110 protein-coding genes, 3 tRNA genes, 1 pseudogene and 1 other annotated feature (1 of these 115 running past the window's edge) are annotated in these 115,343 nt (G+C 55.2%); of the genes and pseudogenes, 59 read left to right on the top strand and 55 right to left on the bottom strand.

What is annotated here, in order from left to right:
• On the bottom strand, positions 1–518 hold the 5' portion of the coding sequence (djlA, locus tag EKN38_RS09755) for a co-chaperone DjlA (RefSeq protein ID WP_014830621.1). It extends 301 nt beyond the left edge of the window; 518 of the gene's 819 nt are visible here — the first part of the coding sequence; the start codon lies at positions 516–518; the stop codon falls past the left edge of the window.
• Positions 519–757: 239 nt separating this feature from the next.
• Here djlA and lptD point away from each other — a divergent pair, with 239 nt between their 5' ends.
• The 6 genes from lptD to apaH are packed head-to-tail and all read left to right on the top strand — an operon-like array spanning position 758 to position 7,487.
• Entirely contained in the window at positions 758–3,109 is a 2,352-nt protein-coding gene (lptD, locus tag EKN38_RS09750) for an LPS assembly protein LptD (protein ID WP_126522038.1), read from the top strand.
• Between the two features lie 53 nt (positions 3,110–3,162).
• On the top strand, positions 3,163–4,449 hold the full coding sequence (gene surA, locus EKN38_RS09745; protein WP_126522036.1) for a peptidylprolyl isomerase SurA: 1,287 nt from the start codon (positions 3,163–3,165) through the stop codon (positions 4,447–4,449).
• The gene (gene pdxA / locus EKN38_RS09740; protein WP_014830618.1) at positions 4,449–5,435 is read left to right on the top strand and encodes a 4-hydroxythreonine-4-phosphate dehydrogenase PdxA; all 987 of its coding nucleotides are present in this window, start codon (positions 4,449–4,451) and stop codon (positions 5,433–5,435) included. Before surA ends, pdxA begins: the two co-directional genes overlap by 1 nt.
• On the top strand, positions 5,432–6,253 hold the full coding sequence (gene rsmA / locus EKN38_RS09735; RefSeq protein WP_014830617.1) for a 16S rRNA (adenine(1518)-N(6)/adenine(1519)-N(6))-dimethyltransferase RsmA: 822 nt from the start codon (positions 5,432–5,434) through the stop codon (positions 6,251–6,253). Before pdxA ends, rsmA begins: the two co-directional genes overlap by 4 nt.
• Positions 6,254–6,256: 3 nt before the next feature.
• Positions 6,257–6,634, top strand: a complete 378-nt coding sequence (gene apaG, locus EKN38_RS09730; RefSeq protein WP_014830616.1) for a Co2+/Mg2+ efflux protein ApaG — start codon at positions 6,257–6,259, stop codon at positions 6,632–6,634.
• A gap of 4 nt (positions 6,635–6,638) precedes the next feature.
• On the top strand, positions 6,639–7,487 hold the full coding sequence (gene apaH, locus EKN38_RS09725) for a bis(5'-nucleosyl)-tetraphosphatase (symmetrical) ApaH (RefSeq protein ID WP_014830615.1): 849 nt from the start codon (positions 6,639–6,641) through the stop codon (positions 7,485–7,487).
• A gap of 38 nt (positions 7,488–7,525) precedes the next feature.
• Here apaH and folA read toward each other — a convergent pair whose 3' ends face one another.
• The 4 genes from folA to EKN38_RS25755 all read right to left on the bottom strand — a co-directional run bounded on the left by folA (position 7,526) and on the right by EKN38_RS25755 (position 11,353).
• Positions 7,526–8,005 carry a type 3 dihydrofolate reductase gene (gene folA / locus EKN38_RS09720; protein ID WP_014830614.1) on the bottom strand — a complete coding sequence of 160 codons (480 nt, stop codon included), beginning with the start codon at positions 8,003–8,005 and terminating at the stop codon, positions 7,526–7,528.
• Positions 8,006–8,119: 114 nt separating this feature from the next.
• Positions 8,120–9,985 (bottom strand): glutathione-regulated potassium-efflux system protein KefC, encoded by a 1,866-nt coding sequence (gene kefC / locus EKN38_RS09710; RefSeq protein WP_014830613.1) that lies wholly within the window; start codon positions 9,983–9,985, stop codon positions 8,120–8,122.
• Entirely contained in the window at positions 9,978–10,508 is a 531-nt protein-coding gene (gene kefF / locus EKN38_RS09705) for a glutathione-regulated potassium-efflux system oxidoreductase KefF (protein WP_126522034.1), read from the bottom strand. Before kefF ends, kefC begins: the two co-directional genes overlap by 8 nt.
• A gap of 353 nt (positions 10,509–10,861) precedes the next feature.
• Positions 10,862–11,353 (bottom strand): hypothetical protein, encoded by a 492-nt coding sequence (locus EKN38_RS25755; RefSeq protein ID WP_163281471.1) that lies wholly within the window; start codon positions 11,351–11,353, stop codon positions 10,862–10,864.
• On the opposite strand from EKN38_RS25755, the gene EKN38_RS09700 reads away from it, so the two are divergent.
• Entirely contained in the window at positions 11,244–13,787 is a 2,544-nt protein-coding gene (locus tag EKN38_RS09700; protein ID WP_014830611.1) for an autotransporter outer membrane beta-barrel domain-containing protein, read from the top strand. The genes EKN38_RS25755 and EKN38_RS09700 overlap by 110 nt on opposite strands.
• A 48-nt stretch (positions 13,788–13,835) precedes the next feature.
• On the opposite strand, the gene EKN38_RS09695 is transcribed toward EKN38_RS09700, so the two are convergent.
• From EKN38_RS09695 to EKN38_RS25975, 10 genes and pseudogenes are all read right to left on the bottom strand, one after another.
• Complete coding sequence (locus EKN38_RS09695; RefSeq protein WP_013095533.1) at positions 13,836–14,069, bottom strand: YgdI/YgdR family lipoprotein; 234 nt, start codon at positions 14,067–14,069, stop codon at positions 13,836–13,838.
• A 139-nt stretch (positions 14,070–14,208) separates the two neighbouring features.
• On the bottom strand, positions 14,209–17,433 hold the full coding sequence (gene carB, locus EKN38_RS09690) for a carbamoyl-phosphate synthase large subunit (protein ID WP_014830610.1): 3,225 nt from the start codon (positions 17,431–17,433) through the stop codon (positions 14,209–14,211).
• Between the two features lie 18 nt (positions 17,434–17,451).
• On the bottom strand, positions 17,452–18,600 hold the full coding sequence (gene carA, locus EKN38_RS09685; RefSeq protein WP_014830609.1) for a glutamine-hydrolyzing carbamoyl-phosphate synthase small subunit: 1,149 nt from the start codon (positions 18,598–18,600) through the stop codon (positions 17,452–17,454).
• 454 nt (positions 18,601–19,054) lie between these two features.
• A complete protein-coding gene (dapB, locus tag EKN38_RS09680; RefSeq protein WP_014830608.1) occupies positions 19,055–19,876 on the bottom strand; it encodes a 4-hydroxy-tetrahydrodipicolinate reductase in 822 nt (273 codons plus the stop codon).
• A gap of 205 nt (positions 19,877–20,081) precedes the next feature.
• On the bottom strand, positions 20,082–21,032 hold the full coding sequence (gene ispH / locus EKN38_RS09675; protein ID WP_126522032.1) for a 4-hydroxy-3-methylbut-2-enyl diphosphate reductase: 951 nt from the start codon (positions 21,030–21,032) through the stop codon (positions 20,082–20,084).
• Between the two features lies 1 nt (position 21,033).
• The gene (fkpB, locus tag EKN38_RS09670) at positions 21,034–21,483 is read right to left on the bottom strand and encodes an FKBP-type peptidyl-prolyl cis-trans isomerase (RefSeq protein ID WP_014830606.1); all 450 of its coding nucleotides are present in this window, start codon (positions 21,481–21,483) and stop codon (positions 21,034–21,036) included.
• Positions 21,484–21,600: 117 nt separating this feature from the next.
• The gene (gene lspA / locus EKN38_RS09665) at positions 21,601–22,101 is read right to left on the bottom strand and encodes a signal peptidase II (RefSeq protein WP_014830605.1); all 501 of its coding nucleotides are present in this window, start codon (positions 22,099–22,101) and stop codon (positions 21,601–21,603) included.
• The gene (ileS, locus tag EKN38_RS09660) at positions 22,101–24,917 is read right to left on the bottom strand and encodes an isoleucine--tRNA ligase (RefSeq protein ID WP_014830604.1); all 2,817 of its coding nucleotides are present in this window, start codon (positions 24,915–24,917) and stop codon (positions 22,101–22,103) included. The genes lspA and ileS overlap by 1 nt, the downstream gene beginning before the upstream one ends.
• A gap of 45 nt (positions 24,918–24,962) precedes the next feature.
• Entirely contained in the window at positions 24,963–25,892 is a 930-nt protein-coding gene (ribF, locus tag EKN38_RS09655; RefSeq protein WP_126522030.1) for a bifunctional riboflavin kinase/FAD synthetase, read from the bottom strand.
• A gap of 7 nt (positions 25,893–25,899) precedes the next feature.
• A pseudogene (locus EKN38_RS25975) lies at positions 25,900–26,118 on the bottom strand (DUF2575 domain-containing protein).
• 101 nt (positions 26,119–26,219) lie between these two features.
• On the opposite strand from EKN38_RS25975, the gene rpsT reads away from it, so the two are divergent.
• On the top strand, positions 26,220–26,483 hold the full coding sequence (gene rpsT / locus EKN38_RS09640; protein WP_003856458.1) for a 30S ribosomal protein S20: 264 nt from the start codon (positions 26,220–26,222) through the stop codon (positions 26,481–26,483).
• A gap of 57 nt (positions 26,484–26,540) precedes the next feature.
• Here rpsT and nhaR read toward each other — a convergent pair whose 3' ends face one another.
• The 4 genes from nhaR to dnaK form a co-directional block, all read right to left on the bottom strand.
• Positions 26,541–27,440, bottom strand: coding sequence for a transcriptional activator NhaR (gene nhaR / locus EKN38_RS09635; protein WP_014830602.1), 900 nt, complete (start codon positions 27,438–27,440; stop codon positions 26,541–26,543).
• Positions 27,441–27,498: 58 nt separating this feature from the next.
• The gene (gene nhaA, locus EKN38_RS09630; protein WP_014830601.1) at positions 27,499–28,674 is read right to left on the bottom strand and encodes a Na+/H+ antiporter NhaA; all 1,176 of its coding nucleotides are present in this window, start codon (positions 28,672–28,674) and stop codon (positions 27,499–27,501) included.
• Positions 28,675–28,849: 175 nt separating this feature from the next.
• A complete protein-coding gene (dnaJ, locus tag EKN38_RS09625; protein ID WP_014830600.1) occupies positions 28,850–29,995 on the bottom strand; it encodes a molecular chaperone DnaJ in 1,146 nt (381 codons plus the stop codon).
• A gap of 87 nt (positions 29,996–30,082) precedes the next feature.
• Positions 30,083–31,996 (bottom strand): molecular chaperone DnaK, encoded by a 1,914-nt coding sequence (dnaK, locus tag EKN38_RS09620; protein ID WP_013095521.1) that lies wholly within the window; start codon positions 31,994–31,996, stop codon positions 30,083–30,085.
• A 296-nt stretch (positions 31,997–32,292) separates the two neighbouring features.
• Between dnaK and satP the strand changes: the two genes are divergently transcribed.
• Positions 32,293–32,859, top strand: a complete 567-nt coding sequence (gene satP, locus EKN38_RS09615; RefSeq protein WP_014830599.1) for an acetate uptake transporter — start codon at positions 32,293–32,295, stop codon at positions 32,857–32,859.
• Here satP and EKN38_RS09610 read toward each other — a convergent pair.
• The 3 genes from EKN38_RS09610 to tal all read right to left on the bottom strand — a co-directional run bounded on the left by EKN38_RS09610 (position 32,836) and on the right by tal (position 35,932).
• Complete coding sequence (locus EKN38_RS09610) at positions 32,836–34,158, bottom strand: MFS transporter (RefSeq protein WP_014830598.1); 1,323 nt, start codon at positions 34,156–34,158, stop codon at positions 32,836–32,838. The genes satP and EKN38_RS09610 overlap by 24 nt on opposite strands.
• 122 nt (positions 34,159–34,280) lie before the next feature.
• A complete protein-coding gene (gene mog, locus EKN38_RS09605; RefSeq protein ID WP_013095516.1) occupies positions 34,281–34,868 on the bottom strand; it encodes a molybdopterin adenylyltransferase in 588 nt (195 codons plus the stop codon).
• Between the two features lie 110 nt (positions 34,869–34,978).
• Entirely contained in the window at positions 34,979–35,932 is a 954-nt protein-coding gene (tal, locus tag EKN38_RS09600) for a transaldolase (RefSeq protein WP_014830597.1), read from the bottom strand.
• Between the two features lie 262 nt (positions 35,933–36,194).
• Between tal and EKN38_RS09595 the strand changes: the two genes are divergently transcribed.
• Complete coding sequence (locus tag EKN38_RS09595) at positions 36,195–37,625, top strand: alanine/glycine:cation symporter family protein (RefSeq protein ID WP_014830596.1); 1,431 nt, start codon at positions 36,195–36,197, stop codon at positions 37,623–37,625.
• Positions 37,626–37,691: 66 nt separating this feature from the next.
• Complete coding sequence (gene yaaA / locus EKN38_RS09590) at positions 37,692–38,465, top strand: peroxide stress protein YaaA (protein ID WP_046889357.1); 774 nt, start codon at positions 37,692–37,694, stop codon at positions 38,463–38,465.
• Positions 38,466–38,497: 32 nt separating this feature from the next.
• Here the strand turns inward: yaaA and EKN38_RS09585 are convergent, their stop codons facing one another.
• The 7 genes from EKN38_RS09585 to yjjY all read right to left on the bottom strand — a co-directional run bounded on the left by EKN38_RS09585 (position 38,498) and on the right by yjjY (position 45,306).
• The gene (locus EKN38_RS09585; RefSeq protein WP_014830594.1) at positions 38,498–38,791 is read right to left on the bottom strand and encodes a DUF2502 domain-containing protein; all 294 of its coding nucleotides are present in this window, start codon (positions 38,789–38,791) and stop codon (positions 38,498–38,500) included.
• Positions 38,792–39,035: 244 nt separating this feature from the next.
• The gene (gene thrC / locus EKN38_RS09580; protein WP_126522028.1) at positions 39,036–40,322 is read right to left on the bottom strand and encodes a threonine synthase; all 1,287 of its coding nucleotides are present in this window, start codon (positions 40,320–40,322) and stop codon (positions 39,036–39,038) included.
• Between the two features lie 3 nt (positions 40,323–40,325).
• A complete protein-coding gene (gene thrB / locus EKN38_RS09575) occupies positions 40,326–41,255 on the bottom strand; it encodes a homoserine kinase (RefSeq protein WP_013095510.1) in 930 nt (309 codons plus the stop codon).
• Between the two features lies 1 nt (position 41,256).
• On the bottom strand, positions 41,257–43,719 hold the full coding sequence (thrA, locus tag EKN38_RS09570; protein WP_014830592.1) for a bifunctional aspartate kinase/homoserine dehydrogenase I: 2,463 nt from the start codon (positions 43,717–43,719) through the stop codon (positions 41,257–41,259).
• A gap of 24 nt (positions 43,720–43,743) precedes the next feature.
• Positions 43,744–43,861: a sequence feature (Thr leader region), on the bottom strand.
• Positions 43,800–43,868 (bottom strand): thr operon leader peptide, encoded by a 69-nt coding sequence (thrL, locus tag EKN38_RS09565; protein ID WP_015572623.1) that lies wholly within the window; start codon positions 43,866–43,868, stop codon positions 43,800–43,802. It overlaps the preceding feature by 62 nt.
• 211 nt (positions 43,869–44,079) lie before the next feature.
• Positions 44,080–44,766 (bottom strand): tRNA/rRNA methyltransferase, encoded by a 687-nt coding sequence (locus EKN38_RS09560; RefSeq protein ID WP_014830591.1) that lies wholly within the window; start codon positions 44,764–44,766, stop codon positions 44,080–44,082.
• A 399-nt stretch (positions 44,767–45,165) separates the two neighbouring features.
• Positions 45,166–45,306 carry a protein YjjY gene (yjjY, locus tag EKN38_RS09555; protein WP_001541509.1) on the bottom strand — a complete coding sequence of 47 codons (141 nt, stop codon included), beginning with the start codon at positions 45,304–45,306 and terminating at the stop codon, positions 45,166–45,168.
• A gap of 95 nt (positions 45,307–45,401) precedes the next feature.
• On the opposite strand from yjjY, the gene arcA reads away from it, so the two are divergent.
• Positions 45,402–46,118, top strand: a complete 717-nt coding sequence (gene arcA, locus EKN38_RS09550; protein ID WP_003856501.1) for a two-component system response regulator ArcA — start codon at positions 45,402–45,404, stop codon at positions 46,116–46,118.
• 46 nt (positions 46,119–46,164) lie between these two features.
• On the opposite strand, the gene creA is transcribed toward arcA, so the two are convergent.
• Entirely contained in the window at positions 46,165–46,638 is a 474-nt protein-coding gene (creA, locus tag EKN38_RS09545) for a protein CreA (RefSeq protein WP_014830590.1), read from the bottom strand.
• Positions 46,639–46,849: 211 nt separating this feature from the next.
• On the opposite strand from creA, the gene robA reads away from it, so the two are divergent.
• On the top strand, positions 46,850–47,719 hold the full coding sequence (gene robA, locus EKN38_RS09540; protein WP_013095505.1) for an MDR efflux pump AcrAB transcriptional activator RobA: 870 nt from the start codon (positions 46,850–46,852) through the stop codon (positions 47,717–47,719).
• Here robA and gpmB read toward each other — a convergent pair.
• On the bottom strand, positions 47,716–48,363 hold the full coding sequence (gene gpmB / locus EKN38_RS09535) for a 2,3-diphosphoglycerate-dependent phosphoglycerate mutase GpmB (protein ID WP_008502057.1): 648 nt from the start codon (positions 48,361–48,363) through the stop codon (positions 47,716–47,718). The two genes, robA and gpmB, sit on opposite strands and share 4 nt — an antisense overlap.
• A gap of 49 nt (positions 48,364–48,412) precedes the next feature.
• Here gpmB and yjjX point away from each other — a divergent pair, with 49 nt between their 5' ends.
• Positions 48,413–48,928, top strand: a complete 516-nt coding sequence (gene yjjX / locus EKN38_RS09530; protein ID WP_014830589.1) for an inosine/xanthosine triphosphatase — start codon at positions 48,413–48,415, stop codon at positions 48,926–48,928.
• 27 nt (positions 48,929–48,955) lie between these two features.
• Here the strand turns inward: yjjX and trpR are convergent, their stop codons facing one another.
• On the bottom strand, positions 48,956–49,285 hold the full coding sequence (trpR, locus tag EKN38_RS09525; RefSeq protein WP_014830588.1) for a trp operon repressor: 330 nt from the start codon (positions 49,283–49,285) through the stop codon (positions 48,956–48,958).
• Positions 49,286–49,340: 55 nt separating this feature from the next.
• On the bottom strand, positions 49,341–51,278 hold the full coding sequence (gene sltY, locus EKN38_RS09520) for a murein transglycosylase (RefSeq protein ID WP_014830587.1): 1,938 nt from the start codon (positions 51,276–51,278) through the stop codon (positions 49,341–49,343).
• 227 nt (positions 51,279–51,505) lie between these two features.
• Between sltY and ettA the strand changes: the two genes are divergently transcribed.
• Positions 51,506–53,173: an energy-dependent translational throttle protein EttA gene (gene ettA / locus EKN38_RS09515; RefSeq protein WP_014830586.1), complete on the top strand. Its 1,668-nt coding sequence runs from the start codon at positions 51,506–51,508 to the stop codon at positions 53,171–53,173.
• Positions 53,174–53,264: 91 nt separating this feature from the next.
• On the opposite strand, the gene EKN38_RS09510 is transcribed toward ettA, so the two are convergent.
• Complete coding sequence (locus tag EKN38_RS09510) at positions 53,265–54,164, bottom strand: LysR family transcriptional regulator (protein ID WP_014830585.1); 900 nt, start codon at positions 54,162–54,164, stop codon at positions 53,265–53,267.
• A gap of 108 nt (positions 54,165–54,272) precedes the next feature.
• Here EKN38_RS09510 and EKN38_RS09505 point away from each other — a divergent pair, with 108 nt between their 5' ends.
• Positions 54,273–55,274 carry a zinc-binding alcohol dehydrogenase family protein gene (locus EKN38_RS09505; protein WP_063412610.1) on the top strand — a complete coding sequence of 334 codons (1,002 nt, stop codon included), beginning with the start codon at positions 54,273–54,275 and terminating at the stop codon, positions 55,272–55,274.
• A gap of 102 nt (positions 55,275–55,376) precedes the next feature.
• On the opposite strand, the gene nadR is transcribed toward EKN38_RS09505, so the two are convergent.
• The 3 genes from nadR to serB form a co-directional block, all read right to left on the bottom strand.
• On the bottom strand, positions 55,377–56,609 hold the full coding sequence (gene nadR, locus EKN38_RS09500; RefSeq protein WP_014830583.1) for a multifunctional transcriptional regulator/nicotinamide-nucleotide adenylyltransferase/ribosylnicotinamide kinase NadR: 1,233 nt from the start codon (positions 56,607–56,609) through the stop codon (positions 55,377–55,379).
• A 35-nt stretch (positions 56,610–56,644) separates the two neighbouring features.
• Positions 56,645–58,030, bottom strand: coding sequence for a DNA repair protein RadA (gene radA / locus EKN38_RS09495; RefSeq protein WP_046889362.1), 1,386 nt, complete (start codon positions 58,028–58,030; stop codon positions 56,645–56,647).
• Between the two features lie 75 nt (positions 58,031–58,105).
• Positions 58,106–59,074, bottom strand: a complete 969-nt coding sequence (gene serB / locus EKN38_RS09490) for a phosphoserine phosphatase (RefSeq protein ID WP_014830581.1) — start codon at positions 59,072–59,074, stop codon at positions 58,106–58,108.
• 117 nt (positions 59,075–59,191) lie between these two features.
• Here serB and EKN38_RS09485 point away from each other — a divergent pair, with 117 nt between their 5' ends.
• Together EKN38_RS09485 and lplA are read left to right on the top strand one after the other, a co-directional pair.
• Positions 59,192–59,836 carry a YtjB family periplasmic protein gene (locus tag EKN38_RS09485; protein WP_013095494.1) on the top strand — a complete coding sequence of 215 codons (645 nt, stop codon included), beginning with the start codon at positions 59,192–59,194 and terminating at the stop codon, positions 59,834–59,836.
• A 39-nt stretch (positions 59,837–59,875) separates the two neighbouring features.
• Complete coding sequence (gene lplA / locus EKN38_RS09480) at positions 59,876–60,892, top strand: lipoate--protein ligase LplA (protein WP_014830580.1); 1,017 nt, start codon at positions 59,876–59,878, stop codon at positions 60,890–60,892.
• Between the two features lie 61 nt (positions 60,893–60,953).
• On the opposite strand, the gene deoD is transcribed toward lplA, so the two are convergent.
• From deoD to deoC, 4 genes are all read right to left on the bottom strand, one after another.
• Positions 60,954–61,676 carry a purine-nucleoside phosphorylase gene (gene deoD / locus EKN38_RS09475; RefSeq protein ID WP_013095492.1) on the bottom strand — a complete coding sequence of 241 codons (723 nt, stop codon included), beginning with the start codon at positions 61,674–61,676 and terminating at the stop codon, positions 60,954–60,956.
• A gap of 83 nt (positions 61,677–61,759) precedes the next feature.
• Complete coding sequence (gene deoB, locus EKN38_RS09470; RefSeq protein WP_014830579.1) at positions 61,760–62,983, bottom strand: phosphopentomutase; 1,224 nt, start codon at positions 62,981–62,983, stop codon at positions 61,760–61,762.
• Positions 62,984–63,036: 53 nt separating this feature from the next.
• Complete coding sequence (deoA, locus tag EKN38_RS09465) at positions 63,037–64,359, bottom strand: thymidine phosphorylase (RefSeq protein ID WP_014830578.1); 1,323 nt, start codon at positions 64,357–64,359, stop codon at positions 63,037–63,039.
• A gap of 100 nt (positions 64,360–64,459) precedes the next feature.
• Positions 64,460–65,239 (bottom strand): deoxyribose-phosphate aldolase, encoded by a 780-nt coding sequence (gene deoC, locus EKN38_RS09460; RefSeq protein ID WP_014830577.1) that lies wholly within the window; start codon positions 65,237–65,239, stop codon positions 64,460–64,462.
• A 262-nt stretch (positions 65,240–65,501) separates the two neighbouring features.
• Between deoC and EKN38_RS09455 the strand changes: the two genes are divergently transcribed.
• Positions 65,502–67,049: a YjjI family glycine radical enzyme gene (locus tag EKN38_RS09455; protein ID WP_014830576.1), complete on the top strand. Its 1,548-nt coding sequence runs from the start codon at positions 65,502–65,504 to the stop codon at positions 67,047–67,049.
• Entirely contained in the window at positions 67,024–67,884 is an 861-nt protein-coding gene (locus EKN38_RS09450) for a YjjW family glycine radical enzyme activase (RefSeq protein WP_014830575.1), read from the top strand. Before EKN38_RS09455 ends, EKN38_RS09450 begins: the two co-directional genes overlap by 26 nt.
• Here the strand turns inward: EKN38_RS09450 and EKN38_RS09445 are convergent.
• The 8 genes from EKN38_RS09445 to EKN38_RS09410 all read right to left on the bottom strand — a co-directional run bounded on the left by EKN38_RS09445 (position 67,879) and on the right by EKN38_RS09410 (position 74,243).
• A complete protein-coding gene (locus tag EKN38_RS09445; protein ID WP_014830574.1) occupies positions 67,879–68,661 on the bottom strand; it encodes a metal-dependent hydrolase in 783 nt (260 codons plus the stop codon). The two genes, EKN38_RS09450 and EKN38_RS09445, sit on opposite strands and share 6 nt — an antisense overlap.
• On the bottom strand, positions 68,658–69,710 hold the full coding sequence (locus tag EKN38_RS09440; protein WP_014830573.1) for a patatin family protein: 1,053 nt from the start codon (positions 69,708–69,710) through the stop codon (positions 68,658–68,660). The genes EKN38_RS09445 and EKN38_RS09440 overlap by 4 nt, the downstream gene beginning before the upstream one ends.
• A gap of 120 nt (positions 69,711–69,830) precedes the next feature.
• A complete protein-coding gene (locus EKN38_RS09435) occupies positions 69,831–69,992 on the bottom strand; it encodes a DUF1328 domain-containing protein (protein ID WP_003856556.1) in 162 nt (53 codons plus the stop codon).
• Between the two features lie 127 nt (positions 69,993–70,119).
• Complete coding sequence (gene osmY / locus EKN38_RS09430; RefSeq protein WP_014830572.1) at positions 70,120–70,737, bottom strand: molecular chaperone OsmY; 618 nt, start codon at positions 70,735–70,737, stop codon at positions 70,120–70,122.
• Positions 70,738–71,037: 300 nt separating this feature from the next.
• Positions 71,038–72,627, bottom strand: a complete 1,590-nt coding sequence (prfC, locus tag EKN38_RS09425) for a peptide chain release factor 3 (protein WP_014830571.1) — start codon at positions 72,625–72,627, stop codon at positions 71,038–71,040.
• Between the two features lie 92 nt (positions 72,628–72,719).
• On the bottom strand, positions 72,720–73,397 hold the full coding sequence (gene yjjG, locus EKN38_RS09420; RefSeq protein WP_014830570.1) for a pyrimidine 5'-nucleotidase: 678 nt from the start codon (positions 73,395–73,397) through the stop codon (positions 72,720–72,722).
• Between the two features lie 20 nt (positions 73,398–73,417).
• Positions 73,418–73,861: a ribosomal protein S18-alanine N-acetyltransferase gene (gene rimI / locus EKN38_RS09415; RefSeq protein ID WP_014830569.1), complete on the bottom strand. Its 444-nt coding sequence runs from the start codon at positions 73,859–73,861 to the stop codon at positions 73,418–73,420.
• Positions 73,830–74,243 (bottom strand): DNA polymerase III subunit psi, encoded by a 414-nt coding sequence (locus EKN38_RS09410; RefSeq protein WP_014830568.1) that lies wholly within the window; start codon positions 74,241–74,243, stop codon positions 73,830–73,832. The genes rimI and EKN38_RS09410 overlap by 32 nt, the downstream gene beginning before the upstream one ends.
• Positions 74,244–74,345: 102 nt before the next feature.
• Between EKN38_RS09410 and rsmC the strand changes: the two genes are divergently transcribed.
• The 4 genes from rsmC to EKN38_RS09390 all read left to right on the top strand — a co-directional run bounded on the left by rsmC (position 74,346) and on the right by EKN38_RS09390 (position 75,866).
• Complete coding sequence (rsmC, locus tag EKN38_RS09405; protein WP_014830567.1) at positions 74,346–75,374, top strand: 16S rRNA (guanine(1207)-N(2))-methyltransferase RsmC; 1,029 nt, start codon at positions 74,346–74,348, stop codon at positions 75,372–75,374.
• A gap of 172 nt (positions 75,375–75,546) precedes the next feature.
• A tRNA-Leu gene (locus EKN38_RS09400) sits at positions 75,547–75,633 on the top strand.
• Between the two features lie 28 nt (positions 75,634–75,661).
• Positions 75,662–75,748: transfer RNA gene (locus EKN38_RS09395), tRNA-Leu, on the top strand.
• A gap of 31 nt (positions 75,749–75,779) precedes the next feature.
• Positions 75,780–75,866 (top strand) — tRNA-Leu (locus tag EKN38_RS09390).
• A 42-nt stretch (positions 75,867–75,908) separates the two neighbouring features.
• Here the strand turns inward: EKN38_RS09390 and EKN38_RS09385 are convergent.
• Positions 75,909–76,178, bottom strand: coding sequence for a DUF1435 domain-containing protein (locus tag EKN38_RS09385; RefSeq protein ID WP_074166291.1), 270 nt, complete (start codon positions 76,176–76,178; stop codon positions 75,909–75,911).
• 217 nt (positions 76,179–76,395) lie between these two features.
• Here EKN38_RS09385 and EKN38_RS09380 point away from each other — a divergent pair, with 217 nt between their 5' ends.
• Both EKN38_RS09380 and fhuF read left to right on the top strand, forming a co-directional pair.
• Positions 76,396–77,460, top strand: coding sequence for a GGDEF domain-containing protein (locus tag EKN38_RS09380; RefSeq protein WP_126522026.1), 1,065 nt, complete (start codon positions 76,396–76,398; stop codon positions 77,458–77,460).
• Positions 77,461–77,554: 94 nt separating this feature from the next.
• Entirely contained in the window at positions 77,555–78,343 is a 789-nt protein-coding gene (gene fhuF / locus EKN38_RS09375; protein WP_014830564.1) for a siderophore-iron reductase FhuF, read from the top strand.
• A 95-nt stretch (positions 78,344–78,438) separates the two neighbouring features.
• Here fhuF and EKN38_RS09370 read toward each other — a convergent pair whose 3' ends face one another.
• Positions 78,439–79,785, bottom strand: coding sequence for a PTS cellobiose transporter subunit IIC (locus tag EKN38_RS09370; RefSeq protein WP_014830563.1), 1,347 nt, complete (start codon positions 79,783–79,785; stop codon positions 78,439–78,441).
• Between the two features lie 328 nt (positions 79,786–80,113).
• Here EKN38_RS09370 and EKN38_RS09365 point away from each other — a divergent pair, with 328 nt between their 5' ends.
• A complete protein-coding gene (locus EKN38_RS09365; protein ID WP_014830562.1) occupies positions 80,114–80,572 on the top strand; it encodes a YbaK/EbsC family protein in 459 nt (152 codons plus the stop codon).
• A 42-nt stretch (positions 80,573–80,614) separates the two neighbouring features.
• On the opposite strand, the gene bglJ is transcribed toward EKN38_RS09365, so the two are convergent.
• Both bglJ and EKN38_RS09355 read right to left on the bottom strand, forming a co-directional pair.
• The gene (bglJ, locus tag EKN38_RS09360; protein WP_014830561.1) at positions 80,615–81,250 is read right to left on the bottom strand and encodes a DNA-binding transcriptional activator BglJ; all 636 of its coding nucleotides are present in this window, start codon (positions 81,248–81,250) and stop codon (positions 80,615–80,617) included.
• Positions 81,247–81,981: a helix-turn-helix transcriptional regulator gene (locus EKN38_RS09355; RefSeq protein ID WP_014830560.1), complete on the bottom strand. Its 735-nt coding sequence runs from the start codon at positions 81,979–81,981 to the stop codon at positions 81,247–81,249. The genes bglJ and EKN38_RS09355 overlap by 4 nt, the downstream gene beginning before the upstream one ends.
• Positions 81,982–82,393: 412 nt before the next feature.
• Between EKN38_RS09355 and EKN38_RS09350 the strand changes: the two genes are divergently transcribed.
• The 18 genes from EKN38_RS09350 (at position 82,394) to EKN38_RS09265 (ending at position 97,611) form a co-directional block, all read left to right on the top strand.
• Entirely contained in the window at positions 82,394–83,170 is a 777-nt protein-coding gene (locus EKN38_RS09350; RefSeq protein ID WP_043951563.1) for a threonine/serine exporter ThrE family protein, read from the top strand.
• The gene (locus EKN38_RS09345; RefSeq protein WP_014830558.1) at positions 83,161–83,634 is read left to right on the top strand and encodes a threonine/serine exporter; all 474 of its coding nucleotides are present in this window, start codon (positions 83,161–83,163) and stop codon (positions 83,632–83,634) included. Before EKN38_RS09350 ends, EKN38_RS09345 begins: the two co-directional genes overlap by 10 nt.
• Before the next feature lie 67 nt (positions 83,635–83,701).
• Positions 83,702–84,343: a TetR family transcriptional regulator gene (locus EKN38_RS09340; protein WP_014830557.1), complete on the top strand. Its 642-nt coding sequence runs from the start codon at positions 83,702–83,704 to the stop codon at positions 84,341–84,343.
• Between the two features lie 41 nt (positions 84,344–84,384).
• Positions 84,385–84,837 (top strand): MarR family winged helix-turn-helix transcriptional regulator, encoded by a 453-nt coding sequence (locus tag EKN38_RS09335; RefSeq protein ID WP_014830556.1) that lies wholly within the window; start codon positions 84,385–84,387, stop codon positions 84,835–84,837.
• 84 nt (positions 84,838–84,921) lie between these two features.
• Positions 84,922–85,350 (top strand): organic hydroperoxide resistance protein, encoded by a 429-nt coding sequence (locus EKN38_RS09330; RefSeq protein WP_014830555.1) that lies wholly within the window; start codon positions 84,922–84,924, stop codon positions 85,348–85,350.
• A gap of 148 nt (positions 85,351–85,498) precedes the next feature.
• On the top strand, positions 85,499–86,044 hold the full coding sequence (dnaT, locus tag EKN38_RS09325; RefSeq protein WP_014830554.1) for a primosomal protein DnaT: 546 nt from the start codon (positions 85,499–85,501) through the stop codon (positions 86,042–86,044).
• Positions 86,041–86,778: a DNA replication protein DnaC gene (gene dnaC / locus EKN38_RS09320; protein WP_014830553.1), complete on the top strand. Its 738-nt coding sequence runs from the start codon at positions 86,041–86,043 to the stop codon at positions 86,776–86,778. The genes dnaT and dnaC overlap by 4 nt, the downstream gene beginning before the upstream one ends.
• 84 nt (positions 86,779–86,862) lie before the next feature.
• On the top strand, positions 86,863–87,345 hold the full coding sequence (locus EKN38_RS09315) for a DUF2501 domain-containing protein (protein ID WP_013095460.1): 483 nt from the start codon (positions 86,863–86,865) through the stop codon (positions 87,343–87,345).
• A 270-nt stretch (positions 87,346–87,615) separates the two neighbouring features.
• Positions 87,616–89,907 carry a phosphatidylglycerol--membrane-oligosaccharide glycerophosphotransferase gene (gene opgB, locus EKN38_RS09310; RefSeq protein WP_014830552.1) on the top strand — a complete coding sequence of 764 codons (2,292 nt, stop codon included), beginning with the start codon at positions 87,616–87,618 and terminating at the stop codon, positions 89,905–89,907.
• A gap of 180 nt (positions 89,908–90,087) precedes the next feature.
• Entirely contained in the window at positions 90,088–90,726 is a 639-nt protein-coding gene (locus EKN38_RS09305; RefSeq protein WP_014830551.1) for an EAL domain-containing protein, read from the top strand.
• Positions 90,723–91,262, top strand: a complete 540-nt coding sequence (locus EKN38_RS09300; protein WP_014830550.1) for a helix-turn-helix transcriptional regulator — start codon at positions 90,723–90,725, stop codon at positions 91,260–91,262. Before EKN38_RS09305 ends, EKN38_RS09300 begins: the two co-directional genes overlap by 4 nt.
• 32 nt (positions 91,263–91,294) lie before the next feature.
• Positions 91,295–91,792 carry a spore coat U domain-containing protein gene (locus EKN38_RS09295; protein WP_014830549.1) on the top strand — a complete coding sequence of 166 codons (498 nt, stop codon included), beginning with the start codon at positions 91,295–91,297 and terminating at the stop codon, positions 91,790–91,792.
• A gap of 2 nt (positions 91,793–91,794) precedes the next feature.
• The gene (locus EKN38_RS09290; protein WP_014830548.1) at positions 91,795–92,571 is read left to right on the top strand and encodes a molecular chaperone; all 777 of its coding nucleotides are present in this window, start codon (positions 91,795–91,797) and stop codon (positions 92,569–92,571) included.
• A complete protein-coding gene (locus tag EKN38_RS09285) occupies positions 92,492–94,783 on the top strand; it encodes a fimbria/pilus outer membrane usher protein (RefSeq protein ID WP_260480544.1) in 2,292 nt (763 codons plus the stop codon). The genes EKN38_RS09290 and EKN38_RS09285 overlap by 80 nt, the downstream gene beginning before the upstream one ends.
• Positions 94,774–95,730, top strand: coding sequence for a spore coat U domain-containing protein (locus tag EKN38_RS09280; RefSeq protein ID WP_014830546.1), 957 nt, complete (start codon positions 94,774–94,776; stop codon positions 95,728–95,730). Before EKN38_RS09285 ends, EKN38_RS09280 begins: the two co-directional genes overlap by 10 nt.
• A 129-nt stretch (positions 95,731–95,859) precedes the next feature.
• A complete protein-coding gene (locus tag EKN38_RS09275; protein ID WP_014830545.1) occupies positions 95,860–96,600 on the top strand; it encodes a transcriptional regulator in 741 nt (246 codons plus the stop codon).
• A 1-nt stretch (position 96,601) separates the two neighbouring features.
• Positions 96,602–97,075, top strand: a complete 474-nt coding sequence (locus EKN38_RS09270) for a hypothetical protein (protein WP_014830544.1) — start codon at positions 96,602–96,604, stop codon at positions 97,073–97,075.
• Positions 97,076–97,104: 29 nt separating this feature from the next.
• Positions 97,105–97,611: a GNAT family N-acetyltransferase gene (locus tag EKN38_RS09265; protein ID WP_014830543.1), complete on the top strand. Its 507-nt coding sequence runs from the start codon at positions 97,105–97,107 to the stop codon at positions 97,609–97,611.
• 82 nt (positions 97,612–97,693) lie between these two features.
• On the opposite strand, the gene tsr is transcribed toward EKN38_RS09265, so the two are convergent.
• Both tsr and hpaR read right to left on the bottom strand, forming a co-directional pair.
• On the bottom strand, positions 97,694–99,358 hold the full coding sequence (gene tsr / locus EKN38_RS09260) for a methyl-accepting chemotaxis protein (RefSeq protein WP_014830542.1): 1,665 nt from the start codon (positions 99,356–99,358) through the stop codon (positions 97,694–97,696).
• 83 nt (positions 99,359–99,441) lie between these two features.
• Positions 99,442–99,882, bottom strand: coding sequence for a homoprotocatechuate degradation operon regulator HpaR (hpaR, locus tag EKN38_RS09255; RefSeq protein ID WP_014830541.1), 441 nt, complete (start codon positions 99,880–99,882; stop codon positions 99,442–99,444).
• Between the two features lie 269 nt (positions 99,883–100,151).
• On the opposite strand from hpaR, the gene hpaG reads away from it, so the two are divergent.
• The 14 genes from hpaG to yjiA all read left to right on the top strand — a co-directional run bounded on the left by hpaG (position 100,152) and on the right by yjiA (position 115,067).
• Positions 100,152–101,429 carry a 4-hydroxyphenylacetate degradation bifunctional isomerase/decarboxylase gene (gene hpaG / locus EKN38_RS09250; RefSeq protein ID WP_014830540.1) on the top strand — a complete coding sequence of 426 codons (1,278 nt, stop codon included), beginning with the start codon at positions 100,152–100,154 and terminating at the stop codon, positions 101,427–101,429.
• Positions 101,426–102,892: a 5-carboxymethyl-2-hydroxymuconate semialdehyde dehydrogenase gene (gene hpaE, locus EKN38_RS09245; RefSeq protein ID WP_014830539.1), complete on the top strand. Its 1,467-nt coding sequence runs from the start codon at positions 101,426–101,428 to the stop codon at positions 102,890–102,892. Before hpaG ends, hpaE begins: the two co-directional genes overlap by 4 nt.
• 2 nt (positions 102,893–102,894) lie before the next feature.
• Positions 102,895–103,746, top strand: a complete 852-nt coding sequence (gene hpaD, locus EKN38_RS09240) for a 3,4-dihydroxyphenylacetate 2,3-dioxygenase (RefSeq protein WP_014830538.1) — start codon at positions 102,895–102,897, stop codon at positions 103,744–103,746.
• 9 nt (positions 103,747–103,755) lie between these two features.
• Positions 103,756–104,136, top strand: a complete 381-nt coding sequence (locus tag EKN38_RS09235; protein ID WP_014830537.1) for a 5-carboxymethyl-2-hydroxymuconate Delta-isomerase — start codon at positions 103,756–103,758, stop codon at positions 104,134–104,136.
• A 66-nt stretch (positions 104,137–104,202) separates the two neighbouring features.
• Positions 104,203–105,006: a 2-oxo-hept-4-ene-1,7-dioate hydratase gene (gene hpaH / locus EKN38_RS09230; RefSeq protein ID WP_014830536.1), complete on the top strand. Its 804-nt coding sequence runs from the start codon at positions 104,203–104,205 to the stop codon at positions 105,004–105,006.
• A 9-nt stretch (positions 105,007–105,015) separates the two neighbouring features.
• Positions 105,016–105,813 carry a 4-hydroxy-2-oxoheptanedioate aldolase gene (hpaI, locus tag EKN38_RS09225; RefSeq protein ID WP_126522024.1) on the top strand — a complete coding sequence of 266 codons (798 nt, stop codon included), beginning with the start codon at positions 105,016–105,018 and terminating at the stop codon, positions 105,811–105,813.
• 21 nt (positions 105,814–105,834) lie between these two features.
• Entirely contained in the window at positions 105,835–107,181 is a 1,347-nt protein-coding gene (gene hpaX / locus EKN38_RS09220; protein ID WP_014830534.1) for a 4-hydroxyphenylacetate permease, read from the top strand.
• Between the two features lie 9 nt (positions 107,182–107,190).
• Complete coding sequence (gene hpaA / locus EKN38_RS09215) at positions 107,191–108,123, top strand: 4-hydroxyphenylacetate catabolism regulatory protein HpaA (protein ID WP_014830533.1); 933 nt, start codon at positions 107,191–107,193, stop codon at positions 108,121–108,123.
• 177 nt (positions 108,124–108,300) lie between these two features.
• Entirely contained in the window at positions 108,301–109,863 is a 1,563-nt protein-coding gene (gene hpaB / locus EKN38_RS09210; protein ID WP_014830532.1) for a 4-hydroxyphenylacetate 3-monooxygenase, oxygenase component, read from the top strand.
• An 18-nt stretch (positions 109,864–109,881) separates the two neighbouring features.
• Positions 109,882–110,394 carry a 4-hydroxyphenylacetate 3-monooxygenase reductase subunit gene (locus tag EKN38_RS09205; protein WP_014830531.1) on the top strand — a complete coding sequence of 171 codons (513 nt, stop codon included), beginning with the start codon at positions 109,882–109,884 and terminating at the stop codon, positions 110,392–110,394.
• 178 nt (positions 110,395–110,572) lie between these two features.
• On the top strand, positions 110,573–111,475 hold the full coding sequence (locus tag EKN38_RS09200) for a helix-turn-helix transcriptional regulator (RefSeq protein ID WP_014830530.1): 903 nt from the start codon (positions 110,573–110,575) through the stop codon (positions 111,473–111,475).
• A gap of 205 nt (positions 111,476–111,680) precedes the next feature.
• Positions 111,681–113,834: a carbon starvation CstA family protein gene (locus EKN38_RS09195; protein ID WP_014830529.1), complete on the top strand. Its 2,154-nt coding sequence runs from the start codon at positions 111,681–111,683 to the stop codon at positions 113,832–113,834.
• A gap of 65 nt (positions 113,835–113,899) precedes the next feature.
• On the top strand, positions 113,900–114,103 hold the full coding sequence (locus tag EKN38_RS09190) for a YbdD/YjiX family protein (RefSeq protein ID WP_003856610.1): 204 nt from the start codon (positions 113,900–113,902) through the stop codon (positions 114,101–114,103).
• A gap of 10 nt (positions 114,104–114,113) precedes the next feature.
• Positions 114,114–115,067: a GTPase gene (gene yjiA / locus EKN38_RS09185; RefSeq protein WP_014830528.1), complete on the top strand. Its 954-nt coding sequence runs from the start codon at positions 114,114–114,116 to the stop codon at positions 115,065–115,067.
• Positions 115,068–115,343 lie beyond the last annotated feature (276 nt).

The raw sequence follows: 115,343 nt of genomic DNA, 5'->3' as shown, positions 1-115,343 counted from the left end.
CGCAGGAACTGGTCGAACTGCATCCGGGAGATCCCCAGCTCTTCAGCAATCACGTATAAGACATCGCGTTCATTGGGATGCAGGGAACCATCAGCAAACGCGGCCTGGATCTGGATCTCCAGAAACATCCGAATTAAATCAAAACGGCCGAAACAGATACTGCGGAACTGACGCATTTTCTCGCGCAGCGGATAGTTATCCGATTTACCGATGCGAAACGCATTTTGCGCCGCCACACGAGATTCACCGTGCAGATTCATGCGGTCCATAAATACGCTGGCGATCTGAATATCGGCTTCCGTCACTCGCCCTTTTGATTTGGTTAAGTGCCCCATCACCTCAAAGGTGGTGGAGAAAAAGAGGGACTGACGCTCGCGCTGGTTGGCGAACCAGGCCATTTTGCGGCTGCGTGCCTTATCGAACATATGGCCAATAATCAGGCCAAGAACGATGCCCCAAAACCCGGCACCCATTATGATGGCGAACGCAACGCCGATGATTTTACCCCAATACTGCATATACTCCCCGGATAGTCATGTCCCTTGTCGACGCAACGCCATCATTACAGTGGTCGAGCCACGGTCAATTGAGGGACATCGCCTATAATTTGCATTATCATACTCGTCATTCGATAGCGAGCCTAACACTCTGGCACGCAAACGGGCAGGATTAACGCTGGTACTGCGCTGATGAGTAAGATAGTCTCTGAGCGTTTGTAAGCCGTAGCCACTGATGACGGAACACTAAAATATAACGTATGAAAAAACGTATCCCCACCCTTCTGGCCACAATGATTGGCACCGCCCTGTACAGTCAACAGGGGCTGGCGGCCGATCTTGCCTCGCAGTGTATGCTTGGCGTCCCAAGTTATAATCGCCCACTGGTGAGTGGCGATACAAATAGCTTGCCAGTAACCATTACTGCCGACAGTTCTAAAGGTACCTATCCTGACAACGCGACGTTCACTGGCGATGTGGATATTAACCAGGGCAACAGCCGCCTGCAGGCAGACGAAGTGCAGTTGCACCAGAAGCAGCCGGAAGGTGCGGCCGAGCCGGTACGAACGGTGGATGCGCTGGGTAATGTGCACTATGACGACAATCAGGTCATCCTGAAAGGTCCGAAAGCCTGGTCAAATCTGAATACCAAAGATACTAACGTCTGGGAAGGTGATTACCAGATGGTGGGTCGTCAGGGGCGCGGTAAAGCAGACCTGATGAAACAGCGCGGTGAAAACCGCTATACGATTCTGGAAAACGGTTCGTTTACCTCCTGCCTGCCGGGTTCAAATACCTGGAGCGTGGTGGGGAGTGAAGTGATTCACGACCGTGAAGAACAGGTCGCAGAAATCTGGAACGCCCGGTTTAAACTCGGTCCGGTGCCGGTTTTCTATAGCCCTTACCTGCAGCTTCCCGTGGGCGACAAACGTCGTTCAGGTTTCCTGATCCCAAATGCCAAATACAGCACCTCGAACTATTTTGAGTTCTATCTGCCGTATTACTGGAACATCGCGCCCAACATGGACGCCACGATCACGCCGCACTATATCCATAAGCGCGGCAACGTCATGTGGGAAAACGAGTTCCGCTATCTGACCCAGGCGGGTACCGGTTTGATGGAGCTGGATTACCTGCCATCGGATAAAGTCTTCCAGGATGAGCATCCAACAGAAGGTGATAAACACCGTTGGATGTATTACTGGCGTCACGCTGGCGTAATGGACCAGGTCTGGCGTTTTAACGTCGACTATACCAAAGTCAGCGATCCGTACTATTTCAACGATTTCGATTCCAAGTACGGTTCCAGTACCGATGGCTACGCCACGCAGAAATTCAGCGTTGGCTACGCCGTTCAGAACTTCAATGCCACGGTGTCGACGAAGCAGTTCCAGGTCTTTAACACCCAGACGCGAAGCACTTACGGTGCAGAACCGCAGCTGGATGTTAACTGGTATCAGAACGATGTTGGTCCGTTCGACACCCGCGTTTACGCTCAGGCGGTACATTTCGTTAATACCAACTCGGATATGCCAGAAGCCACGCGTGTTCACTTAGAACCGACGATCAATTTACCGATCTCTAATAACTGGTCGAGCCTGAATACCGAAGCCAAGCTGATGGCGACCCACTATCAGCAGAAAAACGTGGACTGGTACAACAACCGTTACGGCACCGATCTTGACGAATCCGTGAACCGCGTCCTTCCACAATTCAAAATGGACGGCAAACTGATCTTCGAACGTGATATGGGGCTGCTGGCAGATGGTTATACCCAGACGCTGGAACCGCGTATGCAGTATTTATACGTGCCTTATCGCGATCAGAGCAAAATCCAGAACTACGACTCCTCTTTCCTGCAGTCTGACTATAGCGGCCTGTTCCGTGATCGTACCTATGGTGGTCTCGACCGTATTGCCTCCGCGAACCAGTTAACGACCGGCGTCACAACGCGTGTTTATGATGACGCTTCCGTTGAACGTTTTAACGTTTCTGTTGGTCAAATCTACTATTTCACCGAGTCTCGTACCGGTGATGACGATATCAACTGGGAGAAAGACAACAAAACAGGTTCCCTGGTGTGGGCGGGCGATACCTACTGGCGCATGACCGATCGCTGGGGCTTACGCGGTGGTCTGCAGTACGATACGCGTCTCGACAATATTGCCACAAGCAGTGCGGCAATTGAGTACCGTCGTGATGAAGACCGCATGATGCAGTTGACGTATCGTTACGCCAGCCCGGAATATATTCAGGCGACGTTGCCAAACTATGCCACCAGCGAACAGTACAAAGACAGCATTTCTCAGGTGGGTGGTGCAGCGAGTTGGCCAATTGCCGATCGCTGGTCAATTGTAGGTGCTTACTACTTTGACACCAACGCCAATAAGCCAGCTGACCAGATGGTTGGTCTGCAATATAACTCCTGCTGCTACGCGCTGCGTGTCGGCTACGAACGCAAGCTTAACGGCTGGGATACTCAAAATAATCAGGGCAAATACGATAACGTGATTGGCTTTAATGTCGAACTGCGCGGCCTGAGTTCCAACTACGGCCTGGGCACGCAGCAGATGCTGCGCTCGAACATTCTGCCGTACCGCAGTTCCTTGTAATGTGCTTGATTTGCAACGTAATCCGCTTTGCGGTTAATTGAAATGGAAAAAGTATGAAGAACTGGAAAACGCTGCTGCTCGGTGTCGCTATGGTTGCGAATACCAGCTTCGCGGCCCCCCAGGTTGTTGATAAGGTCGCCGCTGTAGTTAACAACGGTGTCGTGCTCGAAAGTGACGTTGACGGTTTAATGAAATCTGTGAAGCTCAATTCGGGCGAAGCGGGTCAGCAACTTCCGGATGACGCAACGCTGCGCCACCAGATCCTGGAACGTCTGATCATGGATCAGATTATCCTGCAAATGGGTCAGAAGATGGGGGTGAAAGTCACTGACGAGCAGCTCGACCAGGCGATCGCTAACATCGCAAAGCAGAACAACATGAGCCTGGATCAGATGCGCAGTCGTCTGGCCTATGATGGCATCAGCTACTCAACTTACCGTAATCAGATCCGTAAAGAGATGCTGATTTCGGAAGTGCGTAACAATGAAGTCCGTCGCCGCGTCACTATCCTGCCTCAGGAAGTCGACGCGCTGGCAAAACAGGTGGGCAACCAGAACGACGCCAGCACCGAGCTGAACCTGAGCCACATTCTGATCCCGCTGCCAGAGAACCCAACGTCCGACCAGGCCGCTGAAGCGGAAAGCCAGGCACGCGCTATCGTCGAGCAGGCTCGTAACGGCAGTGACTTTGGCAAGCTGGCCATCACCTACTCCGCTGACCAACAGGCGCTGAAAGGTGGTCAGATGGGCTGGGGACGTATTCAGGAACTGCCATCCCTCTTTGCCCAGGCGCTGAGCACGGCGAAAAAAGGCGACATCGTGGGTCCAATCCGTTCAGGTGTCGGCTTCCACATCCTGAAAGTCAACGACCTGCGTGGTCAGAGCCAGAACATCTCTGTCACCGAAGTTCATGCTCGCCACATTCTGCTGAAACCGTCACCGATCATGACGGACGATCAGGCGCGTGCGAAGCTGCAACAGATTGCCGCGGACATCAAGAGCGGAAAAACGTCGTTTGCGAATGCCGCAAAAGAGTTCTCTCAGGATCCTGGCTCTGCTAACCAGGGCGGCGACCTGGGCTGGGCGGCTGCGGATATCTACGATCCGGTATTCCGCGATGCGCTGATGAAGCTGAACAAAGGCCAGATGAGTGCGCCGGTACACTCCTCCTTTGGCTGGCATCTGATCGAACTGTTGGACACCCGCAACGTTGATAAAACTGACGCGGCGCAAAAAGACAGAGCCTATCGTATGCTGTTCAACCGTAAGTTCTCTGAAGAAGCGGCGACCTGGATGCAGGAACAACGCGCCAGTGCTTATGTGAAAGTTCTGAGCAACTAATGAAACAGCATCGTGTTGTGATCACACCCGGCGAACCCGCCGGGATTGGGCCAGACCTCGTTGTCCAGCTTGCCCAACGTAGCTGGCCGGTGGAACTGGTCGTCTGTGCTGATGCAACACTGTTACAAGACCGGGCTTCACTGCTCGGTCTGCCTTTAACGCTTACCCCCTACGTTGAAGGTCAACAGCCTGCACCGCAGCAAGCCGGAACGCTCACGCTTCTTCCCGTTCCTCTTCGTACTCCTGTAATTCCAGGTCAACTCAGCACTGAAAACGGCCACTATGTTGTCGAAACCCTGGCGCGCGCCTGCGATGGTTGCCTGAAGGGTGAGTTTGCTGCCTTGATCACGGGCCCTGTGCACAAAGGGGTTATCAACGAAGCGGGTATTCCGTTCACCGGGCATACAGAGTTCTTCGAAGAGCGCTCACACAGCCCGAAAGTGGTGATGATGCTGGCGACGGAAGCGATGCGGGTGGCCCTGGTGACAACCCATTTGCCCATCAAGGCCATTCCTGATGCCATCACCCCAGAACTGCTGCGGGAGATCATCGGGATACTGCATCACGATCTGCAGACCAAATTTGGCATTAAACAGCCGCACGTTCTGGTCTGCGGCCTGAACCCGCACGCCGGGGAAGGCGGGCATATGGGTACCGAAGAGATCGACACCATCATTCCGGTGCTTGATGAGATGCGTGCGAAAGGGATGAACCTCAGCGGGCCGTTGCCTGCCGATACCCTTTTCCAGCCCAAATACCTGGATAATGCCGACGCCGTGCTCGCGATGTACCACGATCAGGGCCTGCCCGTGCTAAAATACCAGGGCTTTGGCCGTGGGGTGAATATCACCCTCGGTTTACCTTTTATTCGAACGTCCGTCGACCACGGTACTGCGCTGGATCTGGCAGGCCAGGGAAAAGCGGATGTCGGCAGTTTTATTACGGCGCTTAATCTCGCCATCAAAATGATTGTTAATACTCAATGACTAATCGAGTCCATCAGGGCCACTTAGCCCGTAAACGCTTCGGGCAAAACTTCCTCAACGATCAGTTCGTGATCGACAGTATTGTCTCGGCTATTAATCCGCAAAAAGGCCAGGCGATGGTCGAAATCGGCCCGGGTCTGGCAGCACTGACTGAACCTGTAGGCGAACGTCTGGACGAACTGACCGTAATCGAACTCGACCGCGATCTCGCTGCTCGTCTGCAAACGCACCCGTTCCTGGGGCCAAAGCTGACGATTTATCAGCAAGATGCCATGACCATGAACTTTGGCGAGCTGGCAGAAAAAATGGGTCAACCGCTGCGCGTATTCGGTAACCTGCCATATAACATCTCCACGCCGCTGATGTTCCACCTCTTTAGCTATACTGATGCCATTGCCGACATGCACTTCATGTTGCAAAAAGAGGTCGTAAACCGTCTGGTTGCAGGACCAAACAGTAAAGCGTATGGTCGTTTAAGCGTGATGGCGCAATATTTCTGCAATGTGATCCCGGTGCTCGAAGTGCCGCCGTCCGCCTTCACGCCACCACCGAAAGTCGACTCTGCCGTTGTGCGCCTTGTGCCGCATAAAACGATGCCATACCCGGTCAAAGACCTGCGCGTACTGAGCCGCATCACGACAGAAGCGTTTAACCAGCGCCGTAAAACGATCCGTAACAGCCTCGGCAATCTGTTTACCGTTGACGTGCTGGCTGAGTTGGGCATTGACCCGGCTATGCGTGCAGAAAATATTTCTGTTGAGCAGTACTGTAAACTGGCTAATTACATTAGCGAAAAAGCGCCGCCGAAGGAGAGTTAAGCCATGATTGATTCGCCCCGCGTATGTGTCCAGGTACAAAGCGTTTACGTTGAATCTCAGTCCTCACCCGATGAAGAGCGCTTTGTTTTTGCCTACACCGTGACCATTCGCAATCTGGGGCGGATGCCTGTGCAGCTGCTCGGGCGTTACTGGCTTATCACTAACGGCAATGGCCGTGAAATCGAAGTTCAGGGTGAAGGTGTGGTTGGTGAACAGCCCCACATCGACCCTGGCGAAGAGTATCAGTACACCAGCGGTGCGGTGATAGAAACGCCGCTGGGAACTATGCAAGGCCATTATGAAATGGTCGACGTCGATGGCAATGTATTCCGCGTTGCGATCCCTGTGTTCCGTCTCGCCGTTACAACACTCATTCATTAATCTAATGTCTACATATCTGATTGGCGACGTTCATGGTTGCTACGATGAACTGATCGCATTATTAAAGCAGGTCGACTTTACGCCAGGACGGGATATTCTCTGGCTGACGGGCGATTTAGTGGCGCGTGGGCCAGGTTCCCTCGAGGTTTTACGCTTCGTAAAATCGCTTGGCGACAGCGTACGCATGGTGCTGGGTAATCATGATTTACATCTGCTGGCCGTCTTTGCCGGCATCAGCCGCAATAAGCCGAAAGATCGCCTCACCCCGCTGCTGGATGCGCCAGACGCCGACGAACTGATCAACTGGCTGCGTCGTCAGCCGCTGTTGCAGGTCGATGAGGAGAAAAAACTGGTTATGGCCCACGCCGGGATCACCCCACAGTGGGATCTTGAGACGGCAAAAACCTGCGCACGTGACGTTGAAGCGGTACTGGCGAGCGATTCCTATCCTTTCTTCCTTGATGCCATGTATGGCGATATGCCAAACCACTGGAGCGAAGATCTGAGCGGTCTGGCACGCCTGCGTTTTATCACGAACGCGTTCACACGGATGCGTTTCTGCTTCCCGAACGGGCAACTGGATATGTACTCCAAAGAGACGCCGGAAAGTGCGCCTGCGCCGCTTAAACCGTGGTTTGCGATCCCCGGACCGGTCACCAGTGAGTACAGCGTGGTGTTTGGCCACTGGGCCGCGCTAGAAGGGAAAGGCACGCCAGACGGGATCTACGGTCTTGATACCGGTTGTTGCTGGGGCGGGGATTTAACCTGCTTACGCTGGGAAGATAAAACCTACTTCGTGCAGCCGTCCAACCGACAGCTGGACTTAGGGGAAGGCGAGGCGGTCGCCTCCTGAGGGTGAATTCCCTCTCCCGCCGGGAGAGGGAAAAGCAACTAGCGACGTTCCAGAATCTCGAAGCAGTAGCTGTGTGAGTTCTGCGCATCCGCATCATGGAATTCGCTGAATACCGATTCCCACTCGTCCGGATCGTAGTCCGGGAAATGGGTATCGCCTTCCACTTCCGCATCAATATGCGTCAGATAGAGCTTTTGCGCTTTCGGCAGGAACTGCTCATACACACGCCCACCACCAATCACCATGATCTCGTCGGCGTTACCGCACGCGGCAATCGCCTCGTCAACGGATTTCACCCATTCGACGCGATCGTCTGTACCTGGCTGGCTACTGATCACGATATTCTTACGGCCCGGCAATGGACGACCAATCGACTCCCAGGTCAGGCGGCCCATCACTACCGGCTTGTTTAACGTCGTACGTTTAAACCATGTGAGATCGGCAGGCAGGTTCCACGGCATGGCATTTTCCATACCGATAACACGGTCCACCGCCAGCGCTGCAATCAGACTGATCATTGAAAATTTCCCGGATGCAAAAAATTGCCGCCACTATACGGAAAGCTTAATCTTTCGTCGACTGGCGGCATGGTAAAGAAAGAGAAATTTTTTAATATTGCTGGCAACTCCACTTCACGCGGAAGGTTTACTCTCCGGTTCGTCCGCCGGATCGCCGGTATGCTTGCCCTCCTCCGTTCCCTGCCAGCCATGACGCTGCACCAGCGACAGATGATTACGATCCTCGTTAATGATCTCTGTCAGCATCGCACTGGTGCGTTTAAACACCGCCGCACGCTCTGTGGCCGTACTGCCCGCCATCGCCACCATCTCTTCCACCATATCGGTATTGAAGCGGCGGAACAGGTCCGCTCGTTCTCGCGCTTCATACGCGCCCAGGCCCAGGCTTTCCAGCGCCATACGGCCAGACTTAAGCGCCCCTTCGAAAGTTTCACGCTCGGGTGCGGCCACCCCTGCCTGTCGCAGCTGGATATAGTGATCCACATCGCGCGCGCGGGAGATGATGGTCAGGTTCGGGAAATGCTCCTTCACCAGCTCAACCAGCTGCATACTGGTCTGGGGATCGTCAATCGCGTTGATGAGGACTTCCGCTTTCGCTGCCCCGGCTGATTCCAGCAGATCGACACGCGTTGCATCGCCGTAGAAGACTTTCATATCGAACTTACGCAGGGTATCCACATGGTCCGGATCGTGATCGAGGATGACCATTTTTACTCCGCTTGAGAGCAGTAAACGACCGGTGATCTGCCCAAAGCGACCGAATCCGGCGATGATGACCCGCGGCTGTTCCTCGTCAATCTCATCGGCTTCGCGTTCCTGTTCGCTGCCTGTTTTTTCCAGACGCGTCAGCAGCACCAGCAGGATCGGCGTTGCCGCCATCGACAGCGCGACCGCCAGCGTCAGCGCTTTCGCCCACTCGGGATCGAGCACATTGGCCATTTGCGCCGCGCCGAAGACCACAAACGCGAATTCGCTTCCCTGTCCGAGCAGCACGGCGAACCAGCGACGCTGTCTGCCAGGCACGTTCAGCGGGCGGGCGATCAGCCACAGCATCATCATTTTGATGACCAGGAAACCGACCAGCAGGATGAGGATCCGCAGTGGATGCGTGACCAGCGTGCCAAAGTCGATAGACATCCCGACTCCGATGAAAAACAGCCCCAGCAGCAATCCTTTGAATGGCTCGATATCGCTTTCCAGCGCGTGTCGGTACTCTGAGCTGGCCAGCAGAACGCCCGCGAGGAAGGCTCCCATCGCCATCGACAGCCCGGCTTCCTCCAGCAGCAGACCGAAACCAAACACCAGGAACAGCGCCACGGCACTGAACACTTCCCGCAGTCCCGAGCGAGCGACGAAGCGCAGCAGCGGACGGGTAACATAACGGCCGAGCAGGACAACCAGTGCCAGCGCACCGACCACTTTCAACGCAGAGAGGGCAAAAGCGCCCAGCGTCGTTGATGCCCCGCTGGCAGCCAGCAGCGGGATCATCGCCACCAGCGGAATGGCCGCGATATCCTGAAACAGCAGCACCGAAAATGCACTACGCCCCATCTGAGAAACGGTCAGGTTTCGCTCGTTCATTGCCTGCATGGCAATCGCCGTCGAAGAGAGTGCCAGCGTCATGCCAATAAGCGCAGCCACTTTCCAGTCCATTCCCAGTAAAATACAGAAGCCGCCCAACAGCAGACCGCAGGCCACCATCTGTAGCGCCCCGCCGCCAAATACTGAGGCGCGCAGCTTCCACAACCGCTGCGGGTCGAGTTCCAGACCAATGACAAACAGCATCAGCACGACGCCAATTTCGGCGAAATGCAGAATCGCCTCCGCATCCGTGACCAGGCGGAATCCCCAGGGTCCGATAACACACCCGGCGATCAGGTAGCCCAGCACGGAGCCCAGCCCCAGGCGAACCGCAACGGGCACAATCAGCGCCGCCGCGCCAAGGTAAATCAGCGCCTGTATCAGCGTATGGCTATCCATTGTGCGCCTCCTGCCACTCTAGTAAGCGTTGTTTATAATGACGAGCCTGCGCCTGCAACGTCTCATCGTCACAAACAAATGTGCAGTGCATAGCAAAAGGAGGAAGCCAGGTAAGACCACAGTAGAGCGCTGTCGCCTGAAGCGGTTGCGCCAGCACCTCAAAACCCGGGAAAGAACCAATATCGAAGTGGCTTTCTCCACCACCGGTGGTCACAGCCCACATCAGGCTTTTTCCCTTCAGCGCATGCCCGTTGTGACCATACGCCCAGCCGTGGGAAAAGACTTTGTCGATCCACAATTTCAGGAGCGGTGGTGTGCTGTACCACTGCATCGGGTGTTGCCAGATGATCAGATCGGCGCGAGTGAGCGCCTCCTGTTCGGCGGTGATGTCGATTTTAAAATCAGGATAAAGTTGATAGAGGGAACGTATCTCTACGTTGTCGAGTGTCCTTACCTGCTCAAGCATGCGCTTATTCGCATGGGAGTGCTGCGGATAGGGATGCGCATAAATTATCAGAATCATGAATCGGCCTGTTTTGACTGTCTTCTCTCTTGTAGATGTGAGTGTAGACAGTTAACCCGCCCGCTGAAAGTGTTCAGTGACGCGTCGGAAGCAAAACGCAAGTATTGCTACTCTTTAGTGCCAGTTCTCAGAGGTTTTCCAGTACTTATTTGAACACCTGCAAATATATTCCCCTCACAAATAATTTACACTGCATTATTTATAATCGTGTCATATTTAGATTTATTAAATTTGCATTTTAATAAATCGAAGTATACATAACACATTGAAAACATAATAATTTCAATCTACTCCTCTCAACGCTTTTCTTTAAAACCTGAAAGAGAATATTTTTCTTCACTTCGAATTTCCTTTTAAATGGATGTGAATATGAAAGTAAAACGTCTGGAATTAAACAGGACCACCCAGTTACTGGGGAGATTATTTCCCGCCCTGCTTGTTTTTACACCAATAATCAGTTCTGCAGGCACCATCGACCAGTCAACCTCTGCTCCGCAAGATTTCTCCGCCGATACCGAATACGTCATCAATAAAGATATTACTGTGTCTTCGTCTGGCGATTTAGCCGCTGTTTCCGCCTCAGGATTTAAAGTCAGTTCAATAACAAACAATGGGAATATTTCCGGCACTTCGAATGGACTTGATATAAACACTAGCGCGCAGCCACTCGATATTAATAATAATGCTGGTGCTACCATTTCCTCCGCCACAAAGAACGCTGTAAACATAGTCACGATGCAGGGTAGTTTAACCAACAAAGGAAACATTACCGGCTTTGAAAAGGGGATTTTTGTTAATGAAGATTCCTCTGCAATTAGCATATCAAATACGGAAACAGGCATCATTAAAGGCAATACAGGTCTGGCTACTGACGCCGGAATCGTGATTGATAATAATGGCTCGATTATCGGCACAGGCGAAGATGGTATCAAACTCAGCGGTGGTGGAACCAAAATCATCAATACCGGTACCATTCAGGGTGATCAGAATGGTATCAACGTAACGGATACCGCGAAGGCTGACATCATTAACAATGGCTCAATTGGCGGTGGCAAGTCAGCTATAATGTTCGCCAGTAACAAAAATAATACCCTCACCCTCAACACAGGTTCAAACCTGTCTGGCGATGTCATTTCCACGCTTTCAACCGGTAACACCCTGACCCTGGTAGGCGCCGGGACAGAAGACAGCAATTTTATCGGGCTGAACGAAGGCGATGGTTTCGCCTCTGTCAAAATGAACGGTGAAGACTGGACGCTGACGGGTAACGTCGACATCATTGGTGCCGGTGATTCACTGCAGGTGAATAGCGGCAACCTGACCCTGGCGGGTACCGTTTCCAATGCTGGCAATACGCTGGTGGCGAATGAAGCCACGCTGCAGCTGGGCAATGGCGAAGGTATGGCAAGTCTCAGCGGCGGGCTAACCAACAATGGTACGGTTATCTTTAACCAGGGAGACAATTTCACGTTTTCTACTGACATGACCGGCAGCGGAAACGTAGAGAAAGTTGATGCGAATACGCTGACGCTTACCGGCAACAACAGCTATACCGGCGATACGACCCTGCGAAACGGCACAACGCTGGTAGCGGCAGGCGCAACGTTAGGTGTCGAAAACAGCAATGCCACTCTTACCGTGCAGAACGGGGCAAAGTTTGCCACCGCAGGAACCGTCTACAACAACATTACTATTCTCAGCGGCGGTACGCTGGCAGCGTGGAATGCAATCGAGGGTAACGCAACGCTCAACGACGCCGGCATTGATATCATTAACGGCAACGTGACCAACAGCGGCACGCTTTTGCTCAGTGCAGCCGACCACAGCGTGGGTAATGATTTTACCATTAACGGCGATTATACCGGCGCAGAAGGTAGCCAGATTGTATTAAACAGCGAGCTGGGTACTGACACGGCGCCTACCGATCATCTCACAATAACCGGCAGCAGTTTTGGCCAGTCCGGCGTGACCGTCAGCAACATGGGTGGACTTGGCGCACAGACCGTGAACGGCATGGAGATTGTCAGCGTCGCCGGCAGCTCTGAAGCACAGCTAACCCTGGCCAAACCGGTTGTGGCAGGCGCATACGAATACTCTCTTTACCAGCATAGTGACGGGAACTGGTACCTGGAATCGAAGGCCGCGCCACCTGTCGATCCGACAGATGATACCGATGACGGAGATAATACCGACAACGGTGGCAATACTGACGATGGCGGCAACACTGATAATGGCGGTAACAGTGACAATGGCAGCAATACCGACGATGGCGGCAACAGCGGCGGCAATGATAACGGCGACAGTGGTGATAATACCGATAACGGCGGCGGCAATACCCCAGCACCAGAAGTGATGGCACCTGAAGTGGGCGCGTATTTAGGCAACTATCTGGCTGCTCAGAGTATGTTCCTGCACAAACGTGACGATCGCGATCAGCTCACCTTCCGTAACGAAGACGATCTGAATACCTGGATGTATGTAAAAGGTCGTTACCATGAAAATGATGCAGGCGGTGATAAAGTCAGCTACGACACCACGACCACCGTTCTGCAAGTCGGCAGCGATTTCCTCAGCAAGCCAATGGACAGCGGTATCCTGCGTGCCGGTGGCATGTTCGGTGCAGGCCAGGCGAAGACCCACTCAGATGCGAAATACAACGTGCGTGACGCACAGGGTAAAGTCGATGGCTTCAACGTTGGGCTCTACGCCACCTGGCAGGAAGATCAGAAATTACGTCTGGGCAGCTACATTGATACCTGGGCCGCCTACAGCTGGTACAACAACAAAGTGACCAGCAACCGCAACGATGAAGATTACGACAGCGAAGGTTTTGCCGCGTCTGTTGAAGTCGGCCATGCGTGGGTTATCCCATCTGAAAACGAGCGTACCTGGAAGATCGAGCCTCAGGCGCAGGTGATCTACAGCTATCTTGATCAGGAAAATCATACGGACCGCGATGGCGTCCGGGTGACGACTCTGGATAACGACAGCGTCTTCGGTCGTCTGGGTGTGAAATCCAGCTATTTCCAGCAAAAGGACGTCACGGCCTGGCAGCCATACGTTGCGGTGAACTGGCTGAAGGGTGCAGGTCAAAACGATCTGGCCTTCAACGACGAAACCGTAAGTAATGATACGCCGGAGGATCGTGGTCAGGTAGAGCTGGGTATTACCGGCAATCTTAACGAGACCACGACGATTTCACTTCGCGCCAGCTGCGAATGGGGTGAAAACAACTATGCCGCTTACGGCGGTCATATTTTGTTAAACCACCGCTGGTAATCCATCAGCATCAAGCAAAAAAAGCAGTGGCGGATGCCACTGCTTTTTTTAATTATCCAGTTCACCCATGGATTTAACCTGGTCACGGTTAATCTGCTCGGTTTGACCGGTTTCCGCGTTTTTATAGGACACCAGACCGGTGTCGTCATCCACCTGCGGTTTGCCGTCAGTAATAATGGTGCGGCCATCGGTGGTTTTTACCGCCTGATTAGATGAACACCCTGCTACGGTGAACATTGCAGTGGCAGCCAGAACGGAAGCGATCAGTAGTTTATTTTGCATGGTGTTTTCCCCTGCTCTCAGTTGAATTTCATTATCGACCTAACCATTTTAGGCTAACTGACTGAATGCGGATGGAAAACCAGAAGGTTCTGAAGAGGGGAAGAATGCCCGGCAACCGAACGGTACCGGGCAATTTGTCTTACTTGTTAATCTGGGCGTGCATTTCCTGAACCGAAATCACCTTCTCGGTAGCATCCGCGTTCAGTGCCATGGCTGTTGCGAAACCGCCATTCAGGGTGGTGTCATAATGCACTTTGTACTGCAGTGCGCTGCGGCGAATCAGCTTGGAGTCTTCAATTGCCTGGCGGCCCGCAGTGGTATTGATGATGTAGGTGTATTCGCCATTCTTGATGCGATCCTGAATGTGCGGACGACCTTCATGCACCTTGTTCACCAGACGCGGGTTGATTCCCGCTTCACCCAGCACAATCGCCGTACCGTGGGTTGCATCCAGCTCGAAGCCCTGTTTCAGCAGCTTGGCCGCCAGGTCAACCACGCGCTCTTTATCACCTTCGCGAACCGAGAGCAGCGCACGGCCAGATTTCTTCATGGTGGAGTTACTGCCCAGTTGCGCTTTAGCAAACGCTTCTGCAAAGGTGCGGCCCACGCCCATCACTTCCCCGGTAGAGCGCATCTCTGGCCCTAACAGTGGGTCAACGCCCGGGAATTTGTTGAACGGCAGCACCACCTCTTTCACCGAGTAGTACGGCGGGATAATCTCTTTAGTGACGCCCTGCTGTGCCAGCGTCTGGCCAGCCATCACACGCGCCGCCACTTTTGCCAGCGGAATACCGGTCGCTTTAGAGACGAACGGTACGGTACGTGCTGCACGCGGGTTCACTTCAATCAGGTAGACTTCGTTGTCTTTCACGGCGAACTGAACGTTCATCAGACCGCGAACCTGCAGTTCGAAGGCCAGTTTCTGCACCTGCTGACGCATCACGTCCTGAATTTCCTGGCTCAGGGTGTACGCTGGCAGAGAACAGGCGGAGTCGCCTGAGTGCACGCCCGCCTGCTCGATGTGCTCCATGATGCCGCCAATCAACACCATTTCGCCGTCGCAGATAGCATCCACATCCACTTCAACCGCATCGTCGAGGAAGCGATCCAAGAGCACCGGCGCATCGTTGGACACGCTGACTGCCGTCTGGAAGTAACGACGCAGGTCAGCTTCGTCGTAGACGATTTCCATTGCGCGGCCGCCCAGCACGTAAGAAGGACGCACCACCAGCGGATAGCCAATCTCTTTCGCCTTCTCAACCGCTTGTTCAATCGCCGTCACGGTGGCGTTTGCCGGCTGTTTCAGCTTCAGACGGTCAACCGCCTGCTGGAAACGCTCGCGGTCTTCTGCACGGTCAATGGCATCCGGGCTGGTACCGATAACCGGCACACCTGCGGCTTCCAGCGCGCGCGCCAGTTTCAGCGGAGTCTGGCCGCCGTACTGCACGATCACGCCTTTTGGCTTCTCGATGCGCACGATTTCCAGCACGTCTTCCAGTGTTACCGGTTCGAAGTAGAGACGGTCGGACGTGTCGTAGTCGGTAGAAACCGTTTCCGGGTTACAGTTGACCATAATGGTCTCGTAACCGTCTTCGCGCAGCGCCAGAGAGGCGTGTACGCAGCAGTAGTCAAACTCGATACCCTGACCGATACGGTTTGGACCACCGCCCAGTACCATAATCTTGTCGCGGTCAACGGACGGATTCGCTTCACACTCGTCTTCATACGTGGAGTACATGTAAGCGGTGTCGGTCGCAAATTCTGCTGCACAGGTATCAACACGTTTGTAGACCGGGTGCAGGTCATACTGGTCACGCAGCTTGCGGATTTCCGCTTCGCGCACGCCGGCCAGTTTTGCCAGACGCGCGTCGGCAAAGCCTTTGCGCTTCAGCATGCGCAGGAAGTCAGCGTCCAGGCCGTTGATGCCCAGGTCCGCCACTTTCTCTTCCAGACGCACCAGCTCTTCAATCTGCACCAGGAACCAGCGGTCGATGTTGGTCAGGTTGAAGACGCCATCGACGGAGAGGCCTGCGCGGAAGGCGTCGGCAATGTACCAGATACGCTCTGCGCCCGCGTCTTTCAGCTCGCGACGGATTTTGGTCAGTGCTTCCGGGTCGTCCAGGCTCACTTTCGGATCGAAGCCGGTCGCCCCCACTTCCAGACCGCGCAGCGCTTTCTGCAGGGATTCCTGCTGCGTGCGGCCAATCGCCATCACTTCACCGACCGATTTCATCTGGGTCGTCAGACGATCGTTCGCACCGGCGAATTTCTCGAAGTTAAAGCGAGGGATCTTGGTCACAACGTAGTCGATGGACGGTTCGAAGGACGCAGGTGTGCGGCCACCGGTAATGTCGTTCATCAGCTCGTCGAGGGTATAACCCACCGCCAGTTTCGCGGCCACTTTCGCAATCGGGAAGCCGGTAGCTTTAGACGCCAGCGCGGAAGAGCGGGACACGCGCGGGTTCATTTCGATAACAATCAGACGGCCAGTTTTCGGGTTCACGGAGAACTGGACGTTAGACCCGCCCGTTTCCACCCCGATTTCACGCAGTACCGCCATCGAGGCGTTACGCATGATTTGGTACTCTTTGTCGGTCAGCGTTTGCGCTGGCGCCACGGTGATGGAGTCGCCGGTGTGGATACCCATTGCATCGAAGTTTTCGATGGAGCAGACGATGATGCAGTTGTCGTTTTTGTCACGCACCACTTCCATCTCATACTCTTTCCAGCCAATCAGCGATTCATCAATCAGCAGCTCTTTGGTTGGGGAGAGATCCAGACCGCGTTCGCAAATCTCTTCGAACTCTTCACGGTTGTAGGCGATACCCCCGCCGGTTCCGCCCATCGTGAAGGACGGACGGATGATGCACGGATAGCCGACTTCAGCCGCCACGGCCAGCGCTTCTTCCATATTGTGTGCAATACCGGAACGCGCGGTGTCGAGGCCAATTTTCTTCATCGCCACGTCAAAGCGACGACGGTCTTCTGCTTTATCAATCGCGTCAGCGGTGGCACCAATCATGGTCACGCCGAACTCTTCCAGCACGCCCTGACGTTCCAGCTCCAGCGCGCAGTTCAGTGCTGTCTGGCCGCCCATGGTCGGCAGAACCGCATCCGGACGCTCTTTTTCGATAATTTTACGCACCACTTCCCAGTGAATCGGCTCGATGTAGGTTGCATCAGCCATTTCCGGGTCGGTCATGATGGTCGCCGGGTTAGAGTTGACCAGGATAACGCGGTAACCCTCTTCACGCAGGGCTTTACACGCCTGCGCACCGGAGTAGTCGAATTCACAGGCCTGACCGATAACAATCGGGCCAGCGCCAAGGATCAGGATGCTTTTTATGTCTGTACGTTTTGGCATTGTCTTCTCGGCTCCTGATTATTTAGCGGTCTTACGGTATTGCTCGATAAGTTCGATAAAGTGATCGAACAGCGGTGCGGCATCGTGCGGGCCCGGGCTGGCTTCCGGGTGTCCCTGGAAGCTGAACGCTGCCTTATCGGTGCGATGGATACCCTGCAGGGTGCCATCGAACAGGGATTTATGCGTTACGCGCAGATTAGCCGGCATTGACGCTTCATCTACTGCGAAGCCGTGGTTCTGTGCCGTAATCATCACCGTGTTGTTGTCGATGTCTTTCACCGGGTGGTTACCACCGTGGTGACCGAACTTCATCTTAATGGTGTTCGCCCCACTCGCCAGCGCCAGCAGCTGATGGCCCAGGCAAATACCGAATACCGGAATATCGGTTTCGAGGAAGGACGTGATGGCATTGATAGCGTAATCGCACGGTGCCGGGTCGCCAGGTCCGTTAGAAAGGAAGATGCCATCCGGGTTCATCTTCAGAACCTCTTCAGCGGAAGTTTGCGCAGGTACCACCGTCAGGCGGCAGCCGCGGTCAACCAGCATGCGCAGGATATTGCGCTTGGCACCAAAATCATAGGCCACAACGTGGAATGGCAGCTCGCTCTCTGGCTTCGCTTCCGGCAGGTCGCCTTCCAGCGTCCAGCTCCCCTGCGTCCAGCTATAAGCTTCTGTGGTGGTCACTTCTTTCGCCAGATCCATGCCGTTCAGGCCAGGGAAGGCTTTCGCTTTTTCCAGCGCCAGCGCCGCATCGAGGTTATCCCCTGCGATGATGCAGCCGTTCTGTGCACCCTTCTCGCGCAGCAGACGCGTTAACTTACGGGTATCGATATCGGCAATCGCCACGATGTTATGGCGCTTCAGGTAAGAAGAGAGGTCTTCGGTGTTGCGGAAGTTGCTGGCAATCAGCGGCAGGTCGCGAATGACCAGACCTTGCGCATGAACCTGAGAGGACTCTTCATCAGCAGCATTAGTGCCAACATTGCCGATATGAGGATAAGTTAGAGTAACGATTTGGCGAGAATAGGAAGGATCAGTGAGGATTTCTTGATAACCGGTCATTGAAGTATTGAAAACGACTTCCCCAACCGCCGAACCCGTTGCCCCTATGGCCCGACCGATAAACTGGGTTCCGTCTTCCAGAACCAATAGCGCTGACTTAATCAAAACACCCTCCAGAGAATATTCACTCACTTTATTTGCATATTAATTCACAACCATGTCATAAATCAATGCAAATGTGTTGCCAGCGGATTTTTGGCAAACGGCGGCATTCTGGAGATTTGGTGGGTAAAAGTCAACTTAAAACGGAGATTTTAATTATCCTTTTGCAAGCCTGGCAGCCTGAAAAGATGTTAAGCGGCAAAAAGATCAGGTAAATCACTGCGGAAAACGCTTGCGCGACAAGTTTATTAGAATTGCCTGTGACGGGGTAATAAAAAGTGGACCAAATGGTCAAAATTTACATACTGGCAACACAAAAAGGAGAGATAACATAAACTTTCTACGACAAAGCTCGAAATATAGAATGAAACTGGAAAAATAAAAGGGCAATAAATTATTGCCCTATGCAATCAAACAATTACGACTGCAATAACCACATCACGATGGGTAATAACTCTTACAAATTGTTAAGATCGAGCACATCTCTCATATCAAAAAGACCGTTATCCTTGCCTTTTAGCCACAAAGCGGAGCGAACAGCGCCATTCGCGAATGTCATGCGGCTGGACGCTTTATGCGTTATCTCAACACGTTCGCCGATATCGGCGAACATCGCGGTATGTTCACCGACGATGTCACCCGCACGAACGGTTGCGAAACCAATCGTCCCCGGGACACGTTCGCCGGTATGACCTTCACGGGTATAAACCGCGCAGTCTTTTAAATCTTTATCCAGTGCATGCGCAATCGCTTCGCCCATTGCCAGCGCCGTGCCGGAGGGTGCATCGACTTTATAGCGGTGGTGAGCTTCGACAATCTCAATGTCGGTATAATCGCCCATCACCTTCGCGGCCTTCTCCAGCAGCTTCAGCATGACGTTTACGCCCACGCTAAAGTTAGCGGCGAAGACAATCGCAATCTCGTTTGACGCATCCTGAATGGCTTGTTTACCGGCTTCATCAAACCCGGTGGTGCCAATGACCATTCCTTTGCCGTGCTGACGGCAAAATGCCAGATGGTTCAGAGTGCCTTCTGGCCGGGTGAAATCAATGAACACATCAAAATCATCTTTGACCGCTTCCAGGCTGCTCTGCACGGTCACACCTGTCTTGCCCGCACCAGCCAGTTCACCGGCATCGGTCCCAAGAAGCGATGAACCGTCACGCTCCAGTGCCGCGCCCAGGGCCACGCCATCCATCTGAAGTGCCGCCTGAATGAGCTGGCGACCCATACGTCCACCCGCGCCCGCAATGGCGACACGGATCTGTGCATCATGCATAGTTATTCTCTTACGTTAAAATGATGTAAACCGTTTTCAGATTAACCAGCCTTTGTCAGGGCTGCCAACTGAAAACACCGATAATTAGAATTTAACGTGAAACGGACTCAAATATCAGTAAAAGACATGATTTTGTCGTCACGATAAAGTAGCAGATAAAAAAAAGGCCAGCACAGGAGGTGCTGGCCTTTCATCAGAAGAAGGATTATTCAACTTCACGGGCGTCGATACGCAGTTCTTTCGGTACTTCGAAGACAATATTCTCTTCGCGTCCTTCCAGCGGTATCGCTTCTCCACCGCCCAGCTCCTGCAGACGAGCAATCACATTCTGCACCAGAATATCCGGTGCGGAAGCGCCCGCCGTCACGCCTACGCAGTTCGCATTCTTGACCCACGCTTCCTGAATGTCCGTCGCGTCGTCGATCAGAAACGCCGCTTTCCCCATCCGCTGAGCCAGTTCGGCCAGACGGTTGGAGTTAGAGGAATTTTTAGAACCCACCACCAGCACCACGTCCGCCTGTTCAGCCAGCGCACGCACCGCTTCCTGACGATTGGTGGTGGCGTAGCAGATATCATCTTTACGCGGCCCGACAATTTTCGGGAAACGCTGGCGCAAAGCGTCGATCACATCAGAGGTATCATCCACGGAAAGCGTGGTCTGCGTCATGAACGACAGACGCGCTTCGTTTTTCACGTTCAGCGTGAGCACATCTTCCGGCGACTGCACCAGGTACATGCCCCCTTCCGGGTTGCTGTACTGCCCCATGGTACCTTCGACCTCCGGATGACCGGCATGACCAATCAGGATCGACTCTTCACCACGACGACTGGCACGCGCCACTTCCATATGTACTTTCGTTACTAACGGGCAAGTGGCGTCAAACACGGTCAGATCGCGACTTTTCGCTTCGTTACGTACCGCCTGGGAGACGCCGTGTGCGGAGAATATCAGGATCGCACCGTCCGGCACTTCGCTGATCTGCTCAATAAAAATGGCACCGCGTTCACGGAGGCTGTCGACCACGTAACGGTTATGCACCACTTCGTGACGCACATAAATAGGCGCGCCGTAAATCTCCAGCGCGTTTTCAACAATGCTGATAGCGCGGTCTACACCGGCGCAGAAGCCGCGCGGGTTAGCCAACAGGATCTGCATTTCAGGCCTCCAGTGCCGGATCAATCTCCAGCACTTCAATATCAAAATGGACGGTGCGCCCGGCAAGCGGATGGTTGAAATCTACGGTGATGGAGTCGCCGTTGATTTCGCGGATCACGCCAGGCATTTCGCTGCCATCCATAGCGGTAAAGAGCATAATCGCCCCGATTTCCGGCTCGCCCGCATCCATAAACTCACGACGCGAGAAGTACTGGATTAGATCCGGGCTTGGCACGCCAAACGCCGCATCCGGCTCCAGCGAAAACGCCTTCTTCTCGCCCTCTTTCAGACCCAGAAGTTGTTGCTCCAGACCTTCGGATAATGACGTGTCGCCAAGACGAAACAGGGCGGGTTTGCCGTTATTGCGGGTGGATTCAGCCGTTGAGCCATCATCCAGTTTCAGCGTGAAGTGCAAGAGAACCGCGCTGTTGCTTTGTACGGATTTAGACATGCAAATTGCTCGCTTGTTTTGGGTCACCTGTTGCCCGGTGGCGCTGCGCTTACCGGGCCTACGGGAGGCCACAAATTCTGTAGGCCGGGTAAGCGCAGCGCCACCCGGCATTTACAATTAAGCCTGCTCTTTCGCGGCGGGTTTCGGCAAGAAACCTTCCAGCACGATTAACGCCGCACCGATACAAATTGCGCTATCGGCGAGGTTAAAGGTCGCAAAGTGCCAGTCGCCGACGTAGAAGTCGATCATATCGACCACAAAGCCGTGCCACAGGCGATCAAACAGGTTGCCTAACGCGCCGCCAATGATCAGCGCGTAGGCGATGTTATTCAGCTTTTGCGTCGCTTTCGAACGGTACATCAGCACCGCCAGCACCACACAGATACCGATAGCAATACCCGCGAAGAACCAGCGCTGCCAGCCACCGCTGTCAGCAAGGAAACTAAACGCCGCGCCGTAGTTACGCGCATAGTGCAGGTTCAGCGACGGGAACAGCGGAACCGTCTCCCCCAGAGCAAAGTTCTGGAGGATCAGGTATTTGCTGCCCAGATCGATAATCAGCACCACCACAACCAGCCACAGCCAGCGCAGTCCTGTTGAACAGAGAGTTTTACTCATCAGGCAAACTTACGTTTCTCGCCGTCACCGGCGACGTTGCTCACACAGCGTCCGCAGATGTCTGCGTGTTCCGCCACCTGGCCGACATCGGTGGTGTAGTGCCAGCAACGCGGGCACTTCTCACCGTCGGCTTTGCTCAGTGCGACTTTCAGTCCTTTGAGCAGTTCGCTCTGCTGAGCATCAGCAGAAGCATCGGCATAATCCGCAACTTTCGCACCGGAGGTCAACAGGACAAATCGTAATTCATCACCCAGTGCAGTCAGTTTGGCTGCCAGCTCAGGTTCTGCGTACAGGGTCACTGCCGCTTCCAGAGAGCCACCCACTTTCTTGTCAGCACGCGCCTGTTCGATGACCTTGTTCACTTCGCCACGCACTTTCAGCAGTTCGTCCCAGAACGCATCGTTCATTGCTTCAGTACTGGAGAGATCGAACAGACCTTCGTACCACTCACCGGTGAAGACATACTTCTCACGGTCACCAGGCAGGTAGCCCCAGATTTCATCCGCGGTGAAGGACATGATCGGTGCCATCCAGCGCACCAGCGCTTCTGCGATATGATACAGCGCAGTCTGGCAGCTACGACGCGCCACGCTGTCCGCTTTCGCGGTGTACTGGCGGTCTTTGATAATGTCGAGGTAGAACGAGCCCATCTCGATGGAGCAGAAGCGCATCAGGCGCTGCACCACTTCGTGGAAATCGTAGGATTCGTAGGCGTTAACGATGTCTTCCTGCGCCGCTTTTGCGCAGCCAACAGCCCAGCGATCGAGCACCACCATCTCTTCCGGTTTCACCATGTCTTTTGCCGGATCAAAACCATTCAGGTTCGCCAGCAGGAAGCGCGCGGTGTTACGGATACGACGATAGCTGTCGGCGGCACGTTTCAGGATCTCATCAGACACCGCCATTTCGCCGGTGTAGTCGGTAGACGCCACCCACAGACGCAGAATGTCTGCACCCAGTTTGTTCATCACATCCTGCGGAGAAACGGTGTTACCGATGGACTTGGACATCTTACGGCCCTGACCATCCACGGTGAAACCGTGAGTCAGTACCTGGCGGTAAGGGGCCTTGCCTTTCATGGCGGTAGAAATCATCAGAGATGACATGAACCAGCCACGGTGTTGGTCAGAGCCTTCCAGATACATATCGGCAGCGTGACCGGCAAACTCTGGACGCACGTCAACCACGGAAGCGTGGGTGGAACCGGAGTCGAACCACACGTCCAGGGTATCAGGGACTTTTTCGTAGTTATCCGCGTCAGCGCCCAGAATGTCGCGGGCGTCGAGATCCCACCACGCCTGAATGCCGTCAACTTCGACGCGCTTCGCCACTTCTTCCATCAGTTCCAGGGTGTTCGGATGCAGTTCATGCGTCTCTTTATGCACAAACAGCGACATCGGCACGCCCCAGGTACGCTGACGGGAGATACACCAGTCAGGACGGTTAGCCACCATGGATTCAATACGCGCCTGGCCCCAGTCCGGGATCCACTGCACGCCTTTGATCTCTTTCAGGGACTGCTCGCGCAGGCCTTTCTGATCCATGCTGACGAACCACTGTGGGGTCGCACGGAAGATGATCGGCGTCTTGTGACGCCAGCAGCATGGGTAGCTGTGCTGCATTTTCTCAACGTGCAGCAGTGCGCCGCGCTCACGCAGCATCTCCACGATAATGTCGTTCGCTTTGAAGACGTTTATCCCGTCCAGTGACGGGTAAGTGCCAGGCAGGTAAGCACCATCCGGGCCAACCGGGTTCGCGATTTCCAGACCGTATTTCAGGCTGATGTTATAGTCGTCAGGACCGTGGCCACCTGCGGTGTGCACCGCACCGGTACCCGCTTCCAGCGTGACGTGGTCGCCCAGGATCGCCGGGACATCGAAGTCCAGGAACGGATGTTTAAAGCGCATCAGCTCCAGCGCGTCACCTTTTACGGTGCCCAGCACGGTGTAGTCGGTGATGTTCGCGCGTTTCAGCACGCTTTCAACCAAATCTTTCGCCAGGATCAGCGCCTGACCGTCAACCTGCACCAGCGCGTATTCAAACTCACCAGACAGGGAGATCGCACGGTTAGCAGGCAGCGTCCATGGGGTAGTAGTCCAGATAACCAGCGAGATCGGGCCGTTTACAGAGGTGACGCCAAATTTGGCTTTCACCGCGTCCTGATCAACCGCGTGGAACGCCACGTCGATAGACGGAGAGGTTTTGTCGTAATACTCAACTTCCGCTTCTGCCAGGGCAGAACGGCAGTCTACGCACCAGTGCACCGGCTTCGCACCTTTATGCAGGTGGCCATTGCCGATGATTTTACCCAGCGCACGGATGATGTTGGCTTCGGTTTTGAAGTCCATGGTCAGGTACGGGTGCGACCAGTCGCCCAGTACGCCCAGACGAATAAAGTCTGCGCGCTGACCGTCAACCTGAGTAGCCGCATATTCACGGCATTTCGCACGGAATTCCGCCGCGGTAAATTTCTCACCCGGCTTGCCAAATTCCTGCTCAACTTTCAGTTCGATTGGCAGGCCGTGGCAGTCCCAACCCGGAACGTAAGGTGAGTCATATCCCGCGAGTCCTTTGGACTTCACGATAATGTCTTTCAGAATCTTGTTTACAGAGTGACCAATATGAATGCTGCCATTCGCATATGGAGGGCCATCATGCAGAATGAAGGTCTTTTTGCCTTTTTTGGCTGCACGAATGATGCCGTACAGGTCATCATCGGTCCAACGCGCCAGCATTCCCGGTTCGCGCTTGGCGAGATCGCCGCGCATCGGGAACCCTGTTTCCGGCAAATTCAGGGTTGATTTATAGTCACTCATCAGATTCTCGGTTCCGTATTTATCACGTAGGCATTTAAGCCGGGTTCAAAGCCCAAAAAACTCGCGGGCCGTTAATTCATCTCGCGCGATTTGCGCCTTTAGTTCATCCAGCGAGGCAAATCGCTGCTCATTGCGTATTTTTTTACGCAGTATGACATCTATATGGCGACCGTAGAGGTCCATTACAACGTCCAGCAGATGCACTTCCAGCTGCTGCCGCACACCGGCGACCGTAGGACGTGTGCCAATGTTGGCGACGCCATAAAAAGGCTTGTCGCCCAGTCCAGCCACTTCTACCGCATATACCCCTTTAACCGGGGAGACCTGACGACGCAGCGGTATATTCGCCGTCGGGAAACCGATAGTGCGGCCCAGCGCATCGCCATGAACCACACGACCAGAAATGGTAAACGGATGCCCCAGCAGGTTTTCTGCGGTCTCCAGCTCATCATTCGCCAGTGCCTGGCGAACCGCTGTACTGCTGACGCGAACGCCGCCTTCGCAAAATGTCATCGCGCTGGTGACGTCAAAACCGTACTCCAGGCCAGCCTTCTGTAATAGCAAGAAATCGCCCTGACGACCAGCGCCAAAGCGGAAATCATCGCCCACGGCGAGAAACTGCACGCCAAGGCGCCGCTTAACCAACAGGTCGCTGACGAAATTTTGTGCTGTCAGTGCGGCAAAGCGACGATCAAAACGGACACACAATACGTAGTCCACACCGGACTCTGCCAGATAGCGCAACTTCTCGCGCAAGCGAGTAAGACGGGCGGGTGATTTATCCCCTGCAAACAGCTCCAGCGGCTGCGGCTCGAAAATCATCACTACCACGGGCAGGCCACGGGCCTCCCCTTCTTTACGCAATCCCTGCAACAGCGCCTGATGCCCACGATGCACGCCGTCCAAATTACCAATGGTCAGCACGCACCCGTGTGGGGCTTTGCTGAGATTATGTATGCCGCGTATCAGCTTCATGTCTGGCTCAAAACAGTGAAAATCGCCAAAGTATACCTTGTAGAGCGGTTAAGGTTAACCGGCGATTGTTCGCGCAAAACAGAAAGCCGTAATGATTTCATCAGGCTGACCTTTCACAGCGAAAAAATCTGTCCGTGAACTGCGATTTTTATGCCGAAAAGCTGTATTCACGCGAGACAAGCTGGTAGAATCCTGCGCCATCACTACGTAACGTAGCGTCGCTAATTAACGGCGCTTATTTGCACAAATCCATTGACAAAAGAAGGCAAAGAGGGCATATTCCTCGGCCTTTGAATTGTCCACATAGATCATATTTGGGAGTTGGACTTGGCTAATATCAAATCAGCTAAGAAACGTGCCGTTCAGTCTGAAAAGGCTCGTAAGCACAACGCAAGCCGTCGCTCTATGATGCGTACTTTCATCAAGAAAGTATACGCAGCAATCGAAGCTGGCGACAAAGCTGCAGCGCAGAACGCATTTAACGAAATGCAACCAATCGTGGATCGTCAGGCTGCTAAAGGTCTGATCCACAAAAACAAAGCAGCGCGTCATAAAGCAAACCTGACCGCGCAGATCAACAAACTGGCTTAATCGCCGCTTGTTGTTGCTTGTTTAAAGAACCCGCTTAACGCGGGTTTTTTTATGCCTTCAGTTTGCCGGTGGCGTAAACAGCGACGAGTAGTCGCGGTTACAGATACGCTGCACCGCCGGATGCTGAATCATCCTTTCGGCAAATATCGCGTGGTACTCCTCCATCACGTTATCCACCCTGCCAATTTCCGTAATCCTGTTATCCGAATAGAGATCGTGCATATAAAGCGTCGGCGCGACAAAGATAGCGTTGTGTGCTTCACCAAAGGCTTTCATCAGCGCAGCATCATCGAACTCACCGAGGATCTCTACGTTCAGCCCCTGAGAGTTAAACCAGTTCTGCAACTTACGCCCCAGCATGGAACGCCTTCCCGGCACCAGCAAACGGCGTTCTTCCAGGCAGGCAGGGAACGGTTTTTCCGGGGGCGGGTTGATGCACCAGAAGCTTACCCCACATTCGCCGATTTTGACCGAGAACAGCCCTTCCTGCTGCGTGGAGTCGATGGGGCAGTCCGAGATAATCATATCAAGCTTATGCTGGCTCAACTGCTCCAGCAGCATCTCATGGGTGGACTCAAAACAGCGCAGATGAATTTGTTCGTCTTCAACCACCGCCGCATCCAGCACGCCGCTCACCAGCCGTTTTGAGAGTGCATCCGCCACGCCCACATCAAACAGCAAATTAGACTCTTTGCGGTAGTTGACGATGTCCAGCATCTCCTGGCTCAGGGTAAACATCTTGTCCGCATAGCGAAAGACCAGCTCGCCCAGTTCGCTTGGCTCTATCCCACGCCCTTTACGCTTGAACAGCTTGCCCTGCAGGCGTTCTTCCAGGGCCTTGATTTGCCCGGTGATCGTTTGTGGCGTCAGAAAAAGTGCTTCTGCCGCTCCCACAACCGAGCCTTGTTTGTAAACATGCCAGAAGTAGTAAAGATGGTTGTAATTCAAATGAGACATCGCGTCTGCTCTCCCTGAGTGTGTATCGGGAGAAGGATTACCTTCTCCCGGTTTTCCGTTATGCCTGGACGGCCTGTCCGGACAATTTCACCTTCAACAAGGTATAACCAATAACCGCGGCCAGCAGTGAACCGATAAGAATGCCGAGTTTTGCCCAGACAATCAGCTCAGGCGCGTTTGCGCCAAACGCCAGCGTCGAGATAAAGATCGACATGGTAAATCCAATCCCGCAGAGCACGCCGACCGCCATAATCTGACCAAATGTGGTGCCGTTCGGCAACGACGCCAGCTTAAGCTTCAGCGCCAGCCAGCAGAACAGGCTAATCCCCAGCGGTTTACCAATAAACAGTCCGGCAATAATGCCCAGCGGCAGGACAGACGTCAGACCGTCCAGCGTAACGCCTCCCAGGGAAACGCCTGCGTTGGCAAACGCAAACAGCGGCAGGATCATAAAGGCGACCCACGGATGCAGCACATGCTCCAGCTGTTTGGCCGGTGATTTACCCTCCTGCGGCTTAAGCGGTACGAAGAAACCGACGATGACCCCTGCCAGCGTGGCATGCACGCCGGATTTCAACACGGCCGTCCACAGCACCATCCCCACCAGGATATAAATCCCGATGCGACGTACATTGAAAATGTTTAACAACGCCAGTACTGCAATCGCCGCTGCGGCCACGCTCAACGACAGAATTGACAGCTCGCTGGTGTAGAACAGCGCGATGATAACGATCGCCCCCAGGTCATCGATGATCGCCAGCGCCATCAGGAAGATTTTCAGTGCAACCGGAACACGGCTTCCAAGCAAGGCTAAAACACCGAGCGCAAACGCGATATCCGTTGCGGCCGGGATCGCCCAGCCGTCACGTGCAACGGGATCCTGCCAGGCAAACGCAAGGAAGAGCAGCGCCGGAACGACCATCCCGCCAATGGCGGCGATCACCGGAAACGCTGCGCGCTGGCGGCTGGCCAACGAGCCCAGCACCAGCTCACGCTTCACCTCAAGTCCTACCAACAGGAAAAACACCGCCATCAATGCATCGTTGATCCACAGCAGCATGTTCTTGTTGATTTCCAGCGCGCCGACCTTCAGTTCGACGGGCGTTTCCAGAAACGCATGATAGAACTCACGTGTGATGCCCAGGTTAGCCAGCAACATCGCTGCCGCAGCGGCGATAATCAGGATCACGCCCCCTGATGCTTCACTGCTAAAAAAACGGTGTAATAATTTCACTTAAGCTCTCTCTTTAAGCAAGATACCTCGATAAAACCATAATACCAAGCCTAACAACTCGGCAAAAACAGATTAATATTGAGTATAAATTCAGTTTTACCGAACAATACCTTTAAAAAAGAAAAAAGCCCGGAATCGCTTCCGGGCTTTGTCAGGATGAAGAGTGGCTAACGGATCAGCGAGTCAAATCATCGAAGAATTTTTTGACGCCATCGAAGAAGCTTTTGGAACGTGGACTGTTTTTCTCACCCGTCGGGCCGCCAAAGCTTTCCTGCAACTCTTTCAGCAACTGTTTCTGCTTGTCGTTCAGGCCAACCGGCGTTTCAACCACCACGCGGCACAGCAGATCGCCCTGCGCCCCACCACGAACGGATTTCACGCCTTTACCGCGCATGCGGAACAGCTTACCGGTCTGGGTTTCGCCTGGAATTTTCAGGTTCACGCGACCATCAAGTGTAGGCACTTCAATTTCGCCACCGAGCGCCGCCATGGCAAAGTTGATCGGTACTTCACAGTAGAGGTTGTTGCCTTCACGCTCAAAGATAGCGTGCTGTTTCACCTGCACCTGAACGTACAGATCGCCTGCTGGTGCGCCATGCTCACCTGCTTCGCCTTCGCCTGCCAGGCGGATGCGGTCACCCGTATCCACGCCAGCCGGGATTTTAACGGACAGGGTTTTGGTTTTCTCAACGCGACCGTGGCCGTGGCATTTGGTGCATGGATCTTTAATCAGCGTCCCGCGACCATGACAGTGCGGACACGCCTGCTGTACGGCGAAGAAGCCCTGACGCATCTGCACCTGACCGGAACCGTGACAGGTTGGACAGGTTTGTGGCTGCGTGCCCGCTTTCGCGCCGCTGCCATGGCAAACGTCACACTCTTCCAGCGTCGGGATACGGATCTCTTTGGTGACACCGCGAACGGCCTCTTCCAGCGTCAACTCCATGTTGTAGCGCAGATCGGCACCACGCGCTGCGCGCTGACGACCGCGACCACCACCAAAGATATCGCCGAACACATCGCCAAAGATATCGCTGAAATCAGCGCCGCCGCCAAAGCCGCCGCCACCGAATCCACCACCACCCATGCCGCCCTGTTCAAAGGCTGCGTGACCATACTGGTCATAGGCCGCACGTTTTTGTGCATCGGTCAGGACTTCGTAGGCTTCTTTGATCTCTTTAAATTTAGCTTCAGCCTCTTTGTCACCCTGGTTGCGATCCGGGTGGAATTTCATGGCCAGGCGCTTATACGCCTTTTTGATTTCACGCTCTTCCGCAGTTTTCGGAACGCCTAAAATCTCGTAATAGTCTTGCTTTGCCATTGGTTTTTTTAAGCCCCTTAACATGCGAGCACGGGCGTGGAGAGTTCTCCTACGCCCGTGCCGATTAATTACCCTGCATCAGGGCGATTATTTTTTGTCTTTAACTTCTTCGAACTCAGCGTCGACAACGTCGTCGTCTTTCGCATTGTTCGCCGAAGCGTCAGCGCCTGCCTGCTGCTGGGCATGCTGCTGCTGAGCGATTTCCATCAGCTTCTGAGAAGCCTGTGCCAGCTCCTGCATCTTCGCTTCGATATCCGCTTTGTCTTCGCCTTTCAGAGACGTTTCCAGCGCGCTCAGTGCAGCTTCGATAGCAGTTTTGTCTTCCGCTGGCAGTTTATCGCCTGCTTCTTCAACCTGCTTACGGGTGCTGTGCAGCAGATGGTCGCCCTGGTTACGGGTCTGAACCAGCTCTTCGAACTTACGGTCGGATTCCGCGTTGGCTTCTGCTTCGCGAACCATTTTCTGGATCTCTTCTTCGTTCAGACCGGAAGAGGCCTTGATGGTGATCTTCTGCTCTTTACCGCTGTTTTTGTCTTTCGCGGAAACATGCAGAATACCGTCAGCATCGATATCGAAGGTCACTTCGATCTGCGGCATGCCGCGTGGTGCCGGGTTGATACCATCCAGGTTGAACTGACCCAGAGATTTGTTATCAGATGCACGCTTACGCTCACCCTGCAGCACATGGATGGTTACCGCAGACTGGTTGTCTTCAGCAGTAGAGAACACCTGGCTGTGCTTGGTCGGGATGGTGGTGTTTTTGCTGATCAGCGCCGTCATCACGCCACCCATGGTCTCGATACCCAGAGAGAGCGGGGTTACGTCCAGCAGCAGAACGTCTTTAACATCACCGGTCAACACACCGCCCTGAACCGCAGCACCAATTGCCACTGCTTCGTCCGGGTTAACGTCTTTACGTGGTTCTTTACCAAAGAATTCAGCCACTTTCTTCTGAACCATTGGCATACGAGTCTGGCCACCAACGAGGATAACGTCGTTGATATCAGACACGGACAGGCCAGCATCCTGCAGTGCAACTTTCAGTGGCTCGATAGAACGGTTCACCAGGTCTTCTACCAGGCTTTCCAGTTTCGCACGGGTCACTTTGATGTTCATGTGTTTAGGACCGGTTGCATCTGCAGTGATGTACGGCAGGTTAACGTCGGTCTGCTGAGCGGAAGAGAGTTCGATCTTCGCTTTCTCAGCGGCTTCTTTCAGGCGCTGCATGGCCAGCGGGTCGTTACGCAGGTCAATGCCCTGATCTTTCTTAAACTCGTCAACGAGGTAGTTGATCAGACGCGTATCGAAGTCTTCACCACCCAGGTGCGTATCACCGTTGGTTGCAAGAACTTCAAAGGTTTTTTCGCCGTCAACTTCGTCGATTTCGATAATAGAGATATCGAAGGTACCACCACCGAGGTCGTAAACCGCGATAGTACGGTTGCCAACTTCTTTATCCAGACCGTAAGCCAGAGCAGCCGCGGTTGGTTCGTTGATGATACGTTTTACTTCCAGACCTGCGATACGGCCAGCATCTTTGGTTGCCTGACGCTGAGCATCGTTGAAGTATGCAGGAACGGTGATAACAGCTTCAGTTACCGGCTCACCCAGGTAATCTTCTGCGGTTTTCTTCATTTTTTTCAGCACTTCAGCAGAGATCTGAGGTGGTGCTGTTTTGGTGCCTTTCACATCAAGCCATGCATCGCCGTTATCAGCTGCGATGATTTTGTAAGGCATGATAGAAACGTCACGCTGAACTTCTTCGTCCTGGAAGCGGCGGCCGATCAGGCGTTTAATCGCAAACAGGGTGTTTTGCGGGTTTGTCACTGCCTGACGTTTAGCCGGCTGACCAACCAGAGTTTCACCATCCTGGGTATAGGCAATGATAGAAGGCGTGGTGCGATCGCCCTCGGCGTTCTCCAGCACGCGTGCAGTAGTGCCATCCATAATCGCTACACAAGAGTTGGTAGTACCCAGGTCGATACCAATAATTTTACCCATCTAAACGTCTCCACTAAAAATTCAGTCAACATGTGGTTGTGTACCTGTAATAAGGGCAAAACGTGCTTTTTCAACTGCCCAGATTTGATTTTTTTCAGGTCCACACACTGCGGTTGCTTACAAGATGGGGTCACCGGCGCATCCATCAAGGGGGAAGGATAAAAAAAATTTTAATTTCACCCTGATGAGATCATAGACGGCATCGTTTGCGCCCATTATGATGCCGCGCCCCGTCAGGGAGAACTGTCGCGGGTTTAACCATTTCACCATATCAATGATGATTTTTTTGAGGACTTATGGGCAACACTAAGTTGGCTAATCCGGCTCCGCTGGGCCTGATGGGTTTTGGCATGACCACCATCCTGCTGAACCTGCATAACATCGGGATGTTCCCGTTGGATGGCATTATCCTGGCGATGGGCATTTTTTACGGCGGTATCGCGCAAATCTTCGCGGGCCTGCTGGAATATAAGAAAGGCAACACCTTCGGCTTAACCGCCTTTACCTCTTACGGTTCTTTCTGGCTGACCCTGGTCGCCATTCTGCTGATGCCTAAAATGGGTCTGGCTGATGCGGCAAACGCCCACTTCCTGGGCGTGTATCTGGGCCTCTGGGGCGTCTTCACCCTGTTCATGTTCTTCGGCACCCTTAAGGGCAACCGCGTACTGCAGTTCGTCTTCCTGAGCCTGACCGTGCTGTTCGCCCTGCTGGCGATTGGTCACCTGGTCGATAACGAAGGCATCGTTCACGTAGCAGGCTGGATTGGCCTGGTTTGCGGCGCAAGCGCAATCTACCTGGCAATGGGCGAAGTGCTGAACGAGCAGTTTGACCGCACCATTCTACCGATTGGTGAAAAACACTGATCCCTCTGTCGTGCCTGCCTCGCGGGCACGACTTCTCCCCGATTGACGTAGCCAAATTCCCAATACCAGCCCCATCAGCGACAACGCCAGCACGTACCAGGCAGGTGCCATCGGTGACACGCCCATCAACACCGTAACCGCAATCGGCGTCAGTCCACCGAAGATGGCATACGAAACGTTGTAGGAGAATGAGATCCCGGTGAAGCGGACTTCTGGCGGGAATGCGCGTACCATCACGTAAGGCACGGCCCCCACCACACCGACGCACAGCCCTACCACGCCATACAGAAGGAACAATTGTTCAGGATGACTGCCTGCAAGATGGTAAAACGCCCAGCTTGAGCCCGCCAGTAACAGACTGCCGACGATAAAGGTGACGCTGGCGCCGAACCGATCTGCAGCCAGCCCGGCGGCCAGACAGCCGAAGCAGAGCATAATGGTGGCGATACTGTTTGCCTGTAAGGTCACCGCCGGGGCGAAGCCGTACTGCTTTTGCAGCCAGACTGGCGACATCAAAATCACCACCACAATGCCCGCCGAGAGCAGCCAGGTAAGCAGCATCGACACCACCACCGCTTTTTTATGACGCACCACGACAGCTTTTACCGGCAACTCCTGCGCCAGCGCTTTGCGCTGCTGCATTTCGAGGAAAATCGGTGTCTCCTGCAGCCAACGGCGCAGGTACATGGCCACCAGACCAAACGCCCCGCCCAGCAGGAACGGTAGACGCCAGCCCCAGTCATGCACGGCCTGTTGTGTCATGCTGGTATTCACAATTGTTGCGACGACGGAACCGAGCAAAATGCCCACCGTTAACCCCGCGGTTAAGGTTCCGCAGGCGATACCAATACGACGCGCCGGAACATGCTCCGCGACAAACACCCACGCCCCCGGCACCTCACCGCCGATGGCCGCCCCCTGAAGAATACGCATCAGCAGTAGCAATAACGGGGCGAGAATGCCCATCGAGGCGTAGGTTGGCAGCAGACCAATCGCCAGCGTCGGCACAGCCATCAGCAGGATACTGAGGGTAAACATCTTCTTACGCCCGACCAGATCGCCAAAGTGCGCCATCACAATCCCACCAAGAGGGCGCGCCAGATACCCGGCAGCAAAAATACCGAAGGTTTGCACCTGACGCAGCCATTCCGGGATATCCGCCGGGAAGAACAACTCCCCCACCACGGCGGCGAAGAAGACAAAGATGATGAAGTCGTAAAACTCCAGCGCGCCGCCCAGGGCCGCGAGCGTGAGGGTTTTGTAGTCCTGTCGATTCAGAGGTCGGGTGTTATGTGACATAGCGAACCATTGAGCGTGTGTTGTGGATTTATTTTTACAGCTAACGTAAAGAAAAAATTACTATACCGTAAAACGTTTAGCACACCATCGCCGCTTCAGCTAATGTCACATTTTTATTATTTTCAGGAGATTGTTTCGCGACGTGCGCTTTTAGGACGAAATGCTGCTACGACTTTGTCATCGGTTTCCACGTACGGCCCGTCAAGCAGTTGTATACAATACGGTACACTTGCAAAGATCCCGTGGACGATCACGCTGCCATCATCCGCTTTTAGCCCTTCGAGCGTCTCTTTAATCGACTTAGGTTGCCCTGGTAGATTCAGGATTAGCGCCTGCTTGCGAATGACCCCTACCTGACGGGAGAGGATCGCCGTTGGAACAAAGTGCAGGCTGATCTGGCGCATCTGTTCACCGAAGCCCGGCATTTCGCGGTCAGCTATAGCAAGCGTAGCATCTGGCGTCACATCACGACGTGCAGGACCGGTTCCGCCGGTCGTCAGCACCAGGTGGCAGCTCATCTCATCCACCAGCTCACACAACGTCTGCTCGATGATCGGCTGTTCATCCGGGATCAGGCGGGTCTGGATTTCAAACGGGGTGGTCAGCGCGCTGCCCAACCACTCTTCAAGAGCAGGGATGCCTTTATCCTGATAGACACCGCTTGAGGCGCGGTCAGAAATCGACACTAAGCCGATGCGTAAGGTATTCATATCCATTCCATTCAATAAGTACTGATTAAAGGGAATGATACACGCAGAGGGGAAATTCAGACAGAGTACGAAAGAAGTCGCGTGACCGGGAGCCCGGTCACGCAGAATGATTACAGCAGATCGCCGATCATTTTTTCCAGTTTTTCCTGGTCGATAGCAAACTTACGGATACCGTCCGCCAGTTTGTCTACCGCCATTGGATCCTGGTTGTGCTGCCACAGGAACTCGGATTCGGTGATACGCTCTGGACGCGCTTTCACTTCACCGGTGTAAGACAGTTTACGCTCGATGGTACCTTCGCTTTCAGCCAGCTCTTTCAGCAGCGCTGGTGCGATGGTCAGGCGGTCACAGCCAGCCAGCTCGATGATTTCACCCACGTTACGGAAGCTTGCGCCCATAACAACGGTTTCATAGCCGTGCTGTTTGTAGTATTCGTAGATTTCAGTCACGGAAACCACGCCCGGATCTTCAGATGCAGCGTACTCTTTCTTGTCGGTATTGGCTTTGTACCAGTCCAGAATACGGCCCACGAACGGAGAAATCAGGTATACGCCCGCTTCCGCACATGCACGCGCCTGCGCGAAGGAGAACAGCAGCGTCAGGTTACAGTTGATACCGTCTTTTTCCAGCTGTTCAGCCGCGCGAATACCCTGCCAGGTAGAAGCCAGTTTGATCAGGATACGGTCGTTGCTGATACCCGCATCGTTATACATTTTGATCAGACGTTTTGCTTTCGCGATAGACGCTTCGGTGTCGTAGGAGAGACGCGCATCCACTTCGGTAGAGATACGGCCAGGAACCAGTTTAAGGATCTCCAGACCGATGTTCACTGCCAGTTTATCAGTGGCATCCACAACCTGCTGCGCGCGGTCGTTGCTCTGTGCTTTCGCCCAGGTCACAGCGTCGTCAATCAGTTTGCGATACTCAGGGATCTGTGCGGCGTTAAGGATCAGAGAAGGGTTAGTTGTGGCATCCTGCGGCTGGTACAGCTTCATTGCCGCGATATCTCCGGTGTCAGCTACGACAGTGGTGAACTGACGAAGGGAGGTCAATTTATCCGTCATGATAGTGTTTCTCTTTTAACGTGCCCTGGATAATTCACGCTACCGACAGCATGTCTGCAGCGGAAAAATGACAGGTTTACTTGTTAGGGGGATGTAACCGGTCTGCCCTGATGATAACACGACGGAGGGGTAGCGCAACCGCAGACAGTGCGCTTCACCATTGTATGATAAACTCGAAATATTAACAGGCAGCTAAGTAACAGCACGCTCAATATGTGGTAGCGCTTACATAATTGCCCTGGCATCAACAAGAGGGACGTTAATGCCTGATTTCTTTTTCTTTATTAACGAAGTTCTCTGGGGTTCGATCATGATTTACCTGCTTCTCGGAGCAGGTATTTGGTTTACGCTTCGCAGCGGTTTTATCCAGTTTCGTTATATCCGCAAATTTGGCAGAAGTCTGAAAAACAGCGTCACACCGCAACCGGGTGGATTAACGTCTTTCCAGGCACTGTGTACCAGCCTCGCGGCACGTCTTGGCAGCGGTAATCTGGCGGGGGTCGCGCTGGCTATCAGCGCCGGCGGACCGGGCGCGGTTTTCTGGATGTGGATTACGGCAATTATCGGCATGGCAACGTCGTTTGCCGAATGTTCTCTCGCTCAACTCTACAAAGAAAAAGACAACAACGGCCAGTTTCGCGGCGGCCCGGCCTGGTACATGGCTCGAGGCTTAGGGATGCGCTGGATGGGCGTGCTGTTCTCGCTATTCTTGCTTGTCGCCTATGGTCTGATTTTCAACACCGTTCAGGCAAATTCTGTCGCCCATGCCCTCCGCTATGCCTTTGCCTGTCCGGAATGGTTAACCGGCGCGGTGTTAGCCCTCTGCATACTGCTGACTATCTCTACCGGACTCAAGGGCACTGCCCGTCTGATGCAATGGCTGGTTCCCGTCATGGCGCTGCTCTGGGTTGCGGCCAGCCTGCTGGTCGCTGCGCTGCATATCGACCAGGTGCCGGATGTGATTGCGACCATCTTCAGAAGCGCCTTTGGCTGGCGTGAAGCCGCTTCGGGCGCGCTGGGCTATACCTTTAGCCAGGCGCTGATGGCGGGTTTTCAGCGCGGCATGTTTTCTAATGAAGCCGGAATGGGATCCACGCCAAATGCCGCCGCGGCGGCTGCGTCGTGGCCTCCTCACCCGGCCGCGCAAGGGATTGTGCAGATGATTGGCGTCTTTACGGACACGATTATTATCTGTTCCGCCAGCGCCATGATCCTGCTGCTGGCCGGCCCTGTACCGCACTCATCGGAAGCCGCCGGGATACAGCTTCTTCAGCAGGCGCTGATGAACCTTACCGGTGGCTGGGGGGCCGGATTTGTCTCGCTCATTCTGATGCTGTTCGCCTATAGCTCGATGGTCGTCAATTACCTTTACGCCGAAAACAACCTCATTTTCCTGAAGTTCAACTCCCGTCCTGTGCGCAACCTGCTACGTCTGGGGATGATATTAATGGTAATAGCGGGTTCTTTGCTCAGCATGCCGCTGGTCTGGCAGCTGGCGGACGTGATTATGGCGTTGATGGCCATCACTAACCTGACGGCGATTTTGCTGCTCTCTCCTGTTGTAAACCTTATCGCCGGAGATTATCTACGCCAGCGCAAACTGGGTATCCCCCCCGTCTTTGATGCCGCGCGCTATCCCGAAATCAAGTCGCAGATTGCGCCCGGCGCCTGGGATGATTTGCCACGGCAATAACAGCTATCGATCAATTCAGGGCGATTTTTTGCTAAAGTCGCTCTAAATTTCCTGCAAGGACTGGATATGCTGATTCTGATTTCACCTGCAAAAACGCTCGACTACCAGAGCCCGCTCGCGACTGAGCGTTATACCCAGCCTGAACTGCTGGACTACTCGCAACAGCTGATTCACGAGGCACGTAAGCTCTCCGCGCCGCAAATCGCCTCATTGATGAGCATCAGTGATAAGCTCGCCGATCTGAATGCGACCCGCTTCCACGAGTGGCATCCTGACTTCACCCCTGCAAATGCCCGCCAGGCGCTTCTGGCCTTCAAAGGTGACGTCTATACCGGTCTGCAGGCTGAAGAGTTCAGCGAAGCCGATTTCGATTTTGCCCAGCAGCATCTGCGTATGCTCTCGGGTCTCTACGGCGTGCTGCGCCCGCTGGATCTGATGCAGCCCTATCGTCTGGAGATGGGCATCCGCCTGGAAAACGCCAAAGGCAAAGATCTGTACCATTTCTGGGGCGACATTATCACCGATAAGCTGAACGCGGCACTGCACGCGCAGGGTGATAACGTGGTGATTAACCTTGCCTCCGATGAATACTTTAAGTCGGTGAAGCCGAAGAAGCTGGATGCACAGATTATTAAACCGGTCTTCCTCGATGAGAAAAACGGCAAGTTTAAGGTCATCAGCTTCTATGCCAAAAAAGCGCGTGGCCTGATGAGCCGCTACATCATTCAAAACCGTCTGACGAAGCCTGAGCAGCTGACCGGATTCAACAGCGAGGGGTATTTCTTTGACGAGGACGCGTCGGGGAAAGGGGAACTGGTGTTTAAGCGTCACGAACAGTAAAAAAACAACCCCGCCTTCTGGCGGGGTTTGTATTAGTGATGCTTCCAGTCCGGGCCTGGTCGGTGATCGTCGTGGCGGTGATCATGGCGATCGTCACGATCGCGATGCTCATCATGCGGACGCCAGTGGTTATCACGCCAGTCATAATGCGCCTTCCACCAGTCATGGTCGCGCCAGCGGCCGCCGTCCCAGTAATGACCGTTATTATCTCGATCGCCAATCTGCAGTTTGACCGCCGGAACCAGAGTAATTTCGGATGCCTGTACCGCCATGGGAGCGACCAGCATCAGTGAAAGCGCAATCAGCGCAGGTTTCAGTTTAGACATCGGTGACTCCTTATGATTCTTACCCAACGTGGGCCGATGTAAGGAGATTACGTGAGGGGAACCGGGGATGTTATTCTCTGCAATCCTAAACGCTAAGTGACCGCATTTATTGGGAATTTCTGCTTTTTCCCTGCTATTTTTCTCCTTAATTTCTTCACAAAAAAGCCGGGTGACGCTTCGCTTACCCGGCCTACGATTGAGATCGTTGTAGGCCCGGTAAGCGCAGCGCCACCGGGCAAAAAAATCACGCTCGGGTCATCATCAGCTTACGCAGCGCGGCAAAATCCGCCGGCAGCTCATGAGAGAGCAGCGGCAGGTCAGCGCGATCCGCCAGCTCTTTCGGCAGCGGCAGCGTTTCACCCAGAATCTCTTCCACGCTCTCTTTGAATTTTGCCGGATGCGCCGTCCCCAGGAACAGGCCATATTCACCCGGATTCAGCTGGTCGCGCAGCGCACGATAAGCAATCGCCGCATGCGGTTCAGAGGTATACCCCACCGCCTTCAGCTCACGCATGGTGCTTCTGGTGGTTTCATCCGTGACCGCCGCATAGCCCAGATCGCCCAGACGCCACACTTTACGGCGGAACAGCTCTTCCACACGCGGCCAGTTGTTTGGCTGTGACACATCCATCGCGTTAGAGAGCGTCGCCTGGGTCGCGTTCGGCGCCCATTTACCGTCTTTCAGGAAGCGTGGCACGGTGTCGTTGGCGTTGGTCGCCGCAATAAAGCGTTTCACCGGCAGGCCGAGTGATTTCGCCAGCAGGCCCGCGGTCAGGTCACCAAAGTTTCCGCTCGGTACCGAAACCACCAGCTGATTGCGCGCCTCTTGCGGCAGTTGGGCAACCGCTTCGAAGTAGTAGCTAATCTGCGCCAACAGACGGCTGATGTTAATGGAGTTGGCAGAGTTGAGCCCCAGCGCGGCCTTCAGCTCTTCATCGTCGAAGGCCTGTTTCACCAGCGCCTGACAAGCATCAAAGTCGCCATCTACTGCTACGGTCTCAATGTTGCCGCCGAGGGTACAGAACAGTTTTTCCTGGAGCGGGCTGATCTTGCCTTTCGGATAGAGGATCACCACGCGGACGTTCTTCAGACCGTAGAAGGCATGCGCCACGGCGGCACCGGTATCCCCGGAGGTGGCGGTCAGAATGGTCACCGGTTTGTCACCGCTGATGTGCGTCAGCATCTGCGCCATAAAGCGACCACCGAAGTCTTTAAACGCCAGCGTTGGGCCGTGGAACAACTCCAGACAACCCACATCCGGCTCAACCTGCTGAACCGGTGCCGGGAAGGCAAACGCCGCACGCACGCGCTCTTCCAGCAGCTCCTGCGGGATTTCGTCGCCGATAAACGCAGACAAAATTTTCGTGCTGCGGGTAACAAAGTCCTGCTTCAGCAGCTCATCAATGTCGGTCAGCTGGAATTCCGGCAGATCGTGAGGGAAGAACAGCCCCTGATTTTTGCCCAGTCCCTGAGTCACCGCCTGCGCGAAGCTGACCTGCTCGTTATGATCTTTCAGATTGTAGAGTTTCATTCGTTATCCCAGTACTCGTGCGCCAGCCGTGTCCAGACGGCAAATATGAACAAAGCCTTCCTGATTTTGCAGGTAGTGTTTAGAGAGCCAGTCCGCCACGCGCTGCGCGGTGTCTGGCTTATCGCACAGGGCGAACAGCGTCGGGCCGGAGCCGGAGATGCCGCACGCCTGCGCGCCGATATCAAGCGATGCCTGTCGCGCCTCATTGAAGCCAGGCAGCAGCTTCGTACGATACGGTTCGGCAATCACATCTTTCATCAGTTTCGCCGCCAGCTGTGGCTGACGGGTATAGCAAGCGTGAATAAAGCCTGCCAGGTGACGCCCGTGGGCAATACAGTCCTGACGGCGATACTGCGCAGGCAGGATCGCACGCGCTTCCGCGGTGGAGACCTTAATGCCCGGATAGGCCAGCACCCACAGCCACTCATCAAACCCTGGCACCTGCTGGCTGATGATGCCATTTTCTTCGATCATCAACTGCATACCGCCGAGGAAACACGGCGCGACGTTGTCGTAGTGGATGCTGCCGGAGATACGGCCTTCCAGCTCGCCCATTAACCCCAGCAGACGGCTATTGTTCAGAGGTTTGCCGCAGTGCTCATTCATCGCCACCAGCGCGGCCACCACAGAGCAGGCGCTTGACCCCAGACCGGAGCCAATCGGCATACTTTTTTCCAGCGTCATGGCGACCGGCACGTTTTTACCGATCTCCTGACAGAAGCGCTCCCAGCACTGATAGACGATATTCTCGCGCGGTTCGGACGGCAGCTTGCTGGCAAAACGTCCCACGTTATTCAGGCTGAAGCTTTCTGCTGCTTCCACCGTGACCGTATCGCCCAATAGTGAACCGTCCACCGGCGTCACCGCCGCACCCAGCACATCAAACCCGACGCTCATATTGGCGCTGGAAGCCGGGGCATAAACTTTGACCATGTTAAACTCCTAACTTCCATGACAGGGTACGCAGCAGATCGGCAAACACCCCCGCCGCCGTAACATCGTTCCCTGCGCCATAGCCGCGAAGCACCAGCGGCAATGGCTGATAATAGTGGCTGTAAAACGCCAGGGCGTTTTCGCCGTTTTTGACTTTGTACAGCGGATCGTTGCCATCGACTTCGGCAATCTTCACCCGGCACACGCCATCTTCTTCAATGTTGCCAACATAACGCAATACCTTACCTTCATCACGGGCTTTCGCCACGCGTGCGGCAAAAGCGTCATCCAGCTGCGGTAAATTGGCCATAAAGGCGCCGACATCACCACTGCTGTCAAATTCAGCCGGCAGCACCGGTTCTATCACGATATCGGAAAGCTCCAGCTCACGGCCCGTTTCACGGGCCAGAATGAGCAGTTTGCGCGCCACGTCCATCCCGGAGAGATCGTCACGCGGATCCGGCTCGGTGTAGCCCAGTTCACGCGCGGCGCGGGTTGCTTCTGAGAGGCTCATCCCTTCATCCAGCTTACCGAAGATAAAGGACAGCGAGCCGGAGAGAATGCCGGAGAAACGTTGCAGTTCATCACCCGCGTTCAGCAGGTTCTGCAGGTTCTCGATAACCGGCAGGCCAGCCCCCACGTTAGTGTCGTACAGGAACTTGCGGCGCGATTTGCTCGCCGCCAGACGCAGCTGGTGATAGTAATCCATCGACGAGGTGTTGGCCTTTTTATTCGGCGTGACCACGTGGAAGCCTTCGCGCAGGAAGTCCGCGTACTGATCGGCAACCGCCTGGTTCGACGTACAGTCGACAATCACCGGGTTCAGCAGGTGATACTCTTTCACCAGACGGATCAGACGCCCAAGGTTGAACGGCTCTTTTGCCTCGTTCATCTCGGCCTGCCAGTTTTCCAGGTTCAGTCCATGGACGTTGGTCAACAGCGCTTTTGAGTTGGCGATCCCGCAGACGCGCAGATCGATATGCTTCTTCTTCAGCCACTCCTGCTGACGCTTCACCTGCTCCAGCAGCGCACCGCCCACGCCGCCCACGCCAATCAGGAACAGTTCAATCACCTGATCGGTATTGAACAGCATCTGATGAACCACGCGTACGCCGGTTGTCGCATCATCATTATCAACCACCACCGAAATAGAACGCTCGGATGAGCCCTGCGCAATCGCCACGATGTTGATATTGGCGCGCGCCAGCGCAGCAAAGAATTTAGCGGAGATGCCGCGCAGCGTGCGCATGCCGTCACCGACGACTGAGATAACCGCCAGGCGCTCCTGAATGAACAGCGGCTCCAGCAGTCCCTCTTTCAGCTCCAGATAGAACTCTTCCTCCAGCGCGCGACGGGCGCGCAGGCAATCCGCCTGCGGCACGCAGAAGCTGATGCTGTATTCGGATGAGGATTGGGTGATCAGCACCACAGAGATCCCGTTACGGGACATCGCGGCAAACACGCGCGCTGCCATGCCGACCATCCCTTTCATACCCGGCCCGGAGACGCTGAACATTGCCATATTGTTCAGGTTGGAGATGCCTTTCACCGGCAGGCCATCTTCATCGGTACTGGCGCCAATCAGCGTGCCAGGCGCTTGCGGGTTACCGGTATTTTTAATCAGGCAGGGGATCTGGAACTGGGCAATCGGGGAGATGGTACGAGGGTGAAGCACTTTCGCGCCGAAGTAGGAAAGCTCCATCGCCTCCTGGTAAGACATCGACTTCAGCAACCTGGCGTCCGGTACCTGGCGCGGGTCGCAGGTGTATACGCCGTCAACGTCAGTCCAGATCTCGCAACAGTCCGCGCGTAAACAGGCGGCCAGCACGGCAGCAGAATAGTCGGAGCCGTTACGGCCCAGCACCACCAGTTCACCCTTTTCATTGCCGGCGGTGAAGCCCGCCATCAGGATCATATGGTCAGACGGTATTTTGCTCGCGGCGATACGGCGGGTTGATTCGGCAATATCAACGGTGGATTCGAGGTAGTGGCCCACCGCCAGCAGTTTTTCAACCGGATCAATCACCGTGACGTGATGGCCGCGCGCTTCCAGCAGGCCCGCCATGATGGCGATAGAGAGTTTCTCACCGCGGCAAATCAACGCCGCGTTGATGCTGTCCGGGCACTGACCCAGCAGGCTGATGCCGTGCAGGACATGTTTAATCTGGGCAAATTCTTGTTCTACGAAGGCTTTCAGCTGTACGAGCGGGAAACCTGGCTGTGCCTCCGCCAGCCCCTGCAGCAGCTCGGCGAAGATACGCTCGGCGTCGCTAATGTTCGGGAGTGCATCCTGACCGCCAATGGTCTTTTCAATCATCGCCACCAGGTGGTTGGTGATTTTTGCCGGCGCAGAGAGTACGGTCGCGACCTGTCCCTGTCTGGCGTTGCTCTCCAGGATATCGGCAACACGCAGAAAGCGTTCTGCATTTGCCACTGATGTACCGCCGAACTTCAACACTCGCATGGTTCTACCTCGTTTCCTTTAGCCGAAAAAAAAGCCCGCACTGTTCAGGTGCGGGCTTTTTTCTGTTTTTCCTGTACGCGTCAGCCCGCATCGTTACCTGTGGTAATGATGATGGTTGTGGTAATGGTGGTGATGCTGATGCGTTTCATGGATGTTGTGTACTCTGTCATTATTATCTGTCTGTGCTGTATTCTTTTAGGGTTAAAGGATCGGGCACCTTAAGTCAATGAATTTTTAATTTGATCACAATTCGGGACGTTCTTACGTCCCGCTGCGTGCAGATTTATTTTCATCCGATTCCGCCAGAGGCAACCCTCAATGTCAGACGCTTACGCCATAGTAAAAACTTATGGCAGCATTTTACTCGGCTAATTTTTTTTCGATATCGTGCAGCAAACGGTGCAGCATTGCAGTGTCCCGTTGCTCAAGACGGCCAAGACGCTGCTGCAACCAGTCTGCCATTTTTTGGTCGTCAGCCACGCCGAGTTGCGCCAGCAGATGCTCAACGCGCGTGCGCAGCGCGGCCAGCTGGTTTTCATCTGTCCCCGCCGCTTGCGGTTGGGGAATTTGTATTAGGGATGCTAATTGATAGCAATAAACCATCACCGCCTGACCTAAATTCAGCGACGGATAATCCGCCACCATCGGCGCCCCGGTCAGCACGTCCGCGAGTTCCAGTTCATCGTTTGTTAATCCTGAATCTTCCCGCCCAAATACCAGCGCGGCTTTTTCCAGCCACTGACTTTTCTCGCTCAGCATCGGTACCAGTTCTGCTGGCGTGGCGTAATAGTGGAACTTCGCCCGACTGCGCGCCGTGGTCGCAACGGTAAATGAGATATCATGCAAGGCATCGGCGAGCGTAGCGTAAGTGGTTATATTATCGAGAATATCACCCGAACCATGCGCCACCCAGCGCGCCGCAGGTTCCAGATGCGCAACGCTGTCCACAATACGCAAATCGGTGAACCCCATGGTCTTCATGGCACGCGCCGCAGCGCCTATATTTTCTGCTCTGGCTGGCGCGACCAGTACAATCGACAGATGCATTTATGCTCTCTTTTTAATCAGTTAGCGGGGATAAATGTGATGCACTTCAACATATTACGCAGCGCGAATTTACAATATTGCAACACAAATCACCGAAATAGCGTTTCATAACAAATTAAAGACGCTAAACTATTTTGTGACTGAACAATCAGTTAGTATGTTAACAGAACCCTATTATCCTAATGTTTTATAATGATAATGACTGTATGAATACCGTTTCTGGGTTGGATTCGTATTGTTTATCAATCAATGTCCGCAACTAGTTGGTTTATTGAAAAATTGTGACAAAGGCTAGCATTTAGCTATGATGATTTCATCAAACTGTTAACGTGCTACAATTGAACTTGATATATGTCAACGAAGCGTAGTTTTATTGGGTGTCAGGTGTCACTTAGCCTGTTATGTTGCTGTTAAAATGGTTAGGATGACAGCCGTTTTTGACACTGTCGGGTCCAAAGGGAAAGTACCCACGACCAAGCTAATGATGTTGTTGACGTTGATGGAAAGTGCATCAAGAACGCAATTACGTACTTTAGTCACGTTAGCCCGGTCATGTTAATTTGCGACATGCATCAGGCAGGTCAGGGACTTTTGTACTTCCTGTTTCGATTTAGTTGGCAATTTAGGTAGCAAACATGCAGACCCCGCACATTCTTATCGTTGAAGACGAGTTGGTAACACGCAACACGTTAAAGAGCATTTTCGAAGCAGAAGGCTACGATGTCTTTGAAGCGACCGATGGCGCAGAGATGCATCAGATCCTTTCTGAAAATGATATCAACCTGGTCATTATGGATATCAACCTGCCAGGTAAAAATGGCCTTCTTCTGGCGCGTGAACTGCGTGAACAGGCGAACGTCGCATTAATGTTCCTGACAGGCCGTGATAACGAAGTTGATAAGATCCTTGGCCTGGAAATCGGTGCGGATGACTACATCACCAAACCGTTTAACCCTCGCGAGTTAACCATTCGTGCACGCAACCTGCTGTCCCGCACCATGAACCTGGGCACCGTCAGCGAAGAGCGTCGTAGCGTAGACAGCTACAAATTTAACGGCTGGGAACTTGATATCAATAGCCGTTCACTGATCAGCCCGAACGGTGAGCAGTATAAACTGCCGCGCAGTGAATTCCGCGCCATGCTGCACTTCTGTGAAAACCCGGGCAAAATTCAGTCCCGTGCAGAACTGCTGAAGAAAATGACCGGCCGTGAGCTGAAGCCACACGACCGTACTGTAGACGTGACCATCCGTCGTATTCGTAAACATTTCGAATCTACACCAGATACGCCGGAAATCATCGCCACGATCCACGGCGAAGGCTATCGCTTCTGCGGTGACCTGCAGGAGTGATCCCGCAGTGAGCACCATAAAAAAACGGCGCTTTCGCGCCGTTTTTTTATTCCCGCCATGGCATGATTGGCACCGCGCTTATCGCGTTTTTCGGTGAACCTTCCACCACTTTGTCAGAGTAGGCAAGGTAGGCCAGGGTGTTACGTTTAGCATCGTAAAAACGCACCACCTGCAGCTTTTTGAAAACCAGTGAAGTCCGTTTCTGGAATACCACATCCCCCTGAGCTTTGCCGTTTTTGATTTTCTCGCTCAATTCAACCGGGCCCACCTGCTGACAGGAGATGGCCGCATCGGATGTATCCTCGGCCAGTCCCAGCCCGCCTTTGATTCCCCCGGTTTTCGCCCGGCTAACGTAGCAGGTGACGTTTTTCACATCCGGATCGTCAAACGCTTCCACCACAATTTTGTGGTCAGGGCCAAACATCTTAAAGACGGTATCGACAGAACCAATCTGTTCTGCCTGCGCCGCGCGGCCAACCATCAGCAGTAAGGCAGTTAAGAGCAAAGTCTTATATTTCATATTGTTACCATTTCTTAATATTACGTTGAGCGATTATTCAACACGTTAGACAAAAATGTAGCAAGATCACAGGATTAGAATATATTCACCCAAAACGCAGGACAAAAAGCATTAATGAGCAAAAAAAACACTGAATGCTAAAACATCAAAAAATGCTATTATCCGCTAACCTGTTATCAGGCACCTGCTGTTTTAAGGATGAGGATAGTATATGGATCAGGCTGGAATTATTCGCGACCTGCTCACCTGGCTGGAAGGTCATCTCGACCAGCCTTTGTCACTGGATAATGTGGCGGCAAAAGCAGGCTATTCCAAGTGGCATCTGCAAAGGATGTTCAAGGATGTCACCGGTCATGCTATCGGTGCCTATATTCGCGCACGTCGTTTATCAAAATCTGCCGTGGCATTGCGCCTGACCGCGCGGCCTATTCTCGATATTGCCCTGCAGTATCGTTTCGATTCACAACAAACGTTCACCCGAGCCTTTAAAAAACAGTTCTCGTTGACGCCAGCGCTCTATCGACGTTCACCGGACTGGAGCTCATACGGTATGCGCCCGCCGCTGCGTCTGGGCGAGTTCGCCATGCCGAAGTACGAAATCATTACCCTGCCGGAAACCCATTTGATCGGTACGACACAGAGTTACACCTGTTCTCTGGAGCAGATTTCTGAGTTCCGCCATCAAATGCGCGTTCAGTTCTGGCGCGACTTCCTGAGCCATGCGCCGGCGATCCCGCCTATCCTGTATGGTCTCAACGAAACGCATCCAAGCCAGGAAAAAGACGACGAGCAGGAGGTGTTCTACACCACCGCGTTAACGCCGGAGATGGCCAATGGTTATATTCAGGGCTCTAAACCGGTCGTGCTGGAAGGCGGAGAGTACGTGATGTTCTCCTATGAAGGGCTGGGAACGGGCGTACAGGAATTTATCCTGACCGTTTACGGAACATGCATGCCTATGCTGAACCTGAATCGCCGTAAAGGTCAGGATATTGAGCGCTACTACCCGGCAAGCGATGCAAAACCGGAAGAAGGCCCCATTAATCTGCGGATGGAATTCTTAATTCCGATACGTCGTTAGCGCTGCAGTTCATCCAGTGCAGGGGCATCAAGATGCGAAATGTCCCCTGCCATCTCCACGACCCACCCCGACGCCAGCCACGCGCTTTCCTGATAATCAATACGGGAAATAGAGCAGTTGCGCAGGCGCAAGCGGCGTTCAGCATAGGCCGGTAACCCCAGAATGGTGCTCACCAGACAGCCCAGCGCAATTCCGTGACTCACCAGCAGTGGACGGCTTCCGGCGGGCAGCTTCAGGCACTCTGCCAGCGCAGCATGCATACGCACGCTCAACTCCTGCATCGATTCACCCTCAGGAATACGGCCATCTTCGGTACCGTTGACCAGCGTGCGACGCCAGCCCTCTTCCGTTTCCGTCAGCGTATCGATATGGCGTTTTTCGAGCACCCCCATATCCAGTTCGCGCAGGCGTGGTTCAAGCATCACATCACAACCACAGGCATCAGCAATAATGCGCGCCGTCTGCTGCGTGCGACCTAAATCGCTGGTGATGACATGGGTAATGCCCAGCGTTCTGGCACGTTCTGCCACCTGCCACGCTTGCTGCACACCCTTTTCAGTGAGAGGACTGTCGGACTGGCCTTGAATACGTCGCTCGGCGTTCCACTGCGTTTCACCGTGGCGAACAAGGTATACCTGTAACATGCTTTTTTTCCGTTATACTGCGATGAGTTTTTTTGAATCGAGCTTAATTATGCACCATGTTGTCTCTGCTACCACCAATCCTGCCAAAATTCAGGCAATTCTAAGGGCATTTGAAGAGATTTTCGGCGAAGGATCCTGCCATATTGATGCCATCGGCGTCGAGAGTGGCGTTCCTGAACAGCCGTTTGGCAGCGAAGAAACGCGCGCTGGCGCACGAAATCGCGTGCTCAATGCGAAAGCGGCCGCACCCGATGCCGACTTCTGGGTGGCGATTGAAGCGGGAATTGACGAAGGCGCGACGTTTAGCTGGGTGGTTATCGAAAGCCGCGAACAGCGCGGTGAAGCACGCTCGGCCACCCTGCCGCTGCCGGAGATCATTCTGGAAAAGGTCCGCGCAGGTGAGGCACTCGGGCCGGTGATGTCACAATACACCGGCATTGATGAGATTGGTCGCAAAGAAGGGGCGATTGGCGTCTTTACCGCTGGCGCGCTTACGCGCTCAAGCGTTTACCATCAGGCAGTGATCCTGGCGTTAAGCCCGTTTCATAACGCCATTTATCGTTGAACGTATAGGCCGGATAAGGCGCAGCCGTCATCCGGCGTTTTTCAGCAATATCGCTTCCAGCCACTGACGCAGCTCAACTGGCGCAGACTTCAGGCTGTTTGAACCGCGGGTGATCGTCGCGATACCCGCGCCCAGCTCGTTTTTGAGCTCACGCTGGCTCATCTCACCGCGCAGTAACTCTTCGATGATTCGCACGCGCGTTCCCAGCGCCTCACGTTCGTCTGGCGTCAGCATCAGTTGCAGCAGGGGTAAATGCAGATCCTGGTCGTAAGACTGGCGAAGCAACTCCACAAAACGAAGCCACTCCTGATGACGTTGTTCGGCCAGTGCCGAGGAATACGGGGAATGCTGGGTCATGTTATGCTGCCTCTTGTACTCATTAGCGAGTACAGCATAACACAACCCATCCCGATCAGTAACGTCTCTGCCACTCCGCGTCGCTCATCAGGGTATCTTTTTGCCCCATGAAGTAACGGTAGTAGGCATCATACGCCAGCACGTTCTTCACGTAGCCACGCGTTTCTGAGAACGGAATGCTCTCGACAAACGCCACGGCGTCGATGCGTCCGGCACTGTTACCCAGCCAGGTACGCACGCGCCCTGGGCCCGCGTTATACGCCGCAGAGGCGAAAATGCGGTTGTTACCAAACTGCTGATAAACATACTGCAGGTAACTGGTACCAATGTTGATGTTGGTATCCGGATCCAGCAGCTGTGATGGACTGCTGTATCCCGGGATATTAAACATCTTCACCGTATGCGTCGCCGTGCCCGGCATAATCTGCATCAGGCCGCTGGCCCCTACCGGGGAACGGACTTTCGGGTTCCAGGCGCTCTCCTGACGGGCAATCGCCATGGCATAACTTTGCGGAATATCTTTGCCGCTGGTGTAGCGATCGAACAGATCTTTGTAGGCCAGCGGGAAACGTTCTTCGAGATGATCCCACAGCTTGCCAGCGATCGTCGCCTGAACGCTCAGATCCCACCAGCGATTATCGAACGCGTAGCGGGCAAGCTGGGCTTTTTCATCCGTCGTGCGGCTGGTCACCAGATTCGCCCACTCGCTACGGGCGGTATTGTCCATATTCCAGTACATCAACTCGCGCACGCGCGCCATTTCTGGCCCCTGGGTCAACGCCGGGTTGGCGTTCGCCGGTGCTTTATCAATGCGGAAGGTGTACTCCTCACCCAGACGCTGCGCGGCCGCCATTGGGTAGAAGCCACGCTGCTGCATCAGCGCGTGGAGGATCTCTTTGGCTTCATCATCGCGTCCCCGCTCCATCAGCAGGTCCGCCTGCCAGTAGCGCCATTCGTCTTTCTCTTTGGCTTCCATCGGCAGACGCGCCAGCCAGGTATTGAGGCCTTTTCGATCGCCGGTCCCCAACGCCATGCGCACGCGGCGTTCCACCAGCGACGTGGAGCTGGAGCGCATAATGGCATCGTCCCGCCAGCGGGCCTGTTCGTCGGTCACGTCCGAGCCCATCAGTCGCCACGCCACGATGTCGCGCAGTTCCTGGGTTTGCTCTTCATTGAGCTGCTGGGCCTGCACCAGCTGCGGGATCATCAGCCGCGCGTTTTCAACATCGTCACGCGCCACGCTGGCAAAGGCCACCGCCGCCATCTGACGGGTAAAATCGGTCGCTCCCGTGCTGCGGGCAAAGGTCAGAACGCTGTTGGGATCGTTTGCCAGCGACATCACGGCGGTCGAAATGGTCTGGTAATCCGACGGCATTTGCCCCGCCAGGGCGGTCACCAGACGCGTGTTCCCGGCTTTCATCGCCAGACGAATTCGCTCAAGGTAAGCCAGCGGATCCTGTTTACCGGAAGCACGCCAGGCGCCAAAGAGCGAATCACAGGCGTTCGGCTGGCTTTTCCCGGTCAGCCACAGATCTTTTGCCCCGGCCCAGGCCTCCTCCTGCTGACCGGTGACCCATTTCGCATAGTAATAATTACACTGGGCTTCCGTGGTGTTCGGCTTGTCAGGGCTAAAAGCCAGCAGCCCGCGCCAGTCTTCACGACGCGCCAGCTCGTTTACAAAACGAGACTGCAGATTACGGGCGGGCGGCAGGGTCGGGTTCGCCTGAATGAAGTTATTCACGGTGACCGTGGGTTGATTCATGAGATCGTCAGTAATCTGGCGATACTCCAGATAGGGGTAGAGAGGATAGTCTTTCAGCGTCGGCATCAACGCCTGCACAGTATCCATCTGTTTGTTGTCCCACGCCTGCTTAATCTGGGCGTAGCGGTTACGTTGTTCATCCAGTGAATCGGCATGCACTGCCTGGCTTACCGCCATTACGCATACGCTGGCCGCCAGCAGACGCCAGACCACCCGTTTGGCTTTTTCCACAAGCTCTTCCTCATTGTTTTTTCGTCAATTGCAGCGTCTTGCCACGTCAAAGTCTCATTAACTTATGCTAACCAGGCATCCCGGAACGCGCCACGTTACGGACACTTTTTTACCTTTCCTGCGCGTTTTAACACTCCCGACGTTCCTGGCTGGGATTAGGGCGGGAAAAAGGCTACACTTCGAGGCTGAAATTCCTTTTCATCACGATAAAAGAGGCGAAGTCCAACGTGGCTCAATTCGTTTATACCATGCATCGTGTCGGCAAAGTGGTACCGCCGAAACGTCATATTCTTAAAAATATCTCGCTGAGCTTCTTCCCGGGCGCAAAAATCGGTGTTCTGGGCCTCAACGGTGCCGGTAAGTCCACCCTGCTGCGCATCATGGCCGGCATCGATACAGACATCGAAGGTGAAGCCCGTCCGCAGCCTGGCATCAAAATTGGCTACCTGCCGCAGGAACCTCAGCTGAACCCTGAACACACCGTTCGTGAATCTGTTGAAGAAGCGGTATCCGAAGTGGTTAACGCGCTGAAAGGTCTGGATGAAGTGTATGCCAAATACGCCGAGCCAGATGCGGACTTCGATAAACTGGCCGCTCAGCAAGGCAAATTTGAAGAGATTATCCAGGCGCACGACGGTCACAACCTGAACGTGCAGCTGGAGCGCGCCGCTGACGCCCTGCGTCTGCCGGACTGGGATGCGAAAATCGCCAACCTCTCCGGTGGTGAGCGTCGCCGCGTGGCGCTGTGCCGTCTGCTGCTGGAAAAGCCAGACATGCTGCTGCTCGACGAACCGACTAACCACCTGGATGCAGAGTCCGTGGCGTGGCTGGAACGCTTCCTGCACGACTTCGAAGGCACCGTAGTGGCGATCACCCACGACCGTTACTTCCTCGACAACGTGGCGGGCTGGATCCTGGAGCTGGACCGCGGTGAGGGTATTCCATGGGAAGGCAACTACTCTTCCTGGCTGGAGCAGAAAGATCAGCGTCTGGCGCAGGAAGCCTCTGCTGAAGCAGCACGCCGTAAGTCTATTGAGAAAGAGCTGGAGTGGGTACGTCAGGGCACGAAAGGCCGTCAGTCGAAGGGCAAAGCCCGTCTGGCACGCTTTGAAGAGCTGAACAACACCGAATACCAGAAACGTAACGAAACCAACGAACTGTTTATTCCACCTGGCGCGCGTCTGGGGGATAAAGTGGTCGAAGTCAGCAACCTGCGTAAATCTTACGGTGACCGCGTGCTGATCGACGACCTCTCCTTCTCCGTACCGAAGGGTGCCATCGTCGGTATCATCGGTCCGAACGGCGCGGGTAAATCCACCCTGTTCCGTATGATGTCTGGTCAGGAGCAGCCTGACAGCGGCTCTATTACCCTGGGTGAAACGGTGAAGCTGGCGTCCGTTGAGCAGTTCCGTGACGCAATGGATAACAGCAAAACCGTGTGGGAAGAAGTCTCCGGCGGTCTGGATATCATGCGTATCGGTAACACCGAAATGCCAAGCCGCGCCTATGTTGGTCGCTTTAACTTCAAAGGCACCGATCAGGGTAAACGCGTCGGCGAGTTGTCCGGTGGTGAGCGTGGTCGTCTGCATCTGGCGAAACTGCTGCAGGTTGGCGGTAACGTTCTGCTGCTCGATGAACCAACAAACGACCTCGACATCGAAACCCTGCGCGCGCTGGAAAACGCCCTGCTGGAGTTCCCGGGCTGCGCGATGGTTATCTCGCACGACCGTTGGTTCCTTGACCGTATCGCCACCCACATTCTGGATTACCAGGATGAAGGGAAAGTGGAGTTCTTCGAAGGTAACTTCACCGAATACGAAGAGTACAAAAAACGCACGCTGGGCGCCGACGCGCTGGAGCCGAAGCGTATTAAGTACAAGCGTATCGCGAAATAAAAGTAAAACGGCAACTTCGGTTGCCGTTTTTTATGTTTGTTCCCTCTCCCCGTGGGAAAGGGTCAGGGTGAGGGCATCAGGCCGCACATAATCACCCACCCACGTAAAACCGCTTAACCTCATCAAACTGCATCGCAAAGTCGATATAGCTCATCAGCGCGGGCGAGTTAAGCTTACGGCTCGGATAGGCCAACCACAGGTCGTTTCCTTCGACGTTCCACGCCGGCAGTACCTGCACCAGTGCCCCTTTTTCGATCTTATCTTCCAGTAGAAATGCGGGCAGCAAAGTGATCCCCGCGCCAGCAACCGCGCACTCACGGGCATACACCAGATTATCCGTCATATGTGCGTTATCCGGCAGATAGCGGTAATCCTCGCTCTCGCTTTGCAGCAGCCATTCAGACCAGGCCTTATGGGTTATACAGCGGTGCTCCACCAGCTGGCGGGGATGGTTCAGTGGCTCCCGCCGCGCCAGATAATCTGGCGAAGCCAGCATATAGCGCGGGCAGTGACCAATCATGCGCCCTATCAGCGAGGAGTCTTGCGGTTTACCGGTACGCAGCGCGACGTCAAAGCCAGACTCCACCAGATCGAGCACGTCGTCAGAAATCGAGACATCCAGCGAAACGTCAGGATAGCGGAGCTGAAACTCGGCATTCAGGTGTGCCAGTAATGTCGCGCCAATCCCTGCCGGGCAGGTGATGCGAAGCCGTCCGCTGGGGTTTTCTCGCAGTCGCTGAATGGCATATTCCGCCCTTTCGCTGGCCGCCAGCATCTCACGACAATGCACCAGATAGTGCTCCCCCGCAAAGGTCAGATTCAGCCTGCGCGTGGTGCGATTTAGCAGGCGGATCCCCACCTGCTGCTCAAGCTGGCTAATCCGCTGGCTAACGCTGGATTTCGGCAAGTCAGCCTTCTGCGCTGCGGCAGTAAAGCTCCCCATCTCGGCCACCAGCGCAAACAGCGCCATATCCTGAAGCTGTTTAAACATGATTGTTCATCCTGTACGAACACTTCGTTCTTGATTGTCCATCTTATCACGCGCATGGCCACTTAATAGACTAGTCTCAACAAAACGCATTCCATTGAGGAGTTCACCATGTCAGTTAAAGCCATTGCCGTTAACCCAGAAAATCCCGCTGCTTTCATTGAAATTTCCCAACCCATGCCGCAGCCTGGCGAGCACGATCTGTTGGTGGAAGTGAAGGCAGTCTCAATTAACCCGGTTGATACCAAAGTCCACGCGAGTATTGCTAAAAATGGCCTCAAGGATCCGCGCATTCTCGGCTGGGATGCCAGCGGGATCGTCAAAGCGGTTGGGGCAAGCGTCACCGGCTTCAAACCGGGCGACGAAGTATGGTACGCGGGCGACATTACCCGTCCGGGCAGTAATGCCACGCACCAGCTGATTGATGCACGCATTGTCGGACACAAACCGACAAGCCTTGGCTGGGATGCTGCCGCCGCATTGCCGCTGACCGCGCTCACCGCCTGGGAAGGGTTGTTTGAGCGCCTGAACATTCAGGATGCCGGATCGGACAAAACGCTGCTGATCATCGGCGGTGCCGGCGGCGTAGGCTCCCTGGCGATCCCGTTTGCAAAACACAACAGCAAAGTCAGAGTGATCGCCACCGCGTCGCGGGAAGATTCTGCCCGGTGGTGTCGCGATCGCGGCGCGGATCTGGTGGTGAATTATCGCGATCTGCAAGGTGAACTGGCCAAAGAGGGCATCACCTTTGTGGATTACATTTTCATCCTCAATGATACCGATGGCCACTGGGATGCGGCCAGCGAACTGATTGCACCGCAGGGGCATATCTGCTCCATCGTCGAAAATGCGCATCCGCTGAACCAGGACAAGCTGAAATCCAAATCCGCCGCCCTGCACTGGGAATTTATGTACACCCGCAGCATGTACCAGACTGCCGATATGGCGCGTCAGGGTGAGATCTTAAACGAGGTGGCGAAGCTGGTGGATAACGGCGTGGTGGAGAGTTCGCTCAGCGAAACGCTGCACGGGCTGAGCGTGGAAAGCATTACCGAGGCGCACCGCAAAGTGCTGGACGGACATATGCGCGGGAAAGTGGTGGTTGCGTTCTGAGTGGCCTGATTCCCTCACCCCGGCCCTCTCCCAAAGGGAGAGGGCGATGAACGTCCCCTCCCCCTTTGGGAGAGGGTTAGGGTGAGGGGCAAGCCTGCGAATTTACCCCTGCTCCCCCATCATCTCCTTCACCAGCTCGACGCAGCGCAGGAAACGGGTGTCGTAATCTGACGCTTCAACGTGGACAAACTCCACGTTGTTCTCGTGAAGCATCTCCACCAGCATCGTCTGGAACTCTTTTCTGTCCACAGAGCTGCCAAGACTGCGCATCCCATCGGCTACCCACGGGGTGTTGTTTTCCAGCAGGATCACCAGGTCGAAGCGATATTCATCGATCAGCGCCTGTACGAACGGGTGTTCACGCCCTTCGTACTTCTTACAGAAGGCTTGTGTGGTGACAAAATCGGTGTCGATGAAGGCCACTTTGTTGGCATATTTCACCGCGAAATCAATGTACTGCGCATGACCGAGCGCGATTTTATCGTAATCAGAATACTGAAGCGCCATCTCGTCTCCCCCCAGATGGGAAAAGACATAATCACGTCCGTATTCCCACGCGCTGGTGGTATTGAAGATGTTCGCCAGCTTGTTGACCAGCGTCGATTTCCCGCTTGATTCGCCACCCAGAATCGCAACTGTGCGCACAAAGAACGGCTTCACTTCGGTCGGGATGTAATCCCAGTAGCGGAACGGGTTTTCGCGGATCTGCGCCCCGCTGATGTTCATAAACGTACGCTTCGGATCGATCAGCACGGTTTCAATACCCAGATGCTCGCGGAACTGCGGCGCGTCGGACTCTTCAGAGGTGTAGATCCAGTTGGGCGCAATGCCCTTCTCTTCCATAAACGCTTTAATGCCGTTGCTCCACACGTCCCAGCCGTGTGGATACGGCTCCATGCCCTCTTCATTAAAGGCATGAATGCGAATATTTTTCTGATATTTGAAGGTCTGAAGCAGCCAGCGCAGGCGATCGGGCACCGTCGGCTGCTGCGACATGGCGCTGTCTTCAAACAGCTGGCGGTCACGGGTTTCGTCGTACCCCATGATGATGTGCAGCTCGTCGACCTGGCTACAGGCACGCTGGATCAGGTAGATATGGCCGGTATGCAGCGGATAAAACTTACCAAACACCACGCCGATATTCTTTTGCATACGCGGGAATTCAAGCCCCAGAAAGCGATGTAACGCTTCCAGCTTTTGCGCGCTGGGGCTTTTGATTTTGGCGTTCAGCAACTGGCTAAGATAGCCTTTCGTCATGCCGCTGGCGTCAGCCACCTGCTGTAGCGTGCAGCCTTTCTGACGGATTGCGGTCTTGATGTAGTCAAATGATGACATAAATTACGGTGCCTCCTGCAAAATCGAATACGTAATTATAAGTCGTCAAAGACATTTAACGCATCTGCGAGTTTTTTAACGCCAAATACCTGCATCCCTTCGGGGATCTTCTTTGGCACGTTGGCCGCCGGTACAATCGCCCGGCGGAAGCCATGTTTCGCCGCCTCAGAGATGCGCTCCTGGCCACTGGGCACCGGGCGGATCTCCCCGGCCAGCCCCACTTCGCCGAAGACCACCAGATCCTGCGGCAGCGGCCTGTCGCGAAGACTGGAAACCATCGCCAGCAGCAGCGCCAGATCGGCACTGGTCTCTGAAACTTTCACCCCCCCGACCACGTTGACGAAGACGTCCTGATCCGCCATCTGCAGGCCACCATGACGGTGCAGCACCGCCAGCAGGATCGCCAGACGGTTCTGTTCCAGACCGACCGCCACGCGCCGCGGGTTGCCCATCATGGAGTGATCCACCAGCGCCTGAATTTCGACGAGCAGCGGACGCGTTCCCTCCCACAGCACCATCACCGAACTGCCGGAGGTGACTTCATCCCCCCGGCTCAGGAAGATGGCCGACGGGTTGCTGACTTCGCGCAGCCCCTGCTCGGTCATGGCAAATACGCCCAGTTCATTCACCGCACCAAAGCGGTTTTTGTGGCTGCGCAGGGTACGGAAGCGGGAGTCTGCGTCGCCGTCGAGCATGACGGAGCAGTCGATACAGTGCTCAAGCACTTTTGGCCCCGCCAGGGAACCATCTTTTGTAACGTGGCCGACCATCACGATCGCCACGCCGCGGGTTTTGGCAAAGCGCGTCAGATACGCGGCGGTCTCACGCACCTGCGCCACGCTGCCCGGCGAGGACTGGATATCCGCCATGTGCATCACCTGGATGGAGTCGATTACCATCAGCTTCGGCTGCTCTTCTTCGGCAATCATGCAGATCTGCTCAATGCTGGTTTCTGACAGCATATTCAGATTGCCGGTAGGCAGCCCCAGACGGTGCGCGCGCATTGCCACCTGCTGCAGGGACTCTTCGCCGGTGACGTACAGGGTTTTCATCTGTTCCGCGAGCTTGCAAAGCGTTTGCAGCAGCAGGGTCGATTTACCCGCCCCCGGGTTACCACCGATCAGGATCGCACTGCCCGGTACCACGCCGCCGCCAAGCACGCGGTCAAACTCTTTGAAGCCGGTGGAGAAGCGCGGCAACGCTTCCAGACTTATGTCTGACAGTTTTTGGACTTTTGCCACACCGGCATTACCCGCATAGCCGCTCAGGCGTTCATTGCGGGCCACGCTCGGCGAAGCCGCCACACCACGCACTTCGGTGATGGTGTTCCAGGCATGACAGGCGCTGCATTGCCCCTGCCAGCGCGGATAATCCGCACCACATTCATTACAGACAAATGCGCGTTTTGGGGCTTTAGCCACGGTTTACCTCGTTATTTCAGTGCGGCCTGCGCGCCGGGTGGCGCTAACGCTTGCCCGGCCTACAATCGCATACCGTTATTTCTGATTCAGGCTGCCGGAGAGGATGCAGAACACCCCCATCAGGTCAGCGTGACGGATAGTGACTTCCGTCTTTTCATTCACTTTTGGCTTGGCATGGTAGGCAATGCCAAGGCCGGCAACTTTGATCATCGGCAGATCGTTTGCGCCATCGCCGATGGCAACGGTCTGGGCAACCGGGATTTCATATTTCTCTGCCAGGCGGCTCAGCGTATTGGCTTTGTACTGCGCATCCACGATATCGCCGATCACCTGCCCGGTCAGCTTACCGTCCATGATCTCCAGCTCGTTGGCCACTACGGTGGTCAGATGCAATTTTTCCCGCAGGTAATCCGCGAAGAAGGTGAAGCCACCGGAGGCGATCGCCACTTTCCAGCCCAGCGACTGGAGCTTGAGCACCAGCTGCGTCAGCCCGGGCATCAGGGGCAGCTCATCACGAACCTGACGCAGAATGTGGGCATCAGCCCCTTTCAGGGTCGCCACGCGCTGTCTCAGGCTGGCAGTGAAATCCAGCTCGCCGCGCATCGCGCGCTCGGTCACTTCTGCCACCAGCTCGCCGCTGCCCGCCAGTTTGGCGATCTCGTCGATACACTCAATCTGGATGGCCGTAGAGTCCATATCCATCACCAGCAGACCCGGCGTTTTCAGATGGGGGATTTTACCCAGCGGGGCAACGTCCAGCCCGGCATCATGCGCCAGACGCGTCGCGCGCTGCGTCAGGGAACCGGCCAGGCGAATCACCTGATAATCTTCCACACACCAGGCGGCGACAATCACCATCGCCGCCCCCAGTTTAGTTTGATACTGGGTAAGGCGTTGCTTATCCAGGCCGCGTCCGTACAGCAGCCAGCCGCTACGGCCAGCATGGTAATCCAGAGGCATCACCTCATCGCCACTTAAAGAGAGCGGCAATCCTGGCCATAAAGAGACATCCGTTGGCAGGTCGCACCAGGTAATGTTCGGCATTGAAGCTCCTGTAATTTCGTTCGCGCCGGAAGGTTCCAGAGGGAAAATAACGCATGAGGCTACCCTGTAACCATCACTTCTGGCAACATTAAGCCGTAAATTTTCAGCAGGTGGAATATGGCTCGTGCAAAACTGAAATTCCGGCTTCATCGCGCCGTGATCGTCCTTTTCTGTCTCGCACTGTTAGTGGTGCTGATGCAAGGGGCGTCATGGTTTAGCCAGAATCACCAACGGCAACGGAATCCGCAGTTTGAGGAGCTGGCTCGCACGCTGGCGCGTCAGGTTACGCTTAACGTCGCGCCCGCGATGCGCACCGAAACGCCGGATGACAAACGCATCAGCCAGGTTTTGCGCCAGTTAACCGAGAACAGCCGTATCCTGGATGCCGGTGTCTACGATGAAAAAGGCGATCTGATTGCCCGCGCTGGCGAGCATGTCGACGTGCGCGACAGGCTGGCGCTGGACGGTAAAAAAGCCGGGGGCTACTTTAACCAGCAGATCGTCGAACCCATTCAGGGAAAAAATGGTCCGCTAGGCTATCTGCGCCTGACGCTCGATACCCACACCCTGCCCACAGAGGCCAAACAGGTGGATAACACCACCAATATACTTCGTCTGATGCTCCTGCTCTCCCTCGCCATCGGCGTGGTGCTGGCGCGCACGTTGCTGCAGGGCAAACGCACCCGCTGGCAGCAGTCGCCTTTCCTGCTGACCGCCAGCAAATCCGTTCCTGAAGACGAAGAGAGCGAGAAGAAAGATTAGTGATAAAGTAGGCGGATGATTTGGAAAAGGAACTCTGCCATGACGACGTTACGCCTGCTGCTCTCTGACTCTTACGATCCGTGGTTTAATCTCGCGGTGGAAGAGTGCATCTTCCGCCAGATGCCCGCCACCCAACGGGTGCTATTCCTCTGGCGCAACGCCGACACGGTGGTCATTGGCCGCGCGCAGAATCCGTGGAAAGAGTGTAATACCCGGCGTATGGAAGAGGATAATGTCCGTCTGGCGCGCCGCAGCAGCGGCGGTGGCGCGGTGTTCCACGACCTGGGCAACACCTGCTTCACCTTTATGGCGGGTAAACCGGAATACGACAAGACCATCTCAACGTCCATTGTCCTCAACGCACTTAATTCACTCGGCGTGTCGGCTGAAGCCTCCGGGCGTAACGACCTGGTGGTCAAAACACCCGACGGCGATCGCAAAGTGTCAGGCTCTGCCTATCGCGAAACACTGGATCGCGGATTTCACCACGGCACCCTTCTTCTTAACGCCGATCTCAGCCGTCTGGCGAACTACCTGAATCCCGACAAGAAAAAACTGCAGGCCAAAGGGATCACCTCCGTGCGGGGGCGCGTGGCCAACCTGATTGAGCTGCTGCCGGGCATTACTCACGCGCAAATCTGCGAGGCGATCCAGGAAGCCTTCTTTGCCCATTACGGTGAGCGCGTGGAGGCAGAGGTGATCTCCCCGGATAAAACCCCGGATCTGCCTAATTTCGCCGGGACCTTTGCCCGGCAGAGCAGCTGGGAGTGGAACTTCGGTCAGGCGCCAGCCTTTTCACACCTGCTGGACGAACGCTTTACCTGGGGCGGCGTGGAGCTGCATTTTGACGTGGAGAAGGGCCATATCACCCGCACACAGGTATTTACCGATAGCCTGAACCCGGCACCGCTGGAAGCACTTGCGGCACGTTTACAGGGCTGTTTGTACCGGGCGGATATGCTGCAGCAGGAATGCGACGCGTTGATTGGGGATTTTCCGGAGCAGGAAAATGAGCTGCGGGAGCTGTCGGGGTGGATTGCACAGGCCGTACGCTAAGTGCAGTTTGGTGCCCTCACCCCAGCCCTCTCCCACAGGGAGAGGGAGGGAAGAGACAGAATTACTCTTTATCGCCCAGCAGAACGGATTCCAGCGCGATTTTGATCATGTCGTTGAAGGTAGTCTGACGCTCAGCAGCCGTGGTCTGCTCGTGGGTACGAATGTGGTCAGATACGGTGCAGATGGTCAGTGCCTTCGCACCGAACTCAGCCGCGACGCCGTAGATGCCCGCCGCTTCCATTTCCACGCCCAGGATGCCGTACTTTTCCATCACGTCGAACATCTCGCCGCCGTCCGGCGCATAGAACAGATCCGCGGAGAACAGGTTACCCACGCGGGCATCAACGCCCAGCGCTTTCGCCGCGTCAACCGCGTTACGCACCATGCCGAAGTCAGCAATCGCCGCGAAGTCATGATCTTTAAAACGCATGCGGTTAACTTTGGAATCGGTGCAGGCACCCATACCGATCACCACGTCACGCAGTTTAACGTCCATGCGCACCGCGCCGCAGGAGCCAACACGGATGATTTTCTTCACGCCGAAATCGGTGATCAGCTCTTTGGTGTAGATGGAGCAGGATGGGATACCCATACCGTGGCCCATCACGGAGATTTTGCGGCCTTTGTAAGTGCCGGTGAAGCCCAGCATGCCGCGAACGTTGTTCACTTCACGCACGTCTTCCAGGAAAGTTTCTGCAATGTGTTTCGCGCGCAGCGGGTCGCCCGGCATCAATACGACGTCAGCGAAGTCACCCATTTCTGCGTTAATGTGAGGAGTTGCCATCTTCAGTTCCTTTTCATTGTAAATTCGCCCTCTCCCCGTGGGAGAGGGTTGGGGTGAGGGCATCAGGCCGCACCCAACATAACTCAGAACATCGCCTTGCCATATTCCATGTCAGCCGTGCCAAAATATTTCGCAATCGTCTGGCCGATGTCCGCGAAGGTTTCACGGTGACCGAGCGAGCCCGGTTTCACTTTCGGGCCGTACACCAGCACCGGAATGTGCTCACGGGTGTGGTCAGTACCGGTCCAGGTTGGGTCACAGCCGTGGTCAGCGGTCAGGATCAGAATGTCATCTTCACCCACCAGTTCCATCAGCTCTGGCAGACGACGGTCGAACAGCTCCAGACCGGCAGCATAACCGGCCACGTCGCGACGGTGGCCCCAGGAGGAGTCGAAGTCGACGAAGTTGGTGAACACAATAGTCTTATCACCCGCTTCTTTCATCTCTTTGATGGTGGCGTCAAACAGCGCATCCAGACCGGTGGCTTTCACTTTTTTGGTGATACCGCAGTTGGCGTAGATATCCGCGATTTTACCTACAGAAACCACGTGGCCGCCTTTCTCATCAACCAGTTTCTGCAGTACGGTCGGTGCCGGTGGCTCAACGGCCAGATCGTGACGGTTACCGGTACGCTGGAAGTTACCCGCTTTGTCGCCGATAAACGGACGCGCAATAACGCGACCGATGTTGTAGCCGCCTTCGGTCAGCTCTTCACGGGCGATTTCACACAGCTCGTACAGTTTATCCAGGCCAAACGTCTCTTCGTGGCAGGCAATCTGGAACACGGAGTCAGCGGAGGTGTAGAAAATCGGCTTGCCGGTTTTCATGTGCTCTTCGCCGAGCTGATCCAGAATTACGGTACCGGAAGAGTGGCAGTTACCGAGGTAGCCCGGCAGGTTGGCACGCTTAACCAGTTTATCCAGCAGTTCCTGTGGGAAGCTGTTCTCGTGATCGGAGAAATAGCCCCAGTCAAACAGAACCGGCACACCGGCAATTTCCCAGTGACCGGACGGGGTATCTTTACCGGAAGAGAGCTCATGCGCCCAGGCGTAAGCGCCCACCACTTCTGCGTTGCCGTCCATACCGGCAGCGATTTTACCGGTAGAACCTTCATGCGCTTTCACCAGACCGAGGCGGGTCAGGTTGGGCAGAGTCAGAGGGCCTTTACGACCGTTGTCCGCTTCGCCTTTCGCACAGGCTTCCGCGATGTGACCCATGGTATCGGAACCCACGTCACCAAAACGTTCTGCATCTTCGGTTGCGCCGATGCCGAATGAGTCCAGCACCATAATAAATGCACGTTTCATAATTGTTCTCCGTACGTAGTGCTTCAAAAATTATCGATCAGATCAGTATACCGCTATTCGGTGATACGGCGATAGACAGTCGGTGTGGTTTCTGGCGCTTTATCAGCAAGCGTAATGGCCGCTTTCACCGCTTTCGCCGCTTCCTGCCAGCTGGCTTCGTCTTTGGCGTGGATCACCGCCAGCGGACGTTGACCGTCAACGCTGTCGCCCAGACGGGCCATATCGGTAAAGCCGACGCTGTAATCAATGGTGTCTGAGGCCTGACGACGGCCGCCGCCCATCGAGACCACCGCCATGCCGAGCGCACGGGTGTCCATAGCGGAGACGAAACCTTCGCTATCGGCATACACCGCTTTGCTGAGCGTCGCGGTCGGCAGGTACTTCGCGTAGTTTTCCACGAAATCGGTCGGGCCTTTTTGCGCCGCCACCATGCGGCCGAAGATCTCTGCCGCTTTGCCGTTATCCAGCACCGCCTGCAGCTTCGCACGCGCGTCAGCATCGTCTTTGGCCAGCTTGCCGGAAATCAGCATCTCCACGCACAGCGCCATCGTGACGTCGAACAGGCGCGGGTTGCGGTAAACGCCTGTCAGGAACTGCACGGCTTCACGCACTTCAACCGCGTTACCGGCGCTGGATGCCAGCACCTGGTTCATGTCGGTCAGCAGTGCGGTGGTGCGCACGCCCGCGCCGTTGGAGACGCCAACGATCGCTTCGGCCAGCGCTTCAGAGAGTTCATAGGTTGGCATAAACGCGCCGCTGCCCACCTTCACGTCCATCACCAGCGCGTCCAGCCCTTCCGCCAGCTTCTTCGCCAGGATCGAGGCGGTGATCAGCGGGATAGAATCAACGGTTGCGGTGATATCTCGGGTCGCGTAGAAACGCTTATCTGCCGGCGCAAGAGAGCTGGTCTGGCCGATAATCGCCACGCCAACGTCTTTAATAATGTCGCGGAAGCGGTTGTCATCCGGGAAGATATCAAACCCCGGAATGGCTTCCAGTTTGTCGAGCGTACCGCCGGTATGCCCCAGGCCGCGCCCGGAGATCATCGGGATGTAACCACCGCAGGCCGCTACCATCGGGCCGAGCATCAGAGACGTCACATCACCTACGCCGCCGGTGGAGTGTTTATCAACAATCGGACCGTTGAGGTTGAGGCTCTTCCAGTCCAGTACGGTTCCTGAATCTCGCATCGCCATGGTCAACGAGACACGCTCAGGCATCGACATATCGTGGAAGAAGATGGTCATCGCCAGGGCAGCAATTTGCCCTTCAGAGATGGTGTTATCCCGAATGCCATTGATAAAGAAGCGGATCTCTTCGTCGCTTAATGCATGACCATCACGTTTTTTACGAATAATTTCTTGTGCGAGAAACACGGTAACCCCCATAAGGAATCGGGTGAACGGTGGCGGGCAAGGTTTGCCCAACCACGATCGGGTAGGCCGGGTAAGCGTAGCGCCACCCGGCAATTCAAACTTAGTAGCTGCTTGCGCTCTTACCGTCGCCGTGACCCAGCGCTTTCAGCAGGCTTGCCAGCAGGCTGGACGCGCCGAAGCGGTAGTGACGGGAATCGGCCCAGTCGGAGCCGAACAGCTCGTCGGCAATCGCCAGGAACTGCTGCGCGTCTTCCGCAGTACGCACGCCGCCCGCCGGTTTAAAGCCCACGGTTTTGGACACGCCCATATCACGGATCACTTCCATCATGATGCGCGCGCTTTCCGGGGTCGCGTTCACCGGCACTTTACCGGTTGAGGTTTTAATGAAATCAGCACCGGCTTTGATGGAGATTTCGGACGCTTTACGAATCAGCGCTTCTTCTTTCAGTTCGCCAGTTTCGATGATCACTTTCAGCAGCACGTTTGCCGCGGCACACGCCTCTTTACAGGCTTTCACCAGGTCAAAGCCCACCTGCTCGTTGCCCGCAATCAGCGCACGGTACGGGAATACCACGTCCACTTCGTCTGCGCCGTAGGCAATCGCCGCGCGGGTTTCCGCCAGCGCGATCTCGATATCGTCGTTACCGTGCGGGAAGTTAGTGACGGTTGCAATGCGCACGTCCGGGGTACCCTGCTCTTTCAGCGTTTTGCGGGCAATCGGGATAAAGCGCGGATAGATGCAGACAGCGGCAGTGTTGCCCACTGGCGTTTTCGCCTGATGGCACAGGGCGATGACTTTTTCATTAGTGTCGTCATCGTTCAGGGTGGTCAGGTCCATCAGTTTCAACGCGCGCAGGCTGCTTGCAGTTAAATCGGTCATAACATTCTCCAACGGCGGTGCCGTATCAATTTTACCTTGCGGGTCTGTGAGTATTCTAACATCCACCCGCATTCACACTTCGACATTCATCACAGTTAATGAAAACTACGTGCAAATTTGCATTACTGTAATGAGATCTGCTTCAAAGTTTAATGCGTAAACTGCTGACGAATGCAGCGATTCCCCTTGTCAGATCAAAAGCCCTGACGGGATGGCTTCCTACAATCCGTTCATCATCCGCAGAACACTCAAGGAAGCGAACATGCCCCACGCCAGCCCCGACCCCCTGCAACAACGTTGCCAGCACATTGTGACAAGCCCGGTGTTAACCCCGGAACAGAAACGTCATTTTCTGGCGCTGGAAGCGGAAAACACTCTGCCTTATCCGGCACTTCCTGATGCCGCACGTGCCGCGCTGGACAAGGGATTTATCTGCGACATGTTCGAAGGCCATGCACCTTACAAACCCCGTTATGTTCTGCCGGATTACGCAACGTTTCTGGCTAAGGGTTCAGAATGGCTGGAGCTGGAGGGGGCAAAAGATCTGGATGATGCCCTCTCGCTGTTAACCATTCTCTACCATCATGTTCCGTCCGTCACATCGATGCCGGTCTATCTCGGTCATCTTGATGCCTTACTGCAACCTTATGTTAGAATTCTAACACAAGAAGAGATTGATAGCCGAATAAAACGTTTCTGGCGCTATCTCGACAGAACGTTGCCGGATGCCTTCACGCACGTCAACATCGGTCCGGCAGATACGCCTGTCACCCGTGCCATTCTGCGTGCCGATGCAGAACTGAAGCAGGTCGCACCGAATCTGACGTTTATTTATGACCCGGACGTGACGCCGGACGATCTGCTGCTCGAGGTGGCAAAAAACATCTGTGAGTGCAGCAAACCGCATATTTCCCATGGACCGGCGAATGATAAAATTTTCACAAAAGGACGCTATGGCATCGTGAGCTGTTACAACTCGCTGCCGCTGGCGGGCGGTGGCAGCACGCTGGTCCGCCTCAATCTGCGGGCGATTGCTGAACACAGCACGTCACCCGATGATTTCTTCACCCGTATGTTGCCGCACTACTGCCAGCAACAAATCGCCATCATTGATGCCCGCTGCGCGTTTCTCTATCAACAATCCGGCTTCTTTGAGAATAGCTTTCTGGTGAAAGAGGGGCTGATTGATGCCGATCGCTTTGTCCCGATGTTTGGCATGTACGGTCTGGCAGAAGCGGTGAATACGCTCTGCGAGAAGGCGGGCATTGAAGGCCGTTACGGTAAAAGCGAGAAGGCCAACGCGCTGGGCTATCGCATCAGCGAACAGCTGGCGGCGTTTGTGGAAAACACGCCGGTGAAATACGGCTGGAAACAGCGTGCGATGCTCCATGCACAGTCGGGAATAAGTTCCGATACCGGTACGACGCCGGGCGCGCGTCTGCCGTACGGCGATGAGCCGGATCCGATCAGTCATCTGCTGGCCGTGGCGCCGCATCACCCGCACTACCCCGCCGGGATCAGCGACATTCTGACGCTGGATGAGACAATAAAACGCAATCCGCAGGCGATCGTTCAGCTGTGTCTGGGCGCATTCAAGGCCGGTATGCGGGAATTTACCGCCAACGTAGCCGGTAACGATCTGGTGCGTGTGACCGGGTATATGGTGCGTCTGTCGGATCTGGAACAGTACCGCGAAGCCGGTTCGCGCACCAATACCACCTGGCTTGGCGAAGAAGCCGCACGCAATACCCGCATTCTGGAACGTCAGCCGCGCGTGGTCAGCCATGAACAGCAGATGCGCTTTAGTTAGTCAGGTTATCCCCTTCTCCTGCGTGGACGGGCCGGGCAGCCGCCTGGCCCTCTTCCTGCAGGGTTGTAACCTGCGCTGTAAAACCTGCCACAACCCGTGGACCATCGGGCGCTGCAATGACTGCGGCGACTGTGTGCCCCACTGCCCGCACGCTGCGCTGACCATTCAGGCCGGACGCGTCTGGTGGCAGGAGAGTCACTGTCAGCAGTGCGATACCTGCCTGCATCTGTGCCAGCAACAGGCCACGCCAATGGCGCATCGCCTGAGCGTGGAGGAGATCCTCACGCAGATCCACAAAGCCGCCCCCTTTATTGAAGGGGTCACCGTGAGCGGCGGCGAGGCCACCACCCAGCTACCGTTCCTGGTGGCCCTGTTCACGGCGATCAAAGCCGATCCCGCCCTGCGCCACTTAACGTGTCTGGTGGACAGCAACGGTCTGCTGGGGGAAACCGGCTGGCAAAGACTGCTGCCGGTACTGGATGGTGCGATGGTGGATCTGAAGGCCTGGGGAAACGAACATCATCGCGTGCTGACCGGGCGCGAAAACCCGCAGATTAAGCAGAGCATTCGCTGGCTGGCGCAGCAACAGCGGCTGACGGAACTGCGTTTACTGGTGATCCCTGAGCAGTGCGATTATCTGCAACATCTCAGGTCCCTGACGACGTTTATCCTCGGGCTTGGGAACGTCCCGGTGCGCATTAATGCCTTTCACGCGCACGGCGTTTACGGCGAGGCGGCGTCATGGCGCAGCGCCACGCCGGAGGATATCGAGCCGCTGGCGCTGGCACTGGAAAAACAGCACATCACGGTGATCCGCCCCGCACTTTACCTATAGCGTAATGCCAAACAGCGCGTGGGTATTTTCCAGCAGCGCATTCGCGATCACCGCTTCTGGCTCATCACGCAATTCACACAGCGTGGTAAACACACGTGCCGCCTGTTCCGGGCGGTTAGGCTGCCCCTGAAAACCGTTTAACGGCATATCCGGAGCATCCGTTTCCAGTAACAAGGCGGACAGCGGCAGTTGCGCCATCACGTCGCGCGTTTTACTGGCTCGCGGATAGGTAATGGTGCCACCTACGCCTATCTTATAGCCCAGTTCAATAAAACGCAGCGCCTGCTGCAGGCTACCAGAGAAGCCATGCACGACCCCTTTTCGCGGCAGATCGATGCGTTTCAGGTGCATCGCCAGTTTGTCGTGCGTACGTCGGGAGTGGAGGATCACCGGCAGATCGTGCCGCTTTGCCAGTCTGAGCTGGGCATCCAGTATCGTCTGCTGGCGTTCAAACCGGGGATTGTCTCGATAAAGATCGAGGCCGATCTCACCAATAGCGACCAGTTTATTTTCGCGGGTTTGCAGCGCCGCATCCAGTATGTCGAGATGTTCGTCCAGATGATGCTCAATCACGATCGGGTGCAGACCGAGCGCGGCATAAAGGGCATCATGGCGGCGGGCGAGATCGAGAACGCGATCGAAATATGCCGCTTCGATCGCAGGCACAACGATCGCCTCTACCCCCGCCTGAGCGGCACGCTGAATGCTGGCCGTCTCATCTCCCGTAAACGGCGGAAAATCAAAATGGCAGTGGGTATCGACAAAGCGGTGCGTCACGCCAGATCCTCGTTATCCAGTAAAGCGTCATTTGCCTGCGGGACATCCACCAGCGGCACCGCCAGCGGATCGTTAGCCACAATCGCAGGCGGCGTAATAATGTGCTTATGCCGATGCAGGGGGGGTTGCTCCGCCAGCATTTTTCCGACCGTCGCCAGGAAGTAGCGCCCGCACAGCCGTCCCGTTTTATAATCTGCACGCAACGCAGGGACACGACTGCCAAGCGCCATACTGATCAGCGGTTTCGGCGGATAAATTTCAAAAATCCGCAGCTTACCTGGCGGTTTTTCGATAAAGCGCTGCATGGCGCCGTAGGTCGTTTCATGCTGCTTTGCAATATTCACCAGGTGTTGCAGGCTGCTGTCGCCTAACCAGCGCTCCATGCGTTTAAACCACTGCGGGGTGTAGTACATTTGCGACGGCACAGTCCGGATCACCACGATGGTTTTCGCCCCCCGCCGGGCCGCTTCCTGCACCGGCACCGCGTCACTGATCCCGCCGTCCAGATAGCTGATGCCGTCCAGCAGCGCACCGGTACGATAAAAACCGGGAATGGCGCTGGAGGCGCGAATGATGTCCAGCCAGTTCTCCTTTTGCGGAGAGAAGTAGCCCGGGGAATAATCATCGCCACGGCTGGCGCACATCCAGAACTCTTTGCCGCTGTCAAACAGACGGGCGGCGGTGTCCATCGCCAGCGGCATCTGGCTGGAGGTGGATTCAAGCAGCCAGTCGAGATCGATCAGGTTGCCGCCGCGCACGAAGCGCACCGGGTTAAAAAATTCTTTCGCCGTGGTGTAGCGCATAATGACTTTTCGCGCGTAGCCAGGCTGGTTACAGACATAGGCAGACAGGTTCTGCGCCCCGGCAGACGTGCCGAAGTAAAGGTCAAACGGGTTAAACTGCGCGCGCATAAATTCATCCAGCACGCCAGCGGTGAAAATACCGCGCTGTCCGCCGCCCTCACACACGAGTGCGAGTTGCCCTGCGCGAAACGGTTCTAACGTCAGCGGCGCAATATTGCCGAGCGTAACGGGAATTCGTTGCCCCACCTCTGCTTTCCTGTTTTGATTATTCTGTTACACCACAGTAACGCACCCGACCTGCAACGCAAATAAGAAAAAGCCAGTCGCAGTGACTGGCTTTTCTTTGTTGACAGAATATTGCGTTTGCTACGGACGTCGACGTCCCGTGAACAGGCTGACCAGGAACAGAATGATACCGACCACAAAGACAATTTTAGCTGCCCAGGCCGCTGTACCCGCCAGTCCGCCAAAGCCCAAAGCGGCGGCAATTAACGCGATAACCAGAAATATAATGCCCCAACGAAACATAAGCCTCTCCTTTACCATAGTTAATGTCGGCCGCTATATATGAGCGCTCAGGTCACTCATCGGCGTTTTTCCAGAGTCATTCTTATTTCGCCCGCAGGCTTCAGCCTGACGGGCGAGTCGTGCAGGTTTACTTCGCTTTAAGATCGTTTTTGACGCTTTTCACACCATCAATCGCTTTCGCGATGGATTCGGCGCGGTCAATCTGCGCCTGGGAATCTACCGTACCGGAAAGCTGGACCACACCGTCGGTGGTTTCCACTTTCACCTTACGAGACGGCACGATGTCATCTGCTAAAAGTTTAGCTTTGATTTCGCTGGTCGTAGCGGCATCTCCGGCATAGCCTTTCACTGAGCTGGTTTTGCTGTCACGGACGTGCAGTTTGTCGCTTACAGACGCCACGCCCTCAACACCTTTCGCCACTTTTACAGCCTGTTCGGCCTGGGCCTGGCTTTCAACAAAGCCACTCAGGGTGACAACTTTTTGCTCGGTTTTGACGGAAATATCGGTGCTCTTAATCGCTTCATCATCCACCAGCGCGGCTTTCACTTTTGCTGTGATTGAGCTGTCGTCCATGAAATTACCGACTTTATTCATAGAGCTATCGATTTTTTCCCCTGCGCTATTTGCAGTGGACTGAGCTTTATCCATGGTGCTGGTTTCCGCCAGGGCGGAGCCGCTTACCAGAACGCTACCCAATGTCACAGCCAGCAGAGTTTTAGAAATCTTCAGTCTTGTCATATTCATCGATGTATTCCTGTGTTTTGCCCGTTATTCGGGCTACATACTTCCTTAGTAGTTTTATATATCGCGAATAAACACACGAGCAAAATGGAGAACCTAAAGTCATGCATTGAACAGTTTATTCATCCACACCCGGTGCTAAACACTGAGTTAAATATAGATCACTCTCACAGTGACGCTTTCAGATTTGGGCAAAAAACGAGCAAAAAGCGTGAAATTGCGATGAATTAAGAACATTCCGCAAGAGACTAATAAGACAGGAAATAAAGAAGAGCACGGCGGCTGCCGTGCTCTGAGAGGGGATTAGTGTTCGCGTGTTTTGCGGAACTGTACGTCAGGATAACGTTCCTGCGTCAGGTTCAGGTTAACCATGGTTGGGGCGATATAGGTCAGATTATCACCGCCATCCAGCGCCAGCTGAACTTCGTTCTTACGCTTGAACTCTTCGAATTTCTTCACGTCAGCACACTCAACCCAGCGCGCGGTCGCCACGTTGACCGATTCGTAAATCGCTTCCACGTTGTACTCACTCTTCAGACGCGCAACCACTACGTCGAACTGCAGCACACCCACCGCACCCACGATCAGATCGTTATTCGCGATTGGGCGGAAGACCTGCACAGCCCCCTCTTCGGAAAGCTGTACCAGCCCTTTCAGCAGCTGTTTCTGCTTCAGCGGATCTTTCAGGCGAATGCGGCGGAACAGTTCTGGCGCGAAGTTCGGAATACCGGTGAACTTCATCATTTCGCCCTGGGTGAAGGTATCGCCGATCTGGATGGTGCCATGGTTATGCAGACCGATGATGTCACCCGGATACGCTTCTTCCACGTGCGAGCGGTCGCCCGCCATGAAGGTCAGCGCGTCGGAAATCACTACATCTTTACCTATACGCACCTGGCGCAGCTTCATGCCCTTTTCATACTTGCCGGACACCACACGCATAAAGGCCACACGGTCACGGTGTTTCGGGTCCATATTGGCCTGAATTTTAAAGACAAAGCCGGTGAACTTCTCTTCCTTCGCTTCCACTTCACGGGTATCGGTTTTACGCGGCATCGGCTGCGGAGCCCACTCCACCAGACCGTCGAGCATGTGGTCGACGCCAAAGTTACCCAGTGCGGTACCAAAGAAGACCGGGGTGATTTCGCCGCTCAGGAACAACTCTTTGTCGAATTCGTGAGACGCACCTTTTACCAGTTCCAGCTCGTCACGCAGCTGCGCGGCCAGCTCTTCACCCACCGCGGCGTCCAGGTCCGGGTTATCCAGACCTTTCACAATGCGCACGTCCTGAATGGTATGGCCTTTACCGGTCTGGTACAGATACGTTTCGTCTTTATAAAGGTGGTAAACACCTTTGAACAACTTACCGCAGCCAATTGGCCAGGTGATTGGCGCACAGGCGATCTTCAGCTCGTTTTCCACTTCATCCATCAGCTCCATCGGGTCACGGATGTCACGGTCGAGTTTGTTCATGAAGGTGAGGATCGGCGTGTCGCGCAGACGGGTCACTTCCATCAGCTTACGGGTACGATCTTCTACACCTTTCGCGGCGTCGATAACCATCAGACAGCAGTCCACTGCCGTCAGCGTACGGTAGGTATCCTCGGAGAAGTCTTCGTGCCCCGGGGTATCCAGCAGGTTCACCAGACAATCGTGATACGGGAACTGCATCACGGAGGTGGTAATCGAAATACCACGCTGCTTTTCCATCTCCATCCAGTCAGATTTTGCATGCTGGCTGGAGCCACGGCCTTTTACGGTACCGGCGGTCTGAATCGCCTGTCCGAACAGCAGCACCTTCTCGGTGATGGTGGTTTTACCGGCATCCGGGTGCGAGATAATGGCAAAAGTGCGGCGCTTGGCCACCTCTTGCAGATAAGGAGACAACGTCATAATCAAATCTTCTTATATAAGCGCGACAGCAGGCCGCGCATCATGGAATACGAAAAATGCGGCTATTTTACCCATCAATGGGGGGCAGGCAATCATTGTTTACACAGGAGCTGCTCCAGTTCGTTCAACGACGTCACGGTCCAGGTCGGCTCGATACCTTCAGGCTTCACGCGGCCATGCGCATTTAACCAGACGGTCGACAGACCAGAATTGATGCCACCCAGAATATCCGACTCGGCGGTATCGCCTACCATCAACACACGGTCACGATCGGGATTGCCGGCTTGCGCCAGCGCATAATCAAAAATACGCGGATCCGGCTTCGGCACGCCCACCTCTTCTGAGATCACCAGCGCGTCGAAATGATCGCGCAGGCCCGTGCGCTCAAGGCGGATCTGCTGCAGCGCGGTAAAACCGTTGGTGATGATCCCCAGTTTGACCTTGCCTTTCAGCGAATCGAGCAGGGAAACCGCCCCCGGCAGCGGCGCGCAGATATCGGCCATCGCATTAAGGAATGCCTCGTTCAACGCACCTGGACTCACGTTTAACCGTTCAGCCCAGACATCAAAACGCTGGTGCTGAAGTTGTAACGCAGTGATGGCACCGTTCTGGTAATCCACCCACAGCGGTTTATTCACCGCCTGATAGTCCTGAAAATCTTCAGCGGTGAAGGTCACGCTATAATCCAGAAACATCCGCTGTAGACCACCGAACGAATCAAACGTAAACAGCGTTTCGTCGGCGTCAAAGAAAATCCAGTCCCATTTCATCGTTACAACCTTATTTTTCGTTATCCAATCGGCAGAGCCATAATGATGGCGTCTTCACGTCCCTCTGCGGTCGGGTAGTAGTTACGGCGGATTGTCGCCTCGTTAAAGCCTAAGCTTTCATAGAGCGCGATGGCGGCGACATTTGACGCGCGCACCTCCAGCCACAGGGTGAAAACGTCACGGGTTTCGAGCTCACGAATGAGATGCGTAAGCAGTTCCCTTCCCAGTCCACGGCGCTGAAACGCGGGATCCACCGCGATATTAAACAGCGTGGCCTCATCCAGAACGACCTGGGTTATCGCAAACGCGGCCAGGGTGCCGTCAACGTCCAGGCGGTAATTCAAATACCGTTCGCCCTGGTTGCTGGCGAGTGTCTTTTCGCTCCACGGAAAAGCATGGGCGCGTGTTTCAATCGCGTACGCCGCACGCAGATCAGGCGTCGTGAGGGAAGAAATCGTGTTCATAGTCGCAGATTTGTTGCCATAGCGCGCTTCGCGCTTTTGGATTGGCTTTCAGCTCTTCCAGCACGGGTGAGCTGATCTGACTCCCCGGAAGGGATATCTCGTTTTTTTCGCCCATGCGCCAGCTGTTGCAGTGGCTATCAGGAGGAAGCATGGCGACCCTGTCCGGTGTCAGCTGTAAAACCTGGTCGGCCGTCAGCTTCAGGCTGCGAAGGACATCACCGATCAGAGCATCATTCAGGGCAGGCAGTTCTTCCGCCACCATCACCAGGCGAACATGCGCAGGGATGGCGATAGCGATTTCGCCCTGCAACGCCGTCGGGCGACGCAAAGCCCACTGGGTGATGCCCAGCTGCTGCAACTGCCAGTCTCGTCGGGATGTCATAGGGAAAACTCCTGTCTCTCAGGCGCGCAAATATAGCAAATGTGTCGAAAGTGCGCCATCTACCTACTATAATCCCCGCCTGAGTTTATTGAGGAACAATTCATGTCTGCATTTACCCCGGCAAGTGAAGTCTTGCTGCGTCACAGTGATGATTTCGAACAAAGCCGTATTCTGTTTGCCGGAGATATGCAGGATGACCTGCCCGCGCGTTTCGACTGTGCAGAAAGCCGTGCCCATACCCAATACTACCACCACTGGCAGGTGCTGAGCCGCCAGATGGGCGAGCGCGCACGCTTTAGCCTGGTGGCGGAACAGAGTGATGTCGCTGACTGCGACACGCTGATCTACTACTGGCCGAAGAACAAACCGGAAGCGCAGTTCCAGCTGATGAATCTGCTCTCCCTGCTGCCGGTCGGCTGCGATATTTTTGTGGTTGGTGAGAACCGCAGCGGTGTGCGAAGCGCAGAGCAGATGCTGGAAGCGTACGCCCCGCTGAACAAAGTCGACAGTGCCCGTCGCTGTGGTCTGTACCACGGTCGTCTGGAAAAACAGCCATCCTTTGATGCCGGGACATTCTGGGACGCGTATCAGCTTGATGGCCTCACCATAAAAACCCTGCCGGGCGTTTTCAGCCGTGACGGGCTGGACGTGGGCAGCAAACTGCTGCTCTCCACGCTGACGCCGCACACCAAAGGCAAAGTACTGGACGTTGGCTGTGGCGCAGGGGTGCTGGCAACGGTGCTGGCAAGCCACTCACCAAAAGTCCGCCTGACGCTCTGTGACGTCAGTGCGCCAGCGGTCGAAGCCAGCCGTGCGACGCTCGCCGCCAACGGATTTGAAGGCGAAGTCTTTGCCAGCAACGTCTTCTCAGACGTTACCGGTCGGTTCGACATGATTATCTCCAACCCGCCGTTCCACGATGGCATCGAAACCAGCCTTGAAGCGGCGCAAACGCTGATCCGTGGCGCAGTACGTCACCTGAACAGCGGGGGTGAACTGAGGATCGTCGCTAACGCCTTCCTGCCGTACCCGAAAGTGCTGGATGAGACCTTCGGCTTCCATGAAGTTATCGCGCAAACGGGCCGCTTTAAGGTCTACCGTACCGTGATGACGCGTCAGGCTAAAAAATAATCTACCCTGCCAGTCTGCCGGTTAAGCGCCAGCGCCATCCGGCAGACAGGGCCCCCGTTCCGACCATTTTTGCAGCAATCAAAACAACGTGCGCAATTTTCTGTTGACGTAAAGCTCAAAACATCTAGAATGCGCCTCCGTGGTTACGATACTTTTACAGTATCGATGGTATGCGAAGGTGGCGGAATTGGTAGACGCGCTAGCTTCAGGTGTTAGTGTCCTTACGGACGTGGGGGTTCAAGTCCCCCCCCTCGCACCATAAATCACGTTGATATTGCTCGCACTGGGCGAAGGTGGCGGAATTGGTAGACGCGCTAGCTTCAGGTGTTAGTGTTCTTACGGACGTGGGGGTTCAAGTCCCCCCCCTCGCACCAACGAGGCGATATCAAAAAGTAAGATAACTGTGCGAAGGTGGCGGAATTGGTAGACGCGCTAGCTTCAGGTGTTAGTGTCCTTACGGACGTGGGGGTTCAAGTCCCCCCCCTCGCACCAATTATCTTGCATCCTCTCTGCAGTCCTTCTTGTTATTCCCTGTTATTTCAAACTCATCAGTATCACCAGAATTCCACTGACCAGCGCGACGCATGATGGCAACAAAACAAAGTGCCGTAATTGCTTATGCCAGATCATTGCTGATGTCACCAGCAGCCCTGACACAATGATGGCTTTCCAGAGTTCAATGGAGAGATCGGCATACATCAGACCGCCGAGAATGACGCCCGGCAGTAATACCCCCCAACCACTTCCTAACACCCGGCTCAACATGATTTGCCCTCTCATATCGATAATGATAACCAATATCATATGATAGACATTATCATTTGTCAGTACCTATAATTAAAAACCATGGCCGTTTACCTTTCCCGTAATGACAGGAATTGCCTAAGGTGATAAATTGCCCACCTGTTAACTACTCATAAAGTTTCTCTGATAATTACTCTTTTGATTTTTTTGCTTCCATTATTGCGAAACAACACCTATTTATCTGTTTTAATTAAATTTTAATAAAAAACGCACTACTATGACATCACAATCCTGGCGGTCTTTAGTCAACAGCAAATATCAGTTATCGTTACGTTTATTTTTATTTCTGAACGCAACCTCCGCGGTGTTCTCGGTAACAAATCCGCTCTATTCTGTACGCCTGTTATCCTTCCCCCTGATGGCTATTTTTACACTCAGTACGGGGTTGTTGCTCTGGCACTGGAAAAAGCGTACCCGCAGAGTAAATATTCCCGTGGTTTCAGCGATCTTCGGTATTTTATGGGCCTGGCAAATTGTCTCGAAATTTTCGTTAATTACGCACGATCGCGAGACGTATTTGATCATAGCGCTATTAACGGTGCTTTTTATCGGGTCTCTTGCATTCGCGATTAATATCAAAGCGTTTACTCTTCATTCATTACCCGCATTTATTGTCTGCCTGTGGTTAAGCACCCCTGAGCACTGGCTGAGAATGACCTACTCTTTCGTTCTGCCGGTTGTGGCTATAGGTGTTCACAACGTTTTGCAAAGGCGTAACGATCGCTTCGCTCAGGAGTTACTTTCCCGGTTACTGGAAGAACGGGAAACCCTGACCGATCTCAGCATGATGGATCCGCTTACCGGCCTGTATAACCGTCGCGGCCTGCAAAGTCGGCTGGGAAATCTGCCTGCGGTGGAAAATGGCGAACACTTTGTCCTGCTGATGGATATCGACCACTTCAAGGCCTATAACGACCACTACGGCCATATGATGGGCGACCAGGCGTTGATCCGTGTCTCTGCGGCAATCCGGGATGCAGTGCGCTCGCGGGATATTGTGGCGCGTATCGGCGGCGAAGAATTTATGGTGCTGCTGACGAACATTTCACTGGATCATGCCCGCCAGACGGCAGAGCGTATTCGCCAGAAAGTCTATGATTTGAAAATCCCGCATATGTTCAATGAAAGCGTGGCGACCAACGTCACTATCAGCATTGGTATTGCTATTTTTGAGGATGAAGACGTAGAAGGCGCGCTGGAAAAAGCAGATAAAGCCCTCTACGAAGCGAAGCATCTCGGGCGCAATAACATTCTCCTCAGCGAAGAATTACAGGCGGTTTAAGCGCAACGTTCTCTGTGCAGGACAAAAGTCTTGCCATCGGTATGAGCAATAGTTAGGATTGGCAATCATTATCATTTAGATTTCTATCTATATTATGGCCACGCATACCGCACATACTGTTGAACCACTCATCTGGCGAGCCCGTCTCACCTCGGGGAATTCTTCGCTTGCGGAAGCCATACGCGAAAAGATAACGGAAACCCGCGCCCATCTGCTGGACTTTATCAAACTGGATGAGCCGCATCCGCACCACGCCATGACCCTGGCACAGTGGCGTCAGCCGGCAAAACGCCAGTCACTGCTGGCGACCTATTCCGACCATATCTATCGCAATCAACCCACCCTTACGCGGGAAAATAAGCCCCTGCTCTCCCTCTGGGCACAATGGTATATCGGCCTGATGGCACCTCCGCTGATGCTGGCGTTGCTCACCCAGGAGACCATGCTGGATCTCTCCCCGGACTATTTTCACGTTGAGTTCCACGAGACAGGACGTGCGGCCTGTTTCTGGATCGATCTTCACGAAGATCCAACGGCAATGCATCTCTCTGCCGCGCAGCGGATGGAGCAACTCGTGACCCGCGCCCTGATGCCGGTGGTTAATGCTCTGGAAGAGACGGGAGAGATCAACGGGAAGCTTATCTGGAGTAATACTGGCTATTTAATCCACTGGTATTTGACGGAAATGAAGCCTCTGCTCGGTGATGAGAAGGTGGATGCCCTGCGTCAGTCCTTATTCTTTACGAAACAGCTTGCGGATGGCCGCGATAACCCGTTATTCCGTACCGTAGTACCTCGTGACGGCCTTCTGGTGCGTCGCACCTGCTGCCAGCGCTATCGCCTGCCGGACGTTCAGCAGTGCGGGGATTGTACGCTGAAGTAGTCAGGACCGGCCTGATGCCCTCACCCTGCCCCTCTCCCACAGGGAGAGGGAACAAACACTAAAAACGGCAACTCATGTTGCCGTTTTGCTTTTACCTAGGCCATCTGCTGATTTTCCGCTTCCGCATTACGCTGCGCTTCTTCCGCTTCCTGCTCCAGCAGCTGCTTCTCGTACACTTTGAAGAACGGGAAATAGATGATGGCGGAGACACACGCAAGTACCACCACCAGAATGGCCGCGCGGAAATCCCAGCCCAGGGCCCATGCTGCGCCCACAGGCGCCGGTGCCGTCCACGGCACAACAGAGATCACGCGACTAATCAGATCAAACTTCATTGCCGCCCAGGCCAGCACAGCGTTAACCATTGGCGCCAGCAGGAACGGAATAAAGAACACCGGGTTCATAACAATCGGCGTACCAAAAATGACAGGTTCGTTGATGTTAAAGATGCTTGGCACCACGCTCAGACGCCCGATTGAACGCAGATGCGCAGAACGACTGCGCAGGTAGCAGAACACCAGTCCCATTGTCGCGCCCGATCCCCCAATCACGATAAAGAACGTCCAGAACGCCTCCATAAAGATATGTGGCAGAGGCTGGCTTGCCGCCAGCGCAGTCTGGTTAGCCCCGAGATTGGTCAGCCAGAACATCTGCAGCATTCCGGAAACAATTGCCGCTCCGTGGATCCCCGCAAACCACAGCAAATGGCCGATCAACACCGCCAGCAGGATCGCAGGCAGAGAGTCTGCGGCAGAAACCAGCGGTTTGAAGAGAGACATAATGGCCTGGGGGATCAGCATGCCAAACTGAGACTGAATCAACAAACTCAGCGGATAAAGCGTCAGCACGACCACCAGCACCGGGATCAGCAGGTCAAAGGAGTTTTTGATCATCGGTGGTACCTGGTCGGGCAGACGGATACCAATATTGTGTGCTTTCAGGAAACGCATCATCTCGACGCAATAGATTGCCACCAGAATCGCGGTGAAGATCCCCGTACCGCCCAGACTGTCTACGGGCAGCGCGCCTTTGGTTTTCGGCGCAGCCACCAGCAGAAACGCCATCAGCGACAGCATGGCGCACATGAACGGGTCTAACTGATGTGATTTCACATAGTGTTTGCCAAGGTTATAGGCAATAGCCGCACAAATATAAATGGACATAATGCCCATCGTCATATCGAACGGGGTCAGGATTTGGCCTTCAAATTGCTTTGCCATATCCAGCCAGGCCCGCGCGAAGCCCCAGGTAGTGTCTGGCGAAAACGGTGGGTAAGCAAAGACCAACAAAAATGAACCGACAATCATGAATGGCATTGCGGAGATAAACCCGTCACGGATAGCCATAACATGACGCTGGGAAGAGATCCGCCCGGCAATCGGACTAACGTAATTTTCAACGAAACGAAATATCAGATTAAACGCAGCATGGTTGGCAGACATAGCAGATCTCCTGTCAGACGTTCGGTACGGGCGCTTTCACACCACACGTTGTTCCATAAATCAGCTTCACAACCTTGCTGGCTCGTGTACCAGCGGTACTGCTCAGACGGAATGGTTTCATAATGTGCTCTTATTATTGGATACAGGGGACGTTACGCCTTCAGTATTAATCTCTCAATGACGCTCTGCAACCGGTTACTGTAACCGGTTTCTGTGAATGTGAAGGCGATCCAGAAATCGGCCATGTGGGATATTTGTTACTTAAGGGATATTTACAGCCTATAAATTCTTGTGACAGATTACGCAGGATATTAGTCAGGAGGAAACAATGAGTTTGCAGTCTGTACAGCAGTTTTTTGCCGACAACGCTCCGGATATAGAAGTCATAGAACTGGGTGAGAGTACCGCGACCGTTGCGCTGGCTGCTGCCGCTCATCGCGTTGAGCCGGGACAAATCGCCAAGACGCTATCGCTGAAAGTTAAAAATGAAGTGATCCTGGTGGTGGCTAAAGGCGATGCGCGTCTGGATAACAAAAAACTGAAAGATACCTTTGGTGCGAAAGCGCGCATGCTCAGTAGTGATGAAGTGGTAACCATCACGGGTCATCCCGTTGGAGGAGTATGCCCGTTCGGGCTGGAAAACCCACTCTCTGTGTACTGCGATGTTTCATTAAAACAGTACGCTGAAGTACTACCCGCTGCGGGCGCAATTCACAGTGCCGTACGTATTTCACCAGACCGGATGGCAGAGCTGACATCCGCAAAGTGGGTCGATGTGTGCATTTGATTGATGTGCCAGTGTCTATCTGGCGCATCATTCAATTCCTGATTATAAAAATGCCGGCGAGCCTGACACCGCATAACGCATGTCTCTTGCCGGAAGGTGAGTAAGAATATCCGCCGCATCCAGTAGCCCTACGTCAGAATTCACTCCCAATTTAACCATCGCATTAAACTTATGTGCCCGGATGGTCTTAATATTGCGTTCCAGTTGTGCCGCAATTTCAGGGATGGAAAATCCGAAAGACATATAACGTAATATTGCTCGCTCTGTTGGGCTTAACATTCTGTTTTGATTCACATACCAGTGGTTCAACATATTGTCATTGATATGATGCGTTTCACTCAATAACACCACCAGCTCCTCCTGCAGGTGGCTAAGCGGTACCGATTTACTAATAATGCCGTGCAGACGAGAAGGCGACAAATGGCTGATCAACCGCGCTTCCACATCATCCGATGCCAGCACAATGCGCTGGATATTACCGTGCGTGAACGCGAGATCACGCAGGGATGCCAGACAGTTACGACGCTCCTCACGCGCGTCAGAGAGTGAATAGATCACCGAGAAAAAAGAGACGCCGGGAAGCGCCTGTTTAAAGCTTTCGAATTGGCTGAAGAGGTGCAGTTGATACTGGCTGAGCATGGGCATAGCAAAAAGATGCTGCAGCCCAACGGCACTCATGGTGCAATTTTCGATGACAGCGATATGTCGTGTGGTGTCGGTTTTTTCCATTCCTCATACTCTCCATAGGCTGATAGTAAACTCAGCTCTCTCATTCCCTGTGCACTGTTAATCCAAGCGTACATATCGGCATTGCTACGCAGCGACAATCGTCGCATCGCGCTGTTTTTCTGCGCGCTGATCGTTTTGTTGCTCTTCTTAAGCAAAGTCGCAATCTGATTAATGCCCCAGCCCTTGCCTAACAGACGCAGCACTTTGCGTTCGGAGTGGGTGAGCGCCACAAATGGCTCGTCGTCTTCAGCAGCAACCACTTCAGGAGACAATAACGTCTGGCTTATCCGCTCCGCCCGCTCGCTCCCTGCACGAATAGCATTAATCACGCCTTCAATCGGTTCCATTTCAGAAAGCAGCGTACTTTCCGGCCGCATAAGCAGTTCCACTGCGACGGGATAAAGGGGACGAGAGACCAGAAAAATCCAGTGAATATCCCGATATTGATTCAGTAAGCTGTAATACCCTTCAAGCGTCCCCCGGGGTTTCCTGTATTCGCCTGAAATATCGGCAATAATGACGTCGGCCCGGCGAAGCTGGAGCAGCGTTAACTCCTGCAACGAGCGGCAATATGTCAATTCAAATTCAGGGAAATGGTTTGACATAACGCTGCCTAGCCCGCTTTGCATCACGGGTACCCTGCTAATTACTACGCCATGCTTACCATTCAATGACAACATAGACCCTCCGTGTCCATTTTTCATTTGATGAGTAACGTTTACACGCATCAAGATTTACGTATTTTCGTCCCTGAGTGTAAGACTGATTAATACAAGCAGAAGATGAGATATGTTCTTAGGTTAAGAAATGCCTAAAACAACGGTAATATCTCACAAAGCACAATTAAATTTAATTGCAAAGACATTAAAAGAACGAAAATATAAAATAAGAATAACTTAATATAAATACTTTATATTTTAGAATATTTAAATCCATCGCATTTATATATTATCGCCTCCGCTTTCGCGAACCGGACGTGAACTGTTTGCAAGAATCTTGATCTGACCCAGAGCAAGGGATACCGCACTTTGTGCTAAAAGTAAGCATTGAGGGCCAACAGGCAAGCGATTCATCAACTCTTCGGGACACTACATGCAGGCAGAAATATCAATGCAGCGTGCCATCACGCGGCTATGTATTCAGTGCGGGCTTTTCCTGCTCCAGCACGGGGCAGAGAGTGCCCTGGTCGAGGAGCTTTCGACGCGTCTGGGGCTGGCATTGGGGATGGATAGCGTCGAAAGCGCGATTTCATCAAACGCCATCGTGCTGACCACCATCAAAGACGGTCAGTGCCTCACCTCTACCCGTAAAAACCACGACCGCGGCATTAACATGCACGTTGTGACCGAAGTACAGCATATCGTCATTCTGGCTGAACATAAGCTTCTCGACCTCAAAGAGATAGAAAAACGATTTAATCAAATCAAGCCATTACGTTATCCGCGCTGGTTGGTGGTGTTAATGGTGGGACTGTCGTGCGCCTGTTTTTGTAAGCTCAATAAAGGGGGCTGGGACGGCGCGTTCGTGACCTTTTGCGCCAGCAGCATTGCCATGTATGTTCGCCAGGTGCTGACGCACCGGCAACTGCACCCACAAATTAACTTCTGCATCACCGCTTTTGTCGCCACGACGGTTTCCGGGCTGCTGCTGCGCCTGCCGCAGTTTGCCAACACGCCCACCATCGCCATGGCCGCCAGCGTGCTCCTTCTGGTGCCGGGCTTCCCGTTAATTAACGCTGTTGCCGACATGTTTAAAGGGCATATCAATACCGGCCTGGCACGCTGGGCGATTGCCAGCCTGCTCACGCTGGCGACCTGCATCGGCGTAGTAATGGCCATGACACTGTGGGGGTTACGCGGATGGGCGTGATAACGTTTCTGCTGGCACTGGCGCAGGACATGTTTCTGGCCGCCATTCCGGCCGTCGGCTTTGCAATGGTGTTCAACGTCCCGCAGCGCGCCCTGCCGTGGTGCGCGCTCCTGGGCGCAATCGGCCATGGTTCGCGAATGATCATGATGACCGCCGGTTTTAATATCGAGTGGTCGACCTTTATGGCCTCCATGCTGGTCGGCAGCATTGGTATTCAGTGGTCGCGCTGGTATCTGGCCCATCCCAAGGTGTTTACCGTCGCGGCCGTCATCCCAATGTTCCCGGGCATTTCCGCTTACACGGCCATGATCTCAGCGGTAAAAATCAGCCACTTTGGCTATACCGAGCCACAAATGATCCTGCTCCTGAGCAACTTTCTTAAGGCCTCTTCTATCGTTGGCGCGCTCTCGATTGGGTTGTCGATCCCAGGACTGTGGCTTTACCGCAAACGCCCGCGCGTTTGATGTTTGTGTTATTTCGCTGCCATGGGGATAATCTCTCTATTCCGTTTAGTGACGATAAGGAAAGGATGTGGCAAACCCTGGCAGCGAACTCCCGGAGCAGCATGAAGAATCCAGCCTGAAGGAGAAAATTTTCCAGAGCGCTATCGCGCTTTTTGCCGAATATGGGTTGAACGGTGCCCGCATGGAGCAAATCGCAGAGAAAGCAGGCACCACTAAACGGATGGTGGTTTACCACTTTAAGAACAAAGAAAATCTTTATCTTCTCGTACTGGAGTATGTTTACACCCAGATACGAAACAGTGAAAAAGCGCTCAGCCTGGCCGCCATGCCGCCGGTAGAAGCGCTGGTTCATCTGGTTGAAGCCACCTTTGACTACCACGCAGACCATCCGGATTACATTCGTATTATCTGCATGGAAAACATGCAGCGTGGTCGCTTCATGCAGCAATCCAGCTACCTGCGCCAGGTCAACCGCAGCGCGCTCGACCTGATCGAAGATATCCTGCATCGTGGAAAGGAAAAGCAGCTGTTCAACCAGACGGTTGAAGCCCGCGATCTCCACCGCCTGATCAGCAGCTTCAGCTTCCACTACGTCGCCAACAGCTACACCTTTACGTTGCTGTTTGAAGAGGGGGCGGATGAAATGGCTCAGCGCCAGCACTACCGTAAAATGGCCGTTCAGGTGGCACTTCGTTATACGTGCCCATAAAATTGCTTGCAATTATATCGCGCACTATCTATATTCATTCCATGGACGCAAAAACGAACGACACCACCAACGCGCTTCTGCTGGATAACCAGCTCTGTTTTGCCCTCTATTCGGCAAACCTGGCGCTTAACAAGCTGTACCGGCAACTGCTGGCACCGCTGAACCTGACCTACCCGCAATACCTGGTAATGCTGGTACTGTGGGAGCAGGATGACATTACGGTGTCGGACATTGGCGAGCGGCTGTTCCTTGACTCTGCCACCCTGACGCCGCTGCTGAAGCGTCTGGAAAGCGCCGGGCTGATCAACCGTCAGCGTTCGCGTAAAGATGAACGTCAGGTCGCCGTTACGCTGAGCGACGCAGGGCGTGAGCTGCAGCAGCTGGCATCCGGGATCCCCCACGCGGTGGGATGCGCAGCACAATGTGATACTGACACGATGCTGGCACTTAAGCAGCAGCTTGAACTTTTGCGACATCAGTTACATCACGCGTAAGGCTATACTTTACGCGTATTTATTTACCTATATATATCGTACGCTATTTAATAGCACACATAAACGTAAGATGAGGAACCTGCCATGTCTTTAGAAAAAGTTGTCTACACTGCCAAAGCAAAAGCAACCGGGGGCCGTGACGGCCGTGCAACCTCTTCCGATGGCGTCCTGGACGTCAAACTGGGTGTGCCAAAAGAGATGGGCGGCATGGGGGGTGAAGTGACCAACCCTGAACAGCTGTTTGCTGCCGGCTACTCCGCCTGCTTCCTGGGCGCAATGAAGTTTGTGGCTGCGCGCGACAAATTTACGCTGCCAAAAGAGGCCTATATCGAAGGTGAAGTCGGGATTGGCCCACTGCCAACCGGTTTTGGTATCGAAGCTAAACTGAACATCCACGTTGAAGGTATGGATCCTGCAGAAGCCAAAAAACTGGTCGATGCGGCGCACATTGTTTGTCCGTACTCTAACGCGACCCGCGGTAACATCGACGTGACCCTGAATATCATCGCGTGATAAATGCCTGATGGCGCTGCGCTTATCAGGCCTACGACTGTAGCCCCGGTAAGCGCAGCGCCACCGGGGAAATCCCCTCCATCCCCTCATCCTCTCTGTGCTACCATAAGCCCATATCACGCCCGTAGTAATCAGTTGAGAAAGCGTTATGTCCTCCAGAATTCTGACCACCAGCATTGCTGGTATTGATGCCTTTATGCGCGATCCCCGTGGTGTGTTGACGCACGCCGAAGGCGGCACGCTTGCGGTGTTGGCCGACAACGCCCCGGCGTTTTACGCCCTCACACCAGAGCGTCTGGCACAGCTTCTGGAGATTGAAGCGCGGTTGTCGCGCCCGGCGAGCGATGTCACACTGGATAACCAGTTCTTTGAAGAGCCAGGTAACGCCCCCGTGACGGTTCCGATGGGAAAATTTGCCCTGTACGCGGGCTGGCACCCGGATGTTGATTTTCAGCGGCAGGCGGCGCTGTGGGGCATTGCGCTGACGCAACCGGCAACCCCTGAAGAGCTTGCCGCCTTTATTGCCTGGTGGCAGGCAGAAGGCAAAGTCTTTACCCACATTCAGTGGCAGCAAAAGCTTGCCCGCCATCTGCAGATTAACCGCGCCAGCAATAACGGCCAGCCCAAACGCGATATCAACGCTTTTTCAGAACCGGATAAACAGATCCCTAATGGATTCCGAGGTGCGAAATGAAAAACGTCGGCGACCTGATGAAACGACTGCAAAAGATGATGCCAGCCAATGTGAAGCCCGCGTTCACTACGGGTGAAGAACTTCTGGCGTGGCAAAAAGAACAGGGTGAGATCCGCGCCGCCGCCCTCGCCCGCGAAAACCGGGCGATGAAAATGCAGCGTACCTTTAACCGCTCCGGTATTCGTCCCCTGCATCAGAACTGCTCGTTCGATAACTATAAAATTGAGACCAACGGGCAGATGAACGCCCTTGCCGCCGCGCGTCAGTATGTGGATGAATTCGACGGCAACATCGCCAGCTTTATCTTCAGCGGTAAGCCCGGCACCGGCAAAAATCACCTGGCCGCCGCCATCTGTAACGAACTGCTTCTGCGCGGGAAATCGGTATTAATTATTACCGTGGCCGATATCATGTCTGCCATGAAAGACACCTTTAGCAACCGCGAAACCAGCGAAGAGCAGCTGCTTAACGATCTGAGCAACGTTGACTTGCTGGTTATCGATGAAATTGGCGTTCAGACCGAATCCCGCTACGAAAAAGTGATCATTAATCAGATTGTCGATCGCCGCTCTTCTTCCAAACGTCCCACCGGCATGCTAACCAACCACAATATCGACGAGATGACCCGCTTACTGGGCGAACGCGTGATGGATCGCATGAAGCTGGGCAACAGCTTGTACGTCATCTTTGACTGGGACAGTTACCGCAGCCGCGTCACCGGTAAAGAGTATTAAGACAGTTCCAGGAATTGCCGGTGGCCCGGAGGTATATACTGGAGCCACTTTCGGCCCAAACGGACCTTTTTTGAGAAAGCCATTATGAAAAAACAGATTCTTTTCAGCACACTTTTAGGCGCCCTGCTGGTCACCGGCATGGCGCACGCCGCATCCTGGCAGGAGTCCCTCTCCAGCGCCGCCAGCGAACTCACCAAAGAGAGCGGCAGCACGCAGGGCGGGCTGTCAGCCTCTTCCCTCACCAGCCTGCTGGGCAACAGCTCCCAGAGCCTGAGCGCGGGCACCATGAACAACGCGGCGGGTATTCTGGAATACTGTGCGAAGCAAAAGCTGGCGTCCGTCACCGATGCGCAAAATGTGAAAAACCAAGTGCTGGGTAAGCTGGGTCTGGATACCCAGGAGCAGAAAGCCGACACCAACTACATGGACGGCATTCAGGGTCTGCTGAACGCGCAAAATGGCCAGCAGCTGAATCTGAGCACCCTGGGCAACTCATCTCTGGCGAAACAGGTGAAAACCAAAGCCTGCGATCTGGTGCTGAAACAAGGCGTTAATTTCATCTCCTGATCGGCCCCATTTCCTGCCACAACACGCCGCGTTTAATACGTTAGTCTTGCAACGCGGCGTGAAACCGGCATTTTCCCCTTCTGCCCTCGTCTCAGCATCCGTACAACAGGATGCGACCGCCTTCAAAAAAACGATTTTCTAAACCAATTCCTAACAACGGCACACTTTCGTGACACTAAAATTGCAGCTTAGCGACATCGCCATTACATTGTATTACCCAAAAAATAATCAATTAGCCAGCGAAGCACCTGGCGTCATGAGGATATGCTGTTGTCAGAGTTAATGTCCCTTGCCCTTTTTCTTGCCTCCATCGGCGTTTACGCCTGGAAAGCAGGCCGTAACACGTGGTGGTTTGTCGCCACGCTGGTGGTGCTCGGCATTTTTATTGTTTTAAACATTACGCTCTACGCCAGCGACTACTTTACCGGCGACGGTATCAACGATGCAGTGCTCTACACGCTGACCAATAGCCTGACGGGCGCGGGCGTGGGTAAATACATTCTCCCCGGTCTGGGGCTGGTGATGGCTTTGGTGGTGATTTTTGGTACGCTCGCCTGGGTCCTGCGCCGCCGCCGTCATCTTCCGCACCACCATGGCTACAGCCTGCTGGCGCTTTTCCTTGCGCTGGCCTCCGTGGATGCCAGCCCGGCGTTTCACCAGATCACCGAGCTGGTGAAATCCCAGTCGCGCGACGGCGATCCAGATTTCGTGGCGTACTATAAAGAGCCATCGAAAACGATCGCTAACCCGAAGCTTAATCTGGTGTATATCTACGGCGAGAGCCTGGAGAGAACCTATTTCGATAACGATGCCTTCCCGAACCTGACGCCGGATCTGGGCGCCCTGAAAAACGAAGGTCTCGACTTCAGCCACACCATGCAACTCCCCGGCACCGATTACACCATCGCCGGGATGGTCGCCTCCCAGTGCGGCATCCCTCTGTTTGCCCCCTTTGAAGGCAACGCCTCGGCCTCTATGTCGAGCTTCTTCCCGCAAAATATCTGCCTGGGCGACATCCTGAAAAACTCCGGCTATGAGAACTATTTTGTGCAGGGAGCCAACCTGCGCTTTGCCGGAAAAGATGTGTTCCTCAAATCCCACGGCTTTGACCATCTGTACGGTTCAGAAGAGTTAAAAGCGACGGTCGCCGACCCCACCTACCGCAACGACTGGGGCTTCTACGACGATACCGTGCTGGATGAGACCTGGAAAAAATTCGAAGAACTTTCCCGCGCCGGGAAACGCTTCTCCCTCTTTGCCCTGACAGTGGATACCCACCATCCTGACGGTTTCGTCTCACGCACCTGCAAGCGCAAACGTTACGACATTGACGGCAAAAGCAATAAATCCTTCAGCGCCGTCACCTGTAGTCAGGAGCATATCGCCGCATTGGTTCACAAAATAAAAGCCTCGCCGTATTTCAAAAACACGGTGATCGTCGTCTCTTCTGACCATCTGGCGATGAAAAACAGCGCGTGGGATCAGCTAAACAAACAGGATCGCAGCAATCTGTTCTTCGTTCTGCGCGGCGACAAACCGCAGCAGGAGGTGATCGCCACCAAACGCAACTCCATGGATAACGGCGCCACCGTGCTGGATATCCTCGGCGGAGACAATTTTATTGGCCTGGGCCGCAGCACGCTGTCAGGACAATCGCTGTCCGAAGTGTTCCTCAACATGAAGGAAAAAATCCTCGCCTGGAAGCCGGATATCATCCGCCTGTGGAATTTCCCGAAAGAGATGAAAGACTTCACCATCGATCAGGATAAAAAAACGATCGCCTTCTCTGGCAGCAACTTCCGCCTGCCGTTGCTACTGCGCGTGTCGGATAACCGCGTTGAGCCGCTGCCCGAAAGCGAATACTCGGCACCGTTGCGCTTCCAGCTGGCTGATTTTGCCCCGCGCGATAACTTTGTCTGGGTCGACACCTGTTACAAAATGGGCCAGCTCTGGTCACAGCCGCTGGCGCTGTCTACCGACTGGTGCGTCTCTCAGGGGCAGCTTGGCGGGGAGCAAACCGTGCAGCACGTGGACAAAGCGGTGTGGAAGGGGAAAACCGCGTTCAGGGATACGGTTATCGATACCGCCCGCTATCAGCACAACGTCGACATGCTGAAAATCGTCGACAACGATATTCGCTATAAAGCCGACAGCTTTATCTTCAACGTTGCCGGTGCGCCGGAAGAGGTTAAACAGTTCAGCGGTATCTCTCGTCCGGAGTCCTGGGGTCGCTGGTCCAACGCACAGCTGGGCAATGAGGTAAAAATTGAGTATGCCCATCCGCTGCCGGCGCAGTTCGACCTGGTGATTACAGCCAGAGCGTACGGACCCAACGCGAATAAGCCCGTGTCGGTGCGCGTGGGCGGAGAGGAGCAGACGCTGACGCTTGGTAACGACGTAAGCACTCACACGCTGCATTTCACCAATCCATCGCGCAGCAATACTTTAGTGATTGTGCCACCAGACCCGCAGTCCACTAATGAAGGGAATATTCTCGGCCACTCCCCGCGCCAGCTCGGGATTGGTATGGTCGAAATTAAAATTGTCAGCAAGCAAGGCTAACGCATGCCCCGCCCGGCATCCTGCCGGGCGGTTATGAAAATAAAAAATCCTTTATAAAGATTATAAATTAGATAAAAACGCTTTATAAAGGCAATTTTTATTTATAAATATCCCGATAAAATCACCTTTAATAAAATATACCACTCCTGAAACCACTACGGAGCGGTATACACTTTTATCATGCTAACCGGCTATAAGTTCGAGTCCATCCGGGCACTGCGCAGTGAAAATGTGATTGCCTGGGAGGTACTGTCCACGGCAAAGCCCCACGTCAATCTTGAAGACTACTTTAGCTCAATGCCTTCTACACAGCGTAAAGAACACTTCTTTGCGCAGCTTCGCCATATCATGTCTTGCGAAGAAGGCGACAAGTATTACCTCAACGCGACATCGGATTTACTGCTGGAACCGGACTTCCTCGACAGGCTGAAAGAAGAAACCGCCTGCCCGGAGAGGCTGGCTATCGAAGTTACCGATCTCCATACGATGGTACAACTCGACGATATGCAAAGCCGCTCCCTGCGAACAGGTATCGCAATGCTCCATCTGTGGGGCGTTGAAGTGTGGGCGGACGACGTCGGCGAAGACATTCTTCCCGAGCTGCTTGCCAGCCAGATCCGCTTCTGCGGCGTCAAAATTGACAAACATACCTTCTGGAGCGGACGTACCGAGCAGGCTAAGTTCCTGCACCTCACCCGCCAGTACAAGCGTGTCGCCAGTAAGGTACTCATAGAAGGCATCGAAACCGCGGGCGATTTCGCGCTGGCCCGCGCCAGCGTGGCCGACTACGGCCAGGGTTATCTGTGGGGCATGAAATGACGCCTTTCATCCCGAATGCCGGCTATCAGGTCATCGTTCTGAGCAGCAACGCGTTTTTGTGGCTCGGCCTCCATTCGATAGTATCGACGGCCGTGTCCCCCCGTCCTGAAGCGTACTGGATCAATAACGTTACTCCAGAAGGGCTTCAGCGTTTGCAGGAACTGTTCAGCACGCACGTCGGGCAGAGCTGGCTGTTATTTACGGATACGGCCAGGGTCAACGACATTAACACCCTGCCAGGCAATGAGCGGATCAGAGTGGTCCCGGGAAATGTGTCCCTTGCCCAACTAAGCCACTGCTTTAGCGACATGGCCTTCTCTTTAGAAAATACCGCCACGCTCACGTACCAGGAAATGCGGGTTTGCATGCTGATTCAAAAAGGGTTCAGCCCGGTGCGTATCGCACAAATCCTTAATAAGTCACCGAAAACGATCTACACCCACAAGCGTAACGCGATGAAAAAATTTTGCTGTCAGAACCTGGCGGAATTCTATCGAAAACTCTGCCTGCTGGACGCTCTGGCCACTTCTTTGTAATTGCACTGTTATTCACGTCAGGAAATAAGATCATGAAAATTATCTCCACTGCTGTATGTTGCTCCGCTCTCCTGCTTCCTGCCGCTGCGATCGCCGCAGACAGTACCGCAAGCGCGACGATGCACGTTTCACTTGAGGTAGTAAAATCCTGCACCCTCAAAGCCAACGACCTCAATTTCTCACGCCACGGGTCGGATGAATCAAACGAAATTCAGGCCAAAACGCAGGTCGATATTGTCTGTACCAACGGTACGCCGTTCACGCTCTCCGCCACCAGCAACGATAGCAGCGAAAACGGCACCTTCTGGCTGAAGCCGGAAAACGGTGAAACGGGCGCACAGAAGATAGCGTGGAAACTCTTTGCCGATGAGAGCAAACAGACGCAAATCACCAGCACCGATGGGCTGACCGATACCGGCAACGGCATGGCGCAGGAAGAGACGCTGTATGGCGTTATTGACGCAGGGGCGCTGACGACCGCGCAAGCGGGCGCCTACAGCGACGATGTCACCTTAAATCTGGTGTATTGATCATGCGACGCTGTCTTCCCTGCTTCATTCTGTGGTTCCTGATGCTGACGCTGCTGTCGCGCTACGCGCTGGCCGCCACGCTTCAGGTGGCCCCCGTGACGCTCGATCTCCAGAGCGGTCAAAGAGCATCCGCCGTCTACCTCACGAACAGCGGCAAAGCGGCCATCCATGCTCAGATACGGGTTTACGAATGGACCCAGCAAAACGGCAAAGATGTGTTAACGGCCACCGACAAGGTGGTCAGCAGCCCCGCGATGACCTCCCTGGCGCCGGGCCAGCAGCAGCTGGTGCGCATCATCATTATGGAGCCCGGCATCCGTGAACAGGAGCAAAGTTACCGCCTGGTCATTGATGAACTGCCGGATGCAACGTCCCGTGCGGCCAATCCCAACGCGGTGCACTTTCTGCTGCGCTACTCGATTCCCGTCTTTATTGCCGGAAACCAGAATATGCCCGTCAGCCGCGATGCCCTGAGCTGCGAACAGGCGGAGTCCCCGGGAACGATCCGCTGCTATAACGCCGGAAACAGCCATATTCGCCTGAGCCACCTGCAGGCCCTGACGGCCAGCGGGCAGGTTGTGGGATCGGTGAAAGGGCTGGCGGGCTATGTGCTGCCGGGACAGACCGCGCTTGTGACACTTAAGCAGGCTTCACACCACACGCTCAGCGCACTGCGCGCCTATCTCAATGATGAACACCATGCCAGCCAGCTCCCCCTGCGCCCGCTCGCTACTCGCGCTCCTGCTTTGGCTAACGCTCATGCTGACAGCTCAGGCTGAACCCGCCGCCGACACCGTACAATGGCTGGCCATCACGGTGAATCACGCTCCTCGAGGGGAGCTGTGGGCCTGCCGGGTAGTGGGTGAAGCGCTGTGGATTGACCGCGGCGACCTCAAAAAGCTGGGGCTTCGCGTCCCGGATGACCACAGCGAGTGGGTTGAACTGACGTCCCTGCCGGGCCTGAAGGTCAGTCTTGATTTACATGCTCAGCAGGTCTCCCTTACCGCCGACGCAAAGGCGCTCGACGGCCAGCAGCGCCTGACTATCGAGAGGCCGACCGCGCAGTATCGCTATCCCGAGGCGCAGCCCATCAGCGCGTTTACGCTCGGGTATGCCCTTTATGCCAGCGATTCCCAGGGGAACCGCCAGCTCAACGCGCAGACCTCGCTGACCGCATCCGGGGCGCTTCCCGGCACCTTCAGCAGCAGCTTTTCAAGCCATGCGGGGGAGGAAAACAGCGCGGGCCGACCCAGCCACACGCGTCTTGAAACCCGCTGGCAGTGGGACAACGCAGACTCGCTGACCAGCCTGGCGCTGGGTGACAGCATCACCACGGGCACCCGCTGGAGCCGGCAGGTACGTTTTGGCGGTCTGCACTGGGCGCGGAATTTTGAGCTTGATCCGCAGCTCAACACCGAACCGCGCAGCCGCTACAGCGACACTGCCGTCCTGCCTTCAACGGTCGATCTTTACATCGACGGGCTTAAGCAGAGCAGCCAGCACGTGACGCCGGGGGATTTTCTGCTGGATACCCTGCCCTCCTTCACCGGAAGCGGACAAGCGCAGGTGGTCATTACCGATATCAACGGTCAGCGTCGCACCGTACAGCTCGATCTCTACGGTGCGCCTGGGATGCTGGCGGAAGGGCTCAGCAGCGGCTCACTGGATATCGGCTGGATGCGGCAGAACTACGCCCTGCGATCCAATGACTATGCCCCCACTCCTGTGCTCGACGCGGGCTGGCGCTATGGGGTAAGTAACCAGCTGACGCTGGCGCTGCACACCGAACAGCAGAGCAAACTGCGCAATGTCGGGACAGGCGTCGACTGGCTGATCTCACCCGACATAGGGATTGTCAGCCAGCATGTTGCCCTGAGCGACAGCCCCTACGGTCTGGGAAAACAGTGGGGCCTTGGCTGGCAATGGAACGGCAGCGGGACGGGCTTATCTGCCAGCACCGTCCGTACTGATGCCGATTTTGCCGATAACGCCCGCACGATCGGTGCCCTGCCGGTCAGACGCAGCGATAGCGTCTGGCTAAGCCACTCCGTGCCCCATTTCGGTACCGTAGGCGCAGGCTGGGTACAGCAAAACATTCAGGGCAACAAACAGCGCTACCTCAACGCCTCCTGGTCCGTCTCGCTGCCTGCCCACCTATCCACCACGCTGAGCTATACCCGTTCGTTTACGGATGCGTCGAGTAACGTTCAGCTTATGCTCTCGGTCCCGTTAGGCCGTGCGGATACCCTCTCCGTTCAGACCAGCCGCGAGACGTCGCGCATGGATTATCGCCACCAGCCGGACGATCGGCTCGGCGGCTGGTCATGGCAGCTGGGACAAAGCGTTGGTGAGCGCCGGGATACCTATGCGGACGTGGGCTATCTGGGTCATGCCGGTGAATGGCACGTCGGGCTGGAGCAAGGCGCGAAGCTGGGCAACCAGTACGCCTCAGCCGAAGGCAGCCTGACGCTGCTGGATGGCAGCCCTCATGCCCTGCGCTACAGCCAACAGAGCCTGGCGCTGGTCTCCACCCACGGCGTTGGACACGTGCCGGTCATGCTGGAAAACCGCCCGGCAGGCGAAACCGATGAAAACGGTTATCTGCTGCTGACCGACCTGCCGCAATACCACAGCAGCAAAGTCAGTATCAATCCGCTGGATCTCCCTGCCGATGTGATGGCCCCCGTCACCGACATAGATGCCAGACCGGGCAACGGCAGCGCGGTAAAGGTCGATTTTAACGTCCATCACGCCGTGACGGTTCAGGCCCGGCTGGTCGACAGCCGCCATAAGCCGCTCCCGCTGGGCAGCATCGTTTCAACGCCACGCGGCGCGACCATCGTCGGACGTGACGGTTTCATCTGGCTTGAAGATCCGCCCCTGCCGGGTGAACTGGTGGTGAAAACCGGCGAGGGGGAGTGTCGGGTCACACTTCCGGCCCCGCGCGCCGCGTCATCAATACAGAATATTGGAGAACAACTGTGTCATTAAAAGCACCGTTATTGCTGCTGCTCGTGCTGTCCATGAAAGCGATGGCGGCAGCATGCTGGATAACCTCACCCGCCGCCATTAACTTTGGCAGCGTCGTGGCGGGCAATGCCGCCTCGACCAACACCGAGGTGAAATTTAGCTGTCAGGCCGACAATAACGGCACGCTGGAATATATCAACGTCTGCCTGAGCAGCATGGATGCTCCGCCCTTTCAGATGCTCTCGACCGGGGACCAGGAGGGGAAACAGTACTCCCTGCTCTTCCGCCTGTTTAACGGCGTCGCGCATTCTCAGGAGCTGGGCCCCGCCAGCGGCGGGGATCTCATTCAGCAGACCCTGACTGCACAAAGCAATACCAGCATCAGCGGTAGCTTTCCGCTTATCGCCACCCTCCTGCCGGGACAAAACCAACTGCCGGCGTACCACTATTACAACTACAACATGAATCTGCGCATCGCCTGGCACAGCGCCACCCGTCAGGATGCGCTGCAAAATTGCTCGGACGGCTCCGCGGAGGGCGAGCAGGTGCAGGGCGGCACCAACGCGCAGGCCGAAATCAGCCAGGGGTGCTACATAGAACGCGTCACCCCGCTTAACTTCGGCACGCTGAGCAGCACCGCCACGCTGCGCCCAACGCGTTCCACGGCAACACTCACCACGCGCTGCCCGGCCGGCACGGCGTTTACCCTTGCTATGGGCAACGGCAACCATGCCAGCGGCAATCAGCGGCAGCTTTGCAACGACGAAGGCCAGTGCCTGCGCTATGGGCTCTGGCAGGATGCCGCGGCCACGCAACGCTGGGGCGATTGGCGCAGCGGGGATGCGCTGGTCGTCGCCCATCCCACAGGCGGCACCCAGAGCTTCACCGTTTATGGAGAAGTCCCGGCCCAGCCTCTGAGCGGTACGGGGGAGTTTATTGACGACGTGATAATTACGCTGACTTATTAAACGACTCAAAAAACCGTCTGGATCAATGTTATCGGTAACAATGACGCTAAAATAGCCAGCAGCTCTGCTTAGAAGATGTAAACACCTTCTCTTTTTTTTTCATTATCTCTGTCTGTTTTACAACAAATTATGAAATACCTGCTTGCTGACGCCATCGTCTACAACGACGAGGACGGTTCTGTTTCTCTTATCAATGCGCCGGATGAGGATGCGCAGATCCTCACCTGCACGGCCAATACCATCCTGAAGTTGCTGGTCCAGCATCATGGGAACGTGGTTGAACGGGACACCTTTCTCCATGAGGTCTGGGATCGACGTGGGCTCCAGGGATCGAACAACTCGTTAAACCAGTACATCAGTATTTTGCGCAAAATGCTGGCAAGCCTGCTTCCCGACGCGTTGTTTATCGTCACGGTCCCCAAGACGGGTTTTATGCTCAGCGCCGACGTCACGGTAACGGCCCAGGAGGAAGCGCCCCCGGCCGCCAAAACGGCGAAACCGGCATGGCGCGTTCGACCGGAATGGCTGTTCTGCGGCACGCTTACCCTGGCGATCGTGACGCTGTGTCTCTGGATAACGGCGATCAAGCCAGCAAACCCGCAGAGGGAGATCCATCTGCTGACCCATATCGGCACCTGTCCGGTCTACACCTTTACGCCGCTGGCGGATGTGTTTCACGAGAAGGCGATTGCCCTGGCGCAAACCCTGCAGCAGGACGGCCATCTGCCGTGTCTGAAAAATTCCATTTTCTATATGCACATCCAGAGAACGCTTTTTTACGGCCACGAAGGGAGGCTGGTGCTTTCCCAGTGTTCCCTCACGCAGGATAAAGCGAGCACCTGCCGTACGCTTTACTATTACGAGTGGTGATATGCGACATATCAAAATTTGGCTCATTCTGATCTTTAACCTGATGCTAACCGGCGCCGCGCTGGCGTGGTATTTCTACACGCCTCCGCTGTCGGTGGCCTGCGACGGTAACCTGACCTTCTCCGACAGACGCGACAATCACGATTTCACGTTTGATGGGGAGATCATCATGCGGTTCCACCCCGACAAAACCGGGTACATCACCCTAAACGGCAACGTCGAGAACGCCCCGCAAAATTGGGAAGTGTCCCGGCAGGAGATGTTTAAATGGCGGCACGTGGAGGGGGAACTCTATGAAATCATCATTCAAAAAGTGGAGCGTTTTAGCCACGACGCGATGCCGCCCGGCGTGTTTGAAAAATACGTGGCCGGCCTGACGCTGGGGAAAAAAAGGCTCCTGACGATAGAGCGCACGCCGCATGATGCGCTGGTAATTAGCAACTTTTACTCGCCGGTGCTGGTCTGCTCGGAATAATGTCGGGAGGTCAGGCTATACTTCCCGCCATGAACATTTACATTCGCCCCACCACCTGCGACGACATCGCCACTCTGCCCGCACTTGAACGCGCGGCGGGCCAGCGTTTTCGGGATTACCCGGAACTCGCCTGGCTTGCAGAGGGCGATGTCATTTCCGCTGAGCAGCATCTCGACTACGCCGGTCGTGGTTTGAGCTGGCTGGCGCTGGCCAACGACCAGCCGGTCGGTTTTATCCTCGCAGAGACGCACGCTTCGTCGCTGTTTATTGTAGAGCTCTCGGTTCATCTGGACTGGCAGGGAAAAGGGATCGGTCGGCGGCTCATCGCCTGTGTGGCTGACCATGCCCGCAAAGGGGGGCTGACATCGCTGACGTTGACGACATTCCGGGACGTGCCGTGGAATGCGCCCTTCTATGCGCGGCTGGGGTTTGAATACGTCACAGACCTCACGCATGAGCTGCGTCAGAAAAGGGAAGAAGAGGCAACGCACGGTTTAGCGTATGAATCGCGCTGCGCCATGCGCCTGCCTCTGTAGTATCACCGGGTCTACAAAAACCATGCACCGTCATTCCGTAAGCCGGGTAAGGCGAAGCCGCCACCCGGCACCACACACGGCGTCAGAAGGTTTCCCAGTTATCACCGGCATCGGCAGTCGCGGTTTTACGCGTCATCACCGGCGCGGACATGGTTTTTGCGGAAGCGAACTCACGTGCTTTCATCTGCTCCTGCTGAATGCGGAATACCGCGACGGCCTGCGTCAGACGGCTCGCCTGCTCTTCCAGCGCCGCAGCGGCAGCAGCAGACTCTTCCACCAGCGAGGCGTTCTGCTGGGTCACGCGATCCATCTCCGCCACCGCCAGGCCGACCTGATCGATACCACGGCTCTGCTCGTCAGACGCAGAGGCGATTTCACCCATGATGTCGGTCACGCGGGTCACCGCATTAACGATTTCACCCATCGTTTCACCGGCGCTTTCCACCAGCGTTGAGCCCACTTCCACGCGACCCACCGAGTCTTCAATCAGGCTCTTGATCTCACGGGCCGCCTGGGCGCTGCGCTGGGCCAGGTTACGCACTTCGCCTGCCACGACGGCAAATCCGCGCCCCTGCTCACCGGCACGTGCCGCTTCAACCGCCGCGTTCAGTGCCAGAATATTGGTCTGGAAGGCAATGCCGTCAATCACGCTGATAATATCGGCAATTTTCTGCGAACTGCCGGCGATGTCACGCATGGTTTGCACCACGTTATCCACCACTTTACCGCCTTTCTGCGCGGTTTCAGACGCGCTCAGCGCCAGGTTGCTGGCCTGACGGGCATTCTCGGCGTTCTGCTTCACGGTCGCCGTCAGCTGCTCCATGCTGGCTGCAGTCTCTTCCAGGGAAGCGGCCTGCTGTTCGGTACGGGAAGACAGGTCGTTATTACCCATCGCGATTTCGCTCGCGCCGCTGTAGATGGCGTTTGCGCCGTTACGCACGTCACCGACGGTACGCACCAGCTCGCCCTGCATATGACGCAGCGAGTCGGCCAGCTCCCCCATCTCGTTAGCGCCTTCCACTTCAATGCGCTTCACCAGATCGCCGCTGGCGATATGGCGGATATTGTCGATCAGACGGGTCAGCGGAGAGATTAACGCCTGCTTGATACCCAGCCACACGGCCACGATAACCACCAGCACCACAATCAGCACGCTAATCAGCACCCAGATCGCCTGGCTGTAAGAGCTGTTACTGTTTTCTACCGCCATCTGATACAGCTTGTCGTTCTGCAGCAGGTAGTTCACGTACTGCTTCTCAAAACCATCCTGATAGCTCTGGGTCGGTTGATCAAAGAAAGCGTTGATTTTGCCAGCGCCCAGCAGCTGAATCAGCTCCGCCAGCGCGCCGTGATAAATCTCGTAGTTACGCTTAATTTCCATCGCTTCAGCGTCACTCTGACGTGGATCGCGCGGCAGGGTCTCGTAGGCAGCCCAGTTTTTTTCCGCCTGTTTCAGAGACACAGAGGCAATTTGCATCAGATCGTTCACGGTCGCGCCGCTGCCGATATTGTTCTGATCCATCATGTAGCGGATGCCCGCACGGTTCAGGGTGTTACGGGTTTGCAGCAACGCCACCCAGCTGGCGTTCAGCGTGGATTGTTGCTGGCGAATGGTTTGCAGGACGGTGAAATTCTCTTTGTCATGCTTCAGGGCATTGAAGAAAAGGCCACCGGAGGTCAGTTGTAAAAGGCCAAATATCGCTAAAACCAGCATTAAGCTGGTGACAATCTTGATACGGTTTAACATGTTTTCTCTTCCTTCAGACAGATACAGAATTTTCGGCCTGGAAAGGGAAAACTTTACGAAAATCATCCTTTAATTTGTGGTTTTTACTCTTCGTCACGCGCTGCGATATGGCGATTTCCCAGCTCAATAAACTCCTCAAGCAGCGCCGTGAGCTGTTTCATCTTCTCCGGCGTGTACTCTGCCTCAATTTGCTGATACGCCTCTTCCACCTGCGCCTGGGCATGCGCATACAGCGCGTTGCCCTCTTTGGTCAGCGACACGTACAGCTTGCGCTGGTCATTGACTGGTTTTAAGCGCAACACCAGACCGTCGCGCTCCATGCGCGTCAGAATGCCCGTCAGGCTCGGGCGCAATATGCAGGTCCGAAACGCCAGATCGTGGAAATCCATCGAGGGATGTTCAGCCAGCACACGCACAATGCGCCATTGCTGCTCGGTCAGGTTATGCCGCTTCACAATCGGGCGGAAGTAGGACATCGCCGCTTCCCGCGCCTGCAACAGGGCGATAGTTAATGAATCATGCATAGCCACTCCCGCTCATTGTTAACAAATAAACAATTGAAAATTGATGTTTTTATCAACAGCCATTTTAGCTTCGAAAAGTCTAACAGAAACAACACCATTTTTTTAACTCGATGATAAATATATCATTTAAAAATAAAGTGTAAATTTATTGTTATTCATATCACAAATTCTTCACTTCTGATTGCGAAATAAACAGCAAAAGCATAAAACCAGATCATTAACATATTAACGAAATCAAAAACCGGCTATCCGGTCTGAGGAGTATGTCAATGAAAGGTACTGTTTTTGCCGTGGCGCTGAACCACCAAAGCCAGCGCGATGCCTGGGCGGAGGCGTTTGAAAAAGCCCCCTACAACACCCCGCCGAAAACCGCGGTGTGGTTTATCAAGCCGCACAACACGGTGATCCGTGCAGGTGAACCGATCCCATTCCCGCAGGGCGAAACAGTGCTGAGTGGCGCAACGGTCGCGCTGGTGGTGGGCAAAACGGCCAGCAAAGTCCGCGTGGAAGAGGCAGCGGCCTACATCGCCGGGTACGCGCTGGCCAACGAGGTAAGCCTGCCGGAAGAGAGCTTTTATCGCCCGGCGATCAAAGCCAAATGCCGCGACGGTTTTTGTCCGCTGGGGGAGCTGGTCACCGTGGACAACGTGGACAACCTGACCATCATCACTGAAATTAACGGTCGCGAAGCGGACCACTGGAACACCGCCGGGCTGCAGCGCAGCGCCGCCGAACTGCTGAGTGCCCTGAGCGAGTTCGCTACCCTGAATCCGGGGGATGCGATATTGCTCGGTACGCCGCAAAGCCGCGTCGAGATCCGCCCGGGCGATCGGGTACGCATCCTGGCGAAAGGGTTCCCGGCGCTGGAAAACCCGGTGGTGGATGAGCGCGACGTGGCCATCGCACACGGTGCACATCCTCACCCCACGCTGTTCGCCCTCGGCCTGAACTACGCCGATCACGCCAGCGAGCTGGCATTCACGCCTCCGACCGAGCCGCTGGTGTTTATCAAAGCACCTAACACCTTTAATGGCGACAACCAGACCTCGGTGCGCCCGAACAACGTTGAGTACATGCACTACGAGGCTGAGCTGGTGGTGGTCATCGGCAAAACCGCGCATAAGGTCAGTGAAGCCGAGGCGATGGATTTTGTTGCGGGCTACACGGTCTGTAACGACTACGCCATTCGTGACTATCTCGAAAACTACTACCGCCCGAATCTGCGGGTCAAAAGCCGCGACGGGTTAACCCCCATCAGCCCCAACATCGTGCCGAAAGCGGCCATTCCTGATCCGCACAACTTAACCCTGCGCACCTTCGTCAACGGTGAATTACGTCAGGAAGGGACCACGGCGGATCTGATCTTCAGCATCCCGTACCTGATTGCATACCTGAGCGATTTCATGACCCTGCAGCCGGGCGACATGATCGCCACCGGCACGCCGAAAGGGTTATCCGACGTGGTGCCGGGGGATGAAGTGGTGGTGGAAGTGGAAGGCGTGGGTCGCCTGGTAAACCGGATTGTGAGTGAGGAGACGGCAAAATGAAAAAGATTAACCACTGGATCAACGGCAAGAATGTGGCGGGAAGCGACTACTTCCACACCACCAACCCGGCTTCCGGCGAGGTGCTGGCAGAAGTCGCCTCCGGCGGGGAAGCGGAAATCCATCAGGCCGTGGCGGCAGCAAAAGAGGCATTTCCAAAGTGGGCCAACCTGCCGATGAAAGAGCGTGCGCGCCTGATGCGTCGCCTGGGGGATCTGATTGACCAGAACGTGCCGGACATTGCCGCCATGGAGACCGCCGACACCGGCCTGCCCATCCACCAGACCAAAAACGTGCTTATCCCGCGCGCCTCGCACAACTTCGAATTCTTCGCCGAAGTGTGCCAGCAGATGAACGGCAAAACCTACCCGGTTGACGACAAGATGCTGAACTACACCCTTGTGCAGCCGGTGGGCGTCTGCGCGCTGATATCGCCGTGGAACGTGCCGTTTATGACCGCCACCTGGAAGGTCGCACCGTGCCTGGCGCTGGGGAATACCGCCGTGCTGAAGATGTCTGAACTCTCCCCACTGACCGCCGACCGTCTGGGCGAGCTGGCGCTGGAGGCGGGTATTCCGGCGGGCGTGCTGAACGTGGTGCAGGGCTACGGCGCCACGGCAGGCGATGCGCTGGTGCGCCATCACGACGTGCGGGCCGTCTCCTTCACCGGCGGCACCGCCACCGGGCGCAATATCATGAAAAACGCCGGACTCAAGAAGTACTCCATGGAGCTGGGCGGCAAATCCCCGGTGCTGATTTTTGACGATGCCGACATTGAGCGCGCGCTGGACGCCGCCCTGTTCACCATCTTCTCCATCAACGGCGAGCGCTGCACTGCGGGCTCGCGCATTTTCATCCAGCAGAGCATCTACCCGGAATTCGTCAAACGCTTCGCCGAGCGCGCCAACCGTCTGCGCGTGGGCGACCCGACCGATCCGAACACCCAGATTGGCGCGCTGATTAGCCAACAGCACTGGGAGAAAGTCTCCGGCTATATCCGCCTGGGCATTGAGGAGGGCGCAACCCTGCTGGCAGGCGGCCCGGACAAACCGACCGATCTGCCCGCCCACCTGAAAGGCGGTAACTTCCTGCGCCCGACCGTGCTGGCGGATGTCGACAACCGCATGCGCGTGGCGCAGGAGGAGATCTTCGGCCCGGTAGCCTGCCTGCTGCCGTTTAAGGACGAAGCGGAGGGCCTGCGTCTGGCCAACGATGTGGAGTACGGCCTGGCGTCGTACATCTGGACCCAGGACGTCAGCAAAGTGCTGCGTCTGGCGCGCAATATCGAAGCGGGCATGGTGTTCGTGAATACCCAGAACGTGCGCGACCTGCGCCAGCCGTTTGGCGGCGTGAAGGCCTCCGGTACCGGGCGCGAAGGCGGCGAGTACAGCTTCGAGGTGTTTGCGGAGATGAAGAACGTCTGCATCTCGATGGGCGACCACCCGATTCCAAAGTGGGGGATCTGACCATGGGTAAATTAGCGTTAGCGGCAAAAATCACCCACGTGCCGTCGATGTATCTCTCTGAGCTGCCGGGCAAAAACCACGGCTGCCGTCAGGGTGCCATCGACGGACATAAAGAGATTAGCAAGCGCTGCCGTGAGCTGGGCGTCGACACCATCATCGTTTTCGACACCCACTGGCTGGTGAACAGCGCGTATCACATCAACTGTGCGGACCATTTTTCGGGCGTCTACACCAGCAACGAGCTGCCGCACTTTATCCGCGACATGACCTACGACTACGACGGCAACCCGGAACTCGGGCAACTGATCGCCGACGAAGCGGTGAAGCTCGGCGTGCGCGCCAAAGCGCACAACATCCCGAGCCTGAAGCTGGAGTACGGCACGCTGGTACCGATGCGCTATATGAACGCGGATAAGCACTTCAAAGTGGTCTCCATCTCGGCGTTCTGCACGGTTCATGACTTCGCCGACAGCCGCCGGCTGGGCGAGGCCATCGTCAGCGCCATCGAAAAGTATGACGGCACCGTGGCTGTGCTGGCCAGCGGCTCGCTGTCGCACCGCTTTATCGACGACCAGCGCGCGGAAGAAGGGATGAACAGCTACACCCGCGAATTCGACCGCCAGATGGACGAGCGGGTGGTGAAGCTGTGGCGCGAAGGCCAGTTCAAAGAATTCTGCAGCATGCTGCCGGAGTACGCCGACTACTGCTACGGCGAGGGCAACATGCACGACACGGTGATGCTGCTGGGGATGCTCGGCTGGGACAAATACGACGGCAAGGTGGAGTTTCTCACCGAGTTGTTCGCCAGCTCCGGTACCGGCCAGGTGAACGCCGTTTTCCCGCTACCCGCATAAGGAGCCACCATGCCGCATTTTATTGCTGAATGTACCGACAACATCCGCGAGCAGGCCGACCTGCCGGGGCTGTTCGCCAAAGTGAACGAGGCGCTGGCCGCCACGGGCATTTTTCCCCTCGGCGGCATCCGCAGCCGCGCCCACTGGCTGGATACCTGGCAGATGGCGGACGGCAAGCAGGATTACGCCTTTGTGCATATGACGCTGAAGATTGGCGCCGGACGCAGCCTGGAGAGCCGCGAGGCAGTGGGGGAGATGCTGTTTGCGCTGATCAAAGCGCATTTTGCCGACCTCATGGCCGCCCGCTATCTGGCGCTGTCGTTTGAGCTCGACGAGCTGCACCCGACGCTCAATTACAAACAAAACAACGTACACGCGTTGTTTACGTAGTACCGGCACGGTCTGTCCCCTCTCCCACTGGGAGAGGGGGATAAAAACATAAAACAGGATATCGCCATGCTCGACAAACACACCCATACCCTGATCGCTCATCGTCTGCATCAGGCGGAGCAGTCCCGGGAGCAGATCCGCGCGATCTCGCTGGAGTACCCGGCGATCACGATTGAAGACGCCTACGCCGTACAGCGCGAATGGGTGAATCTGAAAATCGCCGAAGGCCGCGTGCTGAAAGGCCACAAGATCGGCCTCACCTCAAAAGCGATGCAGGCCAGCTCGCAGATCAGCGAGCCGGACTACGGTGCGCTGCTGGACGATATGTTCTTCCATGACGGCAGCGACATCCCCGTCGATCGCTTTATCGTCCCGCGCATTGAAGTGGAGCTGGCGTTCGTGCTGGCAAAACCGCTGCGCGGCCCGAACTGCACGATCTTTGACGTCTACAACGCCACGGATTACGTGATCCCCGCGCTGGAGTTGATCGACGCCCGCTGCCATAACATCGACCCGGAGACCCAGCGCCCGCGCAAGGTGTTCGACACCATCTCCGATAACGCCGCCAACGCGGGCGTGATCCTCGGTGGCCGTCCGATTAAGCCCGACGCGCTGGACCTGCGCTGGATCTCTGCCCTGCTCTATCGCAACGGCGTGATTGAAGAGACAGGTGTGGCCGCTGGCGTGCTCAACCACCCGGCGAACGGCGTGGCGTGGCTGGCCAACAAGCTGGCGCCCTACGACGTTCAGCTTGAGCCGGGCCAGATCATTCTCGGCGGTTCGTTTACCCGCCCGGTCGCGGCCAGTAAAGGCGATACCTTCCACGTGGACTACGGCAGCATGGGCTCCATCAGCTGCCGCTTTGTCTAGGAGAGAACCATGCAAAACGCATTCAAAACGGTGCTGAAAGCCGGGAAGCCGCAGATTGGTTTATGGCTGGGGCTGACCAGCAGCTACAGCGCCGAACTGCTGGCGGGGGCAGGCTTTGACTGGCTGCTGATCGACGCCGAACACGCGCCGAACACCGTGCAGACTGTATTAACCCAGCTGCAGGCCATCGCCCCGTATGCCAGCCAGCCGGTCGTCCGCCCGTCGTGGAACGATCCGGTGCAGATCAAACAGCTGCTCGACGTGGGCGCGCAAACCCTGCTGGTGCCGATGGTACAAAACGCCGATGAAGCCCGTCAGGCGGTCCGTTCCACGCGCTATCCGCCTGCCGGGATCCGCGGCGTGGGCAGCGCCCTGGCGCGGGCATCGCGCTGGAACCGCATCCCGGATTATCTGCACCAGGCCAACGACGCCATGTGCGTGCTGGTGCAAATCGAAACCCGGGAGGCGCTGAAAAACCTGCCGCAGATCCTGGATGTGGACGGCGTCGACGGGGTGTTTATCGGCCCGGCGGATCTGAGCGCCGACATGGGCTTTGCCGGTAATCCGCAGCACCCGGACGTGCAGGCGGCCATTGAACAGGCGATCGCGCAGATCCTGAGCGCAGGCAAAGCACCCGGCATCCTGATGGCCAACGAGCCGCTGGCAAAACGCTATCTCGAACTCGGGGCGCTGTTTGTCGCCGTCGGCGTCGACACCACCCTGCTTGCCCGCAGCGCCGAAGCGCTGGCGGCACGTTTTATCGATAACCCGGTTACGTCAGTTAATAACAATAAATCCGTCTACTAAACGTAAGATCTGGAGCGCACCATGACGACCTCTACCCTGCATGATAATAAAGCTGTTGAACATCGCGTCATTAACAAGCTGTTCCGTCGTTTAATCGTGTTTCTCTTTATCCTGTTTGTCTTCTCGTTTCTCGATCGCATTAACATTGGCTTTGCCGGGCTGACGATGGGCAAAGATCTGGGCCTCACCTCTACCATGTTTGGCCTGGCCGCGACGCTGTTTTACGTCACCTACGTGCTGTGCGGGATCCCAAGCAACATCATGCTGGCGAAGATCGGCGCCCGGCGCTGGATCGCCGGGATCATGGTGGTGTGGGGGATCGCCTCCACCTGCACCATGTTCGCCACCAGCCCGGAAACGCTCTATGTGCTGCGCATGCTGGTGGGCATTGCCGAAGCCGGTTTCCTGCCGGGGATTTTGGTCTATCTCACCTGGTGGTTCCCGGCCTATCACCGCGCCCGCGCCAACGCGCTGTTTATGATTGCCATGCCGGTAACCATGATGCTCGGCTCTATTCTTTCCGGCTACATCCTGGCGATGGACGGGCTGTGGAACCTGAAAGGCTGGCAGTGGTTGTTCCTGCTGGAAGGGTTGCCGTCGGTGGTGCTCGGCGTGGTGACCTGGTTCTACCTTAACGACACCCCGGATCAGGCCAGCTGGCTGGATGATGAAGAAAAGCAAACGCTGAAAACCATGATCGCCCGTGAGCAAGAGCTGGCGGTGGCGCATGCCGCCACGCCGCGTTCAACGCTACGTGAAGTCTTAACCCCGGCGGTACTGCTCTATACGCTGGCCTATTTCTGCCTGACGAACACGCTGAGTGCGATCAACATCTGGACGCCGCAGATCCTGCAAAGCTTCAACACCGGCAGCAGCAACATTGTGATCGGCCTGCTGGCGGCAATCCCGCAGTTTTGCACCATCCTCGGCATGATCTGGTGGAGCCGTCGCTCTGACAGGCTGAAAGAGCGAAAAAAGCACACCATCCTGCCGTATCTCTTCGCGGCGGCGGGATGGATGCTGGCCTCGGCCACCGATCACAGCCTGATCCAGCTGCTTGGCATCATCATGGCCTCGACCGGATCGTTTACCGCCATGGCGATATTCTGGACCACGCCGGATCAGGTTATTAGCCTGCAGTCCCGTGCGGTGGCGCTGGCGGTGATCAACGCTATCGGCAACGTCGGATCCGCCGTCAGCCCGCTTCTGATCGGCATTCTGCGTGATGCCACCGGCAGCTTCAGCTCCGGGCTGTGGTTCGTCGCCGGGCTGCTGGTGGTGGGTGCGCTGGTGCTGACGCGGATCCCGATGACCCGGCAGGAGAGCCTCGGGCGCGATCCGGGTATGGCGGCACAGAAGATCCACTGAGGAACCGCTATGTGCCAGAGCCCCGTCGCCAATATCGACATCAGCAAAGAGTATGACGAAAGTCTGGGCACCGACGATGTGCACTATCAGTCGTTCGCCCGCATGGCGGCCTTTTTTGGCCGCGACATGCAGGCGCATCGTCACGACCAGTATTTTCAGATGCACTTTCTTGATACCGGACAGATAGAGCTGCAGCTCGACGATCATCGCTATTCGGTGCAGGCACCGCTGTTTGTCATCACGCCGCCCTCGGTGCCGCACGCGTTTATCACCGAATCCGACAGCGATGGTCACGTTCTGACGGTGCGCGAGGATCTGATCTGGCCGCTGCTGGAGGTGCTCTACCCCGGCACGCGGGAAGCGTTTGGTCTGCCAGGGATCTGCCTGTCGCTTGCCGATAAGCCCGACGAGCTGGCGGCGCTCAGGCACTACTGGCAGCTGATTGCCCGGGAATCCACAGCGCAACTTCCCGGGCGCGAGCATACTCTGGCTCTGCTCGCGCAGGCGGTCTTTACCCTGCTGCTGCGTAACGCCAGGCTCGACGACCACGCCGCCAGCGGCATGCGCGGCGAACTAAAACTGTTCCAGCGCTTTACCCAGTTGATTGACACCCACTATCACCAGCACTGGACGGTGCCGGACTACGCCTGCGAGCTACACCTGACCGAATCCCGCCTGACCGATATCTGCCGCCGCTTCGCCAACCGCCCGCCGAAGCGGCTGATCTTCGACCGCCAGCTGCGCGAAGCCAGACGGCTGTTGCTCTTCTCCGACACTACGGTCAGCGAGATTGCGTGGCAGCTGGGCTTTAAAGATCCGGCCTATTTCGCCCGCTTTTTCAACCGCCTGACGGGCTGCTCGCCCAGCGCGTATCGGGCGCAAAAAGTACCGGTTTCCCCTGTTCCCCTCACCCCTACCCTCTCCCAACGGGAGAGGGAGTAACCGTCCCCTCTCCCGTTGGGAGAGGGTTAGGGTGAGGGAAATCACACTCTGCGATCTCTCGCGAAAAGTACCTGCCGTTGTCCCAATCGTCCCTTCACGTTCCGCCCCTCTCACGCTTCAATTAAACAACAAAAACAAAACATAAATTTAACAAACCAATTCCGATACGAGGTCCCTATGAAACCTGAAGCGTTCCGCGCTGATACCAAACGCCCGTTAACCGGTGAAGAGTATTTAAAAAGCCTGCAGGATGGCCGCGAGATTTATATCTACGGCGAGCGCGTCAAAGACGTCACCACCCATCCGGCGTTTCGCAATGCGGCGGCCTCCATCGCGCAGATGTACGACGCGCTGCACAAACCGGACATGCAGGACACGCTGTGCTGGGGCACCGACACCGGCAGCGGCGGTTACACCCACAAGTTCTTCCGCGTGGCGAAAAGCGCCGACGACCTGCGTCAGCAGCGCGACGCCATCGCCGGGTGGTCTCGCCTGAGCTACGGCTGGATGGGCCGCACGCCGGACTACAAAGCCGCGTTCGGCTGCGCGCTCGGTGCCAACCCGGCCTTCTACGGCCAGTTCGAGCAGAATGCCCGTAACTGGTACACCCGCATTCAGGAGACCGGTCTGTACTTTAACCACGCTATCGTCAACCCGCCCATCGACCGCCACAAACCGGCAGACGAGGTGAAAGACGTCTATATCAAGCTGGAAAAAGAGACCGACGCCGGGATCATCGTCAGCGGCGCGAAGGTGGTGGCGACCAACTCGGCCCTGACCCACTACAACATGATCGGCTTTGGCTCCGCGCAGGTGATGGGCGAAAACCCGGACTTCGCGCTGATGTTCGTCGCGCCGATGGATGCAGAAGGGGTGAAGCTGATCTCCCGCGCCTCTTACGAGATGGTGGCTGGTGCCACCGGCTCGCCGTACGACTACCCGCTCTCCAGCCGTTTTGACGAGAACGACGCGATCCTGGTGATGGATAATGTGCTGATCCCATGGGAAAACGTGCTGATCTACCGCGATTTCGACCGCTGTCGTCGCTGGACCATGGAAGGCGGTTTTGCCCGCATGTACCCGCTGCAGGCCTGCGTGCGTCTGGCGGTGAAACTCGACTTCATCACCGCCCTGCTAAAAAAATCGCTGGAGTGTACCGGTACCCTGGAGTTCCGCGGTGTGCAGGCGGATCTCGGGGAAGTGGTGGCCTGGCGCAATATGTTCTGGGCGCTGAGCGACTCCATGTGCTCCGAAGCCACGCCGTGGGTGAATGGCGCGTACCTGCCGGATCACGCGGCGCTGCAAACCTACCGCGTAATGGCGCCAATGGCCTACGCGAAGATCAAGAACATCATTGAACGTAACGTCACCAGCGGGCTTATCTATCTGCCGTCCAGCGCGCGGGATCTGAATAACCCGCAGATCGACCAGTATCTGGCGAAATATGTGCGCGGCTCCAACGGGATGGATCACGTTGAACGCATCAAGATTTTGAAGCTGATGTGGGATGCCATCGGCAGCGAATTTGGCGGCCGTCACGAGCTGTATGAGATCAACTACTCCGGCAGCCAGGACGAAATTCGCCTGCAGTGTCTGCGCCAGGCGCAAAGCTCCGGCAACATGGACAAAATGATGGCGATGGTCGACCGCTGTATGTCCGAGTACGACCAACACGGCTGGACGGTGCCACACCTGCACAACAACAGCGATATCAACATGCTGGACAAGCTGCTGAAATAACGCAGCGGGAGGTTTTCAATGCATTCAGATGAACAACGCCTGCGTTTTCGCGACGCCATGGCCAGCCTGTCGGCCGCGGTGAATGTCATCACCACCGAGGGCGATGCCGGACGCTGTGGGATCACCGCCACCGCCGTCTGCTCGGTTACCGATTCCCCGCCGTCGGTCATGGTCTGTATCAACGCCAACAGCGCCATGAACCCGGTGTTCCAGGGCAACGGCAGACTGTGCGTGAACGTGCTCAACCACGAGCAGGAGATCATGGCCCGCCACTTCGCCGGGATGACCGGTATGGCCATGGAGGAGCGCTTTTCCCTCTCCTGCTGGCAGAAAGGTCCGCTGGCGCAACCGGTACTGAAAGGGGCACTGGCAAGTCTGGAAGGCGAGATAAGCCAGGTGCAAACCATCGGCACGCATTTGGTTTATCTTGTTGAAATTAAAAATATCATTCTCAGTGAAGAGGGGCACGGCCTGATCTATTTCAAACGCCGTTTCCACCCGGTCATGATGGAGCCGGAAGCGGCTGTCTGATCCCTCCTCGCGCTGGCTATGCTTCGGCCAGCGCGGCTTTCTGCAAAAATTCCTAAGGTTTCCGCTAAATCACGCCGTTATATAACCATAAGAGAAATTTTCTGTGCCTGAATACTGACATTTTGTGTCAGTGCTATCCGCATCATTCAGCGCATACCCTAATATACAGGAAGACCTTATGGCTAAAACGACGCGGAGCCGCTCGGCTGAACGTCTGGTCGATATTCTCCTTGAGCTACATTTAAACGGTGTGATAAACCGCAGTGCGCTAATGGAGAAATTTAATATTACCGAGCGTACCGTCTACCGGGATTTAAATGCCCTCTCCCCGATTGTTGAACACACCGGAAACGGGTTATATCGTCTGATCCATTCCGCACAATCTCCCGGCGGACAAGGATTACACCATACCCTTGCTAACTTCCTGAATGCTGATAGCTTTTTCCCTGAAAGAAATGCGGAATTTTGGGAGAAACTCGAAACCCGCGTTGACGATAATCATATTCTTATTCTGGCCAACGAGGCGGAACACACGGTGGAACGTGATATTCGTCGCCATTTATCGAACATCGAAAAATCGATTAAAAACTGTAATGTTTGTCAGATCGTTTATAAAGGCAAAACCCGCCTGATTCATCCCTATAAACTCATTAACAAAAAAAATATATGGTATTTACAAGCCACCGAAAATAGCCAGTTAAAATCCTTCTCATTGAGTCAGATTCGCTGGCTCGATATTCAGAAAACCACCTTTACGCCGGATGAGCATGTGATCGGGCTGCTGGAAAAAAGCCTCGACCCGTGGGTATCGGAAAATACTTTCGAGGTGAAAATATTTATCAGGGATAATATTTCACATTACTTCCTGCGCCGCGATCTCCTGCCGGCGCAAGAGCTGCTGGGGGAGCAACAGGACGGGGTCACGCTGCGCTGTCAGGCGGCCCATGAGAATCAGATCCTGCCGCTGCTGTTCTACTGGTTACCCAACATTCAGATCCTGGAGCCTGCCTGGCTGAAGGAGAAGCTGGTTAAAACGCTGGAAGGCTATCTGGCGGGGAGCACCGCCCCGGTAACCGGGTGATCTGTATCACATTATTTCTGCCGCTGGCGGCGAGCCTGAACCACTCGCCGCCCCCTTTGACCGCTCACCTGGCACTTTCAACCACTCACCCATTTTCCCGCCTTTACGCGCGCAACCTTCTGGCACGATCGCAGCAGCATTACTCAATACCTCCTCACAACGAACCCTGACCCTTTTTTCTTTACATAAAAAACCAGGTCTTACTATGGATACTAAAAAACTACTGAAGCACGTGCCCTGGGCCTTACTCGGGATCCTCGGCGCTTTCTGTCTGGCGGTTGTCGCATTACGCCGGGGCGAACACGTAAGCGCCCTGTGGATCGTGGTGGCGTCGGTTTCCGTCTATCTTGTGGCTTATCGCTACTACAGCTTATACATTGCGCAGAAGGTCATGAAGCTCGACCCGACGCGTGCCACCCCGGCAGTCATTAACAATGACGGCCTGAACTATGTGCCAACTAACCGCTATGTGCTGTTTGGTCACCACTTTGCCGCTATTGCAGGCGCTGGCCCGCTGGTCGGCCCGGTACTGGCTGCCCAGATGGGCTACCTGCCTGGCACCCTGTGGCTGCTGGCCGGCGTGGTGCTGGCGGGTGCGGTGCAGGACTTTATGGTGCTGTTTATCTCTTCTCGCCGTAACGGTGCCTCTCTGGGTGAGATGGTCAAAGAAGAGATGGGCCGCGTGCCGGGTACCATCGCGCTGTTCGGCTGCTTCCTGATTATGATCATCATCCTCGCGGTGCTGGCATTAATCGTGGTGAAAGCGCTGGCGGAAAGTCCGTGGGGGGTCTTCACCGTCTGCTCTACCGTGCCGATTGCGCTGTTCATGGGGATCTACATGCGCTTTATCCGCCCGGGTCGCGTGGGCGAAGTGTCGGTAATCGGGATTGTGCTGCTGGTGGCCTCTATCTACTTTGGTGGCGTGATTGCGCATGACCCATACTGGGGCCCGGCGCTGACCTTCAAAGACACCACCATCACCTTCGCGCTGATTGGTTACGCGTTTATCTCCGCGCTGCTGCCGGTCTGGCTGATTCTGGCCCCGCGTGACTACCTGGCGACCTTCCTGAAAATCGGCGTGATTGTCGGTCTGGCGATCGGCATCCTCCTGATTAACCCGGATCTGAAAATGCCCGCGGTGACTCAGTACATCGACGGTACCGGTCCACTGTGGAAAGGGGCTCTGTTCCCGTTCCTGTTCATCACCATTGCCTGCGGTGCGGTATCTGGCTTCCATGCCCTGATCTCATCCGGTACTACGCCTAAGCTGCTGGCGAACGAAAAAGACGCGCGTCTGATCGGTTACGGCGCCATGCTGATGGAATCCTTCGTGGCGATCATGGCGCTGGTTGCTGCGTCCATCATCGAACCGGGTCTCTACTTCGCGATGAACACCCCGCCGGCGGGCCTGGGCATCACCATGCCAAACCTGCATGAGATGGGCGGTGACAATGCGGCGCTGATCATGGCGCAGCTGAAAGACGCCAGCGCCCACGCGGCGGCGACCGTCAGCTCCTGGGGCTTTGTGATTTCGCCTGAACAGATCATGCAGACCGCGAAAGACATCGGCGAACCGTCCGTGCTGAACCGCGCCGGTGGCGCACCGACGCTGGCGGTAGGTATTGCACACGTGTTCCACAAAGTGCTGCCGTGGGCGGACATGGGCTTCTGGTACCACTTCGGTATTCTGTTCGAAGCGCTGTTCATCCTCACCGCGCTGGACGCCGGTACCCGTGCGGGTCGCTTTATGCTGCAGGATCTGCTGGGTAACTTCGTGCCATTCCTGAAGAAAACCGACTCTCTGGTGGCGGGCGTGCTGGGTACCGCGGGCTGCGTTGGCCTGTGGGGTTACCTGCTGTACCAGGGCGTTGTTGACCCACTCGGCGGTGTGAAGAGCCTGTGGCCGCTGTTCGGTATCTCTAACCAGATGCTGGCCGCCGTTGCCCTGGTGCTCGGCACCGTGGTACTGGTGAAGATGAAACGCACCAAATACATCTGGGTCACCGTGGTGCCTGCACTGTGGCTGCTGCTCTGCACCACCTGGGCGCTGGGTCTGAAACTGTTCAGCGCCAACCCGCAGCTGGAAGGTTTCTTCTTCATGGCTAACCAGTACAAAGCGAAAATTGCCGCCGGTGGCGCGGATCTCACCGCTCAGCAGATTGCCAACATGAACCATATCGTGGTGAACAACTACACCAACGCGGGTCTGAGCATTCTGTTCCTGGTGGTGGTGTACAGCATTATCTTCTACGGCATCAAAACCTGGATGAAAGTGCGTAACGCTGAAGGTCGTACGGACAAAGAGACCCCGTACGTGCCGGTGCCGGAAGGCGGCGTGAAGACCTCTTCACACCATTAATCCAGCATGTAACTGTAAGCCCGGATCGCTGCGCGCCACCGGGCTTTTTCTTATCAGGACAGGTTATGTTTGGTAACTTAGGCGAAGCAAAAAAATACCTCGGTCAGGCAGCGAAAATGCTGATTGGCATTCCGGACTATGACAACTACGTTGAGCATATGAAAACCAACCATCCGGATAAGCCTTACATGACCTACACTGAATTCTTCCGCGAGCGTCAGGAAGCGCGCTACGGCGGAAGTGGAGAAGGCGGCGTCCGCTGCTGCTAAAGGAGAGACCATGACCCCGATTGCCGTCACCCTGTTGACCGGTTTCCTCGGCGCCGGTAAAACCACCCTGCTGCGCCACATTCTCAACGCGCAGCACGGTTTCAAAATCGCCGTGATCGAAAACGAATTCGGCGAAGTCTCCGTTGACGACCAGCTGATTGGCGATCGCGCCACGCAGATCAAAACCCTGACCAACGGCTGCATCTGCTGTACCCGCTCTAACGAACTGGAAGATGCCCTGCTGGACCTGCTCGACAGCCGCGATCGTGGGGACATCCACTTTGACCGCCTGGTGATTGAATGCACCGGCATGGCCGATCCCGGCCCGATTATTCAGACCTTTTTCTCGCATGACATCCTTTGCCAGCGCTACCTGCTGGACGGCGTGATTGCCCTGGTCGACGCGGTTCACGCCGACGATCAGATGAACCAGTTCACCATCGCCCAGTCTCAGGTGGGCTACGCCGACCGTATTCTGCTGACCAAAACCGACGTGGCAGGCGAGAGCGAAAAACTGCGCGAGCGCCTGGCACGTATCAACGCCCGCGCACCGGTCTACACCGTGACGCACGGCGATATCGACCTGTCTCAGCTGTTCAACACCAACGGTTTTATGCTGGAAGAGCATGTCACCTCAACACCGCGTTTTCACTTTATGGCGGATAAGCAGAACGACGTGGCGTCGATTGTGGTGGAGCTGGATTATCCGGTGGATATCAGCGAGGTCTCCCGCGTGATGGAGAACCTGCTGCTGTCGTTTGCCGATAAGCTGCTGCGCTATAAGGGCATGCTGTGGATCGATGGCGAACCAAACCGCCTGCTGTTCCAGGGCGTACAGCGCCTGTACAGCGCGGACTGGGACAGACCCTGGGGCGACGAGACACCGCGCAGCGTGATGGTGTTTATTGGCATCCAACTGCCGGAAGAAGAAATTCGGGCGGCGTTTGCGGGTCTGAAGAAATAGCCTCTCCGTTTAACTACGCGCACCGAACAATCCCCTCTCCCATTGGGTTGAGGGATCCCCAGTAATTTTTTTACCGAAAGCGACGAAAGTTGTTTCAGGAAAATAAATGACTTATAGCGATGCCCTGGTCCGGCTGTAAATCGCTGAGGCGTTTCCTGCAGGCCGGGGCGAGGCGCAGGGATGCGCCGAGAGGGCGGATTTACAGGGATGTTACCTCCGCCCGTCCCCGATAAGCCGGAAGGAACAAGCCGAGGGCACCGCGAAGCGGCGATTTAC

Source organism: Enterobacter sp. WCHEn045836 (assembly GCF_003965585.1).
GTDB lineage: Bacteria > Pseudomonadota > Gammaproteobacteria > Enterobacterales > Enterobacteriaceae > Enterobacter > Enterobacter dissolvens.
This window is presented reverse-complemented; position numbering and strand designations above follow the sequence as displayed.

What these genes read in the sequence shown, in the direction of transcription:
- kefC (WP_014830613.1), bottom strand. Translation starts at nt 9,985, where the DNA reads ATGGATAGCCATACGCTGATACAGGCGCTGATTTACCTTGGCGCGGCG.
- rimI (WP_014830569.1), bottom strand. Translation starts at nt 73,861, where the DNA reads ATGAACACGATTTCTTCCCTCACGACGCCTGATCTGCGTGCGGCGTAC.
- hpaI (WP_126522024.1), top strand. Translation starts at nt 105,016, where the DNA reads ATGCAAAACGCATTCAAAACGGTGCTGAAAGCCGGGAAGCCGCAGATT.
- lspA (WP_014830605.1), bottom strand. Translation starts at nt 22,101, where the DNA reads ATGAGTAAAACTCTCTGTTCAACAGGACTGCGCTGGCTGTGGCTGGTT.
- yjiA (WP_014830528.1), top strand. Translation starts at nt 114,114, where the DNA reads ATGACCCCGATTGCCGTCACCCTGTTGACCGGTTTCCTCGGCGCCGGT.
- EKN38_RS09195 (WP_014830529.1), top strand. Translation starts at nt 111,681, where the DNA reads ATGGATACTAAAAAACTACTGAAGCACGTGCCCTGGGCCTTACTCGGG.
- EKN38_RS09295 (WP_014830549.1), top strand. Translation starts at nt 91,295, where the DNA reads ATGAAAATTATCTCCACTGCTGTATGTTGCTCCGCTCTCCTGCTTCCT.
- tsr (WP_014830542.1), bottom strand. Translation starts at nt 99,358, where the DNA reads ATGTTAAACCGTATCAAGATTGTCACCAGCTTAATGCTGGTTTTAGCG.
- EKN38_RS09510 (WP_014830585.1), bottom strand. Translation starts at nt 54,164, where the DNA reads ATGTTTAAACAGCTTCAGGATATGGCGCTGTTTGCGCTGGTGGCCGAG.
- surA (WP_126522036.1), top strand. Translation starts at nt 3,163, where the DNA reads ATGAAGAACTGGAAAACGCTGCTGCTCGGTGTCGCTATGGTTGCGAAT.
- serB (WP_014830581.1), bottom strand. Translation starts at nt 59,074, where the DNA reads ATGCCGAACATTACCTGGTGCGACCTGCCAACGGATGTCTCTTTATGG.
- mog (WP_013095516.1), bottom strand. Translation starts at nt 34,868, where the DNA reads ATGAATACCTTACGCATCGGCTTAGTGTCGATTTCTGACCGCGCCTCA.
- dnaJ (WP_014830600.1), bottom strand. Translation starts at nt 29,995, where the DNA reads ATGGCAAAGCAAGACTATTACGAGATTTTAGGCGTTCCGAAAACTGCG.
- dnaT (WP_014830554.1), top strand. Translation starts at nt 85,499, where the DNA reads ATGTCCTCCAGAATTCTGACCACCAGCATTGCTGGTATTGATGCCTTT.
- hpaD (WP_014830538.1), top strand. Translation starts at nt 102,895, where the DNA reads ATGGGTAAATTAGCGTTAGCGGCAAAAATCACCCACGTGCCGTCGATG.
- EKN38_RS09265 (WP_014830543.1), top strand. Translation starts at nt 97,105, where the DNA reads ATGAACATTTACATTCGCCCCACCACCTGCGACGACATCGCCACTCTG.
- EKN38_RS09370 (WP_014830563.1), bottom strand. Translation starts at nt 79,785, where the DNA reads ATGTCTGCCAACCATGCTGCGTTTAATCTGATATTTCGTTTCGTTGAA.
- hpaR (WP_014830541.1), bottom strand. Translation starts at nt 99,882, where the DNA reads ATGCATGATTCATTAACTATCGCCCTGTTGCAGGCGCGGGAAGCGGCG.
- kefF (WP_126522034.1), bottom strand. Translation starts at nt 10,508, where the DNA reads ATGATTCTGATAATTTATGCGCATCCCTATCCGCAGCACTCCCATGCG.
- prfC (WP_014830571.1), bottom strand. Translation starts at nt 72,627, where the DNA reads ATGACGTTGTCTCCTTATCTGCAAGAGGTGGCCAAGCGCCGCACTTTT.
- hpaB (WP_014830532.1), top strand. Translation starts at nt 108,301, where the DNA reads ATGAAACCTGAAGCGTTCCGCGCTGATACCAAACGCCCGTTAACCGGT.
- EKN38_RS09315 (WP_013095460.1), top strand. Translation starts at nt 86,863, where the DNA reads ATGAAAAAACAGATTCTTTTCAGCACACTTTTAGGCGCCCTGCTGGTC.
- nhaR (WP_014830602.1), bottom strand. Translation starts at nt 27,440, where the DNA reads ATGTCTCATTTGAATTACAACCATCTTTACTACTTCTGGCATGTTTAC.
- thrB (WP_013095510.1), bottom strand. Translation starts at nt 41,255, where the DNA reads ATGGTCAAAGTTTATGCCCCGGCTTCCAGCGCCAATATGAGCGTCGGG.
- dnaK (WP_013095521.1), bottom strand. Translation starts at nt 31,996, where the DNA reads ATGGGTAAAATTATTGGTATCGACCTGGGTACTACCAACTCTTGTGTA.
- creA (WP_014830590.1), bottom strand. Translation starts at nt 46,638, where the DNA reads ATGAAATATAAGACTTTGCTCTTAACTGCCTTACTGCTGATGGTTGGC.
- rsmC (WP_014830567.1), top strand. Translation starts at nt 74,346, where the DNA reads ATGTCTGCATTTACCCCGGCAAGTGAAGTCTTGCTGCGTCACAGTGAT.
- rsmA (WP_014830617.1), top strand. Translation starts at nt 5,432, where the DNA reads ATGACTAATCGAGTCCATCAGGGCCACTTAGCCCGTAAACGCTTCGGG.
- folA (WP_014830614.1), bottom strand. Translation starts at nt 8,005, where the DNA reads ATGATCAGTCTGATTGCAGCGCTGGCGGTGGACCGTGTTATCGGTATG.
- nadR (WP_014830583.1), bottom strand. Translation starts at nt 56,609, where the DNA reads ATGTCATCATTTGACTACATCAAGACCGCAATCCGTCAGAAAGGCTGC.
- EKN38_RS09385 (WP_074166291.1), bottom strand. Translation starts at nt 76,178, where the DNA reads ATGATATTGGTTATCATTATCGATATGAGAGGGCAAATCATGTTGAGC.
- arcA (WP_003856501.1), top strand. Translation starts at nt 45,402, where the DNA reads ATGCAGACCCCGCACATTCTTATCGTTGAAGACGAGTTGGTAACACGC.
- fkpB (WP_014830606.1), bottom strand. Translation starts at nt 21,483, where the DNA reads ATGTCTAAATCCGTACAAAGCAACAGCGCGGTTCTCTTGCACTTCACG.
- EKN38_RS09285 (WP_260480544.1), top strand. Translation starts at nt 92,492, where the DNA reads ATGCCAGCCAGCTCCCCCTGCGCCCGCTCGCTACTCGCGCTCCTGCTT.
- yjjG (WP_014830570.1), bottom strand. Translation starts at nt 73,397, where the DNA reads ATGAAATGGGACTGGATTTTCTTTGACGCCGACGAAACGCTGTTTACG.
- EKN38_RS09205 (WP_014830531.1), top strand. Translation starts at nt 109,882, where the DNA reads ATGCATTCAGATGAACAACGCCTGCGTTTTCGCGACGCCATGGCCAGC.
- EKN38_RS09355 (WP_014830560.1), bottom strand. Translation starts at nt 81,981, where the DNA reads ATGTTGTCATTGAATGGTAAGCATGGCGTAGTAATTAGCAGGGTACCC.
- EKN38_RS25755 (WP_163281471.1), bottom strand. Translation starts at nt 11,353, where the DNA reads ATGATGCCTGTTTCCGTATTTGATATGCTAATTGCAGAGGAATCTTCA.
- EKN38_RS09585 (WP_014830594.1), bottom strand. Translation starts at nt 38,791, where the DNA reads ATGTCTAAACTGAAACCTGCGCTGATTGCGCTTTCACTGATGCTGGTC.
- hpaE (WP_014830539.1), top strand. Translation starts at nt 101,426, where the DNA reads ATGAAAAAGATTAACCACTGGATCAACGGCAAGAATGTGGCGGGAAGC.
- EKN38_RS09335 (WP_014830556.1), top strand. Translation starts at nt 84,385, where the DNA reads ATGGACGCAAAAACGAACGACACCACCAACGCGCTTCTGCTGGATAAC.
- gpmB (WP_008502057.1), bottom strand. Translation starts at nt 48,363, where the DNA reads ATGTTACAGGTATACCTTGTTCGCCACGGTGAAACGCAGTGGAACGCC.
- hpaX (WP_014830534.1), top strand. Translation starts at nt 105,835, where the DNA reads ATGACGACCTCTACCCTGCATGATAATAAAGCTGTTGAACATCGCGTC.
- EKN38_RS09200 (WP_014830530.1), top strand. Translation starts at nt 110,573, where the DNA reads ATGGCTAAAACGACGCGGAGCCGCTCGGCTGAACGTCTGGTCGATATT.
- hpaG (WP_014830540.1), top strand. Translation starts at nt 100,152, where the DNA reads ATGAAAGGTACTGTTTTTGCCGTGGCGCTGAACCACCAAAGCCAGCGC.
- EKN38_RS09485 (WP_013095494.1), top strand. Translation starts at nt 59,192, where the DNA reads ATGGCTCGTGCAAAACTGAAATTCCGGCTTCATCGCGCCGTGATCGTC.
- EKN38_RS09695 (WP_013095533.1), bottom strand. Translation starts at nt 14,069, where the DNA reads ATGCAAAATAAACTACTGATCGCTTCCGTTCTGGCTGCCACTGCAATG.
- thrA (WP_014830592.1), bottom strand. Translation starts at nt 43,719, where the DNA reads ATGCGAGTGTTGAAGTTCGGCGGTACATCAGTGGCAAATGCAGAACGC.
- EKN38_RS09330 (WP_014830555.1), top strand. Translation starts at nt 84,922, where the DNA reads ATGTCTTTAGAAAAAGTTGTCTACACTGCCAAAGCAAAAGCAACCGGG.
- lptD (WP_126522038.1), top strand. Translation starts at nt 758, where the DNA reads ATGAAAAAACGTATCCCCACCCTTCTGGCCACAATGATTGGCACCGCC.
- apaG (WP_014830616.1), top strand. Translation starts at nt 6,257, where the DNA reads ATGATTGATTCGCCCCGCGTATGTGTCCAGGTACAAAGCGTTTACGTT.
- satP (WP_014830599.1), top strand. Translation starts at nt 32,293, where the DNA reads ATGGGCAACACTAAGTTGGCTAATCCGGCTCCGCTGGGCCTGATGGGT.
- robA (WP_013095505.1), top strand. Translation starts at nt 46,850, where the DNA reads ATGGATCAGGCTGGAATTATTCGCGACCTGCTCACCTGGCTGGAAGGT.
- EKN38_RS09190 (WP_003856610.1), top strand. Translation starts at nt 113,900, where the DNA reads ATGTTTGGTAACTTAGGCGAAGCAAAAAAATACCTCGGTCAGGCAGCG.
- EKN38_RS09700 (WP_014830611.1), top strand. Translation starts at nt 11,244, where the DNA reads ATGCAGGGTAGTTTAACCAACAAAGGAAACATTACCGGCTTTGAAAAG.
- EKN38_RS09410 (WP_014830568.1), bottom strand. Translation starts at nt 74,243, where the DNA reads ATGACATCCCGACGAGACTGGCAGTTGCAGCAGCTGGGCATCACCCAG.
- tal (WP_014830597.1), bottom strand. Translation starts at nt 35,932, where the DNA reads ATGACGGATAAATTGACCTCCCTTCGTCAGTTCACCACTGTCGTAGCT.
- EKN38_RS09365 (WP_014830562.1), top strand. Translation starts at nt 80,114, where the DNA reads ATGAGTTTGCAGTCTGTACAGCAGTTTTTTGCCGACAACGCTCCGGAT.
- EKN38_RS09290 (WP_014830548.1), top strand. Translation starts at nt 91,795, where the DNA reads ATGCGACGCTGTCTTCCCTGCTTCATTCTGTGGTTCCTGATGCTGACG.
- ribF (WP_126522030.1), bottom strand. Translation starts at nt 25,892, where the DNA reads ATGAAGCTGATACGCGGCATACATAATCTCAGCAAAGCCCCACACGGG.
- carB (WP_014830610.1), bottom strand. Translation starts at nt 17,433, where the DNA reads ATGCCAAAACGTACAGACATAAAAAGCATCCTGATCCTTGGCGCTGGC.
- EKN38_RS09270 (WP_014830544.1), top strand. Translation starts at nt 96,602, where the DNA reads ATGCGACATATCAAAATTTGGCTCATTCTGATCTTTAACCTGATGCTA.
- EKN38_RS09595 (WP_014830596.1), top strand. Translation starts at nt 36,195, where the DNA reads ATGCCTGATTTCTTTTTCTTTATTAACGAAGTTCTCTGGGGTTCGATC.
- deoD (WP_013095492.1), bottom strand. Translation starts at nt 61,676, where the DNA reads ATGGCAACTCCTCACATTAACGCAGAAATGGGTGACTTCGCTGACGTC.
- thrC (WP_126522028.1), bottom strand. Translation starts at nt 40,322, where the DNA reads ATGAAACTCTACAATCTGAAAGATCATAACGAGCAGGTCAGCTTCGCG.
- EKN38_RS09350 (WP_043951563.1), top strand. Translation starts at nt 82,394, where the DNA reads ATGCAGGCAGAAATATCAATGCAGCGTGCCATCACGCGGCTATGTATT.
- trpR (WP_014830588.1), bottom strand. Translation starts at nt 49,285, where the DNA reads ATGACCCAGCATTCCCCGTATTCCTCGGCACTGGCCGAACAACGTCAT.
- ispH (WP_126522032.1), bottom strand. Translation starts at nt 21,032, where the DNA reads ATGCAGATCCTGTTGGCTAACCCGCGCGGCTTCTGCGCCGGTGTAGAC.
- EKN38_RS09505 (WP_063412610.1), top strand. Translation starts at nt 54,273, where the DNA reads ATGTCAGTTAAAGCCATTGCCGTTAACCCAGAAAATCCCGCTGCTTTC.
- yjjX (WP_014830589.1), top strand. Translation starts at nt 48,413, where the DNA reads ATGCACCATGTTGTCTCTGCTACCACCAATCCTGCCAAAATTCAGGCA.
- pdxA (WP_014830618.1), top strand. Translation starts at nt 4,449, where the DNA reads ATGAAACAGCATCGTGTTGTGATCACACCCGGCGAACCCGCCGGGATT.
- hpaA (WP_014830533.1), top strand. Translation starts at nt 107,191, where the DNA reads ATGTGCCAGAGCCCCGTCGCCAATATCGACATCAGCAAAGAGTATGAC.
- deoC (WP_014830577.1), bottom strand. Translation starts at nt 65,239, where the DNA reads ATGACCGATTTAACTGCAAGCAGCCTGCGCGCGTTGAAACTGATGGAC.
- EKN38_RS09455 (WP_014830576.1), top strand. Translation starts at nt 65,502, where the DNA reads ATGCCCCACGCCAGCCCCGACCCCCTGCAACAACGTTGCCAGCACATT.
- yaaA (WP_046889357.1), top strand. Translation starts at nt 37,692, where the DNA reads ATGCTGATTCTGATTTCACCTGCAAAAACGCTCGACTACCAGAGCCCG.
- osmY (WP_014830572.1), bottom strand. Translation starts at nt 70,737, where the DNA reads ATGAATATGACAAGACTGAAGATTTCTAAAACTCTGCTGGCTGTGACA.
- apaH (WP_014830615.1), top strand. Translation starts at nt 6,639, where the DNA reads ATGTCTACATATCTGATTGGCGACGTTCATGGTTGCTACGATGAACTG.
- hpaH (WP_014830536.1), top strand. Translation starts at nt 104,203, where the DNA reads ATGCTCGACAAACACACCCATACCCTGATCGCTCATCGTCTGCATCAG.
- EKN38_RS09380 (WP_126522026.1), top strand. Translation starts at nt 76,396, where the DNA reads ATGACATCACAATCCTGGCGGTCTTTAGTCAACAGCAAATATCAGTTA.
- dnaC (WP_014830553.1), top strand. Translation starts at nt 86,041, where the DNA reads ATGAAAAACGTCGGCGACCTGATGAAACGACTGCAAAAGATGATGCCA.
- ileS (WP_014830604.1), bottom strand. Translation starts at nt 24,917, where the DNA reads ATGAGTGACTATAAATCAACCCTGAATTTGCCGGAAACAGGGTTCCCG.
- EKN38_RS09300 (WP_014830550.1), top strand. Translation starts at nt 90,723, where the DNA reads ATGACGCCTTTCATCCCGAATGCCGGCTATCAGGTCATCGTTCTGAGC.
- EKN38_RS09235 (WP_014830537.1), top strand. Translation starts at nt 103,756, where the DNA reads ATGCCGCATTTTATTGCTGAATGTACCGACAACATCCGCGAGCAGGCC.
- lplA (WP_014830580.1), top strand. Translation starts at nt 59,876, where the DNA reads ATGACGACGTTACGCCTGCTGCTCTCTGACTCTTACGATCCGTGGTTT.
- EKN38_RS09275 (WP_014830545.1), top strand. Translation starts at nt 95,860, where the DNA reads ATGAAATACCTGCTTGCTGACGCCATCGTCTACAACGACGAGGACGGT.
- deoB (WP_014830579.1), bottom strand. Translation starts at nt 62,983, where the DNA reads ATGAAACGTGCATTTATTATGGTGCTGGACTCATTCGGCATCGGCGCA.
- EKN38_RS09435 (WP_003856556.1), bottom strand. Translation starts at nt 69,992, where the DNA reads ATGTTTCGTTGGGGCATTATATTTCTGGTTATCGCGTTAATTGCCGCC.
- bglJ (WP_014830561.1), bottom strand. Translation starts at nt 81,250, where the DNA reads ATGAGTGCCGTTGGGCTGCAGCATCTTTTTGCTATGCCCATGCTCAGC.
- EKN38_RS09450 (WP_014830575.1), top strand. Translation starts at nt 67,024, where the DNA reads ATGAACAGCAGATGCGCTTTAGTTAGTCAGGTTATCCCCTTCTCCTGC.
- EKN38_RS09305 (WP_014830551.1), top strand. Translation starts at nt 90,088, where the DNA reads ATGCTAACCGGCTATAAGTTCGAGTCCATCCGGGCACTGCGCAGTGAA.
- EKN38_RS09560 (WP_014830591.1), bottom strand. Translation starts at nt 44,766, where the DNA reads ATGCATCTGTCGATTGTACTGGTCGCGCCAGCCAGAGCAGAAAATATA.
- dapB (WP_014830608.1), bottom strand. Translation starts at nt 19,876, where the DNA reads ATGCATGATGCACAGATCCGTGTCGCCATTGCGGGCGCGGGTGGACGT.
- EKN38_RS09345 (WP_014830558.1), top strand. Translation starts at nt 83,161, where the DNA reads ATGGGCGTGATAACGTTTCTGCTGGCACTGGCGCAGGACATGTTTCTG.
- fhuF (WP_014830564.1), top strand. Translation starts at nt 77,555, where the DNA reads ATGGCCACGCATACCGCACATACTGTTGAACCACTCATCTGGCGAGCC.
- EKN38_RS09610 (WP_014830598.1), bottom strand. Translation starts at nt 34,158, where the DNA reads ATGTCACATAACACCCGACCTCTGAATCGACAGGACTACAAAACCCTC.